Raw genomic sequence first — 112,011 nt, forward strand, 5'->3', positions numbered from 1 at the left:
GTTCATGCTGCTCGAGTGAACTGTATCTCTTTGGCTATGCAAATCTTCGTATGAACTCTCGTTCAAAAAACCATTCCTGTAGCCTACGCGAGTATTACCATAGCGTAAGGCGCGAACATTGCTCCAGTGCTCGATTGACTCTATTGCTAAATCCAGCAAAGCAACGGACTGCAACATACGTTTACTTATAAATTTTTCATCCCGCCCCCCGAATTCATGTTTTTGGCAACGCAACTTGTTATTGAGTCTAAATTTAAGTAAATCCTCGTCGTTAATGTCACCTGAGATATACTGCCAGAGCAGGGCATCTTCCACTACACCTGCCTCTACGCATCTAGCGATGACCCGGCCAAGAACGCTGTGCTCAGTTAGCGGCATATTGATCAGCCGCTCAAGCAATGGAGCAACCAGTGCCATATTTTCTAATTTGATTTCAGACAGGTGGATTCCGAGTCGGTCAGCAATTTCATTCCTATCAAGCCAGCCTAGTGAAAGCGCATCCATCCAGAATGACAACACTCCCGCACAATCTTCATTGCTCCATTGAGCAATGCGATAAGCATGCCCAATCAATCCGTCGGAATCCTGGGCAGACTTCAGAGTTGGAACCAGATGTTTGAGCCAGAAACGATGCCACTCAATCGCACTAGCCAAGGCATAGATCACCTGAAAAATATCACGGTGTTTTTCCCGCAAATCACGTAGCAATGGCCAGTCTTCTTCCTGGGGCATCTGCTCGGCAAATGACTCCGCTACTAGGCGCCTGATGTGGAAGGCCGCGCTACCAGTCAAGACGGATCTAAGTTGTTTTCTAAATTCGCGACGCTCACCTAGTGCCAACTGTGCGACAAAACTGCGGATGCTGGGGCGTACAAAGGGTACTGGCGGCAAGCCATGTATGAACTTATTCAAAGTAACGCCAGTTCGCACGGCTCCGCTTATCACCAATACATCCAATAGGGTTTGATGTCCGAATGTCAGCTTTCCATCCTGGGTTTCTCGCAGCACATTTAAGCTACACAGTTTCCGCTGAATGTCTTGAGAGGCTGAGAAGCGCTGATGCGGCACCGCCAAGCTTCTTAATTTCAGCATTTCCGAGGCAATTGATTCAATTGCTTGTATTGCCGCATCTCCCAAAGCGTTGTCGGCTCGCACGATCGTATCGAGATAACGTTGTGCCAGTGCTTGGCTAGTCACAACGTTGAAGCTACCGCCTCGTTGGGCCAGTTCAACAAACAATGCTAGTTCGCGTGGATTTCTTATCAGTACGCGAGTGGCGCCATCAATAGTTGCAGTCGCAATCCCTAGCGTATCAAGTAAGGGTGCAATGTCGGCCTCCCAGTCCATCGGTTGGCACTTCAATTCGCAATCCCATTGTCGTTCCGCAATTCGCCGGTCGTACTGCCTGTCGAAGTCACGGCAGGCAGTAACGACAGTAATATTAGGAATCAGTAGCAGGCGGTCTATCTGCGCAAGAAAATATTGAAGAACGCGATGATCGCGGGCGATGGAGAGCACATCCAAAGAGTCAATTACTACAATCACTTGAGCGTTTTCAGCCAATCGAGCAGCTTTTTCGACCCATTGCTCAGAAAGGCCTTGGGCTAGACGATCTTCCGATGTAGCCAAGTCGGCGAATTCGCGGGACTGGATAAAGAGTGGCACGATGTCAGAATTGCTTTCGGCCCGCTTCTCCAATGTTTCTTGTAACGCAAGCATCACGCACGTTTTACCCGATCCCGGAAGGCCCGTCAGCAAGATGGATCTTTTTTTATCATCAATGGATACAAGTAGCTCATCCAGGGTTGGGTTGGAAATACGTTGTCCCGCAATATCCCTTCGCCACGATCTGCCAATGGCAGATGTACTGGAAAAAGAAAGACGTACCTCAGCAAGATTCATTGGCGGAACTAGTGTTGCTCCCGCCTTTTGAAGAATAGTCTTGAGGTCGCTTTTAGTTAATCGGTGCTGCGAGGCTGTAGTTGTGCTATCGCCCCCTGTGCGCGCGCCGAGTTGGTCGAGGCTCGCCCAAAGTGCCGCGAATGCAGCGTCAGTATTGCTCACCATGTTGCGTAAGCGTTCGCGGAGCAGTTCCTCCATACGATCTAGGTCATCACTGGTGATAAAGTTCGTTCGGCACAGGAATTTATAGGTGGAAAGATCGGGGGAGAATTTAGCAAGTAGCGCCGAAAAATTTTTATCTACTGCTTGGTGCTCTTGGCCTAGACTTGCTAGGTAGCTCGCTTCGTTATGCTGGGTAGAACTGTGTTCTCTTAATTTTGCAAGAGGGCCAAAGTTGTTTCTTGAATAGAAACGAACATTTACGTTCGGATTATCTTCCAGCAAGCAGGAGGCTTTGCCCAACTCATCTGCAAGATCGCTTATCGACCAAGATTTGAAATCGGTTTGATTTTTTTTGCACTGACACGCAATCAAAGTGCCGTCAGTTTTGACTACTACCACATCATCTACGGAATAGCTGATCGAATCTATTTCGAGCCATTGAAAGTCTTGATCGGATAATACTGTCAATGCCCAATCAAATGCCACCAACGTCTGGTAAATGTCACCTCGATTGGAACGGATACCAGCGATGCTCATAAATTTCTCCTATTGGGGGGGATTCACCCCCTCAAATTAGCGTCAGCAGTTTCAATGGATTTGAGCATGATATTCAAATTTAGGGCGCTTAACTACGGATCACCCTTGTCAAAAAAAGGACGTTCATCAGGACTACATGACAATCGAGGACAGACCATAAGACTAATGATGCTGAACGTCCGTTATTGGCCGGAAGCCGCCGTACCAGGCAGACCGTTTTCGGCCAATTGCGGCCCATCAATTAAAGGCGCTTTTGTCCGAGAAGCACCATTCAAAAATATTTGAAGCACGACGCGCAGGCACCGACCTCAAGGACGATGTAGCCCTGTCGCATCCCGCCAGTACATGGTTTGTTCGAACTGAAAGCTAACTAGAAAGAAGGCTGAACACGACTGAGATATTGATTGGGCGACTTTTTCCAAATCTTCCATAGCCGACTCTCCCTCTGGTTCAGGCCCTTTAATTCTGATGGTACAACGCACAGCGACAGGAAAGTCGATACCCATTGTATTCTCAGCATAAATCGTGGGGTCACCGAAGGCGTCATCGGTACTTAATTTAAGTCCTGAGCTAAATTCAGCGTATAGCCCATCTTCTGTTACCTCGACCTTTCGAGCTCCAGCATTCTCAAGGGCATTGCTCAATGTCAAAATTGTGAGCGTGCTATCAGCTTCCAAACATAGATCAAGACTCATCAATTCTCCCTTTTTCCCGCAGAACACTTGCACCAAATTTCAATGCGACCGTCGCGACAGTGTATTTGACTAGCGGTATGAATGTCCGATTTTGGCCGAAAGCCGCCCCATCCGTAATTCCCTATCAGTCCGAGTACTGCCAGATCAGCGGAATCCATTAGCGGTATCAATCAGCAACGATGTTGAATGTGGCACTCCCCAAAACCTCCCCATTAACCATAACCCGCACCCCATGCCGCCCCACAAAATGCTTCCGCGTCGTAAAATCCCTAATCACCTGCCGCCTCCCCACAACCTCCACCCCAAACCCCGCCAACACCACCGTCTTCAACTTAAAAACCTTCCCCGAAACCCCGCCATTCGCCTTCACATAGTCAATCGCATAATCAATCACCAACCGCTGTTCATGCGCCACCGTCGACTTCACCACAAACGACAACGTAATCGCTTCCCCCAACCTCACCACTACCGGTTCAACCCGCACATCCAACAACTCAACCTCAGCCTTCGCCCCGGCACCAATCACCGTCAACGCCCTTAAATCCCCCTGCTTGATCAAACTCCGCAACGCATGCTTGGCAATCCACGCCGTGTGCTTGTTATCCAGCGACCAACCTTCAATCGCGTCCAACACCCACTCCGGATGCACCTTCGTCACATCATTCAAATGATTCGCCACGGACTTGCGCACGTACAAACTCTCATCCGCCTTCAACCGATCCAGTATCCCGGCGGCCAACTGCGGATCCGCCTGCACCGCTTCCAACCGAAACGACCAAGGCAGGCGAGGGCGGCTGCCTTCGCTGGCGAGTCGTCGAACGTGGTGGTTTTCGTCTCGGGTCCAGTCGTGCATCCGTTCCAGCGAGCGCTCCAGGTCGCTGCGCAGAAAGTGGCGGATGGCGAATTCGGAGGAGCCGAAGGTGGTGAAGTACTTCAGGGCGTCCATGGAGGTGTCGAACGCATGCCCGCCGTAGCTCGCGACGTAGTGCGGCAAACACATGCTGACGAATCCGCTGTTCAGCCGCGGCGCGAGTTCGAAAAGCACTTCTAGGGAATCTTGGTAATCCAGCGGCAACACGGCGTGCAGGCTTTCGCTGACACGCGCCATGCGTTGCATCACTGATAATTCAGCGAGTCCATCCTGGGCGTGTTTGAGAAATGCCTTGGCCTTGAACGCCGGGTACACGGATCTCATTTCGCGGGCGATGTGTTGCAAGCGCTCGGCGTTGAAGATTTCCTTTAACGCCGGGGCGGCGGTGTCGGTGGTGCTCATGGTCAGGTCATCGGGGTGCTGACGAACGCTTCGAGGCTTTCCGCGTATGCAGTGTATTGGGCGATGCGCGGGTAGCGGTCGTTGTCGATCTGGTCGGGTACGACGAGGCCGGTGAAGCTCCAGGCGACCGCAAGGCTGATGCCGTCCTGAGCGAGGGTGCCGTCGGTGGGCAAGTGGTAGTTGTCGAGTTCTGTTTCCAGCGCGCTGAACGCGGCGGCGAGTTGGCCTTCGACGCGTTCGACCCACGGTTGGTACTGAATGTCGGCGGGGCGCAGGTTGCGTTCGTAGTAGAGCTGAACGGCTTTTTCGCAGGCGGCGAGGCTCAGGCCGATAAGGCGCAGGGCGCCGGCGCGTTGGCTCAACTCGGTCGGCAGCAGGCTTTTGCCTGAAGCAGACTCGAGGTAGTCGAGGATCAACGTCGAGTCCATCAACACCACGCCGTCATCGAGAATCAGCGTCGGCGCCTTGACCACCGGGTTGATCTGCTGGAATTGCTCGAAGTGGCGAAACACCGAGACCGCCTCATGTTCGAGGTCGATCCCTAAGCGTTTGGCGGAGATCGCCACGCGCCGCACGTATGGGGAATCCAGCATGCCGATCAGTTTCATGACGCGTTCCTTCAAGTCGAACCGGTGGGGAAGGCATAACCTAGCCGAGCTTGAAGGAATTGTCAGTCGTCGAAGCCGACCTGTTCGTGAATTTCGTCGACCTTGAGTTCCAGGCGATAGGCGACGGCGATGAACAGCGCCTGGCACAGGCACAACGTCGCGCTCAGCGAGCGGAAGGCGAACGAGCTGCCTTCGTTGACCAGCAACACGGTGTTCGCGCGTTTGGCCAGTGGCGAGAGGTTGCTGTCGGTGAGGATCAGGGTTTTCGCCTGATGGTGCTGGGCGATGCGCAGGCAGTGTTGGGTTTCCTTGGCGTACGGGGTGAAGCTGATCGCGATGACCAGATCGTTGGCGCGCACGCTGCGCATCTGTTCGCGGTAGCTGCCGCCGAGGCCGGAAACCAGATGGATGCGCTTGTTGGTGTGTTGCAGGTTGTAGACCAGGTAGTCGGCGACGGCGAAGGAACGGCGCACGCCAACCACGTAGATATTGTCGGCGTTGACGACGAGGTCGACGGCTTTGTCGAAGGCGGCGTCGTCGAGCTCCTGGCCCAGGCGTTCGATGCCGGAGAGGGTGGCGTCGATGCATTCACGGGCGAGGTCGCCGCCGCTGGCCTTCTGCGACTTGTTGGCGATCATGCTGCGGATGCGTTGCTGGTAGTTCTGCACCGGCGTGGCTTTGTGCGTGTAGGCCTCGCGGAACAAGGCCTGCATTTCGCTGAAACCGCTGAAGCCGAAGCGCTGCGAGAAACGCACGATGGCCGACGGGTGCACTTCGCACTCGCGGGCGATGTCGCTGATGCGATCGACCATGATCCGGTCGCTCTGCTGGCTCATGTAGCTGGCGATGCGTTTGAGCTGGCGCGGCAGGGCTTCGTATTCTTCGGTGATCAGTTGCAGCAGGCGCTCGGCATTGATCGGGGGGCTGGCGAGGTCGCGCTCGGAGGTTTGCTCGTCGGTAGCCGGCTGATCGGTGCGGGACATAAAGAATCCTTCTGGCTTGTTCTTATAGGGCTGACGAATCGGTCAGCCCCTGACAATAGGTGGGCTGTGCGCAGTCTACAGGGTAGGCCGGAATAAAATCTGCGGCATGCAATCGGCGCTCACGCTGCTGAATCGATGCACTGGGGCTGGAACGGTCGTACAAAAGTTTATTGGAAAAAATATTCCACGTAAAAATTATTTGGAATATTTATTGATTGTTCGGTTCCAGTCGTTTTAGTCTGCATCCACCAAGAGTGTTCGGCACGACCACCGTCCCGAACGCAGGCTGATAAAAATAACAGGAGCCAGCATGGGCCAGACTCGTTTTGCCAGTGGGCGTCAATTGGATCTGATTTGCCTGGGGCGCCTTGGCGTCGATCTCTATGCGCAGCAAGTCGGCGCGCGGCTGGAGGACGTTTCCAGTTTCGCCAAATACCTCGGCGGCTCCTCCGCCAATATCGCCTTCGGCACTGCGCGGCTGGGCCTCAAGTCGGCGATGTTGAGCCGGGTCGGCGACGATCACATGGGCCGTTTCCTGCTCGAATCGCTGGCCCGCGAGGGTTGCGACGTCAGCGGCATCAAGGTCGATCCGGAACGTCTGACCGCTATGGTCCTGCTCGGTCTCAAGGACCGCGAAACCTTTCCGTTGGTGTTCTACCGCGAGAACTGCGCCGACATGGCGTTGCGCACCGAAGACATCAGCGAAGCCTTTATCGCCTCTAGCAAAGCCTTGCTGATCACCGGCACGCATTTCTCCACCGATGGCGTCTACAAAGCGAGCATCCAGGCCCTGGAGTACGCCGAGAAGCACGACGTCAAACGCATTCTCGACATCGACTATCGGCCGGTGCTGTGGGGTTTGGCCGGTAAGGCGGACGGCGAAACCCGTTTCGTCGCCGATCAGAACGTCAGCCAGCATGTGCAGAAAATCCTCCCGCGTTTTGACCTGATCGTCGGTACTGAAGAGGAGTTTCTGATTGCCGGTGGTTCGGAGGATTTGCTCACCGCGTTGCGCAATGTGCGGCGCGTCAGTGCGGCGACATTGGTGGTCAAACTCGGTCCGCAGGGCTGCACGGTGATTCACGGGGTGATTCCGGTGCGTCTTGAAGACGGCGCGATTTTCCCCGGCGTGCGTGTTGAAGTGCTTAACGTGTTGGGTGCTGGCGATGCGTTCATGTCGGGGTTCCTCGCCGGTTGGCTGGAGGACGCCAGCGATGAGCGCTGCTGCCAGCTCGCCAATGCCTGCGGCGGTCTGGTGGTGTCGCGGCATGCCTGTGCACCGGCAATGCCGACCCGCGCCGAACTCGATTATCTGTTCAACAGCACGGTACCGATTACCCGGCCGGATCAAGACGTCACCCTGCAGCGTTTGCATCAGGTCAGCGTGCCACGCAAACAGTGGAAGCAGCTGTTCATTTTTGCCTTCGATCATCGCGGGCAACTGGTGGAACTGGCGCACAAGGGCGGGCGCGATCTCGACGCGATCTGCCAGCTCAAACAACTGTTCATTCAGGCCGTGGAGCGCGTCGAAGCCGATTTGCGCGAGCAGGGCATCGAGGCCGACGTCGGGCTGCTGGCCGATCAGCGTTTCGGTCAGGACTCGCTGAACGCCGCCACCGGGCGTGGCTGGTGGGTGGCGCGCCCGGTGGAAGTGCAGGGTTCGCGGCCGCTGGCGTTCGAACATGGGCGCTCGGTGGGCAGCAATCTGATTGCCTGGCCACAGGAGCAGATCATCAAGTGTCTGGTGCAGTTTCACCCGGACGATGAACCGCTGCTGCGCCTGGAGCAGGAGGCGCAGATCAAGGGTTTGTATCAGGCGTCGCTGGTCAGCGGGCATGAGTTGCTGCTGGAGATTATTCCGCCGAAGGATCTGCCGTCGGCGCATCCGGAGGTTTTGTATCGCGCGCTGAAACGTCTCTACAACCTCGGGATTTATCCGGCGTGGTGGAAGATCGAGGCGCAAAGTGCCGAGGAATGGCAACAGCTCGATGAGTTGATTCAGGAGCGTGATCCGTACTGCCGTGGCGTGGTGTTGCTGGGGCTGAATGCGCCGACGGCGGAGTTGGCAACCGGGTTTCAGCAGGCGCGCCAGAGCCGGACCTGTCGCGGGTTCGCCGTGGGCCGGACGATTTTTCAGGAACCGAGCCGCGCGTGGATGGCCGGCGAGATCGACGATGAAACACTGATCAGGCAGGTGCAGGGCACGTTTGTCGAATTGATCGAGGCGTGGCGCTCATCGCGCAGCTAAGCATTCACACCGAATCCTGTAGGAGTGAGCCTGCTCGCGATAGCTGCGTCAGGTAACCCTGAATTGAATGTGCCACCGCTATCGCGAGCAGGCTCACTTCTACATGGGAGCGGTGGTGGTCTTAATGATTGATGTAAAAACAATAAAAGGTGCAGCCATGCCCGCTATCCGAATTGGCATCAACCCGATCTCCTGGAGCAACGACGACTTGCCGTCCCTCGGTGGCGAGACGCCGCTGAGCACCGCGCTGAGCGAAGGCAAGGAGATCGGCTACGAAGGTTTTGAGCTCAACGGCAAGTTTCCCAAGGATGCCAAAGGCGTCGCTGACGTGCTGCGGCCTTACGATCTGGCGTTGGTCTCCGGCTGGTATTCCAGTCGTCTGGCGCGGCGTTCGGTGGCCGAGGAAATCGACGCCATCGGCGGCCACGTCGAGCTGCTGGCGAAGAATGGCGCCAAGGTGCTGGTCTACGGCGAGGTCGCTGACTCGATTCAAGGCCAGCGCATTGCCTTGGTCGAACGCCCGCGTTTTCACACCGAACAAGCGTGGCAGGCATACGCCGACAAGCTCACTGAGCTGGCGCGTTTCACCCTGTCGCAGGGTGTGCGTCTGGCGTATCACCACCACATGGGGGCCTATGTGGAATCGCCGTCGGACATCGACAAGTTGATGGCGCTGACCGGCAGCGAAGTCGGCCTGCTGTTCGACTCGGGGCACTGCTACATGGGCGGCGGCGAGCCGTTGCAGGTGCTGCGTAAACACATCGAACGCATCTGCCACGTGCATTTCAAGGACGTGCGCAAACCGGTGGTGCAACTCGCGCGCAATAACCTCTGGAGTTTCCCCGACTGCATCATCAACGGCACTTTCACCGTGCCGGGCGATGGCGATATCGATTTCGGCGCGTTGCTCGATGTGCTGCTGGCCGCCGATTACCACGGTTGGCTGGTGGTCGAGGCCGAGCAGGATCCCGCCGTGGCGCCGAGTTATGTCTACGCGAAAAAAGGCTTCGACACCTTGCGTGCGCTGCTCGATGAGAGGAGCCGCTGATGAGCCTTCTGGTCAAGAGTAACGGCCGTGGCCGGACAGTGGTCGAGTTGGCCAAGGGTGAACTGGAATATGTCGGGTTCGCCGCGTATCGCTTGAGTCTCGGCGAAACCTTGCCGGTCGCTGCTGGCGATAAGGAGTTGTGTCTGGTGCTGCTCAGCGGCCGTATCAGCCTCAAGGGCGAAGCGCCGGGGCAGGGTGCGTTCGACTGGGACAACCTCGGCGATCGGCAATCGGTGTTTGAAGACAAATCTCCGTTTGCCGCGTATTTGCCGCCCGGCAGTCAGGCGCAGGTGACGGCACTCAGCGACGTGCAAATCGCCGTATGTGCCGCGCCCGGTTCGCCGGACAAGGGTTTCGGCCCACGGCTGATCAAGCCCGACAACATGAAGCGCAGTGTGCGTGGCAAAGGCGCGAACACCCGTTACGTCTGCGACATCCTGCCGGACACCGAGCCTGCGCATTCGCTGTTGGTGGTGGAGGTGCGCACGCCGTCCGGGCATTCCTCGAGCTACCCGCCGCACAAGCACGACACTGACGATCTGCCGCACCAGAGCTTTCTCGAAGAAACCTATTACCACCAGATCAATCCGCCGCAGGGCTTTGTGTTCCAGCGCGTGTACACCGACGACCGCAGCATCGATCAGGCCATGGCCGTGGAAAACAGCGACCTGGTCGTGGTGCCCAAGGGGTATCACCCGGTCAGCGTGCCGTATGGCTACGAGTCTTATTACCTGAACGTGATGGCCGGGCCGAAACGGGTCTGGCAGTTCCATAACGATCCTCAGCACAGTTGGCTGCTCGACCTCTGAATTCCAGCACTTGCACGGAGAACAACAACAATGAGCGACACCCCGGTTTTAGGCCATTACATCCACGGCCAGGTGCAGGACAGCGGCAGCGAACGCTTCAGCAATGTGTTCAACCCGGCCACCGGTGCGGTGCAGGCGCGGGTCGGGCTGGCCACTGAAAAAACCGTCGACGAGGCAGTGGCCTCGGCGCTGCAAGCGTTCCCGGCGTGGTCGGAGCAATCGTCGCTGCGCCGCTCGCGAGTAATGTTCAAGTTCAAGGAACTGCTCGACCGGCACCACAACGAACTGGCAGAAATCATCAGCCGCGAACACGGCAAGGTGCTGTCCGACGCAAAGGGTGAAGTGACCCGTGGTATCGAGATCGTCGAGTACGCCTGTGGCGCGCCGAACCTGCTGAAAACCGATTTCAGCGACAACATCGGTGGCGGCATCGACAACTGGAACCTGCGTCAGCCACTCGGTGTGTGCGCCGGGGTGACGCCGTTCAACTTCCCGGTGATGGTGCCGCTGTGGATGATCCCGCTGGCGCTGGTCACCGGCAATTGCTTCATCCTCAAACCGTCGGAGCGCGACCCGTCGGCAAGTCTGCTGATGGCGCGATTGCTCACGGAGGCCGGTTTGCCCGACGGCGTGTTCAACGTCGTGCAGGGCGACAAAGTCGCGGTGGACGCTTTGCTGCAACACCCGGACATCGAGGCGATCTCGTTTGTCGGTTCGACACCGATTGCCGAATACATCCACCAGCAAGCGACCGCGCGCGGCAAACGTGTGCAGGCGCTGGGTGGGGCGAAGAACCACATGATCGTCATGCCCGATGCCGATCTCGATCAAGCCGCAGACGCTTTGATCGGCGCGGCTTACGGCTCGGCGGGCGAGCGTTGCATGGCGATTTCGGTTGCCGTCGCGGTGGGCGATGTCGGCGATCAGTTGATCGCCAAACTGCTGCCACGCATCGATCAACTGAAAGTCGGCAACGGTCTGCAGGGCGACAGCGACATGGGGCCGTTGGTGACGGCTGAGCATAAGGCCAAGGTCGAAGGTTTTATCGACGCAGGCGTGGCGCAAGGTGCGCAATTGATAGTCGATGGGCGCAACTTTAAGGTGCCGGGCGCGGAGGAGGGTTTCTTCGTCGGGGCGACGCTGTTCGATAACGTCACTACCGAGATGAGCATCTACCGGCAAGAGATTTTCGGCCCGGTGCTGGGCATTGTTCGCGTGCCCGATTTTGCCAGTGCCGTGGCGTTGATCAATGCCCATGAGTTCGGCAACGGCGTGTCCTGCTTTACCAGTGACGGCGGCATTGCCCGGGCATTTGCGCGCACGATCAAGGTCGGCATGGTCGGGATCAATGTGCCGATTCCGGTGCCGATGGCGTGGCACTCGTTCGGCGGCTGGAAGCGCTCGCTGTTTGGCGATCATCACGCTTATGGCGAGGAAGGCATTCGTTTTTACAGCCGCTACAAAAGCGTGATGCAGCGCTGGCCCGACAGCATCGCCAAAGGCCCTGAATTCAGCATGCCCACCGCCAAATAACGTCTTTCTGCGGAGAACCACTGTCATGAGCAAACCCCTGCGTTTCGCCCTGAACCGTATGGTCGCCCCACGCCTGTCGCTGCCGGCATTCATTGAACTGGCGGTGACCCTGAAAGCCGACGCCATCGAGATTCGCAACGACCTCAAGGGTGTCGAAATCGAAGACGGCACTGCGCCTGAGCAAGTGCGTGAATTGTGCGCGGCGAAAGGCATCAGCGTGCTGTCGATCAATGCGCTGTATCCCTTTGATGTGTGGAACGACCAGCGTCGCGCGCAAGCCTTGAAGCTCGCCGCGTATGCCCGCGATTGCGGCGCGCAGGGCCTGGTCATGTGCCCACTGAATGATCGTGCCGACGCTCGCAGCCAGGCCGAACGCGCGGCGGGTTTGCGCACCGCGTTGTCTGAGCTGGCACCGATGCTGCGCGATCACGGCATCCTCGGTTTCATCGAACCGCTGGGTTTCGAAGAGTGCTCGCTGCGCCGTAAATACACGGCAGTGGAGGCGATCAAGGCTGTGGGCGGCCTGGATGTATTCCGCTTGGTGCATGACACCTTCCACCATCATTTGGCCAGGGAGCAGGAGTTCTTCCCCGAGCTGACCGGGCTGGTGCATATCTCCGGCGTCGAAGAGGCCGACGCCCCGCTCAATAGCATTCGTGATGGTCATCGCGTGCTGGTGGGCGAGGGCGACATTCTGGGGAATGCCGCGCAGATCGAGCAACTGCTCGCCAGTGGCTACGACGGCTACCTGTCATTCGAGCCATTCGCCGACAGCGTGCATGGCCTGACGGATATCCGCCAAGCCATCGGCGCCAGCATGGCTCACCTGCAAAATTCTCTGACCTGACAAATCCCCCTGTAGGAGCTGCCGAAGGCTGCGATCTTCTGATTTTGTTTTGGAAGATCAAGATCAGAAGATCGCAGCCTTCGGCAGCTCCTACAGGGGGCGAGGTGTACTTTTTGAAGGATCGGTTATGACCACAACAAGATTGACCATGGCTCAGGCCCTGGTGAAATTCCTCGATAACCAGTACATCGAGGTCGATGGCGTAGAAAGCAAATTCGTCGCCGGGATTTTCACTATTTTTGGTCACGGCAACGTGCTGGGCCTCGGCCAGGCACTGGAGCAGGACAGCGGTGACTTGATCGTCCATCAGGGCCGCAACGAGCAGGGCATGGCGCATGCCGCCATCGGTTTCGCCAAGCAGCACCTGCGTCGCAAGATCTACGCCTGTTCCTCTTCGGTCGGCCCCGGTGCGGCCAACATGATTACCGCTGCCGCCACGGCCACTGCCAACCGTATCCCCTTGCTGTTGTTGCCCGGCGATGTCTACGCCTGCCGACAACCCGACCCGGTGCTGCAACAGATCGAGCAGTTCCACGACTTGAGCATCAGCACCAACGATGCCTTCAAAGCCGTGAGCAAATACTGGGACCGCATCAACCGCCCCGAGCAGTTGATGACGGCGGCGATCCACGCCATGCGCGTGCTCACCGATCCTGCCGAAACCGGCGCGGTGACGCTGGCCTTGCCGCAAGACGTGCAAGCCGAAGCCTACGACTACCCTGATTATTTCCTGCAAAAACGCGTGCATCGCATCGAGCGTCGTCCGGCCACCGAAGCGATGCTCGGCGATGCGCTGGCGCTGTTCAAAGGCAAGCGCAAACCGTTGATCATCTGTGGCGGCGGAGTGCGTTACTCCGGGGCCAATGCGGCGTTGCAGGCGTTTGCCGAACGCTTCGACATTCCTTTTGCAGAAACCCAGGCCGGCAAGAGTGCGGTGGTCTCCAGCCATCCGCTGAACGTTGGCGGCATCGGTGAAACCGGCTGTCTGGCGGCGAATCTGCTGGCCAGAGAGGCCGATCTGATCATTGGTATCGGCACCCGTTACAGCGATTTCACCACGGCGTCGAAGTCGTTGTTTCAGCATCCGGAGGTGAAGTTTCTCAACCTCAATATCAGCCCCTGCGATGCGCTGAAACTCGACGGTGTGCAGTTGCTTGCCGACGCCAAAAACGGCATGCAGGCGTTGTCGCAAGCACTGGGTGAATACCGTTCGAGCTGGGGCGAGCAACCGCGTCAGGCCAAGGCGCAACTGGATGAGGAGGTCGATCGGATTTATCAGGTCGACTACCAGGCCAAGGATTTCGTCCCGGAAATCAACGACCACATGGATCCGGCGGTCTTGCGTGAATTTATCGAGCTGACCGGGTCGTGCCTGACCCAAAGCCGCGTGCTCGGCGTACTCAATGAGACTCTGGCCGACGACGCCGTGATCGTTGCCGCCGCCGGCAGCCTGCCCGGCGATTTGCAGCGCAGTTGGCGCAGCAAGGGCGTCAACACCTATCACGTCGAATACGGCTATTCCTGCATGGGTTACGAAGTCAACGCCGCGCTGGGCGTGAAGCTCGCCGAACCTGAACGCGAGGTCTACGCACTGGTCGGTGACGGCTCCTACATGATGCTGCACTCGGAGCTGGCGACCTCGATTCAGGAGCGGCGCAAGATCAACGTCGTGCTGCTGGACAACATGACTTTCGGTTGCATCAACAACCTGCAAATGGAACACGGCATGGACAGCTTCGGCACCGAGTTCCGTTTCCGCAATCCCGAGACCGGCAAGCTCGACGGTGGTTTTGTGCCGGTGGATTTCGCCATGAGCGCGGCGGCTTACGGCTGCAAGACCTACAAGGTCAATAGCGTCGAAGAGCTGCAAGCGGCGCTGGCCGATGCGCGCTTGCAGACGGTGTCGACGCTGATCGATATCAAGGTGCTGCCGAAGACGATGATCCACAAATACCTGTCGTGGTGGCGGGTCGGTGTGGCGCAGGTGTCGACCAGTGCGCGCACCGATGCGGTGGCCAAGACCCTCAATGAACGACTGGCCAAGGCCCGTCAGTACTGATTGCCCCTGAATCCAGGAATAATTTCGCAGGAGAGTGTCCATGACTTTGAAGATTGGCGTTATCGGTACCGGGGCCATCGGCCAGGATCACATCCGTCGTTGCAGCCAGACTTTGCTCAACAGTCAGGTCGTCGCTGTCACCGACATCAATTTGCAGCAAGCGGCGAAAGTCGTTGCCGATCTGAAACTGACCGCCGAGGTCTATCCCGACGGCCATGCGCTGATCAGGGCGCCAGAGGTCGAGGCGATCCTCGTCACGTCCTGGGGGCCGAGTCACGAAGAGTTTGTGCTGGCAGCGATTGCCGCCGGCAAACCGGTGTTTTGCGAGAAGCCGCTGGCGGTGACTGCCGCCGGCTGCCGCAAGATCGTCGAAGCCGAGGTCGCCCACGGCAAGCGTCTGGTGCAGGTCGGTTTCATGCGGCCGTACGATGAAGGCTATCGCGCGCTCAAAGCGGTGATCGACAGCGGCCAGATCGGTGAACCACTGATGCTGCACTGCGCGCACCGTAACCCGAGCGTGGGCGAAAACTACAAGACCGACATGGCGATCACCGACACGTTGATCCACGAACTGGATGTGCTGCGCTGGTTGCTCGACGACGATTACGTGTCGGTGCAAGTGGTGTTCCCGCGCAAATCGAGTAAAGCACTGGCGCATTTGAAAGACCCGCAAATCGTCCTGCTGGAAACCGCCAAGGGCACGCGTATCGACGTCGAAGTTTTCGTTAATTGCCAGTACGGCTACGACATTCAGTGCGAGGTGGTGGGCGAAACCGGCATCGCCAGGCTGCCCGAGCCGCAACAGGTGCAAATGCGCAGCGGCGCGAAGCTGTCGAACGCGATTCTGATGGACTGGAAGGATCGCTTCATTGGCGCCTACGACGTTGAGTTGCAGGCCTTCATCGACAGCGTGCGCGCCGGGCAGGTCGGTGGCCCGTCGGCGTGGGATGGCTTCGCCGCAGCGGTCGCGGCGGATGCGTGCATCGAAGCGCAAAACAACGGGCAGATCGTCAAAGTCACCCTGCCAGAACGGCCACGTTTCTACGGATAACCCCAATCTAATCGTGGGAGCGGGCTTGCTCGCGAAAGCGGTGTGTCAGTCGGCATTAGTGTTGGATGTGCCATCGCATTCGCGAGCAAGCCCGCTCCCACAGGGATTGTGTGAAGGAGGAAGTAATGCGCATCGCACTGGATCCTTACATGTACCGCAATCTGTCCTTGGGCAAGATGGTCGACAAGGTCGCCGAGCTCGGTTACGAACACATCGAGCTGTCCCCCCGGGAAGATTTTCTGCCGTTCTACAAGGCGCCGCGTGTCGACAAGGCGCGCATCAAGGAGTTTCGCAAAGCCCTGAGCGACACCGGGGTCAAACTCTCTTCGTTATTACCGATGTACCACTGGGCTGCCGCCGACGAAGGCTTGCGCGTGGCCGCCGTGCGCAACTGGAAACGCGCGATTCAGATTGCCGTGGCGATGGATTGCGAGCTGGTCAACACGGAATTCACCGGTCAATCGGATAACCCGCTGGTGTGCGAAAACCAGTTCATGCGTTCAATGGACGAGTTGATCCCCGAGTTCGAACGCGAGGGCATCAAACTGGATATCCAGGCGCATCCGTATGACTTCTGTGAGCGTAACAACGAGTCGGTGGACATCATTCGCGGGCTGGACTGCGACTGGATCAACTACCTCTATGCCGCGCCACACACGTTTTTCTATGACGACGGCGTCGGTGACATTGCCTCGATGCTCAAGTACGCGGGTTCGAAACTCAGCCACCTGATCATCGCCGACACCTACAACCACAAGGCCTCGTCGGGATTGCGCTACATCGTCAATCCGCCGGGCGTCACCGCCACCGTGCACCAGCATCTGGACATCGGTCAGGGCGAAGTCGACTGGGCAGCTTTTTTCGGCACGTTGCGCGAGATCAAGTTCGACGGCATCGCCACAGTCTCGGTGTTCGCCTGGGAAGACCGGCCGGACGAATCCAACCGGATGATGCTGGAGCGGGTTAAAAGCGAACTTTGCCGCTGAGGCCGCACCTATCCCGGTGTAGGAGCTGCCGAAGGCTGCGATCTTTTGACGTTGATTTTTAAGAATCAAAAGCAAGATCAACAGATCGCAGCCTTCGGCAGCTCCTACACAGGGTTCGTTTCGATCCATAACAATAAGAAGGAGTCGAATCATGCGTATCGGACTTGTCGGTTACGGCCATGGCGGTCGCTTTTTTCATGCACCGCTGCTCAGCAGTCTGCCCGGTGCGACCTTTGTCGGTGTGGTCACGCGCTCTGCCGAACGCCAGCAGTTGCTCGCCACTGAGTATCCCGGCGTGCCAGCCTTCGACAGCATTGGCCAACTGGTCGAGGCGGGCGTGGATGTGCTGGTGATTTCCACGCCGCTCAAGGGCCGGCCGGCGCTGGTACTCGATGGCCTTGAGCACGGGGTGATGGTAGTCAGCGACAAACCTTTCGCCGCCGATGCGCAACAGGCGCAGACCTTGATCACCATGGCCGAGCGCCAGGGTGTGCGGCTCAGCGTTTATCAGAACCGTCGCTGGGATTCCGATTTCCTTACGGTGCGCAAACTCATCGAATCCGGTGCGTTGGGGCAGGTCACCCGCTTCGAGTCGCGGGTCGAACGCTACTCGCCGCCATCGGTGAACAACGGCAGCGGCGGAGGTTTTCTGCGCGATCTCGGCAGTCACCTGGTGGATCAGGCGCTGCTGCTGTTCGGCCCGGTCAGCCGGGTGTACGGCGAGCTGGATCACCTGGAAAAAGAGCAGGCCTACGACAGCGGTTTCTTCGTCTCGCTGACCCACGCCAGCGGGGTGATCTCGCACTTGGGCGGCAGTTGCCTGCAAAACAGCCCCGGCCCGCGCTTTCGCGTCACCGGCACGCAGGGTTGCTACAGCGTCGATGGCCTCGACGGTCAGGAGGCTCAGGCGTTGGCCGGGCTTTCGCCGAGATCGGCGGGCGAACGCTGGGGTGTCGAGGAGCATCGCCGGTGGGGCTGGTTCGAACAGGGCGAGATTCGCGAGCGAGTGCCATCGGAGCGCGGCTGCTGGAATCAGTTCTATCTGCAGCTACAAACCGCGTTACACAGCGGCGGCCCATTGCCCGTGGAGGCGCGTGATGCACTGGCAACCACCCGTGTTCTGGACGCGGCACGGCTGAGTGCCGAGCGTGGCCAAGTGGTCGATTTGCAGGCGTTCGGAGCGCCTGGAGCAAATTTAGAATAAAATTCTAAAATGAGTTGAATTGGAATTAAATTTCCAATAATGTCGTTTCCAGGTTGCCGACTATCAACGTCCAGCCTCGCTCAAGCCAGGCTTGAACGAGGGCAGGGCGAACCAAAAACAAGAAACAAAAGCCAGGTACCGTCGATGAAAACCTTTAACGCTGCTTCGCCTGTTTCACGCCTCGCGCTCCACCTCTTTCGCGATCTGCCTCGCGCCTCGTTGCATTTCTTCGTTCGCCTGCTCTGCGTCGAGCGCAACGGCGCCCTGGTCTGCTGCATCCCCGGCGCCCCGATCGTCCGTTTGCCCGTTCACTGAAATCGTCCCGCCTCATCCATAAAACCAACAAGAATGTGGAGAAAGACCTTTCATGAAGACCCCGATCCGTTTCACCGCACTGGCCCTGTCCCTGATGTTCGCCAGCGGCGTGGCATTGGCCGACATGCGCATCGGCGTAAGCATGTCGCAGTTCGATGACACCTGGCTGACGTACCTGCGCGAATCCATGGACAGCAAGGCCAAGTCCTACCCCGATGGCGTCAAGCTGCAATTCGAAGACGCGCGCAGCGACGTGGTCAAGCAGTTGAGCCAGGTCGAAAGCTTCATCAGTCAGAAAGTCGATGCCATTGTCGTCAATCCGGTGGATACCGCAGCGACCCGCAAAATCACCGAAGCCGCCGTGAAGGCAGGCATCCCGCTGGTCTACGTCAACCGCCGTCCCGATGATCTGAAGCTGCCCAAGGGCGTGGTCACGGTTGCCTCCAACGATCTTGAAGCCGGCGAAATGCAGATGCAGTACCTCGCCGACAAAATGGGCGGCAAGGGCGAAATCGTCATCCTGCTGGGTGACCTCGCCAACAACTCCACGACCAATCGCACCAAGGGCGTGAAAGAGGTACTGGCGAAATATCCGCAGATCAAGGTTGAGCAGGAACAGACCGGTATCTGGCTGCGCGATAAAGGCATGACGCTGGTCAATGACTGGCTGACCCAGGGCCGCAAGTTCGACGCGGTGGTCTCCAACAACGACGAAATGGCCATTGGCGCCGCCATGGCCCTGCAGCAGGCCGGGGTGGACAAGGGCAGCGTGCTGATCGCCGGTGTCGACGGTACGCCCGACGGTTTGAACGCCATCAAGAAAGGCAGCATGGCCGTTTCGGTGTTCCAGGACGCCAAAGGCCAGGCTGACGGTTCCATCGACACTGCCGTGAAAATGGCGAAAAACGAAGCGGTGGAGCAGAACGTCTGGGTGCCGTATCGCCTGATCACTCCGGAAAACGTCGACACCTTCAAATAGTCCGTCGGTTCAATAACAACAATAAACACGCAAGGTGGCTGCGGCGACCTTGCTGATGGAGTACCTGATCATGTTCGCTTCAGCGACTGCTTCGAGCACCCTCCCGTTGGCGGGCATCCCGCCAGCAACAACTCTCGTCGATGAGCCGTACCTGCTGGAAATCAGCGACATCAGCAAGGGTTTTCCCGGTGTGGTGGCCTTGTCCAATGTGCAACTTCGCGTGCGTCCTGGGTCGGTGCTGGCACTGATGGGCGAGAACGGCGCAGGCAAATCGACGCTGATGAAAATCATCGCCGGCATCTACCAGCCCGACGCCGGCGAACTGCGTCTGCGCGGCAAACCGGTGGTGTTCGAAACACCGCTGGCGGCGCTGCAGGCGGGGATCGCGATGATCCACCAGGAACTCAACCTGATGCCGCACATGAGCATCGCCGAGAACATCTGGATCGGTCGCGAGCAGCTCAATGGCCTGCACATGATCGATCATCGCGAGATGCATCGCTGCACCGCGCAATTGCTCGAGCGCCTGCGCATCAACCTCGATCCGGAAGAGCAGGTCGGCAACCTGAGCATCGCCGAGCGACAGATGGTCGAGATCGCCAAGGCGGTGTCCTACGACTCCGACATCCTGATCATGGATGAGCCGACCTCGGCTATCACCGACAAGGAAGTCGCGCACCTGTTTTCGATCATTGCCGACCTCAAGCGGCAGGGCAAAGGCATCATCTACATCACTCACAAAATGAACGAAGTGTTCGCTATCGCCGATGAAGTGGCGGTGTTTCGCGATGGCCAATACATCGGCCTGCAACGCGCTGACAGCATGGATGGCGATAGTCTGATTTCAATGATGGTTGGCCGTGAGCTGAGCCAGTTGTTCCCGGTGCGCGAGAAGCCGATCGGCGACCTGTTGCTGTCGGTGCGCGAGCTCAAGCTCGACGGAGTTTTCCAAGGTGTCTCGTTTGATCTGCATGCCGGCGAAATCCTTGGCATTGCCGGACTGATGGGCTCCGGCCGCACCAACGTGGCTGAAGCGGTGTTCGGGATTACCCCAAGCGACGGCGGCGAGATTCGCCTCGATGGCGAGGTGGTGCGCATCACCGATCCGCACATGGCAATCGAGAAGGGCTTCGCGCTGTTGACCGAGGATCGCAAGCTCAGCGGTTTGTTTCCGTGCCTTTCGGTCCTGGAAAACATGGAAATGGCGGTGCTGCCACATTACGCCGGCCACGGTTTTATCCAACAGAAAGCCCTGCGCGCGCTGTGCGAAGACATGTGCAAGAAGCTGCGGGTGAAGACCCCGTCACTGGAGCAATGCATCGATACCTTGTCCGGGGGCAATCAGCAGAAAGCCTTGCTCGCGCGCTGGCTGATGACCAATCCGCGCATCCTGATTCTCGATGAGCCGACCCGAGGCATCGATGTCGGCGCGAAGGCCGAAATCTACCGACTGATCTCGCTGCTGGCCAGCGAAGGCATGGCGGTGATCATGATTTCCTCGGAGTTGCCCGAAGTACTCGGCATGAGCGACCGCGTGATGGTCATGCACGAAGGCGATCTGATGGGCACCCTCGACCGCAGCGAAGCGACTCAGGAGCGGGTGATGCAGTTGGCTTCGGGCATGGCGCTGCATCACTGACAGCCGTTGTGACCTGATGGCGGTTTTTTATTTTGAAGGTGGATGGTTATGAACGCGATACTGGAAAACAAGCCAGCGACGGTGCCGACCAAGAGTCGTCGGCGCTTTCCGACTGAACTGAGCATTTTTTTGGTGCTGATCGGCATCGGTCTGGTTTTTGAGGTGTTCGGCTGGATCGTCCGCGACCAGAGTTTCCTGATGAACTCGCAGCGCCTGGTGCTGATGATCCTGCAGGTGTCGATCATTGGCTTGCTGGCCATTGGCGTGACGCAGGTGATCATCACCACGGGCATCGACTTGTCCTCGGGTTCAGTGTTGGCGCTGTCAGCCATGATCGCCGCCAGCCTGGCGCAGACCTCGGACTTCGCCCGGGCGGTGTTTCCGTCGCTGACGGACTTGCCGGTGTGGATTCCAGTGATCGCCGGGCTCGGTGTCGGCTTGCTGGCGGGCGCGATCAACGGCAGCATCATTGCCATCACCGGCATCCCGCCGTTCATTGCGACCCTCGGCATGATGGTCTCGGCTCGCGGGCTGGCGCGGTATTACACTGAAGGTCAGCCGGTGAGCATGTTGTCCGACTCCTACACAGCGATTGGTCATGGCGCGATGCCGGTGATCATCTTTCTGGTGGTGGCGGTGATCTTCCACATCGCCCTGCGTTACACCAAGTACGGCAAATACACTTACGCCATCGGCGGCAACATGCAGGCGGCGCGGACTTCGGGGATCAACGTCAAGCGCCATCTGGTGATCGTCTACAGTATTGCCGGGTTGCTCGCAGGCCTGGCTGGCGTGGTTGCCTCGGCGCGTGCCGCCACCGGGCAGGCGGGAATGGGCATGTCGTATGAACTGGATGCGATTGCCGCAGCGGTCATCGGCGGCACCAGTCTGGCGGGGGGCGTAGGGCGCATTACCGGCACCGTGATCGGGGCATTGATCCTCGGGGTCATGGCCAGTGGCTTTACCTTTGTCGGGGTGGATGCGTATATTCAGGACATTATCAAAGGATTGATTATTGTTGTGGCCGTGGTCATCGACCAGTACCGCAACAAGCGCAAACTCAAGCGCTGATACCGAAGCAAACCGCAAAATGCGCCACGCCTGCCCGCGTGGCGCAGCCGTTTGTCTTCTATATACAGCCGCTTGACTGAATTTCTTGCTATAAACGCACTCCGATGACCGCTGTGAAGCTTGTGTCAGAGCAGTTTCCGGGCGTTGTCGGACAAATTCCCAGTATTTACAGTTGCTGAGGCCTCAAGTCGGCCTTAGACTGCCGCCCCTCGTAAATTGAGTGCCGGGTGGCATTTGCAATAAACGATGCCTTTTCGATGACCGCACGCGGATCGCCGAAACGCTCCCTAATTCGCCTTAATGCACGTTTTTTTATAGAGATATCAATGACAAAGGACAAGTTGCTGGCCATGCCGGCAGATGACTACATGAATTCCGAGCAACACGCTTTCTTCACTGAGCTGTTGCAGAACATGAAAGTCGAAACCCACGAGCGCATTGAGCAAAACCGTATCGCCATCGAGAGCCTGGACACTCCGGCCGACCCGGCGGACGCGGCTTCGGTCGAAGAAGAGCGCACCTGGCTGGTCAACGCGATCGATCGCGACCAGCGCATGCTGCCGCAACTGGAACAAGCCCTTGAGCGCATCAAGGAAGACAGCTTTGGCTGGTGCGACGACAGCGGCGAGGCCATTGGCCTGAAGCGTCTGCTGATCAGCCCGACCACCAAATACTGCATCGAAGCTCAAGAGCGTCACGAGCAGATCGACAAGCACCAGCGTCAGGCCTGATTCTGTGAGGTGCCCTTTTAATCAGGGGCGCCTGGAAAAGATCGCAGCCTTCGGCAGCCCCTACAGAGGGTTGTCGGGGCTGCGATCTTTGCTTTTTTTCGCCTGCGATATTCCACGCGGTTCATTGACCTGCCACAGCCCCACGACTAACGGACCATGGATAATGGCGTTGTAGTGGCGTTTAATGCAGTCACAACAATGAGAACAAGCGTGGGGTGTTGATATGACGAGAGATGGATCTCTGGTTGCGGCTTTGCCTGCACCAGTGTTTTTACCGAAAAACCGCTGGCTCGCACCGACGTTGCAAAGCATCGCCCTGATGCTGTTGCTCGCCGGCATGACACTGGGTGAGTGGTCGCTTTACCTAGGCATGCCGTTGGCAATGCTGGTCATCTGGCTGCCGCGCCTGCGTTCCCGTACTGTCACCGATGCCGCGCCTGTCGACACTGGCAACGCCATGTCCGAATTGACCCGTGACCTTTCCTATACCACCAGCCATAACGCGTTGTCGGCGGCCGGTGTGGCGTTTTCGGTCAAGGAACTGGCGAGCAAACTCGAATCGCAACTCGATGCGGCGGCACGGATCGTCAGCAACGCCGAGGTGATGATTGCCACTGAGCAGGCCACGTCGCAGCTCAGCCGAGAAGCGCTGGAGGCCGCCAGCGAAGCGCATCACAGCAGTGCGGCGGGGCGTACCGAACTGGCCGATTCGATCCTGCGGATGCAACAACTCAGTCAGCGCGCCAACGCCAGCCGTGAACTGATCGAAGCCTTGAGCGTGCGCAGCGATGACATTCAACGCGTGACGCTGGTGATTCAGTCGATTGCCAGCCAGACCAATCTGTTGGCGCTGAACGCGGCGATCGAAGCGGCGCGGGCCGGCGAGCATGGCCGTGGTTTCGCTGTGGTGGCGGACGAGGTGCGTGGTCTGGCGGCGCGCACGGCATCGGCGACGGGCGAGGTCGGCGAGATGGTGGCCGACATTCAGCAACGTACGGCGCAAGTGGTCGAGCAGATTCGCCAGCTGTCGAGCGATTTGCACACCGGCGTCGAGCAGGTCGAGCACACCGGCCAGCACCTGGACAACATCGCCCGACTGGCGGCCGGCGTGGAAAGCCAGGTCGGCGAGATCGCCCGAGGTGCACAAACCAACCGTGAACAGCTCGACAGCTTGTTCAAGGCCGTGGAGCAGATGCGCAGCGATCTGGCGATCAGCGATCAACAGACCCGGCGCCTCGCTGACGCAGCGGTGCAGATGGAAGGGCAGGCGGAGACCATCAGCGAGCGCCTCGCCGAGGTCGGTCTCGATGACTATCACCAGCGTATCTACGACCTCGCGCGTGAAGGCGCGAACCAGATTGCGGCGCGCTTCGAAGCGGATGTCGAGCAGGGACGGGTCAGCCTGGAGGATCTGTTCGATCGTCAGTACCAGCCGATTGCGAATACCCAGCCAGCGAAGTATCAAACCCGTTTTGACCGCTATACCGACCAGGTGCTGCCGGCGATTCAGGAACCGTTGCTACCGCGCCATGAGGGCCTGGTGTTCGCGATCGCCTGCACGCAGCAGGGTTATGTACCGACGCACAATCAACTGTTCAGTCAGCCATTGACCGGTGATGCGCAGGTCGACGCGGTCAACAATCGCACCAAACGCAAGTTTGCCGACCGCACCGGCATTCGCTGCGGCAGTCATCAACAACCAGTGCTGTTGCAGACCTATACCCGTGATACCGGCGAGCTGATGCACGACCTGTCGGTACCAATCCTGGTCAAGGGGCGCCACTGGGGCGGATTGCGCTTGGGCTACAAACCGGAAAGTCCGCGCTGATCGATTGTTACTGAAGGTGCAATGAATCTGTGCACGAGGGTTGCTGTTTTCTTTCGACAGAAAGCATTAATCTGCCTAGATAGTTAGGTAGCTAATGAATTCAGGAGGTCAGCATGCAATCAAGAGTCGATGTCGCGGTGATGATCGGCAGTGGCGTGCCCGCCGGTCTGCGCGCATTGGGTCAAAGTGTCTGTTGGGTCGTGCTGCTTGATGGCGAGCGGTGCGGAACCGCATTCGCCAGTCGCGACGAAGCCGAGGAGTGCAAGGCTGCCTGGCTCGCGCAACTGCAAGCCGAGCCGGGCGACAGCCTGCACTGATCCGGTTTACTTGCCGCGGTGCAGACGCACGTTCAGTTCATCGACCATCACGGCTTCCTCGCCGTCGGCGCGCAGCCACTCCTTGAGCAATTGCGCCTGTTGCGGCGTCCAGAAGTCGGCATCGATCAGTTTGGTCTCGGCAGCCAGCGGATGTGCTTCGATGAAGTCGTCGATTGCGCTGTCTTCCGAAGGCAGTCCCAGTTGATCAAACAGGGTTTTCAAGCCGTATGCAGGCAGTTCCATCGTGTGCTCCTTATTGAGCGCCCTATGGCGCAGATGATCACTCTCTTTATCTGAGGCAGTCGCTGGCGCGGAGTTCGATTTGTGATTCAAGCGAGCGAGCGAGGGCGCAGGCTTCGTTATGATCCTCGCGGAAACCTCTTACAAGTCCCGTCGATTTTTCCCTGATGTGAAAGAAGGCGTTGCCGGCAGGGATTACCTGAAAGCGTGGGGTATGGGCGTATTGCCCGGCGCTGGACAGTTCGGCCATCCCGTTCACGTGCAGGACGAGGGGAGACTTTACGCGGGCGTCAGCGGGCAGGGCGAAGTGAGTCAGAGTGCACATATGAAGTCCTTTTCATGAGGCGGCCGGTATTTACAGGCCGTTTCGGGTAGTCGTAATGAGCATCGCTGCTCTAGAATCGCCAGTACCTGTTGACGACAGCGCTTATCTAAAGCAATTTTTCACGAGCGATATGTCGGAAAAGAGCTTTTTTTCGTGAGAATTTTCCCTAAAGTTCGTAGTCAGCATTCTCTGTGCACAAGTAAGGAATTTTCCTTCGAGTTTTGGCGACATCGAGGCAAGTTTCGCGGGTGACATTCCAGTAGTCTTGCGAACCTCGCGATGATTGAGCAGTCTGCTCGGTTCGAGCTTTTCATTTGAGTCACCGGCAGTTCCATCGGCCTGGCCGTTTTTTTGCCGTGCGCGTTTTCCGCGTACGGTTTTTTCAGATGTGGGGATGTTTCTTTGGCAGTCAGTAACCTCGATATGCATGCTTTGTTCGTGCTGGGTGATTTGCGTGCAAAGCTGGTCAAGCAGTTTCAATCGCGTTTTGTTTACATCACCGAGCAAAACGCCGAAGGCATTTACGTTGCCGAAATCGATACCGAAAGCGCTTTGGTCGTAGATGACAAGCCCGGGCTCAAGCTCAAGGTCGGCGATCATTTCAGTGCCTCGGTCCTGCCCAGCCGTGAAGGCGGCAAGATGGATATCCGATTTCGCGAAATCAAACTGACGGTCTATGGCCTGGGCGACTACGCTTTTGTCTCGACGGCCGATGGTCAGGCGATTCTGTTCAAGGAAGGGCACAGCGTCGTAACGGTGTTCGCCGCCAATGAACAACTGCAGGAAGGCCTGACCAAAACGCTGAAAGCCGTCACCGCCAAAGCCGCCAAGTGGCGCAAGGGCGAACTGGTGACCTTCAAGGCCAGCGAGTGAGCGCAGCATTGAGCCGCGCCGATTTCCATTCGCAAAACCTCGATACCGCGCGTGCGCAAGCCCGGCGCCTGTTCGCGGCGAAGGCCGAAATGCAAGGCGCGTGGCTGAGTTGGGTCGCCTCGCAGATCTACACGTTGCGTCCCGCGGCATACGCCAGCATGGTCAGACGCGAGCTACAAAGCTTGCAGGAAAAATCTGAAACATAACCTCGTCACGCGCAGGCACCTGAAAAAGCAGGAACCTCGGCTACAGTCAGTTGACTGAGTATTCAGAGGCTTGCGGTCTTCTGTCAGGCCATCCTGCCATTGCTGTGAACAGCACGAGGTGCAATGCATGAACGGATTTCGACGGTTAATGGCCGCCAGCGTGGTCACACTCGGATTGCTGACGTCAGCGCAATCGGTGATGGCGGCACAAGCGCCGATTCATTTTGCCGACCTGAACTGGGAAAGCGGCAGCCTGATCACCGATGTCCTGCGGATCATCGTCGAGAAGGGCTACGGGCTGCCGACCGACACGCTGCCGGGCACTACCATCACTCTGGAAACCGCCCTGGCGAACAATGACATTCAGGTCATCGGCGAGGAATGGGCAGGGCGCAGTCCGGTGTGGGTCAAGGCCGAGGCTGAAGGCAAAGTGGTCAGCCTGGGCGATACGGTCAAGGGCGCCACCGAGGGCTGGTGGGTGCCGGAATACGTGATCAAGGGCGATCCCGCCAAGGGCATCAAGCCACTGGCACCGGACCTGCGCAGTGTCAGTGACCTGAAAAAATACAAGGATGTGTTCAAGGATCCCGAAAATCCAAGCAAGGGGCGTTTCCTCAACAGCCCGATCGGCTGGACGTCGGAAGTGGTCAACAAGCAGAAGCTGACGGCTTACGGCTTGCAGGATGACTTCACCAATTTCCGCAGCGGTTCGGGGGCTGCGCTGGACGCCGAGATCAGCTCTTCGATCCGTCGTGGTAAACCGGTGCTGTTCTACTACTGGTCGCCGACGCCATTGCTCGGCAAATTCAAACTGGTGCAACTGCAAGAGCCGCCGTTCGATGCCGAGGCGTGGAAAACCCTGACCGACGCCGATAATCCCAATCCGAAACCGACCCGGTCGCTGGCGTCCAAGCTGTCGATTGGCGTGTCAACGCCGTTTCAGAAGCAATATCCGCAGATTGCCGAGTTCTTCAGCAAGGTGGATTTTCCGATCGAACCGTTGAACAAGGCGTTGGCGGACATGAGCGAGAAGCACTCGGCGCCACGGGAGGCGGCCGTGGCATTTATGAAGGCCTACCCGGACGTGTGGCAGGCCTGGTTGCCGAAGGATGTGGCGGAGAAGGTTTCGGCTGATTTGAAGTAAAGGGTTGAGGCTGATGGCCTCATCGCGAGCAGGCTCACTCCTACATTTGGAATGCATTCCCCTGTAGGAGTGAGCCTGCTCGCGATGCTTTTAAAACTTCATCTGCACCGCCAGTTCGAAGGTGCGCGGTGTGCCCAGGTAATACGCCGGCGAAACATGCGCAAACTCGGCATACACCTCATTGGTCAGATTGCGCACCCGCCCGGTCACGGTGGTGTGTGCGTCGACCTTGTAGCTGAGGAAACTGCCGAACAACGTGTAGGACGGCACCGTCATGGTGTTGGCAGTGTCAGCAAACACCGATGCCACATACCGCGCATCCACCCCACCTTGCCATTGCGGCGAAAAATCATAAGTCAGCCACAGATTGCCGACTCGATCCGGTACGTTGGTCGGCGTATTGCCCTTGCGTGACACCACCACGCCGGCAGCATTTTTCTCGGTGAAGTCGTCGTACTGCGCATCGACCCAAGCGAAGTTGCCTTCGGCCAATAGCTTGTCGGTGATCCGCAGCGAACTGGCGATCTCTAAGCCTTTCGAGGTCTGCTGGCCGACTGGAATGCTGCTGGCCGGATCCAGCGGATCAGTCACGGCGAAGTCTTTTCGCTCGATGGTGTAAGCGGCAATCGTCGCCGAGCCGCGGCCATTCAGATAATCGAATTTGCTACCCATCTCCCATTGCTTGCCGGTCGAAACGTCGAAGTCCTGCGTGCCATTCGGTTGCTCGGCGGCGGTGCTGTATTGCACGTAAACGTTGGCAGAGGGGATGAATTGGTACGTCAGGCCGGCGCGGCCGGTGACTGGCTCCCAGCTGCGCTTGAGGTGCTTGGGGTTGGCGGTGGTCACGGTGCGATGGTTGGTCACGTCGAGGTCAATGTCGTCATAGCGCAGACCGGTGAGCAGCGACAGTTTGTCGGTCAACGCCAAACGGTTTTCCACGAACAATGCCTTGGTGGTGACCTCGTTGGTTTTGTCGCTGATCAATTTGGGGTTGGTGCCGGGAATGTCGTAGAAATGCCCCGGGCGATAATTGTTTGGGTCTACCGTGCTGGCACCTTTGACGTTCAGCGGCGAGTTGGTGGTCTGGTTGACCTTGTATTCGAAGCCACCCGACCACGTCGTATCGAGACCGAACATCGTGTTGTCGTGGCGCAGTTCGAACTGGTTGCCGTTCTGTTCGCCCTGATGCCGCACCTGATACGCGGTTGAGCGGTTCACCGCGCTGTTGTCGGCGTTGTACTGATAGGTCTCGAGGTTGCGGTAGTCGCGCTGACTGTCGAGGTGATAAAGCGTGTTGCGCAAGGTGGTGCTGTCGTTGATCCGGTAGTCGATGATCGAGCGTACCCAGATCGTCCGTTGTTCGTAACGACCGTCCTCGACGTTGTAATTGTTGAAGCGATTGTGTTTATCGATCTTCAGCTCACCTGCCTTGGGGTTGAGCACGGGTGTACCCCAATACGGGCTGTCCTCGTGTTCGTCCTGATACTCCAGCGCCAGGGTGTGCGACAAGTCCGGCGTGAGATCGCTGAGCAGCGAGAACGCCACGCTCCAGGCATCGCGTTCCTGACGGTCGATGTAACCGTTGCTGGTGTTGTGACTGACGTCGAGGCGCGCGTAGTGCTGCACATCGGCGCCCGGCTCGGTCAGGGCATGGTTGAGGCCAAACGCGGTTTCGGTGGTGTCGTAGGTGCCGTAGCTGACCCGGCCTTCAATTGCCTGTTCATCGCGGGTGGCGAGTTTGGTTACGTAGTTCAGCGAACCGCCGACGGAGCCTGCGCCATTGATCAGCGATGACGGGCCGCCGACCAATTCCACACGGTCGTAGATCCACGAATCAACAGGACGTGCGAGGCCGCCTGTGACATTGATGCCGTTGAACATCTGAGTGATCTGGCTGCTGGTGAAGCCGCGATAGGAAACGAAACCGCCAAAACCCGGCGGCGCACTGGCGTTGACCCCGGGCAGGGTATTGGCGGCGTCCTGGAAGTTTTGCGCGCCATGGCGTTCGATGTCGTTGCGGTCGGCGATGGCGACCGAGGCCGGTGTGTCGCGCACGCTCAGACCAAGCCGCGAGGCCATGCCGCTGGACTGGTCGAGGCTCAGACCGGGTTCTGTGCCGGACTCGCCGTTGATGGTGATGGGGGCCAGATCGACGGTGGCTTGTGCCCAGGCGTTGACGGACAGGCAGCCGCACAGGCTCGCCAGCAAAGTGAGTTGTTTCATCATTGAATCCTGAATGCTTGTCTAGGAGTCAGCGCACAGGCAAACGCCGCGCATTGGCGCAGTGGGCTGACAAATCAAAAACGCAGAAACACTCAGGCGAGCGGCGGGGCGCGAGGGTTGGCTGTAGGCCAGGTGAAGCGGGCAGGCAGGTCGGCGCTGACAATCGTTGCCAGCGGTGGGCTGTGTTGCTCCGGCAGGATGGCCAAGGTCAGGCTGGAATTGAACGCCGGGCCCATGCCGCCGCCAACGGAGCACAGTGGACAGGCAAACGCCTTGGACAGCGTCGGCAGTTGCTCTTCGGTGGGATTGCTGGCGAGCGGGGCCTGCGTGGCCGGGTCGACCGTACAGAACTGACCGCCGATACCGTTCAGCTGCAAACCGACCATTTGTCCGTGACCGATGCTGCAGGCGAACACGTTGAACAGGACGCAGCAATAGAGCATCCAGGCCAGCAATGAGCGATCGGAACGGGAGAATTTCATGGGGCGGCACTTTACCGTACCGCTGATCGGTCGTGCACTTGAAAAAAATGCGGCTAGGATGATTTGTTCAAATCCCTTTCAAGGATTTCAACCATGACCTTTGTGTTGGCTCAATGGCTGGTGACGGTTTTTACAGTGATCAGCCTGATGCATGTGTATTGGGCGCTGGGCGGGCAATGGGCGGCGGCGGTGGTGGTGCCGCAGGTGCCGGTGCGCGGATTTGTCGCAACGGTGCGGCCGGCCTTCAAACCTTCGGGCTGGCTCACGCTGATCGTGGCGGCGGCGTTATTGGTGATTGCTGTGCTGGTGTGCATGCGGGTGGGCTGGGGCATGCCGGCTGTGACGCACAAGGCGCTGCAATGGGTGATCAGTGCGATTGCATTGTTGTTGTTTGCCCGGGCGATCGGTGATTCGAATCTGGTCGGGTTCTTCAAGGAAGTGAAGGATTCACGGTTTGCGCGACTGGATACGTGGGTGTATTCGCCGTTGTGTGCGGTGTTGGGGGCGGGGTTGTTGGCGGTGGCTTGGGTTTGATATTTGAGGTGATCTGGAGATTGCTATCGCGAGCAGGCTCACTCCTACAGGGGAGCGCATTCCAAATGTAGGAGTGAGCCTGCTCGCGATAACGTCATTGCAGACAATACAAAACTTCAGCTACCACTCTCGGTGCGTCGGCTACTGACCTCGGCCGGCACATCATCCCCTGCCATGCGCTTGCGGAACAACGCCGCCCGCGCCAGCAGCAGCGTAGTCACCGGCACGGTGATCGCCAGTAAAATCGGAATCAGCCAGGCGTGTATGACCGGCCCGGATTTCAGCGCCGAAAAACAGATAATCGACGCCAGCGCCACACACCACGCACCCAGTGTTGAAGCCAGTGCCGGCGGGTGCATGCGCTGGAAATAATCCTTCATGCGCAATAACCCGATCGCACCGAACAGCGCAAAAACGCCACTGAGCACCAGCAGGATCGCCACCGGGATTTCAATCCACAAAGACAATTCAGCATTCATTCGATCACCTCGCCACGCAGCAGGAATTTCGCCAAGGCAAACGAGCCAACGAAGCCGAACAGCGCGATCAGCAGCGCCGCCTCGAAGTAAGTGTCACTGGAATAACGGATGCCCAGCGTCAGCATCATCAGCATCGCAACGATGTACAAGTAGTCCAGCGCCAGTACCCGATCCTGCGCCGAGGGCCCTTTGAACAGACGAACCAGCGTCAACACCATCGCCAGCGAAAACAGGAACAGCGTCAGCAGAATCGCGTTCGACAATAATGGGCTCATTCGAAAATCTCCATGAGCGGCCGCTCGTAGGTGCTCTTGAAGTGCTCGATGAACTGCGCTTCGTCATCCAGATCCCAAACATGCAGCAACAGCACGCTGCGATCCAGCGCCAGTTCCGACCAGACCGTGCCGGGCACCACCGTGCAGATCATCGCCAACGTCGCCAGACCGTGAGCATCGCGCAGGTCCAACGGCACTTTGACAAAGCCTGAGCGCGGAGGGCGGCGGCCGGCATTAAGCACGCCCCATGCGACGATCAGGTTGGACAGCACCACGTCACGACCTACGATCACGAGCAGGCGCAGAATCGTCCCCGGTTGGCGAATACGCGCTTGTTTCGGGCGCAGCTTGCGCATCATCAGGGGGGCAGCAAATCCCAGTATTGCGCCGAGCAGCAGATTTCCCGGGCTGATCGACAGGTTTAGCGTCAGCCACAAGGCACAAAGTGCCAACGACAATAACGGTGCAGGAAACACGCGCCTCATGGCTGCACCTCCAGCATCGCGGCTTTCGCTTCCGGACTCGGTACGGCACGGGTGCCGAGCACCGCCATCACGTACTGTTGCGGGTTGTGCAACGCCTCGGCGGTGGCCTGGGTGTAACGCAACAGGGGTTCAGCCTTGAAGGTCAGGACGATGCTCAGCCCCAGCAACAGGAAAATCGGCGCGCATTCGAGTTTGCGCAGCAGCGGCGAAGGACGCTCTTCGGGTGTCCAGAAGCGCTGGATGCCGAGGCGCGAGAATGCCATCAGCGAGGCAAGGCCGGACAGGATCAGCAGCGCCAGCAGCGCCCAGGCTGCGTTGGAAATCGGCGCGCCAGTGCCCAGGCCCAGTGGATTGAGGAGTGCGCCGATCAAGCTGAGCTTGCCGATAAAACCGGACAGCGGTGGCATGCCGATGATCAGCAGGGCACAGGCTATGAAGCTCAGACCGAGAAACGCCATGGTCCACGGGATGACCTGACCGACCACGGCTTTCTGTTCGTCGTCGAGGTTGATGCCTTTGGGCGGTTGCAGGGATTCCTGTGGTCGCGGCAGCAGCTCGCTTTCATCCTCCAGCGGGATCTCGTTGGCCGAACGCGAGCGTTCGATCAACTCGGCCAGCAGGAACAACGCGCTCAACGCCAGAGTGGAGCTGACCACATAGAACAGCGCCGCGCCGATCAGGTTCGGCTGAGCGAAACCGATCGCCGACAGCAGGATGCCGGCCGACACCAGAATGCTCAGGCTGGCCATGCGCTCCAAGCGTTGCGCGGCGAGAATTGCCAGCGCCGCGCAGGCCATGGTTGCCATGCCGCCGTAGATCAGCCAGTCGCCGCCAAAGAACGCAGACGCTCCGGCTTGCCCGGAGAACAGAAGCGTCCACAGGCGCAACAAGGTGTAGACGCCAACCTTGGTCATGATCGCGAACATTGCCGCCACCGGCGCGCTGGCCGAAGAATAGGCAGGGACGAGCCAGAAGTTCAGCGGCCACATGCCGGCCTTGGCCAGAAACGCCACCGCGAGAATTCCCGCACCGGCGTGCAGCAAGCCTCTGTCGGCTTCCGGCACCAGCGGAATCTTCAGCGCCAGATCGGCCATGTTCAGCGTACCGGTTACGCCATAGATCAGCGCGGCGCCAATCAGGAACAGCGACGAGGCGAGCAGGTTGATCGAGATGTAATGCAGCCCCGAAGACACTCGCGCTCGGCCGGAGCCGTGCAGCAACAGGCCATAAGACGCGGCGAGCAGCACTTCGAAAAACACGAACAGGTTGAACAGATCCGCGGTCAGGAACGCGCCATACAGACCCATCAACTGAATCTGGAACAGCGCATGGAAGCTCGAGCCGGCGCCGTCCCAACGCGCCATCGCAAACAGCAGGGCGCTGACGCCGATGATCCCGGTCAGCACCAGCATCAGCGCCGACAGGCGATCGACCACCAGCACGATGCCGAACGGCGCTTGCCAGTTACCCGGCAAGTACACGCCGATGGAGCCGGGCACGCCGGTGGTTTGCGTCCATTGCAGCAGCATCACCGAAATGAACAGACCGACGAGGCTGGAGAACAGGTTGATTTTCGCCTTCAGCGGCCGGTGCCGTTCGCCGAGCATCAGCATGATGGCGGCGGTCAGCAGCGGCAGCAGGATCGGTGCGGCGATCAGGTGAGTCATCGCCATCATTCTTTAGGCTCCCGGCCGTCGACGTGGTCGGTGCCGGTCAGGCCGCGTGAAGCGAGCAGAACGACGAGAAACAGCGCGGTCATGGCGAAACTGATGACGATCGCCGTGAGTACCAGTGCCTGTGGCAGCGGATCGGTGTAATGCAGCAAGTCCTGGGTGACGCCTTCCTTGATCACCGGCTCCTTGCCGATGAACAGGCTGCCCATGCTGAAAATGAACAGGTTGACCGCATACGACAACAGACACAGGCCCATGACCACCTGAAAGGTTCGTGGCCGCAGGATCAGCCAGACGCCTGACGCGGCGAGGATGCCGATGGCGATTGCGATGACTTCTTCCATCAGACGGCTCCTTTGCTGGCGACGGACTTGGGCAGCGATGCGGTCTTGTGACCCCGCACCGATTGGTGGGCGAGGGCGGTGAGGATCAACAGCGTCGAGCCGACCACCACGCCGTACACACCAATGTCGAAGAACAGTGCGCTGGCGATATGGATGTCACCGAGCAGCGGCAAGCTGAAATGCCAGGTATGCGTGGTCAGGAACGGATAGCCGACCAGCATCGCGCCGAGGCCGGTGGCGGTGGCGAACAGCAATCCGGTGCCCATCCAGCGCAACGGCCGCAGGCTCATTTGCGCCTCGACCCACTGCGTGCCGGCGACCATGTATTGCAGGATGAACGCCACCGACATCACCAGACCGGCAACAAAACCGCCGCCCGGCTGGTTGTGCCCGCGCATGAACAGGTAGAACGACACCACCAGCGCAATAGGCAGCAGCAGGCGCACCAGCACCGCCGGCACCATCATGAAACCGAGCGCGGTGTCGCTGGCCGAACGCGGGTTGACCAGGTCGGTGACCACGTCCGGCGCGAGCAAGCGTTGCTGGGCTGGCAGTTGCAGGCTTTCTTTCGGCGGGCGGAAGCGTCGCAGCAGGGCGAACACGGTCAGTGCCACGGCAACCAGCACGGTGATCTCACCGAGGGTGTCGAAGCCACGGAAGTCCACCAGCATCACGTTGACCACATTACTGCCGCCGCCCTCGGGCAGGGCACGGCTGAGGTAGAACGAGGAGATGTCATTCGGTGTCTGCCGCGTGAGCATGGCGTAGGACAGCAGGGCCATGCCGGCGCCAACGGCAATCGACAGCAGCAGGTCGCGCAGACGACGAATGCGTGCCTTGCGCAGACTGCTTGGCAGGGGCGAGACTTCTTCGATACGGCGTGGCAACCAGCGCAGGCCGAGCAGGATCAGCACAGTGGTCACCACTTCAACCGCCAGTTGCGTCAGGGCAAGATCGGGCGCGGAGAACCAGACGAAGGTCACGCAGGTCATCAGGCCACAAACGCTGACCATGGTCAGAGCCGCGAGTCGGTGATACTTGGCTTGCCAGGCAGCGCCGAGGGCACAGGCAATCGCCAGCAGCCACAGGGTCACGAAGACGATCGAGCCGGGGATCTTCGGCCGGTCGCCCCAGCTCAGCGTGCTGTGCAGCATCGGGATCAGGCCGGCGAGCACCGCCGCCAATACCATCAGGAACAATTGCATTTGCAGGCGTCGGGTGCCGAGTCGCCGCTCCACGCGGCGGGCCATGCGCATCATCACCACCAGACTGCGCTCGAACAGGCGCTTGCCGTTGAAACGGCCGATCAGTGGCGGGTATTTGAAACGGCCGCGCTTGAGCTGATTGCGCAGCAGCAGATAGACGGCAATACCGCCGGACATGGCGATCAGGCTCATGATCATTGGCGCGTTGAGGCCGTGCCAGATTGCCAGGCTATATTCCGGCAGTACGCCACCGACAACTGGTAGCGCTGCCGCCGCGAGCAACGGGCCGACGATCTGCGCCGGGAAAATCCCCACCAGCAAGCAGGTAAACACCAGCAGCTCGACCGGCGCACGCATCCAGCGCGGCGGTTCGTGCGGGGTGTGCGGCAGGTCGGTGGCCGGCGGGCCGAAGAACACATCGACGGTGAAGCGCAGGGAGTAGGCGACGCTGAATGTACCGGCAATGGTCGCGACAATCGGCAACGCCGCTTCGACCCACGCGGTGGCATTGATGAACACGGTTTCGGCGAAGAACATCTCTTTCGAGAGGAAACCGTTGAGCAATGGCACGCCCGCCATCGAGGCGCTGGCAACCATGGCCAGTGTCGCGGTAAACGGAATCAGCTTGATCAGGCCGCTGAGTTTGCGGATGTCACGGGTGCCGCTTTCGTGGTCGATGATGCCCGCCGCCATGAACAGCGAGGCCTTGAACGTGGCGTGGTTGAGGATGTGGAACACCGCTGCCACTGCCGCCAGCGGACTGTTCAGGCCGAGCAGCAGGGTAATCAGGCCTAGATGGCTGATGGTCGAGTAAGCGAGCAGACCTTTGAGATCGTTCTGGAACATCGCGCAGTACGCGCCGAGCAACAGCGTACACGCGCCGGCTCCGCTGACGATGTAGAACCACTCTTCACTGCCGGACAGCGACGGCCACAGACGCGCGAGCAGGAATACACCGGCCTTGACCATGGTGGCCGAGTGCAGATACGCAGAGACTGGCGTGGGCGCCGCCATGGCGTGGGGCAGCCAGAAGTGAAACGGGAATTGGGCACTTTTGCTCAGTGCGCCGATGAGGATGAGGGGTAACAGGATAGGGTAGAGGGCATGTGCGCGAATCATGTCGCCGGCGGCCAGGACCTTGTCGAGGTCATAGCTGCCGACGACATGGCCGAGAATCATGACCCCCGCCAGCAGGCATAACCCGCCCGCACCGGTGACCATCAGCGCCATGTAAGCGCCGCGACGCGCGTCGGCGCGGTGGTGCCAATAGCCGATCAGCAAGAAGGAGAAGAGGCTGGTCAGCTCCCAGAAGAACACGATCTGGATCAGATTGCCGGAGATCACCAGGCCGAGCATGGCGCCCATGAACGCCAGGAAAAACGCGAAAAAGCGCGGCACCGGATCGTCCGGCGACATGTAATAACGCGCATATAAAGAAACGAGTGTGCCGATGCCGAGTACCAGCATCGAGAACAGCCAGGCGAAGCCGTCCATGCGCAAAACGAAGTTCAGGCCGAGGCTTGGCAGCCACATGAACTCTTCGCGGATCACGCCGCCATGGGCAATTTGCGGGTACAACAACGCAACCTGGACGGTGCCGATCAAAGCGACCAGACCTGCCAACAGGGATTCGGTATTACGCGCGTTGTGTGGCAGCACCGCTGCCAGACAGCTGCCAATGAATGGCAGAAGCAGTAGAACTATCAGGGACATAGGCTTCTAATCTGCGGAAGTTTGTGAAGCATCATACGTGCCAGCTCCCCGATCACCAAACGCCAGGATGTCTCAGAATCCTACAAAGTAGTCTGAATATTTATGTTTGGCATTGTTTCAGGTAGATCGATGTTGCTTGGATTGGCCTCATCGCGAGCAGGCGAAGGCCTACATTTGGAATGCGTTCCCCTGTAGGAGTGAGCCTGCTCGCGATAGCAATAATTCAGCTTATGAAGGCTTCGAAGCTTTACCCCTGTGCTTCCCGCTCCAGCTCAGCTTCGGCTTCTGCAACCTTACCCTTGGTCTTCAGCTCACTGACAATCACCGCCGCCACAATCAATCCGGCCCCCAGCAGCGCAATTGCCGGCAACCGCTCGCCGGCAATCCGCCCGACGATCCCGGCCCACACCGGCTCACCGGCATAGATCAACGTCGCTCGGGTCGGCGAAACGCTTTTCTGCGCCCAGTTCATTGCCACCTGAATCGCCGCACTCGCAGCGCCCAGGCCCAGCGCCGTCACCAGCAGCGTCCAGGAAAAATCCGGGATTATTTCGCCCGTCGGCACTACCAGCAGGAACGACAACACCGATGTTGTGGCCAGTTGCACCACGGTGACCCGGCGCACATCTACTTGGCCGGCATAGGTACTGATCAGGATGATCTCGGCGGCAATCGCGATGGCGCTGATCAACGTGGCAATTTCACCCGGGCTGAAATTCAGCGACGCCCCCGACGGCCCCGACAGCAGCATCAAACCGGTAAACGCCAGCATGATCCCGATGCTCGGCATCAACCCCGGTCGCCGTCCCAGCACCAGCCATTGCAACAATGGCACGAACGGCACGTACAACGCGGTGATGAACGCCGACTGACTGCTCGGGATCGTTTGCAGTCCGACAGTCTGCAGGCCGTAACCAAGCATGATCGCCACGCCGATGAACGCGCCGGCCTTGAGTTCAAACAGGGTCAGTTCGCGCAAATGCCGCCATGAGAACAGCGCAACGATACAAGCCGCCGCCGCAAAACGCAGACCGACAAAAAACATCGGCCCGCTGACCGTCATCGCATGCTGAACCAGCAAAAAGGTGCCGCCCCAGATCATGGTGATCAGTACCAGCACGCACTCGGCTTTGCTGAAACGAGAGAAACGAAAGGGAGTGGGGGAGCTGTTCTGCGACGTCATGACCTTGCGCACTATAAAAAGGAGGCCGCACAATGCGGCCAACGTTGCGCAGTATACTGCCCAACCTCACCGAGTGAGCAATATAGTGCACAAAGATTCGACTCAAAGAACCTCCGTTCTCCAGCACGTCAGTCAGAACGTCCGACGCCTGCGCCACGCCGCGGACATGAGCCAGACCGCGCTGGCGGAAAAATCCGGCGTCAGCCGACGCATGCTGGTGGCGATCGAGGCGGGTGAGAAGAATGTCAGCCTGACCACCCTTGACCGCGTCGCCGAAGCGCTGGATGTGGCGTTCAGCGATCTGATCCAGGCGCCGGACGCCCGTGACCCGAGCCGGATCAATGAAGTGGCCTGGGCGGGAACGATTCCAGGCAGCAAAGCGGTGCTGCTATCGAAAGCCACGGCCACCCGCGAAGTCGAACAATGGGAGTGGTGCCTGCAACCGGGCGAGGTTTATCCCTCGCAAGCGGATGCGGAAGGCTGGAGCGAGCAGATTTTCGTCTTCGAAGGTTGCCTGACGCTCATGCTCGGCAATCAACCGCAACAAATCGGCACAGGGGAGTTCTTCATGTTTGCCAGCAACCAGCCGCACTCCTACCGCAACGATGGCGATGTTGCGGCGCGGTTCGTGCGTAATGTGGTGATTTGAATGGCTTGCGACGCGGACATCCTGATCATCGGTGGTGGGCTCAGCGGCACGATGCTGGCGGTGCAATTGCTGCGTCAGCCCGGGCGGCGAACAATCCTGATCATCGAGCCGCGTACCGAACTCGGTCGAGGCGAGGCGTACAGCGCGGTCGAGCTGGGGCATACGCTGAATGGCAATGCGGCGCGGATGAGCGTCGATCCGGATAACCCCGATGACCTCACGCAATGGCTGACTGCACATATTGCGGCTGGCGGCTGGCCAGAGTCTGCCGAACAGAATGTGCCGATCAGCGAGCTGTTTCCACCGCGCGGACTGTTTGGCGTGTATGTGCAGCAGCGCCTGGCGGAAGCCCGACAGGTGGGGGCGCAGCAGGGTTCCACCGTCGAGCACCTTTGCGCCGAAGTGCTGGACCTGCGAACCGATGCCGATACGGTGTTGCTCGGCTTGAGCGATGGCCAATCGTTGCGAGGTGCCTGTGCGGTACTCGCCACCGGCATGTTTGCCGCCGCGCGCACTGCGCAGAAACACTCCAGTGGCCTCAACGCCGCCGCGCTGGACCCGTGGAACGTCGCGGCCATGCGCCAACTCGATCCGCAGGCGAGCGTGCTGATCATCGGTTCCGGCCTGACCATGGTTGACGCCGTGGTATCGCTGGAGCAGGCCGGGCATCGCGGGCCGATTGAGGTGTTTTCCCGGCATGGTTTGTTGCCCCATGTGCGTCGCCAGCCGCCGGCGTGGCCGGACTTTCTCGGCGACGATCAGAGCATTCGTACACCACGGCAGTTGTTGCGCGAGTTGCGCCGACACTGTCGCGACGCCATCGCTCAAGGCATCGACTGGCAGGCGCCGCTGGACACGGTGCGGGTGCATATCGCCCGCCTGTGGGGTCAGGCGACTGACGTGCAGCGGCGACAATTCGTACGCCATGTGCGGCCGTGGTGGGAAAGCCATCATCATCGCTCGCCACCGTTGAGCGCGGCGTTGGTCGAGCGCTTGCACGGCGAAGGGCGTCTGCGCATTCAGGCGGCTTCATTCAAAGGGCTTGAGCCGAATTCGAAAGATGGCATCAGCATTCGCATTCGACGTCGCGGTGAGTCTGAAACCTGCGTGGTGCAGGGGGCGGCGCTGATCAATTCCAGTGGCATTGAATACGACTGGCGCCGAGTGGCGCGGCCGTTGCCGCAGCAATTGCTGGCGCGCGGCTTGATACAGCCGGGGCCGTTGGCGTTGGGGATTGCGGCGGCGGTGGATGGCGCCGTGCTGGATGCCGACGGGCGTGCGTCCAGCCGGGTGTTTGCGATGGGGCCGCCACTGCGGGGAATGTGGTGGGAGAGTACGGCGGTGACGGATGTGGCGTTGCAGGCCAAGGCGTTGGCGATGCGGTTGGCGGGCAGGTCAGAAATTTGAGGTGTGCTTGGCGGCCTCTTCGCGAGCAGGCTCGCTGCCACATTTGCTTGGGCGAACGTTGACGTTGTGTCGACATTCAGACCCTGTTGGAGCGAGCCTGCTCGCGAAAGCGGTGGGGCAGTCGAGATCAACAGCGACTGATAAACCGCTATCGCGAGCAGGCTCACTCCTACAGTGTCAGGTGGTGAGCCAAAGAGTTACGCCACCACCCGATAGCAAGGCACATACGCCGCACCGCCCGGCAGTTTCATCCGGTGCTGGGCGACGAAGGCTTTGAGCAGCGCGTCGAGCGGTTGCATGATCGCCGCATCACCACGGATCTGATATGGCCCGTGTTCTTCGATCAGGCGAATACCCTTGTCCTTGACGTTGCCGGCGACTATCCCGGAGAACGCCCGACGCAGATTCGCCGCCAGTTCGTGCGGTGGCTGGTCGCGGTGCAATTTCAGGTTGGCCATGTTTTCGTGAGTCGGATCGAACGGACGCTGGAAGCCTTCGTCGATTTTCAACAGCCAGTTGAAGTGGAACGCGTCGTTGCGCTCGCGGCGGAACTGCTTCACTGCTTTGAGCCCTTGAGTCATCTGCCGCGCGACTTCGGCCGGGTCGTCGATGATGATTTCGTAGTGCTGCTTGGCCGCCTCGCCAAGGGTCGCAGTGACGAACGCGTCGAGCTGTTCCAGATACGGCGCGGCATGTTTCGGCCCGGTGAGGATCACCGGGAACGGCAGGCCGGCGTTGTCCGGGTGCATCAGGATGCCGAGCAGATAAAGGAACTCTTCCGCCGTACCGGCACCGCCCGGAAAGATGATGATGCCGTGGCCGACACGCACGAACGCTTCCAGACGTTTTTCGATGTCCGGCAGAATCACCAGCTCATTGACGATCGGGTTCGGCGCTTCAGCCGCAATAATGCCCGGCTCGGTCAAACCGAGATAACGACCGCCATGAATACGCTGCTTGGCGTGGGCGATGGTTGCGCCTTTCATCGGGCCTTTCATCACGCCGGGGCCGCAACCGGTGCAGATGTCGAGGCTGCGCAGGCCCAGTTCGTGGCCGACTTTCTTGGTGTATTTGTATTCTTCGGTGTTGATCGAGTGGCCGCCCCAGCACACGACGATTTTTGGCTCGACGCCCGGGCGCAAGGTGCGCGCGTTGCGCAGCAGGTGGAAAACGTAGTCGCTGATGCCTTGCGAGGTGGTCAGGTCGATGCGTTGGCTGTCGAGTTCGTTTTCGGTGTAGACGATGTCGCGCAGGGCGCTGAAGAGCATTTCACGGGTGCTGGCGATCATTTCGCCGTCGACGAACGCGTCGGCCGGAGCGTTCAACAGCTCCAGGCGTACGCCGCGATCCTGTTGGTGAATGCGGATTTCGAAGTCCTTGTAGGCTTCGAGGATGGTCTTGGCGTTATCGACATGGGCGCCGGTGTTGAGGATGGCCAGGGCGCACTGGCGGAAGAGGGTGTAGGTGCTGCCGGATCCGGCTTCGCTCAGTTGTTGGACTTCACGTTGAGAAAGGGTTTCCAGGCTGCCTTTCGGGCTGACCGAGGCATTGATTACGTGTCGTTGGGTCATGCAATGATCCTTAAAACGATGTCATCTCAAGACTAGGCGATGGCATCCGAATGATGTGTATCCATGAATGAAGATGGCACGATCTGCGCTGTACCGCCATGTCCCCGTTGGACGCTGAAAAGATGAAAAGGAGCCCCAGCATAGCTAAATCCCTCGCAGAGGCGATAATGCGCCGGCGAGTTTTTTCCGTTGCCCCTTTTGTCGCTCAAGGAAGTCATAAGTGATGTTCGAGATTCAGCCGATGGACGCCGCCACCTTTCGCCAGCAGACCCGGCGCAGCACGATCATCATCGCCGTGCTGTTCCTGGTGCTGGCGATGTTGTTTTCCAGCGTCGCAGTGGCGCTGTTCGGCGAGCCTGGCGGCGATAACCTGCGGTTCAACGTCGGTGGGGTATTTGTCGCGTTCCTGCTGACGGCGGCATTGCTGCGCGGGCGTTTCTGGCATCAGACCTGGATGGCCCCGGCGGTGTACAGCTGGCGGCTCAAACGCAACCTGATGAGCATCACCAATGTGATGCATCAGGTGACGGCAGCCGTGGAGAAGAACGATCCAACAGCGATGAAGGTGCTGCGCTTCTATCATCTGGGCCTGACGCAAATGCATGAACTGGACGGTAACTCCAGCGATCATGGGCAACTGTGGCGAGAAGTCGAAGCGCATAAAGAACGGATGCAGGCGCTGGGTCTCGACACTGAGCAGGCACGACTCGACCCCGCCTGGCTGGACGCGTTGAAGCAGGCGCCGCGCTAGAGCATCTGCTTGCCGCGCAATTTCGATGAACGGATCATGCGCCCGTAGACCAGCAGATTGACCGCCAGCACCACGCTGCCCAGTGCCAGTTGAATCTGCGGGGTCAGCCCGGCCGGATAGATGATCGGCCAGATGTAGTGCTCGATGAAGCCGCCGGCGTATTCGGTCTGCCCGGCGGCGTGGCGCATCAGGTTTTCCCAGTAGGTCAGCGGACAGGTCAGGTGCAACACCTCGACCGCCACGCCCCAGGCCGCAGCTGGCAAATGCAGCCACATGATTCTCGGCCATTTCAGTACCAGCAACCCGCCGAACAGTACGAACAAAATAAAGCACAAATGAAACAGCACCAGCCCGTCGGCTGCGATTCGGTACAGCATGTGGTCTCCCTGACGCGAGTGTGAATGGCGCTATGTTACGCCCGTCAGCGGACTAAACGTCAGTGCGAAAATCAGCGAATTCGGCGCGCATGCGCCCGTTGTGTTTGGCTTTGTAGAGCAGCTTGTCGACCTGTTCGACGAAATCCAGGGGATCGCCGCCGGCAGCGGCTTTCGTCGTGCCGACGCCCAGGCTCAGACTGACCTGCGACGACACCTTCGACTGCGCGTGCGCAATCTGCTGCTGACGGATCAAGTGCAGACATTTTCGCGCCACCAGACGCGCCGACTCGGCATCGGTTTCCGGCAGCAGCCAGACAAATTCTTCGCCACCGATCCGCGCAATGAAATCCCGTGGCCGGTTGGCCGCCAACGACAGCGTCCTGGCCACCTGGCGCAAGCATTCGTCACCTTTGATGTGGCCGTAATGGTCGTTGTATTGCTTGAAGTAGTCGATGTCGAGCACCAGCAGTGACAGCGGCAGGCCACTGCGTTGTGCGCTGGTCCACTCGCGTTCAAGGACCGTGTCGAACATGCGCCGGTTGGCGATGCCGGTGAGCCCGTCCTGGAACGAATACTCTTCGAGTTGCTTCTGCAAACGGATCAGATGCTCTTCGGTTTTCTTGCGTTCGCTGATATCGAACATGAAGCCGACCAGCGCTTCGACTTCGCCGTCCTTGCGCACCACGTGCACCACATCGCGGATCCACACGTAGTCGCCGCTGCTGGTGAGGGCACGATAATCGGCTTCGTGATCGACGCCGGCACGCGATTGCGAGACGCAGAATTCGACGACGTAATCGCGGTCATCCGGGTGCATGCGCTCGACCCAGTCATTGACTCCGCCCCAGCTGTCCTGCTGCCAGCCGAGCAAGGTTTCGATCTGTGGGCCGATATAGCTGAAGGTCATGCTTTTCCAGTCGATCCGCCATGGAATGGCTTTGGTCGATTCCAGCAGGGTTTTGTACACGTCATTGTCGATGGCGGTCATGGCAGGCAGGGTCTCAACGGGAATGTCTCGAGGAGGAAGATGCTGCGCCAGCATGTTGCTGGCACCTTGGCGTTGCAAGCGGCTGGCCGATGAACGGTTGCATCAGGCCGATTTCCCACAAGTGCGCAAGATTGTTCAAGCCAAAAAACCGCGTTTACTGGCAAAGTCTCTGGCCGTTTCCCTGATTGAAGAGCGTTATGTCAGATTCACTTTTGCCCCGCAGCGCGTTCCTGCGCGGCGCTGCAGCGATCATGCCGTTGTCTCTGGCGACTGCGCCGTGGGGGCTGCTTGCCGGCTCCATGGCGATTGAAGCCAATCTTACGCCGCTGCAAGGGCAGGGCTTGTCGAGCATCGTATTTGCCGGCGCTGCGCAACTGGTCGCGATTGGCATGCTCAAGGGCGGGGCGGGAATTTTCTCGATTCTGCTGACCACAGTGCTACTGACGTCACAGCATTTGTTGTACGGGATGAGCATGCGTTCGGTGATTTCGCCGCTGCCGGGGCGCTGGCGAATCGGCTTGGGCTTTTTGCTCACCGACGAGTTGTTCGCTTTGACCAGCCAGCACGACCGCCAGCAGTTCAATCGCTGGTATGCATTGGGCGTCGGCCTGACGTTCTACATCGCCTGGAACCTCTTCACGCTGGCTGGCATCATTCTCGGCAGCAGCATTCCGGGGCTTGAGCATCTGGGCCTGGACTTCTCGATTGCGGCGACCTTCATTGCCCTGATCACCCCGGTAGTGCGCAATGTGCCGACCGTGGTGTGCGTGGCGGTGTCGCTGTTCTGCTCGGTGCTGTTCAGTTATTGGCAATGGGGTTCGGCGCTGGTGTTGTCGGGGCTGGCGGGTATGACCGCCGGATTTGTCTGCAACAAGCTGTATCGGGGGCGCACATGATGGTCTGGGCAGTGATTTTCGGTATGGGGATTCTGGTGTTCCTCAACCGCTACGTGTTTCTCGAACCGCGCTTGCCGGTGCGTTTGAGCAGCAATGCCCGGCAGTTTCTCGGGTTCGCAGTGCCAGGCATGTTGACCGCGATCTGCGGCCCGATTGTATTCATGCCCGACAAACAGCTGAATCTGCAGTGGGACAACCCCTATCTGCTTAGTTCGCTGGTAGCGATCGGGCTGGTGATATACACGCGCAGCACTTTGCTCAGCATGCTATTGAGCATGGCGTTCTTCTTTGTGCTGCGCTGGTGGCTCTAAGTTGTCGAATTAAAACTGTTCTACGCTGTAAGGATGACAGGTTACTTGTGACGGGAGGCGGGCATGGCGACTGAGCAAAAACATCCGGAGCCGGATGACGACGACACAGACGAGCCGACGCAAGAGGAAATAGAACGCGAGAAACACAAAGAGCAGACCTGGAAGCACGATGATGGCAGAGAGCTATCCGATCCTGATCGCAAGTTCTGACCGACTGATATGTAAAAGCCCCGCATGAGCGGGGCTTTTTGTCTATCGAAGATCGTCCATCTGCGGGAATTCGGGGTGTGATGCCCGATATCCCAAAGTTCGATCGATCCACGCATTGAGCTCGTTGACCATCACCGGTGGGTGGCCGGGATACCCCTCGAGGGTGGTGCGCAGGATACGTTCGATGTCGGGAACGGAACGCAGGTTTCGGGTCTTGATGTAGTGGCCGATAAAACAGTCGAGTTCAAAGCGTTCTGTCATCGACAGAAAAATACACTCCAGGCCGCTGACCTGTTTGATTGCAAAATCGTCGCGCAACTTATTTCTCTGCAAGGGCTTGTAAAGTTATAGGGAATTCCTGATTTGTTGACTCTTTGGTCAACTGGTATACCAATCGGAAAGGCGGCGCGCATGCTAGCTGTAGTGCATCTAAATGTATGTATGACGATTGAAATGTCAGACCAGTGGTTAATTCATTCGAACGACTGTTTTAAGTGCTTTGATTCAAAAATGAAACACCATTTGTAAAGCCCATGCGTCATCTGCAGGAGCTGCCGAAGGCTGCTATCTAATACTGTGCTTAACAACAGCAAAAGATTGCAGCCTGCGGTAGCGCCTACAGGGGATAGACGCGAGGGGCGCAAAGATATTCAGGGTTGTTCGAGAATCAGGCTCGCGCCTTGATTGCGGGTGTTACCCACGGCTTTGCCGACTTTGTGCCATTCGAAGTTTTCGCTGCTTTCGCCTTCGAACAACAGCATCTGTTCGGCGCGCTCGACAGGCGTGGCAGGGTCGAGCCATTCGTGCACCAATTCTGCGCAGAACACCACCGGGCGACGATCATGGATATCGAGCAGACCGCCGGCGCTGTCAGCTGTGATGATCACGAATCCATCGTCATCGCGAGCATCGGCGTCCGGTGTCGGACACTGACCGATGGCCGCGCAGAAAACTGCTCCACGATCGGCCCGACGGATCAGCCAGGGCTGTCGGGTTTTGTCCTCGGCATCGACCCACTCGAACCAGTTGTCGACAGGCACGATCAGGCGCTGACGCCAGATCGCCCGGAAAAATGGGCCATGGGCAACCTTCTCCACGCGCGCATTGATCGGTGCCGCGCGATCCTTGGCCCAGTGCGGGCGCCAGCCCCAGCGCAAATCGTCGGCATACACGCGTTGTTCATGTTGATGGAGAACCGCCAGCGCAGTGGTCGGCGCCGCGTTGTAGCGGTTCAGCGGTGCATCGCCGACGTGGTTGATCAGCGCATCGGGAATGCTCAACACGGCGACAAAGTCGTGAATGCCACGGTATTGCGAAAGTCTTCCGCACATGCGCTGAACCTCCGGCAGGACATTTTCAGCTTAGTTGCCTTTGAGCATTCAATCCTTGCCGTCCTGCCCGGTGAACGTATCGCGCCACGCCAGCCAGCGTTTTTCCAGCGCCGCGAGCAAGCCGTCGCTGAGTTTGCCCAGCAGGGCGAGGACGATGATCGCGGCCAGGACAATGTCCGGGCGTGAGGTTTCGCGACCGTCACTGAGCAAATAGCCGAGGCCTTTGGTTGCGGCGATCAGTTCGGCGGCGACCAGAAACATCCACGCCAGGCTCATGCCGCTGCGCAAACCGGTGAACAGGCCGGGCAGTGCGGCCGGCAGGAGAATCCGCCGCACCAGTTGCCAGCGACTGAAGCCGTAGATGCGGCCGACCTCCACCAGTTTGCGATCGATATTGCGGATCGCCGCGACAACGTTGACGTACACCGGAAAGAACGCGCCGATGGCGATCAAAACGATTTTCGAAGTCTCGTCGATGCCCAGCCACAGCAGCAACAGCGGCACCCAGGCCAGGCTCGGGATCGAGCGTAGCGCGGCAAAAGTCGGTTCCAGAAACGCCTCGGCCTCACGGCTCAAACCGACCCATGCGGCAAACACCAGTGCCAGGCTGGCGCCGATGGCGAACCCGAGCAAGACGCGAACCAGACTGGCGCCGATGTGTTTCCACAGGGCTCCTTCGGCGAGATCGGTCAGTGTCACGGCAATCTCGCTGGGCGCTGGCATCTGGTAGGACGGCAGCCAGCCAATGCGTACGATAAATTCCAGCACGACGACGATCAGCAGGGGCAGGGCGAGGCCTTTCAGGCGGCGCTGCCACATTGGTTTGAAAACGGCAGAAGGCCGGCGCGACAAGGCGAGCGGCGCGGGCAGGTCTTTGCTGTGACTGGTCATGATGCAGGCTCCGCTCACGACAAATCCGCGACGAGCGCGGATTTGTCGTGAGTCTGGTCAGTTACTGGCGGGCGATGGCTTGCTGCACACCGCGGTCGAGCAACTGATCGATGACTTGATCGACGTTGACACCACGGCGCACCAGTTCTTCGGAAACCAGAACAGGCGCTGCAGCTTTAGAGGCGCTGACGTCGTTGTTCGTCAATTGCGAGCTGCTCAGGTCGGTGCGCGACAATTGCAGCTTGGCTACATCCAGCGGCAGGCCGGATTCCTTGGCGAGCAGTTCGGCGAACTCTTCAGGATTTTTCAGCGACCATTCACGTGCCTGTTCGTAAGCCTTGATCACGGTGTCGATGGTTTGTGGATGTTCCTTGGCGTATTGCTCGGTCACACTGACCACCCCGTAACTGTTGAACGCCGGGTTGCGATACAGCAATCGCGAACCGGCCTGCACCTGGCTGGCGGCCATGTGCGGATCGAGCCCGGCCCAGGCGTCGACGTCACCCTTTTCCAGCGCGGTGCGACCATCCGGATGTTGCAGATGGACCAGCTCCACGTCGTCCTTTTTCAACCCGGCCTGTTGCAGGCTGCGCAAGGTGAACAGGTACGGGTCGGTGCCTTTGGTGGCGGCGATTTTCTTGCCTTTCAGATCGGCAACCGTTTGCAGCGGCGAATCTTTAGGCACCACCAATGCGGTCCATTCGGCACGGCTGTAAACATAAACGGACTTGATCGGACTGCCGTTGGCGCGGCTGAGCACCGCGGCGAGGCTGGCGCTGGAAGCAAAATCGACGCCGCCGCTGTTGAGGTATTCCAGCGATCGGTTGCTGCCTTGGCTCAACACCCAACTGACTTTGGTTTGCGGCAGGGCTTTTTCAAGGAAGCCAAAGTGCTTGAGCACCAGGCTCACCGGCGAGTAATAGGCGTAGTCCAGATGCACTTCTGCTGGCGCGGTTTCAGCCGCGTGGGCCAGCGGTTGCAGACTCAGGGCCATTGCGCCAGCGGCCAACAGGGTCTTGAAGTGGGTTAACGGAAAGAACAAGGTCATGGGGGCGCTCCGGCAAAGGCACAGGTTTCTTATGTCCGAAAAGATATTTTTGTCGAATGCTTCCTGCATGAATGGAATATTGCAGGCTCTGTGCCATGTGGGCCAAAGCACCGGTTTGTCGGGCTTTAAAGGAATTGAAGGCGATTTTTGCTGTTGCGTGATGAACAATGTGGCGAGGCACTGTTGCGGGGTGAACAGTGCGCGTCGGCGGTTTTGAGCTTATGCATTATTCGAATTTCAAATTCGGAAATTAACAGCGTTATGGTCTATGCAAACCCTTTTTGCAGGACTCGCCATGAAGCTCTCCCGTTTTGTTCGCAAGGCGCTCGCCGCCGCGCTGTTTATATCGCCGCTTTCCTACGCCGCCGAACCTGTGGTCCTGCATATAGGCGATCAGAATTACTACAACATCCGTGCTTCAATAGAAGCCTCGGGTGTATTGAAGGACGCGCCTTACGCGGTCGACTGGAAACATTTTCAGGCCGCAGCACCGTTGGCCGAAGCGCTGCAAACCGGTTCGCTGGATTTGGGCTTCCTTGGCGATTCCGGGTTTCTGTTTCTCGCCGCAAAACAGGCGTCGGTGAAACTCATCGGCGTGTCGCGGCAGAATCCGGACACGATTGCGCTGCTGGTGCCCAAGGATTCTCCGGTAAAAACCATCGCTGATTTGAAGGGCAAGAAAGTCGCCTACTGGCCGGGTGCCTGGAGCCAGCAATTGACCTTGCGCGCGCTGGAGCAGGGCGGTCTGCCGGAAAATTACGTCGACTTCGTCAAGCTGATGCCGATTGATGCAGCCGCCGCTCTGCCACAGGGCAGCATCGACGCGTTTCCGGTATGGGAACCGTACATTTCTCAGCAAATTGTATTCTCAGGGGCGCGACCGATTCTGACCGCGAAAAACCTGATGCCGGGGCTCAGCGCGATTGCCGCCTCGACGCCGTCCATCGACAGCAAGCGCGAAGCCATCGCCGATTTTCTCGGGCGTTTGAAGCAGGCGCGGGCCTGGGTCGACAGTCACACCGATGAGTACGCTGACCTGTGGGCGAAGAAGGCCAATCTTGATCAGCAGGTGTCGCGGCACTGGTTGCGTCAGGCGCACATGAACATCGGGCCGGTGGATCAGCAGGCCGCCGCGGATCTGCAAAGCACCGCCGATTTCCTGTTTAAAGTGAAGGCATTGCCCGCAGCGTTGAGCACCGCCGGGATCATCGACACTTCATTCCAGCAAGCCTTGGCGAACTGAGCGAGCACTGGAACCAAACACTGTGTACCTTATCCAACCTCGGCTCGCGGATCGGAGCGCAGGGACAAATAAAGGCGAGGGAGTTTTGCCTATCGACAACATGACCGGCGTGCTCGGGCTCAAGGCAAAACATGACATCCGTAATCAAACTCATCGGTGCAGTGGCCATCGCTTTCGGGCTGGCCGGCTGCATCGCCGCGCCGATCGAAATGACGGCGCAAACCGAAACTCGCCTCAAGGCTCAGGCGCCAGTGCGCTTTCTGCTGACCTTCGATGACGGCCCCAGCGCCTCCAGTTTCTGGAATCCGTCGGCAACAGTCCTCGACAGCCTAAAAGACAATCCGGTGCAGCCCGGCATCAAAGCGGTTTTTTTCGTCCAGACCCGCGCACCTCGGGCCGGCAATAGCGAGATAGGTCGCGGCATCATGCGGCGCGAGTTTGCCGAGGGACACATCCTCGCGTTCCACACCGCCACCCGCTGGCACACCAACCATCGCTCGCTTGATCCTCAGGAACTCGAAGAGTCGCTGACCAACGGCACCGCTGATATCGCGAGCATTACGGGCGCGCCACCGACACTGTTACGTCCGCCATTCTGGAACTACGACAAGCGCACCTTCGCCGCCTATCAACAGCACGGCTTGCAAGTTTTGCTGACGGACTTGAGCGCCAATGACGGAAAAATCTGGGGCTTCAATGCCAGCCCTCGACGTCGGGCCAATATGCTGCGGCAATTATCGGAGGTTCGTGAGCGCATCGCTTTGGGGGAATTTCCCAGTGTGGATGGGGTGACTCCGGTGGTGGTGACCTTCCACGACCTCAATCGCTACACCGCACGACATACGCGCGAATACCTGCAGATCCTGCTCGACAGTGCAGCTGCCACGGGTGTGAAACTGGCGGACAAGCCGTTTTATGATGATCACGCCGCGTTGCAAAAGGCCGCGTTGGCGCGCTCCGTTGAAAAAAGCTCGGAACCGGTGAATTTACCGGGTATCTGGAACTGGATCTGGGATGGCGACGCTCATTGAGCGGTCGCAGTAGAAATGTGATCGGGTTGGCATATTTGTATCGGGCAAGACACAAACTGCTCATCTATGCTCTACCGATCAAATCGATTCGCCTGTGAGGCGTTCGCCCATGCTTGCCATTACCGACATTTGCCGCATCGTCGAGTCCGGCTTCCCTGCGCTTAAATGTGACTGCACCCCCTCGGCGCAGGGACTTCTGCAAATCAAGGTGTATGAGCCAGAAAGCGGGCGAGTGGATCTGCTCCTCAACGGTGTTTCCCCGGAACATCTCGTCACGATCCGTGACATCTCCAACTTCATTGGTGAGCTACGTACGGAGATGAGTGCCGGGCGCCGGGCATTCGCCGGTTGAGATTTTATAAACGCCGTTGAAATGCCTTCACAATGCGCAGCGTTGCCGCACTGGTGCTCAGATTTTGTACTGAATCGAGTGGATGCCAGATGCAATCGATGATCTCGTTTTGCGGCCTGACCTCATCGATATTCAGCACTGAGGCTTCGTAGACGTGGTGCCGTGTGGTGCCGCTCTGCAACTCCATCAAGTACAACACCTCTTCGGCGTTCAGCCCGGTCTCTTCCTGCAACTCGCGCACAGCAGCGTCCGCCCGGGTTTCGCCTGGCTCGACCTTGCCGCCGGGCAATGTCCATTGGCTGCGGGGTTTGCGTACCAGGAGGATGTGGCGATCCTGTTCGCAAATAACGGTGGCGCGTACTTTCATTTGTTACCTATGTGCTGCTTGTCATAAAACTGAAATGAAACTGCAATATTCGAGCCGGGCTCGCAATCAGAGGTTCCGTAAGAATTTGAGCGTTTGCCTGAGTGAAAAGTGCCGGTCTGGCGGATGTCGCGACGCTCGGTTGGCACCTCGTTCAACACCGGGTGTAAGGTAAAGCGTGAGGCTGTACCCACCGCTAGCGAAAAGGAGGTACCCATGAGCATTCCTGTGATGAACAAAATGCACATGAACGGCTACGACGTACTCAGCGTAAACAATGGCCCGTGGCGGGTTTGTACCCAAGGCGATCGACTGGCTTCGTTTGGCAGCAGGGAGGAAGCACTGGCTTATGCTGCGTCACTTCCCGGCTACAAAAAACGCTCCGTACGCGGACAAAGTCACACAGCCACATGATGAGTGGTAATAAGTGAGCCCCGGCATTTGTCGGGGCTTTTGTTTGCGGGAAAAGGGCGGGCAGATTTCAGTGGACTTTGGTTCGGCTGATAGCGCGTGCCTTCACTTCCTTGGCATACAGCTGCAGGCGTTCCTCATCGCTTTGCAGAACCTCGCAGGATCTCAGTACCGTTTGCGCGTCGGCTTCGTTGCCGGATTTGCGCAGTTGTTCGGCGATGCGTTTGAGGTCGACCGCCGACCATCTCAAATCCGATGCAACACTTTGCAGGTCGCGTTGAAGTTCGTGTTCGTATTCATTGAGCCGCATGATCACCTCCAGAACATTCTCGGTAGAAAAGAGTAGTCGCATTTTTCGTCGCCGGGGCAGGGCGCGTCCGTCATCAGGCTCAACGGATGTAAAAAATTGTCCAAACCCCACCAGGGGCTGATTGCTACGATGGATGTCCACCCAGTTACGCGTTACATTCGCTTTTTTTCAGAATAGGGCAATACAGATGCGGATATGGATCGGGGGGCTGACGTTGGCCATGTTGGCAGGTTGCTCGTTGCCGGCGTCGTTGGTGCCGGGTGAGCCGAATGTCAGCAAGACCAGTGACAAGACACCTAAAGACTATGCCGCGTGTGTATTACCGTTGTGGCAGCAGGACGTCGCCAAGACGACGCAGACGTCCATTTCCAACGGCTATCGCATTACCGCGCCAAGCATCATCACTGCCGATGAAATTCTCGACATCGTCAAATACAAGGACGGCAGCCGGGTTTCGTTGTATCAGGGACCGCCATGGGCCAAGTCCGGGTCGCTGCGCAAATCGGTGCGTGATTGCCTGTAACCACTCTGGCGTTAAAAAAGCAGAAACCGGATCAACGGTTTCTGCTTTTTTTTGTCTGTCGCAAGCTGCAATCAGTCTGAAAGAGTGGTCAGCGGGATAGTCCCGACATTGCCCTTTTTCTCTCGGCGATCCTGAATCCAGTCTTCCACTTGCTGGCCGAATTCCTTGGGAGCCTTGCGCCCGACCTTTCTCGCGATGTCGAGAATGGTCTGTTGGGCGAGGGCTTCTTCCATGCGTTTTTGCGCGGTCATCATGGCGCTGTGGATCGAGCAGGTGTCTTCAATCGCCCATTGCGGCGGGTTGCCTTCAAACAGGGCACAACGCCCGCGGATGTCCCTGCATTCGAAAATATTCTTGCGGCCATCGATGGCTTTGACGATGTCGAGCAAGGTGATTTCGTCCGCCGGTCGGGCGAGGCTGAAACCTCCGCGCACACCTTCGCTGGCTACCACCAGTTTGCCCTTGGCCAGCTTGGTGAAGATCTTTGCCAGATATTCCAGTGGCACGCCTTGCAGTTCAGCGAGGTCGCGCACGCTGGCCTCGCGGGTATCGCCGTTGCTGGTGACCAGAAAGGCCAGGCAATGAATGCCGTATTCGACGCCTGCGCTGTATAGAGACATAACTAAGTCCGACTTGATTTGTCGTAAATATTAACAGGCTGATCAACAGCCGGCAATGCGATAAAGCTGCGGAGATCGGCGGGTTTAGTGACTGGATATGCCTGTTTAATGGCGGTATGCCGTTTTTTTGTTACTCCAAAAGTATCTATATTTTAGATAAATAACATCAATAAAACTGACTTGTTGATAATATGTACGACTAATAGAGTCGGCGCTATTCGATGAGCACCGCGTTGCACCTTTCGAAAAAACCCAGCACCGAGAGGCTTCGACTCGCGGGCAGCGAGTACCACTCACTCTCTATTTCAGTACTTGGCGACGAGCCTGGAGACAACGATGAAACAGCACATTCTGGTAATTGGCGCAGGCTTTGGTGGCATGTGGACGGCGCTGAGCGCCACGCGCCTGGTGGATATCCATGGGCGTGACAATGTCGATGTGACCGTCCTGGCGCCTCAGGCCGAATTGCGTGTACGCCCGCGTTTCTATGAACCGAATGCTCATCAACTGACAGCACCGTTGAGTGAACTGTTCGAAGCAGTCGGCGTTCATTTCATCAAGGGTGCTGCCGAGACCATCGATGTGGCGTCTAAAGCCGTGGGTTACACCGACGCGTCCGGGACAAAGCAAGTCTTCAACTACGACAAGCTGGTGCTGGCCACCGGCAGCGGTCTGGCGCAATCCGACACGCCGGGCGTCACTGAGTACGCGTTTGACGTTGACCAGATCGAAACGGCAGTCCGCCTGGAAACCCATCTGAAAGCGTTGAAAAACCTTCCCGACAGCCTGGCGCGCAACGCCGTCGTGGTGGCGGGCGGTGGCTTTACCGGGATTGAAACGGCAACCGAAATGCCTGGACGCCTTCGCGACATTCTTGGCGAGCACGCCGACATCAAGGTGATCATTGTTGATCGCGGGCAAAAAATCGGTGCCTCGATGGGCGAAGAGATCAGCAAGTCCATTGTCGCAGCCAGCGAAGAGTTGGGTGTTGAATGGCGTTTGGGGGTGTCGGTGCAGTCCGTCGATGCTGACGGCGTGACGCTTTCGGACGGTCAGCACATCGAGGCGAAAACCGTGGTCTGGACCACTGGCGTGCGGGCCAGTTCGTTGACTGAACAGATCCCCGCCGAGCGCGACAAGCAGGGTCGTCTGCATGTGGACGCCAACCTGAAAGTCATCGGCCAGAACGATATTTTCGCCACTGGTGATGTGGCTTACGCTGCCACCGACGACATTGGCAACTACGCGTTGATGACCTGCCAGCATGCGATTTCGCTGGGCCGTCATGCCGGTAATAACGTCGCGGCACAGCTTCTCGGGGTCGATCCGACGCCTTACAGCCAGCCAAAATACGTGACGTGCCTGGATCTCGGTGCCTGGGGCGCGGTGTATACCGAGGGCTGGGATCGTCAGGTGAAACTGGTTAAACAAGAAGGCAAAACCCTGAAGACCCAGATCAACACCCAGTGGATCTACCCGCCAGCGGCTGATCGCGTGAGCGCATTGGCGGCGGCTGACCCGATGATTCCTGTGGTCGCGTAACATCGCCGTGATAAACAAATCCCGCTCGCTGAGCGGGATTTTTTTGTCCATGCACTTTCCAGCCTCGCTGGGCTATTTATGATTTTTAACGGTTACGGCCGGCTCGTTGGCCTGTGTGCATCCCGCGACGCGTGGAGTGTTGCGTAATGAGTGGTGACAGTTGGGCGCAGGCGTTTTTTCTGTGTGCACTAGGCTTCAGATGCTGGCGTGCGATCGATGTCAGTAAGCGTTCAAGGAGCCTCGGATCATGGATGATCTGGTCAAAGAAGTTATTCCGTTGCTGCAGTATCTGATTCCCGGATTCCTGTCAGCGTGGATTTTTTACTCGCTGACCGCGTTCAAACGGCCCGATACGTTTGGGCAGATTGTGCAGGCGCTGATTTTTACGTTTGTGATTCAGGGCGCGGTTTTGGGGATCGGGGCAATTTGTCTGTGGGTGGGTTCGAAAGGATTTTCTGTAGGGAAATGGGATGCTCGGGCGGAGGCATTCTGGGCATTTATTGTTTCAGTATGTCTCGCCGGACTTTTCTGCTATTTGGCTTCAAACGGGAGGCTGCATGCGTTGCTACGCAAGCGAAATCTGACACGTAAAAACTCTCATCCCAACGAGTGGTACAGCGCTTTTGAGAGGCACGATCGCCTTGTCACTTTGCATCTGAGTGATGAGCGGCGATTGTTTGGCTGGCCTTTGGAGTGGCCCTCCGGCCCTAAGGAAGGGCAATTCATCGTGTTGAATCCACGCTGGCTTGGCGATGATGGCCTGGCGCTCCCTTTTGGCGCCGAATTATTGGTGATAGATTCGTCGAAAGTTCAGTGGGTCGAATTCAGTTTCGTCGAGGAGGTTTTATCATGAGTGCAAAAGAACCAAAACCTATTCCACCTCATATTGCGCGCCTCTTTGTCGGCCCGGACGGTAAGCAGCTGGCAAAGACGTTGGTTAAAGGACCCAGTGCGCCTCCACCGCCAAAGCGCTGATTAGCGCTGCCAGTCTCTTAACCCCAACCCTCAGCCACCGCCCGGCGAATCGCTTCCAGCAACATCGCAAACGCCGGGTTGTCGTTGTTCTCCCGCCAGATCAGATGCAGCTCGCTCTGCACCCCTTCGCCCAGATCGATATCGCGAAATACCACATTCTTGAACACCACACTGGTGGCGCAGCGCGGTACCAGCGCCAGGCCCATGCCAGCGTTGACCAAGGCCAGAATCGTCAACGATGACCCCAGCCACTGCACATAATCCGGCGCGACCCGTGCCGAGCGCAGCATGCCGGTCAGCAGTTCGTTGAACGGCGGATAAGCCGCGTGGGAGTACATCAGAAATGGCTGCTTATCCAGGTCGCTGACCGACACTTGAGCCGCGCTCGCCAACGGATGAGCACCGGGCACCGCCAGCACAAACGGCTCGCGCACCAGGCATTCAGTGGCGTAGCCCGGCTCCAGTAATGGCGCGCGAGCGATGCCCAGATCAATGCGCCGAGCACGCAGGGCTTCGTGCTGCTGGTAGGTGTTCATTTCCGACAGATCGATCTTCACCTGCGGCTGTTTCAAGCGTGCCTCGGCAATGACCTTGGGCAAAAATTCATACACCGCGCTGCCGACAAAACTGATGTTCACCGAACCGATATCGCCCTCGGCGAACCGTCGGGCGGTCACGGCTGCCTGCTGGGCGCGCTCCAGCAGGTTCTGTGCTTCGATGAAGAAAGCCCGGCCGGCGGCGGTCAGCGCGACGCTGCGGGTGCTGCGCGTGAACAACTCGACGCCGAGGTGATGTTCGAGCAACTGAATCTGTCGGCTCAGTGGCGGCTGCGTCATGTTCAGCCGTTCGGCGGCGCGACGGAAGTTGAGTTCGGTGGCGACGGTGGTGAAGCAACGCAGCTGGGTCAGTTCGAACATTGATCTAATCCGGGTATCAATCGAATGCCAAGTTAGATTAGACGGGATCAATGATCGCCGTCCATGATCGGTCCATCGCTTTACGCCATCCCTAAAAAAACAAGATCGGGAGTCGCCCTTGAAAACCCTCCAGAGTCCACTGGATGTCACGGTTCTCGCCCGTGCCGCCGCCAAGGTCAAGCGCCACGTGCTGCCGCTGTTCGTGGTGATGTTCATCGTCAACTACATCGATCGGGTCAATATCGGTTTCGTGCGCAGCCACATGGAGACCGATCTGGGCATCGGTGCGGCGGCTTACGGCCTCGGTGCCGGGTTGTTCTTCGTTGGCTACGCGCTGTTCGAAGTGCCGTCCAACATGCTCCTGCAACGTTACGGCGCGCGGGTCTGGCTGACGCGGATCATGTTCACTTGGGGCGCCGCTGCCATGGCCATGGCCTTTGTCAAAGGAGAAACCAGTTTCTACGTGCTGCGTTTTATTCTCGGCGCGGCCGAGGCGGGGTTCTTTCCGGGGATCATTTACTACTTCACCCAATGGCTGCCGGCCTCCGAGCGCGGCAAGACCATGGCGGTATTTCTCAGCGGTTCGGCGATTGCCTCGGTGATCTCCGGTCCGGTCTCCGGTGCGCTGCTGCACATCAGCGGCTTGGGTCTGCACGGCTGGCAGTGGATGTTCCTGATCGAGGGCGCAGCGTCGGTGGTGCTCTGCGCGTTCGTCTGGTTCTGGCTGCAATCGCATCCGCGTCAGGCCAAGTGGCTGACCGAAGAGGAACGTGAAGCGCTGGTCAGCGCCATTGCTGAAGAACAGCGTGCCCGTGAAGCGGTGCAAGTGGCCAAGCCGTCGATGTTCAAGCTGTTGGCCGATCGGCAGATCGCGCTGTTCTGCTTCATCTATTTCTCCATTGCCCTGACCATCTACGGCGCAACATTCTGGCTGCCGAGCATGATCAAGAAGATGGGCAACCTCGGCGACTTCCAGGTTGGCCTGCTCAATTCGATTCCGTGGATCATTTCGATTGTCGCGATGTACGGTTTCGCGGCGATGGCCGGCAAGTGGAAATTCCAGCAGGCCTGGGTGGCGCTGACGCTGGTAATCGCCGCCATCGGCATGTTCATGTCGACCACTGGCGGGCCGATCTTCGCCTTCGTCGCCATCTGCTTCGCCGCTATTGGCTTCAAGGCTGCCTCGGCGCTGTTCTGGCCGATTCCGCAAAGCTATCTGGATGCCCGCATCGCCGCTGCGGTGATCGCGCTGATTAACTCCATCGGCAACCTCGGCGGCTTCGTTGCGCCGACCGCGTTCGGCTTCCTTGAACAAAGCACCGGCTCCATTGAGGGCGGCCTGTATGGCTTGGCGGCGACGTCACTGATCGCCGCGGTGGTGATCTTCTTCGCCCGTACGGCGCCAGGAGCCAAAGGCAAAACCCCGGCAAAGCCGCATGACGACACCGCCGTCGTTGCGACGGCCAGCCCGGCCGCGAGCCATTGAATTGATTGTTGATCTGTCAGGAGCGTTATCTTGAAAATCACCCGTGTCACCGTGACCCCGATTGCCTTCCGTGATCCGCCGTTGCTCAACGCCAGCGGTATCCACGAACCTTTCGCCCTGCGTTCGATCATCGAGATCGAGAGCGACAACGGCTACATCGGCCTCGGCGAAAGCTATGGCGATGCCCCGGCGCTGGCGATCCAGCAACAGTTGCAGTCACAACTGATCGGCCTCGATCCGTTCAACCTCAACCAGCTGCGCGCGATCGTGCAGGCCACCGTTGCAGCCAACAAACCTGCGAGCATTGCCGGTGCCGAACTGGCGCCCGGTTCCCACGCCAGCAAGGCGGTAAGCAATGCCTATTCGGCGTTCGAAGTGGCCTTTCTCGACTTGCAGGCGCATTACCTGAATGTGCCGTTGGTGGACCTTCTTGGCGGCGCGATTCGCGATGAAGTGCCGTTCAGTGCCTATCTGTTCTTCAAGTACGCGCAGCATGTCGATTCGCCGTACAAGCCGGACAACTGGGGCGAGGCACTCAACGAGCAGCAGATCGTTGCCCAGGCCGCGCGGATGATCGAGGCGTACGGGTTCAAAAGCATCAAACTAAAGGCCGGCACGTTACCGCCGGAGCATGAAGTGGCGTGCATCAAGGCCTTGAAGAAGGCGTTTCCCGGCTACCCGCTGCGCATCGATCCGAACGGCAACTGGTCGCTGGAAACCTCGATTCGCATGGCCGAATTGCTCGGCGATGATCTGCAGTACTACGAAGACCCGACCCCGGGTCTCGACGGCATGGCCGAGTTGCACAAACGCACCGGATTGCCGCTGGCAACCAACATGGTGGTTACTGATTTCGACGAGTTCCGCCGCAGCGTCGCGCAGAACAGCGTGCAGATTGTCCTCGCCGACCACCATTATTGGGGTGGTCTGCGCGACACGCAGACGCTGGCGAAGATGTGCGATGTATTCGGCGTGGGGGTGTCAATGCATTCCAATTCACACCTGGGCATCAGCCTGATGGCGATGGCCCATGTCGCGGCGGCCGTGCCGAATCTGGATTACGCCTGCGACACGCATTATCCGTGGCAGGAGCCGGATGAAGAGGTGATCAAGGGCGGCAAGCTACCGATTGTCGATGGCTGCGTGAAGATCACTCGGGCACCGGGGCTTGGCTTGGAGCTGGATCACGATCAGTTGGGCAAGCTGCATGATCAGTACCTGACGTGCGGGATTCGACAGCGTGATGATGTGCGGCAGATGCAGCGTTATAAGCCGGACTGGAAGGCGGTCAAGCCGAGGTTTTGATAGCGTCAGGACTGGCCTCATCGCGGGCAAGCCCGCTCCCACAGGTTATCGTGTCGATTGCAAACTCTGTATTCAACGAAGAACCCTGTGGGAGCGGGCTTGCCCGCGATGAGGTTCTCCAGTCAGAGTGTCTTTACCAGCCAATCCCGAAACGCTTTCAGCGACGGCAAATTCTCATTGCGCGGCGGATACACCAGGTAATAGCTGCGCCGACTGGTAATCGGCTCGCCCAGTTGCAGCAACTCACCGCTCGACAACTCATCCTCCACCAGAATCCGCGGTACCAAGCCAACACCAATGTTCGCCCGCACTGCCTGAATCAAGTGCGAGGTCATTTCAAAACTTGGCCCGATGCGCATGCTGCGGTGGGGCAGGCCGTGATGGCTGAACCACTCCGCCCACGCCTGCGCATTGCTGCTGACATTGAGTAGCAGTTGACCGGCGATCTGCTGTTCGGCGTCATCGCGCTCGGCAGCGGACAACTGCGCACTGGCGATCACCACCAGTTCTTCGGTGTGCAAGGGCAGGGCGCTCAGCCCCGGCCATTCACCGCCGCCCACACAAATCGCCGCATCGATTTCGCTGGTATCGAAGTCGATCGCTTCGATACGCGAATGCAAGTGCACGGTCATGCCCGGGTGCGCGGTGTAGAAATCCTTGAGGCGCGGCAACAGCCATTTCGAGCCAAACGTCGGCAGCGTCGCCAGGCGCAAACTGTGAATGCCCGAGCCAAACGCCATCGCCTGCAAGGTTGCACTGCGAATCTGCCCCAGTGCCTCCGCCAGTTCGCGCTGATACATACGCCCGACATCGGTCAGCACCACTTGCCGGCCTTCGCGGCTGAACAAGCGCATGCCGAGCATTTTCTCGAGAATCTGCACCTGACGGCTGACCGCACTTTGCGTCAGCGACAATTCATGGGCGGCGCGGGTGTAGCTTTCGTGGCGCGCAGCGGCCTCGAAGGCCAGCAATAACGACATGGAAGGGGTGAGCGTGCGCGGATTCATTCGTAAAAGTCATGGATAGTGGGTGGATTTTACGGTTGTCCCAATGCCCGGCAACAATGAACATGGGCGGCATTAGATGGCGGAGCCTGACGCAATCATTCGTTGCGTACAACTGTTCACCGCCACACGGCCCGATTTTGACCGAGATGCCCTGACCGATGATTGCCCAGTTGTCCCCCGCCAAAGCCCTGACCAGCGATTACCAACAATTCCTCAACGCCCTGAAGAACAGCGGTTTTCGCGGTGAAATCAGCGCCGATTACGCCAGCCGCGTGGTGCTGGCGACCGACAACTCGATCTATCAGCGCCTGCCGCAAGCGGCGGTGTTTCCGCGAGATGCCGAGGACGTGGCGCGGGTGGCGCGGCTGATTGCCGAGCCGGCCTACCAGCAAGTAGTGATCACTCCTCGCGGCGGCGGCACCGGCACCAACGGCCAATCGCTGACCGATGGCATCGTCGTTGACCTGTCGCGGCACATGAACCGCATCCTTGAAATCAACGTCGAAGAACGCTGGGTGCGCGTGCAGGCCGGGGTGGTCAAGGATCAGCTCAACGCCGCGCTGAAGTCCGCCGGACTGTTTTTCGCCCCAGAGTTGTCGACCTCCAACCGCGCCACCGTTGGCGGCATGATCAACACTGACGCCAGCGGCCAGGGCAGTTGCACCTACGGCAAGACCCGCGACCATGTGCTTGAACTCGAGATGATCCTGCGCGGCGGCGAACGTCTGCACGGTCAGCCGCTGGAAGAGCGCGAGCTGGAAGCACTCTGTGCCCGTGAAGATCGCGTCGGTGAGGTCTATCGTTGTGCGCGGCAGATCATTGATGAGCAGGGCGAGCTGATCACGGAGCGCTTCCCCGATCTCAACCGTTGCCTGACCGGTTATGACCTGGCGCACCTGCGCGAGGCCGACCAGCGGTTCAACCTCAACAGCGTGCTCTGCGGTGCCGAAGGCTCGCTGGGTTTTGTGGTCGAGGCGCGGCTGAATGTGCTGCCGATCCCCAAGCACACAATGCTGGTGAACATCCGCTACGCCGGGTTCATGGACGCACTGCGCGATGCGCGGGCCTTGATGGCGCTCAAGCCGTTGTCGATCGAAACCGTCGACTCGAAAGTCTTGCTGCTGGCGATGCAGGACATCGTCTGGCACGGCGTCGCCGAATATTTCCCGCAAAGCGCCGAGCGGCCGACGTTGGGGATCAACCTTGTCGAATTCTGTGGCGACGATCCCGAAGAGCTGCAACGCCGGGTCGAGGTGTTCGTCGAGCATTTGAGCAGTGATCGCACGGTCGAGCGTTTGGGCCACACGCTGGCGGTCGGGCACGCGGCGGTGAACAAGGTCTACGGCATGCGCAAACGTGCGGTGGGCTTGCTCGGCAACGTCGCCGGAGAGGCGCGGCCGCAGCCATTTGTCGAAGACACGGCGGTGCCGCCGCAGCATCTGGCCGAGTACATCGCCGAGTTGCGCGACCTGCTCGACAGCCACGGTTTGCAGTACGGCATGTTCGGTCACGTCGATGCGGGCGTGCTGCACGTGCGGCCGATTCTCGACATGAAAGACCCGCAACAAGCCGCGCTGGTGCGTCCGGTGTCCGATGGCGTCGCGGCGCTGACCCAGCGTTACGGCGGTCTGCTGTGGGGCGAGCACGGCAAAGGTCTGCGTTCGGAATACGCGCCGGCATTTTTCGGTGAACTCTATCCGGCGCTGCAAGCACTGAAAGCCGCGTTCGACCCGTTCAACCAGTTCAACCCCGGCAAGATCGCCACCCCGGCCAATACCGATGCGGCGTTGCTGAAGATCGACGAAGTGACCCTGCGCGGTGAACTCGATCGGCAGATCGACGAAAAGGTCTGGCAGGACTACGGCGCGGCCATGCACTGCAACGGCAACGGCGCCTGCTACAACTTCGACCCGGATGATGCGATGTGCCCGTCATGGAAGGCCACCCGCGAGCGTTCGCAGTCGCCGAAGGGGCGCGCGTCGTTGATCCGCGAGTGGCTGCGTTTGCAGGGCGAGGCGGGCGTCGATGTGTTGTCTGATGCGATGCGCAAACCGGCGTTTTTCAGCACCCTGTGGCAGCGCTGGCGCAACACGCGTCAGCAGTCCGAAGATTTCTCTCATGAGGTTTACGACGCCATGGCCGGTTGCCTGGCGTGCAAGTCCTGCGCGGGGCAGTGCCCGGTGAAGGTCAATGTGCCGGAGTTTCGTTCGCGCTTTCTTGAGCTGTATCACGGCCGTTATCTGCGCCCGGCGCGGGACTATCTGATCGCCTCGCTGGAATACAGCATTCCGTACATGGCGCGGATTCCAGCGTTGTATAACGGTTTGATGGGCGCTTCGATTGTGCGTGGATTGCTGGAACGTGTTGGCGGCATGGTCGATGTGCCGTTGCTCAGCCGCTTCGATTTCCACGCTGCGATGCGTCGCTGGCAGGTGCGACCGGCAACGTTTTCGACGTTGTCTGCGTTGACCTCGGCGCAACGTGAGCGCAGCGTGGTGATCGTTCAGGACGCGTTCACGCGTTACTTTGAAGCGCCACTGTTGGCGGATATGGTCGAGCTGATTTCGCGTCTCGGTTATCAGGTTTATCTGGCGCCGTTCAGTGCCAACGGCAAGCCGTTGCATGTGCAGGGCTTCCTTTCGGCGTTCAACCGTGCGGCGTTGCGCAATGCGCGGCAGTTGCGCGAATTGGCCGAGCTCGGTGTGCCGCTGGTGGGGCTCGATCCGGCGATGACGCTGGTGTATCGCCAGGAATACCTGAAAGTCCCCGGTATGCAGCAATGCCCGGAAGTGGCGATGCTGCAGGAGTGGTTGCTCAAGGTGATGCCGGAGCAGGCGCCTGAGGATAAAACCGCGCTGTTCCGTTTGCTCGCGCACTGCACTGAGAAAACCAACGCCCCGGCCGCGACCCGCCAGTGGGAGCAGGTCTTCGAACGCGCCGGTTTGAAACTGGCCACGCAGGCCACCGGTTGCTGTGGCATGTCCGGCACCTACGGCCATGAAGCGCGCAATCGCGAGACATCAGCGGTGATCTACGAACAGTCCTGGGCGCGTCAGGTCGACGCACCGGCAGAGCAGGGCGAAGCGCTGGCGACCGGTTATTCCTGCCGCAGCCAGGTCAAGCGCCAGTCGGATCAGGCACTGCGCCATCCGTTGCAGGTGCTGCTTGAGGTTCAGCGTCGCTGAGATCGCCGCCCGTGTCCTTGTCCCAGATCAGGCGCGGATCGAAGCTCATCGCTGCGAGCATGGTGAACACCACGACCAGGCCGAAAAACAGAATGCCCGGTCTTGGCTCGATATCGCCCAGCGCCTGGAACTTCACCAGTGCTGCGACCAGCGCCACCACCAGCACGTCGAGCATCGACCAATAGCCGATCAGCTCGACGAAGCGGTACAGCTTCGAGCGCTCCTTGCGCGCCCAGGCGCTGTCGCGTTGCACGGTCATCAGCAGCAAGGTCAGGGCGACGAACTTGATCCCCGGCACGGCGATACTGGCGATGAAAATGATCAGCGCGATGTCCCACGCGCCGGCCTCCCAGAACTCCAGCACGCCGCTCATGATCGTGCTGTCGGCGCCGTTGCCGAGCATGGTGGTGTTCATCACCGGCAGCAGATTGGCCGGCACGTAAAACGCCAGCGCAGCGAGCATGTAGGCCCAGGTGCGGGTCAGCGAATTGGTCTTGCGCCGATGCAGCGGCGCGTCGCAGCGCGGACATTCATGCGGCTCGTCGCTCATGTCGCAGGCCAGCCCGCAGCTGTGGCACAGACACAGATTGAGTTCGCTGGCAGTCGGTGGTCGCTTCATGGAATGTCCCAGAGGTCGCGGATGTCGCGACCGGCAATTCGGATCATCATCAGACTCAGCGCGGCCAAGGCAAACAGGCCGATGCCGGGCAACACATCAAGCAGCCCGGCCAGTTTGAACACCGCCACCATGGCCCCGAGCAAACACACTTCAAGCATGCTCCACGGACGCAGGGTTTCCAGCCAGCGCATGCACAGTTTGAAGCCCGGTGCACGCTGTCCGCCGAGGGCGAAGCCCAGCACCCAAATCAACAATACGAGCTGAAATGCCGGGGCGATGATGATGGCAATGGCCGCGACCATGGCGATGAAAGTAATCGGCCCCTGGCTCAGCGCCAGCACCGAGTCCCACAGCGTTGCGCTGTTTTTCAGGCCTTTCATGCTGATGCTCATCACCGGGTAGAAATTGGCGAACAGCCACAACACCGCCGCCGTGAACGTCAGCGCCAGACGCTGCTCAACGGTCAGACCATTGAAGCGCTGCAGCACGCCACCGCAGCGCACGCACGAGGTTTTCTGGTGTTTGGCGAGCGTGACTTTCTCGTAAACGCAATCGCAGTGCTCGCAGATGATCAGGTGTTCGGTGTTGACCATGGACAACGCTCGACAACAGGCCGCAGAGGGCAGGGGGACTTGATCACTATAGAAGCCTGAGGCCGGAGGGCAAATTGCGCGGCGTAATCAACTTCGGTTTTCTGAGAATCACTATCGATTGAGTTTGGGTTTTTGCTTCTTGGTGTTATAAGGTAACGCAAATTTTCAGGGTGGCCGTTGCTGGCACCCACTGATATCCCTTCGAATGCGAAACGCTTATGACGATTGTGCTTCCCCGTTCTGCCCCGGTGACTGGCCGGCTACTGTCCATCGATGCACTCAGGGGCCTGGTCATCCTGTTCATGCTGCTGGACCACGTGCGCGAAACCTTCCTGCTGCACCGTCAGGTCAGCGATCCGATGGACATCGCCAGCACCGAGCCGGCACTGTTTTTCAGCCGCACTCTGGCGCACTTGTGTGCACCGGTGTTTGTCTTGCTGACCGGGTTGTCGGCATGGCTGTTTGGCGAAAAGTATGCAGGCAAGACTGACATCAGTGCGTTTCTGTTCAAGCGCGGACTGTTTCTGGTGGTGCTCGAATTCACCCTGGTCAACTTCGCCTGGACCTTCCAGCTGCCACCGAGCGTGATTTATCTGCAAGTGATCTGGGCGATCGGTTTGAGCATGATCGCGCTGTCGCTGCTGGTCTGGTTGCCGCGCTGGCTGTTGCTGGCATTGAGTGTGTTGATCATCGCCGGACACAACCTGCTCGATGGTCTGCACTTCCCGGTCGAGTCAGCGCTGCATGTGCCGTGGGCGATTTTGCATGATCGTGGCTGGATCGAAGTCAGCGGCAGTTTGCGCTTGCGCACGTCTTATCCGTTGCTGCCGTGGATCGGTGTGATCGGTCTGGGTTATGCGTTGGGGCCGTGGTTTGCTCGGGGTGTTGAAGCAGGCGCGCGTCAACGGCGCCTGTTGATCGGCGGTGTTGCGGGGCTGCTGGGGTTCGTCGCGCTGCGGCTGCTCAACGGTTACGGCGAGAAACCATGGGCCGTGGGCGACTCGATGCTGCACACCGTGATGAGTTTTTTCAACATCACCAAGTACCCGCCGTCATTGCTGTTTATCGCGTTGACGGTAAGCACTGGGTTGTTGCTGTTGTTGGCGTTTGAGCGCGTGCAGGATCGACGCTGGATTCGCTGGCTGACGGTGTTCGGATCGGCGCCGATGTTTTTCTATCTGCTGCACCTGTATGCGTTGAAGGTGTTGTACCTGATCGGCGCGGCGCTGTTTGGTTTGAATCAGGGCAGCTATTTCGGTTTCTCCTCGGTGACGTCGATCTGGCTCGCCGCAATCATTCTGGCGATTGCACTGTTCCCGGCCGTGCGCTGGTTCTCGGCGTTGAAGGCGCGTCGCCGCGACATCGCCTGGTTGAAATACCTGTAAGCGGCCGATTGTTGGAGCGAACCTTCTCGCGAAGCGGTGGGTCAGTGGCAATCAAGCTGCCTGACTTACCGCCTTCGCGAGCAGGCTCGCTCCCACATTGGATGGGGTTGAATCAGTTGATTTGACGTGGCGCACCCCCCCCTGTGGGAGCGAGCTTGCTCGCGAATACGGTGGGTCAGCTACAGACTTGTTGGCTGACACGCCGCAATCGCGAGCAGGCTCACTCCTACAAGGGGTGTCTTGTGTCTGGATTACTTGCGATCCAGCCACACGGTTTGCGCGTTGCAGAATTCACGTACGCCGAAGTGCGACAGTTCGCGACCGAAACCGCTCTTCTTCACGCCACCAAAGGTCACACGTGGATCGCTGGCGGAGTAGCCGTTGATGAACACGCCGCCGGTTTCCAGTTCGCTGGTCAGTTGCTGGGCCAGTTGCACGTTGGCGGTGTAAATCGTCGCGGTCAGACCGAATTCGCTGTCGTTGGCCAATGCCACGGCATGCGCGCAATCGCGGGCGGTGATGATCGAAGCGACCGGGCCGAACAATTCCTGTTTGAACGAGGTCATGCGGTCGGTGACGTCGGCCAGCACGGTCGGTTCGTAGTAGTTGCCCGGGCCTTCGGACTTGCCGCCGCCGAGCAGCAGGGTCGCGCCCTCTTCAAGGGTGTCGCGCACTTGCTGGTCGAGTTCGTCACGCAGGTCGAAACGCGCCATCGGGCCGATGTAAGTATCGGCAGACAAAGGATCGCCAACCTTCAGTTTGCGCGTGGCTTCGACGAATTTGCGGGTGAATTCTTCAACCACGCCTTCCTCGATGATCAGACGCTTGGCCGCGGCGCAAACCTGGCCGGAGTTCTGATAACGGCCGATCACCGCGGCTTGCACGGCTTCGTCGATATCGGCGTCGTTGAGCACGATGAACGGGTCGGAACCGCCCAGTTCCAGCACGCATTTCTTCAGCGCCGCACCGGCCTGAGCGCCAATCGCCATACCGGCGCGGACGCTGCCGGTCAGGGTCACCGCAGCGATGCGCGGGTCAGCGATCGCGGTGGAGACGCCTTCCGGGGTGACGTTGATCACTTCAAACACGCCATCGGCGAAACCGGCGCGGGTGAAGGCATCGCGCAGCAGGTAAGCGCTGCCCATCACGTTCGGTGCATGCTTGAGCACGTAGGTGTTGCCGGCGATCAGTGCAGGAACGGCGCCACGCAGCACTTGCCAGATCGGGAAGTTCCACGGCATCACAGCGAGGATCGGACCCAGCGGACGGTATTCGATGCGCGCCTTGCCGCCTTCGACCTGAGTCGCTTCGGCGTCGAGCATGGTTGGGCCGTGTTCGGCGTACCACTCGCACAGCTTCGCGCATTTTTCGATTTCGCCACGGGCCTGAGCAATCGGCTTGCCCATTTCCTGAGTGATCATGGTGGCCATGGCCTCGCTGGTTTCACGCAGCGCGCCGGCAAGAGCGGTCAACAGACGCGAGCGATCCTGCAATGGCTTGCGCTTCCATTTGCCGAAACCATAAGCGGCGCGGGTCAGCGCGGCGTCAAGCGCAGCGGCGGATTCAAAGGCGTAATGCCCGATCTGCTCGCCGGTGGTCGGGTTGATCGAGATAGCGTGGGTCTGGCTGGAAATCTGGCTCATGGCGTTGTCCTGCATGTTCGTCGGATGAGCCTAGAGTAGGGTGGTGTTTGTTTTCTGGAAACTGAATAATAAAGATCGTTTCTTTCACGATTGGAGAATGACTGTGGACCTGGTGCAGCTGGAAATCTTCAAAGCCGTTGCCGAACACGGCAGCATCAGCGCCGCCGCCGCGCAGATCCATCGCGTACCGTCGAACCTGACCACGCGGATCAAGCAGCTGGAGCAGGATCTCGGCGTTGATCTTTTTATTCGCGAAAAAAGTCGATTACGTCTGTCGCCGGCCGGGTGGAGTTTTCTTGAGTACGCACGACGGATACTCGACCTGGTGCAGGAGGCTCGCGCGACCGTGGCAGGTGAAGAACCGCAGGGCGCGTTCCCGTTGGGTTCGCTGGAAAGCACGGCGGCGGTACGCATCCCCGAATTGCTCGCGGCCTACAACCAGTTGCATCCGAAAGTCGATCTCGATCTGTCCACCGGACCCTCAGGGACAATGATCGACGGCGTGCTTTCCGGGCGGCTCGCGGCGGCGTTTGTCGACGGCCCGGTGCTGCACCCGACGCTGGAAGGCGTGCCGGCCTTCGAAGAGGAAATGGTCATCATCGCGCCGCTCAATCACGCCCCCGTGCAGCGTGCGGCGGATGTCAACGGCGAGAACATCTACGCCTTCCGCTCCAACTGTTCCTATCGTCACCACTTTGAAAAATGGTTCAGCACCGACGCTGCCGTGCCGGGCAAGATCTTCGAAATGGAGTCCTACCACGGCATGCTTGCATGCGTCAGTGCAGGCGCCGGTCTGGCACTGATGCCGCGCAAGATGCTGCAGAGCATGCCGGGTAGCGCAACGGTGAGTGTCTGGCCGCTGGCGGCGGATTTCCGCTACCTGACGACGTGGCTGGTGTGGCGGCGCGGTACGGTGTCGCGCAGTCTGAGCATGTTTGTGCGTTTGCTCGAAGAGCGCGGAGTCGTGCGGGCGGAGGAATGAAGACTGCAATAAAAAGGTCAAAAACCGCTGATTCCGGAATTCGGGATCAGCGGTTTTTTCATTATGGCGTGCCGTTTCGCCCATACAGGCGATAACCGTCACGTTGGTTCAAACGGTCGTAGTAGGCGCTGACGGCGGGCAAGTGCGGATGGGCAAGCGGCGTTTCGAACCAGCGATTCACCGACAGCCCGATCGGGATATCCGCCAGTGAAAACACTTCGCCACTGACGTAAGCACCGGTCGATTGCAGCTGTCGATCAAGGATCTGCATGTTCTTCGACCATTGTTCGATCCCGGTGGCCAACGCAGCGCTGTCCTGATAGTCCGGCGACTTGCGCACCAGCGACATCAGCGGATAGGACCACGAGCGATTCAGCTCCGAAGCCTGCCAGTCGATCCATTGATCGACCCGTGCCCGAGCCATCGGCTCAGACGGATAAAGCTGCGCGTCGCCGTAGCGCGAGACCAGATAACGAATGATTGAATTGGATTCCCACAAGGTGAAATCGCCATCCTCGATCACCGGCACCATGGCGCATGGATTCAAGGCGAGGAACTGCGGCGTATTCGTCGATCTGAACCCCGAACCCCAATCTTCACGCGTGAAGGGAATCTGCAATTCAGCACACGTCCACAACACTTTGCGCACGTTGATCGATGAGGCTTTGCCAAGTATTCGCAGCATTGGATATCCCTTTCCCTCTAGTCGTCGGACGTAAAGAAATACCACACCGAAAAGAAGAAGACCCGCACATGGCGGGCCTCCGTTATTAAACAATCAATCTCACAGACTGCTCGCCAGTTTCCCGCCCATCATCCGTCGACGGTAGAAGGTATCCCGATTCGCCAACCAGAAGTACAGCGGCGACGTCACCAGCAAGCCCACCAGCCACGACAGGTCAGCGCCGTTGATGTGTGCCGACACCGGGCCGACGTACAGCGGCGTGTTCATGAACGGGATCTGCACGGCGATGCCGATCGCGTAGGCCAGCAACGCCTGTGGGTTGTAGCGCCCGTAGATGCCGCCATCGACCTGGAAGATCGACTGGATGTCGTACTTGCCTTTGTGGATCGCGTAGAAGTCGATCAGGTTGATCGCTGTCCACGGCACCAACACCACCAGCAACACCAGCACCATATCGACGAAGTGGCCGATGAAGTCCTTCGAGGCGCCGACGGCGGCGAAGCAGCAGGCCAGCAGCACGATGATCGAGATCACCGCACGGCTCTTGGCAGTGGGGATCCAGCGGTAGGCGAAGGTCTGCACCAGAGTGATCAGCGAGAGTACCGCGCCGTACAGGTTGAGGGCGTTGTGGCTGATCACGCTGAGCAGGAACAGCACCAGCATCAGCGGGCCGATCGAGCCGGTGGCGAGTTTGACCGCGTCCATGGTGTCCATGCCCACCGGCGTCGCCAGCACCGCGACGGCACCGAAGATGAACGCCAGGCTCGAGCCCAGCGCCGAACCCAGATAGGTTGTCCAGAAGGTCGACGAGACTTTGACGTCGGCCGGCAAGTAACGCGAATAGTCGGAGACGTACGGTGCGAACGCGATCTGCCACAACGCCGCCAGCGATACGGTGGCCAGCCAGCCGGAGAGGTTGAAGCTGCCACGGGTGAGGAAGTCATCGGTTTGAATATGGGTGAAGATGTAGCCGAAGCCGACGACGATGCCGATCCCCAGCACCCAAGTGCCGATGCGGTTAAGCACGTGGATGAAACGGTAGCCGATGATGCCGATGATCCCCGAACCGAGCGCGCCGATAACGATGCCGACCGGCACTGGAACGCTATCGACCACGCCATGCAGCGATTTGCCGGCGAGGACGATGTTGGAAGCGAAGAAACCGATGTACATGACGCCGGCGATCAGCACCACCAGCAGCGCACCGAGGGAGCCGAACTGGGCGCGGCTCTGGATCATCTGCGGGATGCCCATCTGCGGGCCTTGCGCCGAGTGCAGCGCCATCAGCACGCCGCCAACCAGATGGCCGACGAGAATCGCGACGATGCCCCAGACCAGATTCAAGTGAAACAACTGCACGCCCAGCGCACCGGTGACGATGGGCAGCGGCGCGATGTTGCCGCCGAACCACAGCGTGAACAGATCCCTGACCTTTCCGTGGCGATCTTCGGGGGGCACGTATCCTATCGTGTGTTTTTCAATCAGCGGAGCGGAGGATGCTGCAGGGGTAGCCATGACGAACTCCAAGGCAAGGATGAGTACGTGGACGTACTTCGGCAAGCGCCGGCACGGGCGGCGCATTTCTTGTTGAAGTGATCATGTGCAAAGCGTCGGGATAGATAAATTAGTAAGTTTGTTGCTACAGACGTTAAAAAAAATATGCTCTGGGTTACGCGCCGCTCCGGTATGTTCAGGCTTCTCTCTTATCTGAATTCATACCGCTTTCTGTAGGCGCTGCCAAAGGCTGCGATCCTTTGATTTTCTGGAGATTCCCATGGCCGCCTACAACCTGCGCCAGCTCAAATACTTCGTCACCACCGCCGATTGCGGCAGCGTCGCCGAAGCGTCGCGCAAGCTCTATATCGCGCAGCCATCGGTCTCCACCGCGATCAAGCACCTGGAAGAAAGCTTCGGCGTGCAGCTGTTCATCCGCCACCACGCCCAGGGCGTTTCCCTGACACCCAGCGGCTCACGTTTCTATCGCAAGGCGCTGGAGCTGCTGCGCGTCGCTCACGAGTTTGAACAGAATGCGCTGGCCGACAACGACGTGGTCTCCGGGCAGATCGATATCGGCTGTTTCGAAACCGTCGCGCCGCTGTACCTGCCGCGCCTGATCGCCGGTTTCAAGGCGCGTTGGCCCGGTGTGGAAATCCGTATTCGCGACGGCGAGCAGCAAGAGCTGGTGCAGGCCCTGACCGCCGGCAGCATCGACGTGGCGATGATGTTCGAACACGATCTCGACAGCACCATCGAAACCACGCCGCTGATGCCGCCGCAGCAGCCATACGCCTTGCTCCCGGCCAACCATCGCTTCGCGCAACAGGCGAAGGTCTCGCTGCATGATCTGGTGCTGGAACCGATGATCCTGCTCGACGTGGTGCCGAGTCGAACCTACTTCGTGAGCATCTTCGAGGAGCGCGGACTGACGCCGAATATCGTCTTCAGCTCACCGTCGATCGAGATGGTGCGCGGCATGGTCGGCAATGGTTTCGGCTTTTCGATTCTGGTGACCAAGCCGTTCAGCGACTACACCTACGACGGCCAGCAAGTCGTGTGCGTGCCACTGGCGGAGAGCGTCACCGGATCGGGATTGTCGGCGGCGTGGCTGCGGCGCGTGCAACTGACCAAACCGGTGCAGTTGTTCGTCGATCATTGCCGAGAGGAGTTGGCCCGACTGTACGCTTGAGTACAGTCGGACCGGGCTTCAAACGCGGATAAACGCCAGCACACGCTGGAGCATGTCATCGCAAGCCTTCAGTTGATCGAGGCTGACAAACTCGTCGGGTTTGTGGCCCTGATCCATGCTGCCGGGCCCGCAGACCACGGTGGCAATGCCCACCGCATCAAACAGACCGCCTTCAGTGCCGAACGCCACCGTGCCAAAATCTGTTGAACCGCAGAACGCCGCAATCAACTCGGCGGCCTGGCTCTGCGCATCGGTGACCAGCCCCGGATACGCCGACAATGCGCTGAAGCGGATGTCACTTTGCGCACTGACCGCACGCATGCGCGGCAGCACTTCGCGCTCGGCGTAGGCTTGCAGTGCTTGCGCGACCAGCGCCGGATCCTGCGAGGGCAGGGCGCGGATTTCGAAGTCGAAACGGCAATCGGCCGGGACGATGTTCAGCGCTTTACCGCCGCTGATCAGCCCGGTTTGCACGGTGCTGTAGGGCGGATCGAAACGTTTGTCGTGATGCTCCGGCGCTTTCAGTTGCTGACCGAGGCGCCCCAGCTCGCCGATCAGTTCGGCGGCGTATTCGATGGCGTTGACGCCGAGCGGGGCATACGCCGAATGGCACGGATGGCCATGCACATCGCAGCGCATTGCCAGTTTGCCTTTGTGGCCGAGTACCGGTTTCAGTTCGGTCGGCTCGCCGATGATGCACAGCAGCGGTTTGACCGGACGCTGCTCCAGCACCTTGAGCAACGAACGCACACCGAGGCAGCCGACTTCTTCGTCATACGACAACGCGATATGCACCGGGATGCGCAACGGCGCCTGTACCAGCGCCGGCACCAGGGCGAGCACGCAGGCGATGTAGCCCTTCATGTCCGCCGTGCCACGCCCGAACAGTTTGCCGTCGCGCTCGGTCAGTTGAAACGGCGGCATTGTCCACGGCTGGCCATCGACCGGCACCACATCGGTGTGCCCGGACAGCACGATGCCCGGTTGATCCACCGGGCCGATCGTGGCGAACAGGTTGGCTTTGCTGCGCTCGTCGTTGTAGATCAGCGCGCAGGGCACGTCGAAACCTTCGAGGTAATCACGCACGAATTCGATCAGCTGCAAGTTGGATTCACGGCTGGTGGTGTCGAACCGCACCAGCGCCTTGAGCAACTCGACGCTGTTCATCGATCATCACCGGCGACGCCATAACCCGGCGCTTTGGCGGGGTCGAGGGCGCGGTCGATGTAGTCCTGAAGCTGCGGCTGATAGGCATCCCAGAGCTTTTGCAACTGGCCGATCGGGTCTTCATTGGCCCAATCCACGCGCAAATTCACGATCGGCCAGGTCTGTTCACCGACCACGACAACAGCAGCCGAATGCACCGGGCCGGCTTCACCACCGAGCGCTTGCGCGGCGTGCAGGGCTTTGAGCAGACGATCGGCGAGTTGCCCTTCGCCATCCTCAAAGGCACTGACCATGGCTTCGATCACTGAGCGCCCGGCGAGCATGTTGCCGGCGGCAACGCATTGTTCGCCGGAGACCGCGTTGTGCACGCCGAGGGTTTGCGCACCGCTGAAGTGCGCGGTCTGGCCGAGGTGGTTGATCGCGGTGATCTGGCGGTACTGGCTGTAGCCGTTGCGGGTGAGAACTTTGTCCAGCGCATCGTCCGGGGCCAGGCCTTGCTCCATCAACGCAAGGACCTCCGGGCCGAGGGACGGCAGGGTGATGTTCTGGCTCGACACGGCGCCAACGCCCGGCAGCAGCCATGGGCAGCGCGCGCCGACGGCGATGCTGGAGGAACTGATGGCGACACCGAACTGGCCGGTTTCGGCGCAGCGGGCTGCGATTGAAAAGGTCATCTGCTTACTCCTTTCTAGGAAGATGTTGTCCTTGAGGGCCTCATCGCTGGCAAGCCAGCTCCCACAGGTATTGGGGGGATCACAAAATTTGGAACAACCCAAACCCTGTGGGAGCTGGCTTGCCAGCGATGGCCATAACGCGGTGTGATGCCTTACTCAGGAATCACCGCAATCACATCAATTTCCATCAACCACTGCGGCTGCCCCAGCGCCGACACCACCAGCCCGGTGGAGATCGGGAACACACCTTTGAGCCACTTGCCCACTTCGCCATACACCGCCTCGCGATAACGCGGGTCGATCAGATAGGTGGTGGTCTTGACGATGTGGCTCATGTCGCTGCCGGCTTCTTCGAGCAGTTGCTTGACGTTGCGCATGGCTTGTTCGGCTTGCGCACGCGGATCACCCAGGCCGACCAGATTGCCGTCGAAATCAGTACCGACCTGACCACGGACATACACCGTGTTACCGGCACGCACGGCCTGGCACAGATCATTGTCCAGGGTCTGGTTCGGGTAGGTGTCTTTGGTGTTGAACATACGAATGCGCGTGTGGGTTGGCTTGCTCATGTGCAGCTCCAGAGTCAGGGTTGCCCGGCGCAATCGGCGCCGGAGCGAAAAGGACATCAAGCGTCGACGGTGTCGGCAACTTTGTTGTGTGTCGGCGCGTGCAGCTCGGCTTCACGCTGCTCGGCATCGCGGTAGTCCAGATACTTGCGCTGGGTGGCAATGTGATCGGCGACGTGCTTGGCGTCGTGCCACACGCCCCAGATGAACGACGAACCCCGGCGCGACTGCCACGGCAAACCAAGGAAATACACACCCGGCTCGCTCGACACACCGCGCTGGTGCACCGGCTTGCCCTTGTCATCGAACGCGGCGACTTGCAGCCAGGAGTAATCCACGGCAAACCCGGTGGCCCAGATGATCGAGGTGATGCCAGCCTCGGTCAGATTCAAATCGGCCAGTGGGTTTTTCACGCACTCAGGCTCTGGATACGTTTCGCGGGCCTCCGGTTCTTCCGGCAGGTCGAGGCCGTTGCGCTCGATGTAGGCGTCGGCGGCATCGAGCAGCGCCAGATAGTTTTCGTCACCGCGATTGAGGTTGCCGACCAGATCCTGCTTGAAGGTCACCACGCCGTTATTGAACGACTCGGTGACGCCAACCAGCGTCATGCCGCGATGGGCCAGACCCCGGAAGTCGATAGTGCGCCCGCCATGGGCGCCACTGACCGCGATGGTCACGTGCTCACGCCCCGGTTTCATCGCCGCCTGGTCCCACTCGCCGAGCACGCCCAGCCACCAGCAGAAATCACGGTTGCGGTAAGCGCGAGGCGGGCGGTCGTGAGCGCCGACCGACAGGTAAACGCGCTTGCCGGAGCGTTGCAGTTCATCGGCGATCTGTACGCCGGAAGAACCGGCACCGACCACCAGCACCGCGCCTTCCGGCAGTTGCTGCGGGTTGCGATAGTCAGCGGAGTGGATCTGCAGCAGGCGTTCGTCTTGCGGGGCAATGGCCGGGATCACCGGTTTCTGGAACGGACCGGTGGCGGCGACTACGCGACTGGCTTCGATCACGCCTTCAGAAGTCTGGACGGTGAAACCCGGACGCCCGACATTGCGCACCACGCTTTTGACCTCGACACCGGTACGAATCGGCGCGTTGAATTTCTTCGCATAGGCTTCGAAGTAGTCGGCCACGCGTTCTTTCGGGGCGAAGCCGTCAGGGTCGATGTCATCGAATTCCAGCCCCGGAAAGCGGTCGTGCCATGCCGGACCGTTGGCGACCAGCGAGTCCCAACGCCCGGTGCGCCAGCGTTCGGCGATACGGTCGCGCTCCAGTACGATGTGCGGCACCCCGAGTTTGCTCAGGTGCTCGCTCATCGCCACGCCCGCTTGGCCGGCACCGACGATCAGCGTGTCTGTTGTTATTATTTCAGTGGTCATCTCTACATCCTTCCTAGCAAGGCAGTTGGATTCGGGCGCTGTCAGGCTTGTCCGTTTTGCTTGAGGTCAGACTAGGGAGAGGGGGGGTGTCGGTAAAATATTATTAAGCTGGGATATGAAGATAAAATTCTGATGCAGATGGGTTGAAGCCTTTGAATACGGGGCTTCAGGCCTCTTGGAAGGGAAGGAGTGACATCACGCGAGCCAGATACTTTCCACCGTCAGGCAACAAAGCCAGGACGACTTTGATCGCGGCGATTTTCGCTGCAGAACATCATCGAGACGCGCGTGATGACTCAGGGGCCGATTTGATTGCGCCGTGTTGTGCTACAGCGCCTAGGTCTTTCGCGTCTCGATTTGCCCGGACAAGTGGCCGGTCAGCAAGGTATTCGCGGTCATCGGCTGAGCCGGCAAATGTTCGCTGAGATCCCAGATCTCAAGCATTTTTGCGTACTCGAAGGCATGGCGCGGATCCGCTTGCACCCACTGTTGAAATGCCAGTCGCTCGTCGGCGCGGCAATTGTCGTCGTGCAGCCGCATGCACCAATGAGCGGCCTGGTCGAGGACGGTTGCGTCCGTTTCCTCGGGGCGGGTCGTATACATAGAGCGCTACCTGTTGGGTCGATTCAGCCACTCTACGAAGCGGTTTGATAAAAAAACGTCAAAAAAACACGTGATGAACGTTTTTTCATCGACGGGCACGCTTTGTCGCTGTAGCAACTGAATCGATAGCTGACTGCGAGCTAATTGCCATCGGCAACCTTGCGCTCGATCTCGTCAATCTTGCGCTGCAGTGTTTCGGCATCCTGCTCTTTGGTTCGGTTCGTGGTGGGGGTGATCACCTCGTCCACGGCTTTGGTATCTGTATCCGTGTCCGCCAGATCGCGTTGCACCACATTGACCGGTTTGCCCGAAGTGTCGACGGCCGGTGTTGCGGGGCGGGTGTCGTCAGTGTTGTTCATTTTTCTCAACCTCCAGTGACCTGTACGTTGGATACGGTGGTCGGGCGGGAGTTCGAGATATTTTCACTGAGCAGCGATCATCCCTCTCCGTGGGCCGCCGCTGCCAGTTGCCCGGTATCGACCCGGACAAATACCGAATCGCCAATCGCAGTGAGCACCTCGCCGGCATAGACCTCGCAGATCACCCGGCTCTTGCGCCCGACTGCGCCTTCGACCTTCGCCCGCAGCGTCAGTGTCACGCCCATGGGGGTGGGTTTGATGAACTTGATACCGAGGTTGCCGGTGACGCAGTCGATGCGCGGCAGGCTGCCGGCTTCGCGTTGTTCGTTGCGGTAGTGATAGGCCATGGCGGTCCAGTTGGAGTGGCAGTCGACCAGCATCGCGATCAGGCCGCCGTAGACCAGTTGCGGCCAGCCGCAGTATTGGGCGTCGGGCAAATGTTCGGCGACAACATGCACGCCATCTGCATGCCAGTGACTCTTGATGTGCAAACCCTGCGGATTGCTGCCGCCGCAGCCGTAGCAAACGCCTTCCGGGGCGGCGATGTCTTGCAGGGAGGTTTCGGGGCTGGACATGCGATGGGTCATCCTGGAGTAGTAAGCCCGTTCAGGCGTATGCGGTTGCGCCCACCGCGTTTGGACTCATAAAGCGCGGCGTCGCCTTGTTCGATCAGCGCTGTGAGGCTGGCCGGCGGTGTGTCGAACAGGCTGGCGCCGATGCTCAGTGTCACGGCGACGGGCGTGGGGAAAGTCTGTGAGGCGGTCGCGAGAAACTGCTCGCGCAGGGCGTTGCCCAGTTCGACGATGCGCTCAGTGGAGACGTTGCTCAGCAACATGACGAACTCGTCGCCACCCAGGCGCGCGGTCAAGGCATTGCGCGGCAGCAGCGAACGAACGATCTCGCTCAGGGCAATGAGCAATCGATCGCCGGCGGAATGGCCATAGAGGTCGTTGACCAGTTTGAAGTTGTCGATATCGATCAACAACAGAGCGCCGCGGCGTTCTGGCGAAACGTCGGCGAGCAGGCGTGGGGCGCGTTTTTCGAGGGCGCGGCGGTTGTACAGGGCGGTCAGCGGGTCCCGCTCGGCGAGGCGGGCGATTTGCTTTTCCCGGCGGTAGCGTTCGGTGCCGGTCATCGACAGTGCAATCAACATGATTGCCATCGCGCCTTCAACCAGAGAAATCTGGATGATTTCGCCCCTGAACGCGGCCAGATCGATCAGCGTGCCGGGAATCACCACGGTCGCCGCCTTGGCGACGTAGAACATGCCGTGGATCAGCAGCACATAACGCAACTGCACCGCGCCGACGCTCAACGACTTGCCGTGCGGACGCAGCAGAAAGCTGCCTTTGAGCGTTGCCGCCGCGACCAGCAGCGAGTTGGCCACCAGCATGACCTTCGACCACTGCGGTCCGTCCGGCAGCAGCAACAGCCCCAGCCAAAGCACGAAAATCAGGAACCAGGCACGCGACAACCGCGTCTGGGTGAAACGTGCGACACCGAGCAGGAACAGAAAATGTGCGGTGACCAGCAGGCCGTTGGCGAACCAGATTCCGATCAGCAGAAAGCCGTTGCTGCGCAGCAGGGCGAGGGTGGAACCCACGGTGATCGTGGCGAACCCGGCGCTCCAGAACAGCAGCGAAGGTTCACGAATGCTGCGCCACTCGACCGCCAGGTACAGCGCGGCAGCGGCCGCGAGCGCGATCGAAAGGGTCAACATCGTAGGCGGGTCGAGCGGCATTTCTTCTGGGGCCTGTCTGTGGGGCGGCAAGACTGGCGATTGTAAGCGTTTGGGGCGGTTTTGGCAGGAGGCTGGCGCGAGCGGCAGCGGCCGTCGCGCCGAACGGTTACCGACTGGCGTCGAGCACCAAGCGGCGGCGCGCCTTGCCGCGGTGCAAATGCTCGACTGACTCGTTGACCTGGCGCGTGAGCAACATCTCGACCGCCGGCAGAGTCTGGTGCCGGACGCAGAATTCAAGCAGCGGCGCCATGGTGGCAAGCATTGCTGTCCAGTCGAGCTTGGCGTTGGCGAATCAAATCGAACGTTGCGCCTGCGCGAGCCAGGTATCGACCACTCGACGATCCAGCTCCTCCCAGTACGCCATGCCCAATACCCGCGTGGTATTGAGGCCGCGCAAGTAACCGCGCAGTTGATTGGCGGTGTCCTGGATCAACTGCGGATCGGAGATGTTTTTGTCCAGCAAGACGGTTTCATACTGGACGAGGTATTCGGCCACTCGCTCGCGAAAATCGGGCAGAACGGCGTCGCGGATCAGGTCAAACGTTCTCAAAGCGGGATCCTCATTGATCTTTTTCTACTTGTAGTGAGTGTGTAGCAGTCTGCTCGGCGCGCAACTATTGCTAGAAGTAATAGTGACCATCACTAAACGCAAGTTCTGCTTTGTCGGCAATCAGCGGAAAATCGGCGCCATCGAACACGCAGCTCAAGGAATTTGCGCGATGAAGACTTTGACCCGACTGGCTCTGGTCGCCCTGTTGATGGGCGGCGCGATTGCCACTGCACCGGCCTACGCGGGCAACGCCGGGTCTTGTCATCTTCAGGCCATCGCCGGCAGCAGCGCGGCGTTGCAGCATTCGCAGACCGTGGGTGTGCTGTTCAGCGAGAATACTCTGGAAAACCTGCAATACCTTGAGCGCTACCACGACATGGCGCTGAACGGCGCAAAAGATGCGCTCGATACACGGATTCGCCAGGCGTTCGTTGCCAGCTCCGATCCGGAACTGGCCATCGACTGGTTGATGAGTTCGTTGCAGCAACAGTTTCTGTCGGTGACCGTCTACGACAATCTCGATGCGCTGATTCAGGCGCATCCAGACATCGTGGTCAAGCTCGACACCTTCAATCGCTTGCTGACGCAACGCAACAGCCTGGTCGAAGCGCGGTTCAGCGCACGCTTCTACGACGCCGACTTGCAATACATCGGCAAGGCCGAAGGCGCTGTCGAGAAACAATTGCCTTCGGTCTGGGTGCATGACCAGGCAGCGCCGCAAATCGCCGCGCAGATCGACAGACAGCGTGACCTGCAACTCAGCGCATTGAAGCAATTCGATGTGTCGCTCAAGGCCTTGGTGGCGTCGAGCTGAACACTTAAAACATAAATGGCAACGGCGGCTCCGTGAGGCTGAACCGTTGTCGGTAGAACCGAACCTTTATTTTCAGGATTACACCGATGCGTCCTTTTGTGCCTGCCATGGCTTTTGCTTCCTTGTTGCTCGCCGGTTGCGCCTCTGCGCCGAACAACCCGACCCTGACCTTGCAGACCAGCAAGACCCCCGCGCAATACGCCGATTGCGTTGTGCCGAAACTGCAGGGCAGTGCGCTGAACCCGACGGTTTCGCAGACCCAGCGCAGCTACCGGATCGTGGTGCCGAGCAAGATTTCGGCGGACAACATACTGGAAGCCTACAAGGCTGGCACGGGCGGCAAGGTGTTCCTCTACGAGCGCCACTTGCTGGCCTCGAACTACCTGCCTTCGAGTTTTGAACGCGCCGCGCAGGACTGCATCTGATTTCCTCCCGTACACGTATGTAACAGAGCTCCTTTGGTTGGCCGCAACCAACCAATTTTTTGCCCCGCGCCTTCATTCGGTCGCGGGGTTTTTTTTGCAATTTTTTCACTGAGAACAGGCAAGACCCATTGCAGGAACGGGCTGCTGTAATATGCCTCACCTCATTTATCACGAGCACTGAAAATGGATTCTCACTCGATTCTGACCTTCACCCTGGTTGCCGCGATCCTGACCATGCGCCGGCAGACGGCATAAACGCAGGGCCCTGGATCAAGCCCACTTGAACTGCGCCGGGAATCTTGCAACAAAGCAGGTTCCCGACTCGGCATTGGATATCACCTGCAACGTGCCGTTGTGTGCAGCGGAAATCTGCGCGGCGATGTACAGGCCCAGCCCAAGACCTTCACCGCGCTGACCGGCTTCGGATCGGGAGAACGGTTCGAACAGCATTGGCATCAATGGCGCCGGAATCGGCGTGCCCTGATTGCTCACCGAGATGACGATTTCATCGCCCTCGGCACACGCCTTGAGGATGATCGGCGCGCTGGTCGAGCCGTGAGTGACCGCGTTGCCGAGCAGGTTGGAGAGCAACTGGCTGATGCGCAGGGCATCGCAATAGACCCCCGCCGGTACGTTCAATTCATGAATGAAGGTCGCGCGCGGGTGCGAAGCCTGGACCTCTTCCAGGGTCAGCAGCAATGTCCGTTGCAAGTCATCCACCAGTTTGCGCTGGACCGGAATCCCGCCACCCAGACGGCCACGGGCAAAGTCGAGGATGTTCTCGATCAGCACGCCCATGCGCATCGAGCTGTTGCGGATGGCCGACAACAGATTGAGTGAGCGCTTGTCTTCGGTTTTGGTTTGCAGCAGGTCGGCGCTCATGCGAATCGCGCTCAGCGGTGTGCGCAGGTCATGCCCGAGTACCGCGATGAATTGCTCGCGCAGACGCCCGAGTTCATTGGCGCTGGCCAACTCGACTTTGGTGGCCTCCAGATGGCTTTGCGTGTCCAGGCTCATGGCGATCAACTGGGCGAACAGCGTGAGGGTCTTGGCGATCGCCGGTTCATCAAGGTTCGCCGGTACGGAATCGATGGCGCAGAGCGTGCCGAAAAAATCGCCATTGGCTTTGACGATCGGGATGGAAATGTAGCTTTCCAGGCCGTAGGTCTTTGGCGTGTGATGACGGGAAAAGATCGGGTGCGTACTGGCGTGGCCGAAAATCACCGGTTGCTGGTGTTGGCGGATTTCGTGACAGATGGTCGATTCAAGCACCAGTTCGCCACCGGGCCTGAGACCGAAGTCGATCGAGTCGTCGACGGCGCAGGCGACCCAGTGGCGGTCAGTCACCCTTGCCACCGCCGCGAAGCGCATGCCGGTGAGGTGTTTGACCATGCTCAGAATCACCGGCACCGCATCAATCCTGCTGATGGCTTCGATATCTGGGACAAATTCCGGATTGTTCATGAGGCGGCGCTTGGCAATGAATTCGCTCAGAGACTATCCGTTATCGCCGGCCATGACTAATCGGCTGGCCGAAAACGACGAGGGGCGCCGTGGTTTTTCCCGGCGCCCCTCGTGCTCAAGCGTTTACCGCGTTTTTTTTAGAACTTGTACTTGGCCGTCAGCATGTAGCTGCGCGGGTTACCGTAGTTGTCGGTGGAGCCCCACGTGGTGTTGTAGCCGATGGAGGAATAGTAGACGCGGTCAAAGATGTTGTTGGCGTTGACCTGCAGATCCAGGTGCTTGTTGACTTCATAACCGGCCATCAGGTCCGTTACCGCGTAGCTGCCCTGTTCGAGGCGATAGCTGCCGACGGTGAGCGGTACATCGTTGTACATGCGGCTCTGCCAGTAGACGTTGCCGCCGACGCGGAATTTCTCCAGCGGACCTTGCAGGCGATACATGGTCGAGACCTTGAACAAATGCTCGGGCGTATCGGTGTCGAAGCGCTGGTTATTGTTGTCCGGGTTTTCGTCCTTGATGTAGTGCGCGCGGGTGTAGGTGTAACCGGCGCCGACTTGCCAGTTCTCGGTCAGTGCGCCTTGCAGTTCGACATCGAGGCCTTGGCTGCGGACTTTGCCGGAGCCCTGGTAGCAGGTCATGACCGGGCAACCCAGCTGACTTTCGGCGAGGGTCGCACGGTTGGTCTGGTCGATCTGGAACACTGCCAGGCTGGCGTTCAGTGCGCCGTTGAAGTACTCGCCCTTGATGCCCACCTCATAGTTTTCGCCGACGATCGGGTCGAGCTGTTTACCGGAGAGATCCTGCTGGGTTTGCGGGGTGAAAATGTCGGTGTAGCTGGCGTACAGCGAGTGGTGATCGTCAAGCTTGTAGATCAGGCCCGAATAGCGCGTCAGGTTGCGGGTGACTTTGTAGTCGCCGTCACCGGTGCGGTCATCGTAGTCGTACCAGTCGAGACGGCCGCCGAGGATCAGCGTCAGCGGGTCGGCCAGGCTCAGGCGGGTGGTCAGGTACACCGCATCCTGCGTGGTCACCGTGCGGGTTTTGCTGTCACGCACGAAATCGGGTTTTGGTGCACCGATCGGCCAGGCCGTGGTGTAGGGGGCGTATTCCTTGGATGTCGCATCGTAGGCGCGGTTGCTGGCACCCACGACCAGTTCGTGGGTACGGCCGAAGGCTTCGAACGGGCCGCTGGCAAAAGCGTCGAGGGCCGTTTGCTTGTCGGTGTGGTGCGACTGATAGGCAGTGGTCTCCAATGGGCCTGCGTAACGTGACAGGTAGGTGCCGGAGAACTCGCCGTTGAGCGTCGAGGACGAGCCGGCGAGGTGCAGTTTCCAGTCATTGTCGAAGCGGTGCTCGACTTCACCGAAGACGGTGTCGATCTGCAGCTTCCTGTTTTCCCAATCGGTGCCCGGGTAGGTGGAGCGGGGCAGGTCGAGGTGGTGGCCGTCGGTGCCGATTGGCAAGCCGCCCCAGAAATAGTTGGTCTGTTCGTTTTGACGGGAAAAGCCCAGGGTCGCCGTGGTGCTTTCGCTCAGGTCAGCTTCGCCGATGGCATAGAACAGACCGTGATCGTTCTGCTCTTTATCGCGGAAGCTGTCGGCGCCCTGATAGGAGCTCACCACCCGGCCACGCAAGGTGCCGCTTTCATTCAGCTTGCTTGAGGCGTCGATCTCGCCACGGTAATCATCCCAGCTGCCGGCGGCGCCAGTGAGGGTCACTCGTTGATCGGCCGTCGGGCGTTTGCGCACCAGGTTGATCGCCGCCGAAGGGTTGCCGGCACCGGTGACGAGGCCGGTCGCACCGCGGACGATTTCGACCCGGTCGAACATTGCCAGGTTCGGTTGCACCGCCATCGAGAATGGCGAATAAGAACTCGGCAGACCGTCGTACATGATGTTGTCGATGTCGAAGCCGCGAGCGCTGTAGGTCTGCCGGCCAGGGCCGCTGGACTGACTGAGGAACAACCCCGGCGTGGCCTTCACCACATCGTTGATGCTGGTCATGTTCTGGTCGTCCATGCGCTGCCGGGTGATCACCGTCACCGCTTGCGGCGTTTCGCGCATGGTCAGCGACAGCTTGGTCGCAGTCTGCATCGGGCCGGTGGTGTAGGAGTCCGAGCCCTCAGTGGTACTGCTCATCTGCGTCGCGCCGATTTCGGTGGCGCCCAGTTCCAGAGTGGTCGGCGCATCGGCTTTTTCAGGCGCGGCCTGGGGTTTTTCATCTGCAGAAACGCTTGTGATGCCCGCCATGCAGATGGCAATTGCCAGCAGGTTAGGCGAAAGGTTCGAACGGCGGTGAATGGTCTGAAACGACATCAATCTGCTTCCCCAAGGAGTACCAAAACGAATCTGATGCGGGCGCATCTAAGAAGTATTCGTATTAGCATGTCAGATTGATTCGCACGAAGAAAGATATACGAGTCAGATAGTTAACAAATTTTTCACATTTGGCGAGCTGGCTCGCACGCTTCAATCAGGACGATTTTGGCGAGTGAAGCCAGAGAATTCGCGGGGTGTAGAGGCGGGGGCGTGGGGGGGGCGAACAGTGCGCAGCGGTGTCGATCCTGTGATTCTCGATCGACACCGCTACCGAAGGGATGATTCAGTCCAGATCTGCAGCCTGGTGGCGCTCGGCAACCTGACTCTCTTCATCGCCCCACGTGCGGTTGACGCGCATGCCGCGAACGACCGCAGGCCGCTGGGCGATGTTTTCGGCCCAGCGTTGGACATGGGTGTATTCCTGCGCGGAGAGAAATTCCGCCGCCGAATACACCGTGTTGCGTACCAGTTGGCCATACCACGACCACACCGCGATATCGGCGATGGTGTAGCTGTCGCCCGCCAGATAAGCGCTTTCGCCGAGACGCCGATCAAGCACATCCAGCTGACGCTTGGTCTCCATGGTGAAGCGGTTGATCGGATACTCAAGCTTCTCCGGCGCGTAGGCATAGAAATGTCCGAAGCCGCCGCCCAGATAAGGCGCCGCGCCCATTTGCCAGAACAGCCAGTTCATGGTTTCGGTGCGTCCGGGCAAATCCCTGGGCAGCAAGGCGCCGAATTTTTCCGCCAGATACAGCAGGATCGAACCGGACTCGAAGACGCGGATCGGTGGCTCGACGCTGCGATCGAGCAATGCCGGAATCTTCGAATTCGGATTGATCCCGACGAAGCCGCTGGAGAACTGATCGCCTTCGTTGATCCGGATCAGCCAGGCATCGTATTCGGCACCGCTGTGACCGAGCGCGAGCAACTCTTCGAGCATAATGGTGACCTTCACGCCATTCGGTGTGGCCAGCGAATAAAGCTGCAACGGGTGCTTGCCGACCGGCAGGGTTTTTTCATGCGTTGGCCCCGCAGTCGGGCGGTTGATGCTGGCGAACTGGCCGCCGGACGGTGCGTCGTTTTTCCAGACCTTGGGCGGAACGTAGGGCGCTTTGCTCATGTAACTGACCTCATCGTTGGCTGGCTGAGAATAGACAGACACCCTAAGGAAAATTCAGCGCCCGTGCCAGGCTTACTACGTGCTGTTTGCGTGACCGATATCCCCACAAAAAATATCCACGTTGCCATCGGTTGCGGCGGTGCGTACGACTACCGAATATTCGCCGGCAAGCAATGTCGACAAGGCTACCGGCGCACTTCTGGAAAATGCCCAGCCGCGCACGGGCTGGCGTTCAGTGCTGACTTTATCGTTCATCGCGTAGGCCACCGGCCCCGGTTGTGCGCAACTGCCTTGATTGACGAAGGCATACAGGCGCAGGGGCAGCGAGGCGCCATTCGGTGCGCCGCTGATGAAGAAACTGAAGCCGGTTTGCTTGCCGCCCCAGTCAGCGAGGGTGACGTTGCCGATCTGCCCGCTGTTCTGGCGGGTGGCGGTGAGCGTCACGTTCGCGCCGGGGCTTGCGGAAGTGGCGCAGCCGGACAGGCTTGCTGCAAGCATCAATAGACTGAGCGATTTTGCGGGTTTCATTGCCGAGCTCCTGTGCTGAAGAGTTTGCAACGATTCAGTTAAGCAGATTGCCCTGAAGGCTCATGCTCTGGCCCCTTCGCGAGCAGGCTCACTCCTACAGGGATTTTTGGGTTGCCGGAGCATTCGCACCGCCGTTGGACAGTGTAGGAGTGAGCCTGCTCGCGATGAGGCCGGTGGGGTTACCGGCAATCTGTGCTGGCGTCGGCCGACTCAGCGCTCATCGGCCAACGCGTCTGCAGGTGCCCAGTCAGATAATCGACAAATGCCCGAACCTTCGGCGTCATCGCCGTGCGTTCCTGTACGCAGGCGTAAATTTCCATCGGTTCAACAACCGCGCTGTGCTGATGTTCAAACAGCGGCACCAGTCGACCACTCTCGATAAAGGGCGCCGCGACGAATTCTGCCAGCCGGGTAATGCCTGCACCGTTGGCTGCCATCAGCGCCAGCGCGTCGATGTCATCGCTGATCGCAGTTGCCTTGATGTCGGCATCGTAACGTTCTCCGTCGCGGATAAAGCTCCAGCGCAGAAATCGCCCATCCAGCGGATAACGGAACGCCAGGCAAGCGTGATGTCGCAGATCGTCCGGTGATTGCGGCCAACCGGCGCGCTGCAAATAGGCAGGCGAGGCGCACATGATGAAAGGCAGGGAGACGATCTTGCGCGCAACGATGCCGTCCTCCAGTTGCGGCTTGATCCGCAGGCTCAGATCGATGCCGTTCTGGATGTGGCTGATCTTGCCATTGGTGGTCGACAGTTCAACGATCAGGCGCGGATGCAGCGCGGCGAAACCCGCGAGCAGCGGCGCCAGCACATGCCGGCCGAACGCTGAGGTCGAGGCGATGCTCAGGCGACCTTGCAGTTCGGTTTCGTGGCTGCTGATCAAGCTTCGCGCCGACTCCAGATCGGCGGCGATACGCTTGACCCTGTCGTAATACACCGCGCCGTTTTCGGTCAGCGCCATGCTGCGCGTGGTGCGTTGCAGCAAACGCACGCCGAGATGTGCTTCCAGTCGATTGAGGGTCTGGCTCACCGCTGCCGCGCTGACACCCAATGCCTTGGCAGCGCTGACGATGGAACCCGATTCGACCACTTTGATAAAACTGGCAATCGCCGCTAACAGATTCATCCATGGCCCGCACAGAGGATTGATTCGTAAGTTGTGCTTTATAAAGTACCTGCGATTGGCCGTCTAGTTGCGGGGAAACGCCTTTGCTAAGGTGCCGGCTCCCTGCCAATCGATGGAACACCCATATGAATCAAAGCACTCGTTCCGACGCCGTTTATCCGAGGCGTCGCAGGCTTTCGTCGCGCGCCACGCCGTACGTATTTGCGTTGTACATGGCAACGATCATGGCGTTTCTGATGTCGCTGGTGATCACCGCCGCCAACTCCGGGATTGATAACGACTACCTGAATAATGCGTTGCACGCCTACAAACTGGCGATGCCAGTGGCGTTCCTGTGCATTCTCGTCGTACGGCCCATCGTGATCAAACTGGTGGCGTTGACGGTGCATCCGCACCATTAGTGTTGCTCGAGCCAATATTGCACCAGCGCACCTTGCGATCCTTACCGGATCCTGCTCGGGAAACGGCGGATGATCGATACGTTGCTGTTGCTCGTGGCTCGGTCTCTCACGGCAGATATCGGCGTGCTACTGCGGTGGATACGCGCCAACGAGCAGAAAGCCTGCGACCTGAACCGGTGCAAATCAATCGAAACTTCGTCGCCGGCCCGACTGTCCAGACCCTTACATCTGCCGACGGGTATTACGTGGGCGAAGGCTCCATGCACCGGTGACAAGCGAGGATCGAAATGACGACGACAGTGGGAGATTTTCTGGTTGAGCGGCTCAGCCAATGGGGTGTCACGCGGATTTTTGGATATCCGGGCGACGGCATCAATGGTGTCTTCGGCGCGCTCAGCCGGGCTCAGGGAAAAATCGAATTTGTTCAGGCGCGGCATGAAGAAATGGCGGCGTTCATGGCCTCGGCGCATGCCAAGTTCACTGGTGAGCTGGGTGTGTGCATCGCCACTTCCGGCCCCGGCGCCTCGCACCTGATCACCGGGCTCTACGATGCGCGGATGGATCACATGCCGGTGCTGGCAATTGTCGGCCAGCAGGCGCGTACCGCGCTCGGCAGTCACTATCAGCAAGAGCTTGATCTGCTATCGATGTTCAAGGATGTCGCTGGCGCATTCGTGCAGCAGGCGTCGGCGCCTGCGCAAGTCCGCCATCTGCTTGACCGCGCCGTACGCACGGCCATTGGCGAGCGACGTGTCACGGCAATCATCCTGCCCAATGACTTGCAGGATCTGCCCTATGAAGCACCGGCCCGGGCGCACGGCACCGCACATTCCGGGATAGGCTATAGCAAGCCGAAAGTGCTGCCTTACGACGTGGATCTGCAGCGGGCGGCGCAGGTGTTGAATGCCGGCGACAAGGTCGCGATTCTGGTCGGTGCCGGTGCATTGCAGGCGACCGATGAAGTGATTGCGGTGGCGGAAAAACTCGGCGCCGGGGTGGCCAAGGCTTTGCTGGGTAAAGCTGCGTTGCCGGACGATCTGCCGTGGGTCACCGGCAGCATCGGCCTGCTTGGCACCGAGCCCAGCTACAAACTGATGACTGAGTGCGACACCTTGTTGATGGTCGGCTCGGGTTTCCCCTATTCCGAATTTCTGCCCAAGGAAGGCCAGGCTCGCGGCGTGCAGATCGACTTGCAGCCGGACATGCTCAGCTTGCGTTATCCGATGGAGGTCAATCTGGTCGGCGATGCCGCCGAAACCCTCGCCGCGCTGTTGCCATTGCTGGAACAAAAGACCTCAAGCAAATGGCGCAAGAAAGTCGAAAGCTGGCGCGGCAGTTGGGAGAAAACCCTGGAAAAACGCGCGATGGCCAAAGCCAGTCCGATCAACCCGCAGCGGGTGGTGTACGAACTGTCTCCGCGCCTGCCCGATCAAGCGATCATCACCAGCGACTCTGGCTCCTGCGCCAACTGGTATGCACGGGATCTGAAGATCCGGCGGGGCATGCAATGTTCGTTGTCCGGTGGCCTGGCGTCGATGGGCGCTGCGGTGCCCTATGCGATTGCCGCCAAGTTCGCCCATCCCGAGCGCTCAGTGATTGCTCTGGTGGGTGACGGCGCGATGCAGATGAACAACATGGCCGAGCTGATCACGGTCGCCAAGTACTGGCGACAGTGGGCGAGTCCCCAATGGATCTGTGCGGTGTTCAACAACGAAGATCTCAATCAGGTGACCTGGGAGCAGCGGGTGATGGAGGGGGATCCGAAGTTCGAAGCGTCGCAGAGTATTCCCGATGTGCCGTATCACTTGTTCGCGATTTCCATTGGCCTCAAAGGCATTTTTGTCGATCGCGAAGAAGACGTCGCCGCTGCGTGGGAGCAGGCGCTGGCATCGGATGTACCGGTGCTGATCGAGTTCAAGACCGACCCGAACGTGCCGCCACTGCCGCCGCATATCAAGCTTGAACAGGCGAAGAAGTTCGCCACGACCTTGCTCAAGGGCGACCCTGACGAGGCGGGCGTCATCCTGCAAACTGCCAAACAAGTGCTCAGCTCGGTCCTGCCCGGCAAAAAATAACCGGCTAAATCCCCTGTAGGAGCTGCCGAAGGCTGCGATCCTTTGATCTTTGTTTTTAAGATCAAGATCAAAAGATCGCAGCCTTCGGCAGCTCCAGTACGGGGGAATGGAGGTGTGATGATTTTTGTGGGTTGTGCGGGATGGAGTCTCGGGCGCGAGCATTGGCCGGAATTTCCCGCTGAGGGTACGCACTTGCAGCGCTATGCCGCACGTCTCAATAGCGTGGAAATCAACAGCTCGTTCTACCGTCCGCATCGTCGCCAGACCTATGAGCGTTGGGCAGACTCAGTGCCGGACGGGTTTGCTTTTTCAGTGAAGATACCCAAGCTCATCAGCCATGAATTGCGCCTGGCAGGTTGCGCAGCAGCACTCGATGAATTCCTCGAACAGTGCGGCGGATTGGGCGATCGCCTCGGTTGTTTATTGGTGCAGTTGCCGCCTTCGCTGGCGTTTGATGCCGCCATCGCCGAGGCATTTTTCATGGCTTTGCGGGAGCGGTTCGGCGGGGCCGTGGTGCTGGAACCCCGGCATCAATCGTGGTGCGAGGCCGAGCGGTTGCTGCTCGATTACCGGATTGCCCAGGCAGCAGTCGATCCGTCGCGCCTCAGCAGTGACGCTGCGCCAAGAGGTTGGGCGGGCGTCAGATATTGGCGCTTGCATGGCTCACCGCGCATTTACCACAGCCGCTACGATTCAGCGTTTCTGCAACGATACGCACAAGCAGTGCGGATCGCGGCGGCCGAGGGCGCCGCGACGTGGTGCATCTTCGACAACACCGCCAGCGGCGCCGCGCTAGGCAACGCGTTGGCCCTGGCGGCATTGACGTCGCGTTGAATCAGACCGTCAGGTGCTCAGCGAGAGTTGCCAATCTCTGCTGCATCTTAACGCTGGAGAAACGCCAGCAGGTCTTCATTCAATGCTTGTGCGTGCGTCACCGCAAACCCGTGCGGCGCGCCGGCGTAGACCTTCAGTTCGGCGTCCTTGATCGAAGCGGCGGCCAGTTTTCCGGTGGTTTCGAACGGCACGATCTGATCGCCGTCGCCATGGATCACCAGCGTCGGTACATCGATCTTGGCCATGTCGGCGCGGAAGTCGGTTTCCGAGAATGCCGTCACGCAGTCGACGGTGCCTTTGAGTGAGGCCAGCAGCGCGATGTTCAGGGTTTGCGTGAGGACGCCGTCGGAGACTTTCTGGCCCTGGTTGGTGCCATAGAAAGGCGCGGCGAAATCCGCGATGAACTGCGCACGATCCTGCAGCAGGCCGGCCTTGATGCCGTCGAATACCGACGTGTCGACGCCTTGCGGGAAGTCGGCTTTCTTGCCGAACAATGGCGTGACTGCACCCAGCAACACCAACCCGGCGACGCGCTCGCTGCCATGCCGGGCGATGTAGCGGCTGACGTCGCCGCCACCCATGGAAAACCCGACCAGGGTGACATCGCGCAGATCCAGATGGTTGATCAGTTGCGCGATGTCATCGGCAAACGTGTCGTAGTCGTAACCGGTCCATGGTTGATCGGAACGGCCGAAACCACGGCGGTCGAACGCAATGGTGCGGTAGCCGCGACTGCTCAGGTATTCCATCTGGTATTCCCACATGTCGGCATCCAGCGGCCAGCCGTGGCTGAACAGCACGGGCTTGCCGCTGCCCCAATCCTTGAAATAGATCTCGGTGCCGTCTTGAGTGGTGAATGTGCTCATGCAAACTCCTTGGGTCGGGGGAGGGACGTGTCGATGCCGAATTGGCCATGTTTACTATCCGCGCAAAGTTCGTTTGCCACTTGTACGCAGGTGCTGGGTTGCAGCGCTGAGGGTTGTATGATGCAACCCTGAGCCACAAGGCCGCCCACCGATCTGCTGGAGAACATTTACGTGAAGCGCAAGAGCCTGCAAGGCAACGCCTGCCCGGTCGCCCGGACACTCGACCTGATCGGTGACTGGTGGTCGCTGTTGATCATTCGCGATGCGCTGGAAGGCATTCGCCGTTTCAGCGATTTTCAGAAGAGCCTCGATATCGCGAAAAACATCCTCAGCGCTCGGCTCAAGGCGCTGGTTGAGCAGGGGATTCTGCAAACAGTGCCGGCCGCTGATGGTGGCGCCTATAAGGAGTACGCGCTGACTGAACGCGGCAAAGCCTTGCAGACGGTGATCGTTGCGTTGTCGCAGTGGGGCGGGGAATTCATGTACGCGCCGGGTGAGTCGGGCTCGGTGATGGTCGATGCGCAGCATCGTCAGCCGATTCGCAAGCTGGAACTGCTGGCTGAGGATGGGCGAAAGTTGCAGGCGGATGAAGTCGCAACGCGCCTTGGTGTGGCGCACTGAGGCGCTTCGGCGATCTTCCTGTACAGTTCGTGAACTAGAAAATCCGGGAGCAGCAAATTGATCGACAGAAAAACCGGCCAGCGAATTCTGGTTCACATCGATGAGCTCTACGGCCCCTATATCCGTGTCTCAACCTTTGAAGACGGCGGTGCGCTGGAAGACCTGCTGGACGAAAAATTCTTCGTTCTCTACTGGAAGGGCACTCACGACGATCTGAAGGATGCGGGAGGCAACGAGTACTTTTTTGGCGGTGCTGCCGACCCGGTGAAACTGCAAGCGATCCTGGATTCAATCGACTTCGACTGAAAAAAAACGACTTGCTCGGGGCCTTTTCATCTACGAGCGGAATGCTTTTCAAACAGTGAAGTAATACATCGGTCTTTGAGGGGGATTTCCTCAGCCGCTGCTTGATAACCTGGAGTTGAATTGATGAAGGTTTACCAGGGTCATATATCCAAGGAGTCGTTGAACCTGTTTGTTTCAGGTGTTGGCTCTGGGGAGTTTTTTTCATACGTAGGGAACTTGGTTTCATTGGAGCAAGCGATTTCTGTTGTAGGTGTGCTCTCTCCTGATTTTATCGAGGTGGAAGGCCACGTCTTCTGGCTGCCTGACGCTCAGCAATACGATCCGCAAAAATTTCGATTGAAGGGTTTGGTCGAGTCTGAATCTGGTGTAATGGAACAAAGTACATCGCGTAGAGACGTTGAGCGATACAGAAATGTTTTTTCAATAAGTCAGTTTTTTTCAAAGTGGGAAGATGCGCCGGGCCGACCCATATTCAGGGTTGGCCTGTCGGAAGAAGATTATCGTCTTTGTCGTTTGTTTGCCGAGCAGATCAGTAGATATTGGAGGCGCGCGTTATCAGATTCCTTCCCAGAGAAGGTATTCCAGTTTGAAATTGCTGATGATCTTCTCGATGAATATGGGGTTTGTCTGACTTTCTGGCAGACATAGTCGACGGGGCAGGGGAACCACGTTTAGAGAATACTCTTCTGTGACTATGAGGGGCTTACGGGTATTCGTTAGCGCATCAATGGCGAAAGCGGAACGGCCAGCTTCCTGCAGGCAGGCGTTTGCTGCCGAAAGTGTCGTTTGTTCCGGGTGGTGAGTTTGTGGTGGATTGTTCAGGTATTTTCAGTCGATTGCTGGGACCGACAACGCCAAAGACAAATTGCGACTCCTGTCTCAGGCGCACAACCCGGTTCTGTCTGAGCTTGCGGCCAGGCACATGGGTCGCAGCGACTGATCATGAAGCTGGCACGCTTTTTCGTAAATGGCGAGTTCCCCCGAAAAAAATCAGTGGGCTTCTTGAACGTTTTTCGCCATTACCTGTTGCGGATTTAAAAACAAACCAGCGCCTTTGAACTGTTTGATTCTGATCCGCCGTGTGGGAGGGAAATTCTGATGCCGTGCGAGCAGTGTGGCGCAAAGCGGGTTGCCTTCAAGGCTGGCCGCACTCAGGGCGTACAGTGTGTCCAGTGTGGCGCATCGGTGGTAACCAGCCATTTTTCGACTATAGAAATTGATGAGACTCAGTATGAGCTGCGCTGTCGTGGGGACTATCGAGATCAGGCGCATGTCAGAGCGGTAGCTGCAGCGACCGGTGACAACTTTTTAGTGGCAAGAAATCTGCTCCAGCAGGACCGTCCTCTGCTGATGGTCGGTCAGGCGCAGGAGGTTTTGAAGGTTCGAAATAGTCTTCTGGCTGTTGGAATGGCTTGCGAAATCTGCCCCGAATTTCGTTGGGAATAAGGGAGTCAGGCCTGAAAAAAACGCCCCGAGTCTATCGGGGCGTTTTTCATTCACCGAACACTGAATCCCAAGTGCTTAGCGAAACGCCGGCACCACATGCTTGATAAACAACTGCAGCGACTTCTTTTTCTCTTCGTGCGGCAAGCTGTTGTCGCACCAGAAGCTGAACTCATCCACGCCCAGTTCCTGGTAATACTTGATGCGCGGAATGATCTCTTCCGGCGTGCCGATCATGGCGGTCTTGTGCAGGCTCTCCAGTTCAAACTCCGGACGCCCGGCAAACTTCTCTTCCGGGCTTGGGTCGAGGAAGCCGTTGACCGGCGTTGCCTTATTGCCGAACCAGGCATCGAACGTGCGATAGAAACGCGAGATCGCTTTGGCGCCGACTTGCCAGCCGTCCGGGTCGTCGGCGGTGTGCACGTGGGTGTGGCGCAGGACCATCAGTTGCGGGCGCGGTACGTCCGGGTTGTTGTCTAGGGCAGTCTGGAATTTGTTCTTCAGGTCGAGGACTTCCTCGTCGCCCTTCATCAATGGCGTAACCATCACATTGCAACCGTTGGCCACGGCGAAGTTGTGCGAATCCGGGTCGCGGGCGGCGATCCACATTGGCGGATTGGGCTTTTGAATCGGCTTCGGCACGCTGGTCGAAGTGGGGAATTTCCAGATGTCGCCATCGTGGGCGTAGTCGCCTTGCCACAGGGCACGGACCACCGGAACCATCTCGCGCAGTGCCTGGCCGCCGGATGAGGCGGGCATGCCGCCAGCCATGCGATCAAACTCAACTTGATAGGCGCCACGCGCCAGTCCGACTTCCATGCGCCCGTTGCTGATGACGTCGAGCAAGGCGCATTCACCGGCCACCCGCAACGGGTGCCAGAACGGCGCGATGATGGTGCCGGCGCCGAGATGAATGGTCGTGGTTTTCGCCGCGAGGTAGGCCAGCAGCGGCATCGGGCTCGGCGAGATGGTGTATTCCATGGCGTGGTGTTCGCCAATCCACACGGTACTGAAACCGCCGGCCTCGGCCATCAGGGTCAGTTCGGTCAGGTCTTCGAACAGTTGGCGGTGGCTGACGCTTTCGTCCCAGCGCTCCATGTGTACGAACAGGGAAAATTTCATGACGCTACCTCGGATCTCTTGTTGATGGCCGGTCGTTTGCGGGCCTGTGTCACTGGCGTGAGCGATGAACGCTCGCAAGTCTTCTCACCATTCAAGCACGCCTTCGAGGACGGCTGGTCGGTTGATTGAATATTGGTATACCATAATACGGAATATCCGCAAAATATTTCTGACCGACACTTCGAACAAGGAAGGCGCAACAGATGAACATCAAACAAAAACTGACCCTGGCGTTCGCGGTGATCGCCAGTCTGCCGGTGTTGCTGGTGGCCGTGCTGATCATCCTCAATGTCCGCGATGGGGCGCGGGACAACTTCATCGACAGCACCGGGAGGGAGGTGCGTCAGGTCGAGAACGCCATGCAGCTGTTCTTCGAAGGCATCAGCCAGAACGTTGCCTATCTGGCTGAGCATCCGCAATTGCAGGGAATTGATGGCAGCCTTAAACGCTACCTGAGCAGTGACGCCGCGCAGATCCCGATGGGGCCGCAGGATCAGCAAGTGTTCACGCTGTTCGCCGGACTGGCCAAGGCCCATCCGGCTTACACCTATCTCTCGCTGGGCACCGAGCAGGGCGGTTATCTGTTCTGGCCGGGTGATCCGAACCTGGCCAATTACGATCCGCGCACGCGGCCCTGGTACAAAACCGCGATGGCCAGTCCCGGCAAGACGCTGCGCACCGATGCCTATTACTGGGCGGCGGATGATGTGGTGTTGGTGAGCACCGTGCGCAGCTTCAACAATCAGTTGGGCAGCAACGCCGGCGTTGTGAACATTGATGTGTCGCTCAAGCAACTGACTGATCTGGTCAAGCAGATCCGCCTCGGCGACAGCGGCTATCTGATGCTGATGGAGGCCAACAATACGGTGTTGGTTGACCCGAGCGACCCGGCGCACAACTTCAAGCAACTCACCGACCTGGGCGATGGCTACAAACAACTGGCCGAGGCGGGTAAAGGTCTGGTGGAAGTGGAACTGGCCGGCGAGCGCTACATGGCGCTGGTCTGGCCGTCAGAGGCGCTGGGCTGGCGCTTCGTCGGTGTGGTCAAGGCCAGCGAAGTCATGGCCGGTGCCACGCGGTTGACGTGGATCATCGGCGCCATCGCTGTGGTGTGCGCGCTACTGTTCGCCATGGCCGGTGCGTGGTTTGCCGGGTTGATGGTCAAGCCTATTCGTGGCGTGGCCAGTGGTCTGGAAGGCATTGCACAGGGCGAAGGCGATCTGACCGCGCGACTGGATGTGCGCGGGCAGGATGAAACCGCGCAACTGGCTGGCTGGTTCAACCAGTTTCTCGAAGCGATCCGCACCTTGATCCAGCGCATCGGTCAGGCGGCCGGGCAGATTCACAGCAGCTCCGCCAGCGCCACCGAGGTCTCGGCGGAAATGGCGGAAGTCGCCTCACGGCAGCGCGAGGCGGTGGACATGGTTTCCACGGCGTTTCATGAAATGGTCGCCACCTCCAACGAAGTCGCGCGCTCGTGCAGCCAAGCGGCAGATTCGGCCGACAACGGCCAGCGCCAGGCTCACGCCGGGCAACAGCAGATCGACGCAGCGGTGAACAACGTCGGGCGTCTGAGTCAGGAGATTGGCCATAGCGCTGAGTCGATGCAGCAATTGGAGCAGGACAGTAACGACATTCAGTCGATCCTCGGCACCATCCGCTCGATTGCCGAGCAGACCAATCTGCTGGCACTGAACGCGGCGATCGAAGCGGCGCGGGCAGGGGAGCAAGGCCGTGGTTTTGCCGTGGTCGCCGATGAAGTGCGCGCACTGGCCAAACGCACCGCAGACTCCACTGGCGAGATCGACGCGTTGCTCGGCAATCTGGCGCGGCGCACCCATCAGATGGGCAAGCAGATGCACGCCAGCCTTGAGGTGTCGCAGGACACCGTGGTGTCGATCAACGAAGCGCGGGCGAGTTTTGGCTTGATTCGTGAGTCGGTGGACGTGATCCGCGACATGAACACGCAGATCGCCACGGCGGCGGAAGAACAGCATCAGGTGGCCGAGGATATCAATCGGCATATAAGCCAGATTCATGGGGATGCGCAGTTGGTCGCGAGTCTGGCCGATTCGACGCGGCAGGATGCGCAGAATCTGACGGCGTTGTCGCAGACGTTGAATCAGTTGGTGAGCCGGTTCCGCACCTGACCCCGCCAGCCCAAACACCCTAAAACCTGTAGGAGCGAGCCTGCTCGCGATAGCGTTATGTCAGTCGACCTTTAGTTAACTGACACACCGCTATCGCGAGCAGGCTCACTCCTACAGTTGATTTATGTTGATCTGGCGTTCTGGATCAAGCCACCGCAGGCAACGCACCCATCTTCCCGTGGCAATACACCAGCGGTGCGGACACTTGTTCCGGCACGATCAGATTCTTCACCGCACCAACCATGATCGCGTGGTCGCCCCCTTCATATTCGCGCCACAACTCGCACTCGATCACGGCCGTCGCATTGGCCAGGATCGGGTTGCCCAGTTCGCTCAGCGTCCACTCGATACCCTGCGCCTTGTCCTTGCCTTTACGCGCGAAGGCGTAGGCCTCGCTCTGCTGCCCACCGGACAGCACGTGAATGGCGAAGCGTTTGTTCTTGATCAAAACCGGGTAGGAATCGGAGCTGTAGTTGGGGCAGAACAGCACCAGCGCCGGGTCCATCGACAGCGAACTGAAGGCGCTGGCCGTCAGGCCGACGATCTGGCCGTCGTCGTCCAGCGTGGTGATGACAGTGACGCCGGACGGGAACGAGCCCATGACTTGTTTGTAGATGGCAGCATCGATCATTGGGTGGTCCTCGGGTGTTTTGACGCGGTTTTTATGTGTTTATAGGTCTGATGGTATACCGTAATACATTCTTTGCAAGGGATTTTCAGGTGAACCGATAAACGTGCTGCTTTCGTCGGAAAGCCAATGTTTACGGGGCTTTTATCTAGCCAGAGGCAGGCAGTATCAGCGAGGATAGCAGTGCAGATCGCGTGCAAATCAGCGGATCAGTCTTGTGCAAAGTTTGGAATACCATAATATGGTCGGCATCTGAGGGGCGGCCATAGAGTCCCCCCGGTTTGGCTTCATACAACGATAAGAACAGACAAACTCGAGTTCATGCATATGTCCCAGATGTCCCGGCAAGATCCGTTGATCGAGAACCATACGGTCGACTATGTCCCACTCGCGGAACGCCACGGGAAGGCCCGCGACCTGTTCACCCTTTGGTTCAGCACCAACATTGCGCCACTGCCCATCGTCACCGGCGCCATGGTGGTTCAGGTGTTCCATCTCGATTTGTTCTGGGGGCTGCTGGCGATTGCGCTGGGGCACATGATCGGCGGCGTGGTGATTGCGCTGGCGTCGGCCCAGGGCCCGCGCATGGGCATTCCGCAGATGGTCCAGAGTCGCGGCCAGTTCGGCCGTTATGGTGCGCTGCTGATCGTGTTTTTCGCGGCGATCATCTACATCGGGTTCTTCATTTCCAACATTGTCCTTGCCGGCAAATCCATCGTCGGCATCGCGCCCTCGGTGCCGGTGCCGCTGAGCATTCTGATCGGTGCGTTGGCGGCCACGGCCATCGGCGTGATCGGCTACAACTTCATCCATACGCTGAACCGTATCGGCACCTGGGTCATGGGCAGCGCGTTGCTGGCCGGTTTCATCTACATCTTCGCCCATGACTTGCCTGCGGACTTCTTCACTCGCGGCAGCTTCAACCTGTCCGGCTGGCTGGCGACCGTGTCGCTGGGGATCATCTGGCAGATCAGCTTCTCGCCGTACGTCTCTGACTATTCGCGTTACCTGCCAGCCGACATCGGCATTGCCAAGCCGTTCTGGGCAACCTATCTGGGCGCGACGCTCGGCACCATTCTGTCGTTCACCTTCGGCGCGGTGGCTGTGCTGGCGACGCCGCAAGGCACTGAAGCGATGGTCGCGGTCAAGCAGTCCACCGGTTGGCTGGGGCCGATTCTGATGGTGTTGTTCCTGCTCAACATCATCAGCCACAACGCGCTGAATCTGTACGGCGCGGTGTTGTCGATCATCACCTCGATCCAGACTTTCGCCAGCCAATGGACGCCGAGCATCAAGGTGCGCGTGGTGCTGTCGAGTGGGGTGCTGGCGGGCTGCTGTGTGGTGGCGCTCGGGGCTTCGGCGGATTTCATTTCCGAGTTCATCGGCCTGATTCTGGCGCTGCTGCTGGTGCTGGTGCCGTGGGCCTCGATCAACCTGATCGACTTCTACCTGATCAAGCGCGGCTGCTACGACATCACTTCGATCTTCCGCGCCGATGGCGGCATTTACGGGCGTTTCAATCTGCACGCGATCATCGCCTATTTCATCGGCATCATCGTGCAACTGCCGTTCGCCAACACCTCGCTGTACGTCGGGCCTTACGCCAACCTGGTCGACGGCGCCGATCTGTCATGGCTGGTCGGTCTGGTGGTCACTGTTCCGCTGTATTACTGCCTGGCGACGCGCGGCCAGACTCAGCAGAGCAGGGCAGCGAAACTGGGTTACACCGATTGACGCATTCAACGTAAACAACAATGCCCGGCCAAGTGCCGGGCATTGTTTTTTCAGTATCCGGGCGGTCATTCATATTGGCCATATCGATCCCCTTTTGGCCGATCAACCACTGTGAACCAACTACGCTGTCAGCAAGAATCAAAACCATAATTAAACGCTGGACTGTTTTTGCCCTTGGCTACCTTTCAAGCCGCTGCCGTGTACAGAACATAAAAACCATCGAACTCACGCCGCATTTTGGGGAAACAACCATGGTCACGATGAAACGCATTCTGGGTGCCACCGTGTGTGGGCTGACGCTGTTGGCCTGCGCCGTCCAGGCCGAGCAGCGCGAACTGCGGGTGTACAACTGGGCGGATTACATCCTGCCCTCCGTGCCCAAGGATTTCGCGGCAAAAAGCGGCATCAAAGTGACCTGGGACACCTTCGACACCAACGAATCCCTGGAAGCCAAACTGCTCACCGGCAACTCCGGTTACGACCTCGTCGTGCCGTCGAACCAGTTCCTCGAAACGCAGATCAAGGCTGGCGTGTTCCAGAAACTCGACAAGTCGAAACTGCCGAACTGGAGCCACCAGGATCCCGAGTTGTTGAAACTGCTGGGCAAGAACGATCCGGGCAACCAGTACGGCGTGCCTTACATGGTCGGCACGGTGCTGATCGGCTTCAACCCGGCCAAGGTCAAGGCAGCATTGGGTGACAACGCGCCGGTGGACAGTTGGGATCTGGTGTTCAAACCCGAGAACATGGAAAAGCTCAAATCCTGCGGTGTAGCGATGCTTGATTCGCCGACCGAAATTCTGCCGTTGGCTCTGCATTACCTCGGCCTCGACCCGAACAGCCAAAACCCCGCCGACTATGAAAAAGCCAAAGAGCTGATGCTCAAGGTTCGGCCCTACGTCACCTATTTCAACTCGGCCAAATACATGACCGACATCGCCAACGGCGACATTTGCGTGGCCATCGGTTACTCGGGCAGTTTCTATCAGTTCGGCAACCGTGCCAAAGAGGCGAACAATGGCGTGGTGGTCGACTGGCGCTTGCCGAAGGAAGGCGCGCCGATCTGGTTCGACACCTTCGCGATTCCGAAGAGCGCGAAGAACGTCGAAGAAGCCCACGAATTCCTCAACACCTTGCTCGATCCGAAAGTGATTGCACCGATCAGCGACTTCCTCGGTTACCCGAATGCGAACAAGGATTCGATGCCGCTGATCAACAAGGAAATCACTGGCAACCCGAACCTGACACCGACCCCCGAAGCTCTGAAAAACCTCTACGTCGTCCAGCCATTGCCGCAGAAAATCGAACGCGTACGTACTCGTGTGTGGACCAACATCAAATCTGATAAATAATCTCCGTCCAGACGAAATTCCCCGGTAGGAGCTGCCGCAGGCTGCGATCTTTTGATCTTGTTTTTAACCATCAAAGTCAAAAGATCGCAGCCTGCGGCAGCTCCTACAGGGGTTCGGTTTGGTTTTGTTTTCGGGTGGTGACCAGGCTCAGCAGCACCGACCCGAAAATCACCGCACCCACCACCGCCAGCGACCACTCCACCGGCATATGCACCCATGGCATCAGCACCATCTTGCCGCCGATAAATACCAGCACAATCGCCAGTCCATACTTGAGCAAATGAAAGCGGTCAGCCATGTCCGCCAGCAGGAAGTACAGTGCGCGTAATCCCATGATCGCGAAGATGTTCGAGGTGAACACGATGAACGGATCGGTGGTGACGGCGAAGATTGCCGGGATGCTGTCGACCGCGAACATCAGGTCGCTGGCTTCGATCAGCACCAGCACCAGAAACATCGGCGTTGCCCAGCGTACGCCGTTCTGCAGGACGAAGAATCGTTCGCCATGGAAGCCGCTGGTAATGCGCAGATGCCCGCGTACCCAGCGCAGCAACGGATTGTTGTCGAGATCAGGTTGCTGCTCGGCAAACACCAGCATCTTGATCCCGGTGATGATCAGGAACACCCCGAAGGCGTACAGCAACCATTCGAACTGCGACACCAGCCACACACCAGCGAAGATCATCACCGCGCGCATCACGATCGCCCCGAGCACACCGTACAGCAGCACGCGACGTTGCAACTCGGGGGGCACGGCGAAGTAGCTGAAGATCATGACGAAGACGAACATGTTGTCGATCGACAACGACTGCTCGATCAAATAGCCGGTGAGGAATTCGAGGGTTTTCTGCCGGGCGATCTCGCCGCCGAACTCGCCGTGCAGATACCACCAGAGCAAACCGGCGAAACTCAGGGCGAGCAGGCACCAGGCAATGACCCAGGACAAGGCTTCGCGCACGGACACCCGATGTGCCTTGCGCCCGCCGAAGACAAACAGGTCCAATGCCAGCATGGCGAGAACGAAAACGATGAAGGCGCCCCACATCCACGGTTCGCCGATATTGATGTTCGTGGCTGGCATGGCACGCTCCCTGTCTTATTGGTTTAGAGTCAGACGGGGTGATGCTAGCGACGACGTTGCGGCAAAGAAAACTCGTTTATTTCTGCTTAACAGTTCGTAAAAAACGAAGTGTCGGGCTACAGCAGTGTCCCCAACCTTTCTCGTCCATCTCTTACAGAGCGGCAATTTCAGCGATGAGCAATGACCCTTTGGAACCTCAAGCCGTCGGCAGTCCGATCACCAGCAGCGCGATTTTCATTGTCGCCACGCTCAATGCAGGCGCCGACGCCGTGCAGACAGTGAAGGACTGGTGCGGTGATGTTGCCGGGCTGGTGCGATCGGTCGGCAAGCGCGTACCGGCGGGCAACCTGACGTGCGTCTGCGGGTTTTCGTCGAATGCCTGGGATCGTTTGTTCGGCAGCCCGCGGCCGGCGTCATTGCACGCGTTCCGTGAGTTCGGCGTAGAAGGGCGGCAGGCACCGGCCACGCCGGGTGACCTGTTGCTGCACATCCGCGCCGATCAAATGGACCTGTGTTTTGAGCTGGCCACCCAGATCATGGCCGTGCTCGGCGATGCGGTGACCGTGGTCGACGAGGTTCAGGGTTTCCGCTATTTCGACATGCGCAGCATCATCGGTTTTGTCGACGGCACGGAGAATCCGGTCGGGCGCAAAGCGTTGAATTTCACCATCGTCGGCGATGAGGATGCGGACTTCAGCGGCGGCAGTTACGTGCTGGTGCAGAAATATCTGCACAACATGACGGCGTGGAACGGCTTGAGTGTCGAGGCCCAGGAGCGAGTGATCGGTCGCACGAAACTGTCGGATATCGAATTGGGGGAAGACGTCAAACCGAGCAATTCCCACAGTGCGCTGACCACGATCACTAACGCTGCGGGCGAGGAAGTGAAGATCCTGCGCGACAACATGCCATTCGGTCGGCCAGGAGCGGGCGAGTTCGGCACGTTCTTCATCGGTTATGCGCGTTCGCCCGAACCGATGGAGCAGATGCTGGAAAACATGTTCGTCGGCAAACCGCCGGGCAATTACGACAAGTTGCTGGATTTCAGCACCGCCGTCACCGGTGGCCTGTATTTCGTGCCGTCGGCCGATTTGCTTGAAGCGTTAGCGGATTCATAACTGCAAACGGGGTCGGGACTGAACAGTCCCGACCCCGTTTTGTTTCAGGACAGCGGCGGCGTGCGCGGTGGCACCAGACGTTTGGAGCCCGTCGATTCAAACGCCGAGGCCAGACGCAGCAGCGTCGAGTCGTCGTAGGCGCGACCGGCAAAGGTCAAACCGGCCGGCATGCCGATGTCGGCCATGACGCCCATTGGCACCGTTACCGTTGGCACGCCAAGGTGGCGAATCGCGAGGTTGCCGTTGGCGACCCAGACCCCGTTGCTCCAGGCGATGTCCGCTGATTGCGGATTGACATCGGCATCCGCCGGGCCGACGTCGGCCACCGTCGGGAACAGCACCGCGTCGAGTTTCAGCGCATCCATCCAGTCTTCAAGATCGAGCTTGCGGGTCTTTTCCAGACCGCGCAGACCGTCCGGCAACGTTGAAATCTGATCCCACGGTGTGATGCCACGCTCGGCCATGCGCACGTATTCGTCCATGCCGGCCGCCAGATCGCCTTCGCGGTTAGGCAGAGTGCCCGGGTCGTGGGGGAAGATTTTCGGCCCATCGACATCGACCAGACGATTGAGCTTCGGGTCGCCGTTGGCGCGCAGGAAGTCGTCAAAAGCCCAAGCCGACAGATCCCACAGTTCGTGGTGCAAAAACTCTTTGGAGACGATGCCGCGATTGAACACGGTCGGCGCGCCCGGGCGGTCGCCTTCGCAGTTGGACACCAGCGGAAAATCGACTTCGATGACTTCGGCACCGGCCGCTTCCAGCGCGGCGCGCGCCTGTTTCCACAGGTCGATCATCGACTCGCGGGTGTTGATGCGTTGCCCGGTCGGGCCGCCAATGCCGGGTTCTGCGCTGGTGCCGGCCTCAGGGTCGGCGTTGATGTACATCTTCGGCACGCCCAGACGTTTGCCCGCCAGTGCGTCGGCCTTAACCGCCAGTTCGGCATAGGCAGCAGGGCGCACGGACATCACGCTCGGGATCGGCACCCACGGTTGCAGGCGCCAAAGATCACCACGGCTGTCGGTGTCTTCGGCGACCACGACGTCGAGCACTTCGAGCAAGTCGGCCATGGTGCGCGCGTACGGCACGACGACGTCCATGGTTGGGGTCAGCGGCCAGTTGCCGCGCACCGAAATCACCCCGCGCGACGGCGTGTAGGCGCACAAACCGTTGTTCGACGCCGGGCCGCGCCCGCTCGACCAGGTTTCTTCAGCCAGACCGAACGCGGCGAAACTGGCCGCTGTCGCGGTGCCGGCACCGTTGGACGAGCCGGAGGCGAATGGCGCCGTCAGGTAATCAGCGTTATACGGACTTTCGGCGCGGCCATAGACACCGCGCTGCATGCCGCCATTGGCCATCGGCGGCATGTTGGTCTTGCCCAGGCAGATCGCTCCGGCCGCGCGCAGACGTTCGATGGTGAACGCATCGCGATGGGCGACAAGATCGACAAATGCCGGGCTTCCGGACGCTGCCGTCAGGCCTTTGACCAAGTAGCTGTCCTTGGCGGTGTACGGAATGCCGTCGAGCGGGCCGAGGGTTTCGCCCTTGGCGCGGCGCTCGTCGGCAGCCTGCGCTTCTTGCAGCGCATCGGGGTTGCGCACCACCACGGCGTTGAGCGCGGTGGCGGTGTCAGCACCGTCGTAGGCATCGATTCGCGCCAGATAAGCCTGCACCAACTCGACCGAAGTGGTCTGGCCGGAGACCAGCGCAGCGCGCAATTGGGCAATGGAAACTTCAGTGACTTCGATCATGTCATTACCGCCGTCAGGTTCTCAAAAAGGTTTTTTATTGTGGAACGTGCGAAAGATTTTCGATGGGTGTAACTCTACCCTGAACGTTGAGCAAAGGCATGTGCAAGTTCGATAATTATCGGGTTATTCAGCGGAAAAACTCCCCCGGCGTCTCTCCAAACTGCTGACGGAAGGCTGAAATGAATGCCGAAGTCGAGTCATATCCGCACGCCAACGCCACATCCGTGACGCGCTCGCCACGCTCCAAGGGTGTCAGCGCACCGAGCAGGCGCAAGCGTTGACGCCAGGCACGAAAGGTCAGGCCGGTGTCGCGCAGAAACAGACGGGTGAGGGTTTTCTCGGTGACGCCGAATTTTTCGCTCCAGTGGCTGAGCGTGGTCTGCTGTTCCGGATGTTGCTCCAGGCTCTGATAGATCTGCTTCAGGCGGGCGTCTTGTGGCAGCGGCAGCATCAGGTCGATCTGCGGTGCTTCGGCCAACTGGTCGAGGATCACCTGCGCGAGTCGCCCGTGCGCACCGCTCTGGTCATATTCCACCGGCACCTGACTGAAGGCGCGGATCAGCTCCCTGAGCAAATCGCTGACGCCCAGCACATGGCAACGCTCGATCGCCCAACCGGCGACGCTGCAATCGATGTACAGGCTGCGCATCTCGGTGTGCGGCGAACTGAACACCCGATGCGGCACACCGGCGGGAATCCACACTGCGCGCTCGGGTGGCGCGACGAAGCGCCCGGCGCTGGTCTGCACTTCGAGTACGCCCTGGATCGCATAGGACAATTGCACCCACGGGTGACTGTGGCGGCGGGTCAGCGCACGATTTGGCAGCGATTCGGTGCGTCCGTACAGCGGACGCGGCAAGCCGGGAAGTCCGGGAATACTGCGTCTGACGCTTTTGTCGTGTCCTTTTGGCGGCATCTGGAGGATCTTCGGCGTTAGTCGGTAATTTGCAGTCACGTTAGAGTCGCTGTCACGTACTGGCAACCCCCGGATGAGTAAACCATGACGCGCCCACGATTCCTCCCCGACAACTTCACCCTGACATTGATCGCCGTCGTGCTGCTCGCCAGTTTCCTGCCGGCCAGCGGTCAGGTCGCGGTCTGCTTCGGCTGGCTGACCAACATCGCCATCGCGCTGCTTTTTTTCCTGCACGGCGCCAAGCTGTCCCGCGAATCGATAATCGCCGGCGCCGGTCACTGGCGACTGCATTTGCTGGTGTTCGGCCTGACCTTCGTGCTGTTCCCGATTCTGGGTCTGGCGCTCAAGCCGCTGCTGTCGCCGTTGATCGGCGACAAGCTATACATGGGCATGCTTTACCTCTGCGCATTGCCGGCCACGGTACAATCGGCGATTGCCTTCACTTCGTTGGCGCGAGGCAACATTCCGGCAGCAATTTGCAGCGCGGCGGCCTCGAGCCTGTTCGGGATTTTCCTCACGCCGTTGCTGGTGACACTGCTGCTTGATGTACACGGTGACGGTGGTTCGACGCTGGATGCGATCCTGAAGATCAGCGTGCAATTGCTCCTGCCATTCATTGCCGGGCAGATCGCCCGCCGCTGGATCGGCGCGTGGGTCGGGCGCAACAAGAACTGGCTGAAGTTCGTCGACCAGGGTTCGATTCTGCTGGTGGTGTACGGTGCGTTCAGCGAGGCGGTCAACGAAGGTATCTGGCATCAGATTCCGCTGGTCGAGTTGTTGGGGCTGGTGGTGGTCTGCTGCATTCTTTTGGCGCTGGTGCTGCTGGCGTCGACGATGCTCGGCAAGGCGTTCGGCTTCAGCCAGGAAGACCGCATCACCATTCTGTTCTGCGGCTCGAAAAAGAGCCTGGCCACCGGTGTGCCGATGGCGCAGGTGTTGTTTGCCGGCAGCACCATCGGCGTGCTGATCCTGCCGCTGATGCTGTTCCATCAGATTCAGTTGATGGTCTGTGCGGTGCTGGCGCAGCGCTACGCCAAGCGCCCGGAATCGGTGCCCGAGCTGATGGCGCAAGTCGACCCATAACACACCGCCCCGTGTAGGAGCTGCCGAAGGCTGCGATCTATTGATCTCGTCTTTTAAAAAACAAAGTCAAAAGATCGTCCGAACGCGGCCCGAGCCTTCGGCAGCTCCTACAAAGTGCCCGTGTATTTCACCGCCGCTGCGGCCCGTGAGGGCACGTTCAGCGTGCGCAGCAAGGAAGACACATGAATGCGCACCGTGAACGGTGAGATATCCAGTTCGCGGGCGATTTCCTTGTTGGTCTTGCCTTGGGCAATCAAGCGCAACACGTCCTGTTGACGAGGCGTGAGAGCGGCGCCGGTTTCCAGCGGCAGCAGGCCCGACGGCGCAAATTTCACCAGTACTTCACCTTCACGAATCGCCAGAATCGCTTGGCCGATTTCATCGGGGGCAATGTTCTTGCCGATGAAACCGTCGATCCCGACGGCCATGACTTCGCTGATCAACGACTCATCATCGACCATCGACACCACGATCAACGTGGTGCGCGGCAGGCGCCGACGCAGTTCGCCGAGCTGGCTGACACAGGTGAGGCCGGGGAAACGCAGGTCGAGAATCAAGGTGTCCGGCTCATCTCCCAGAGGCAGCAGCGCCAGCACCGCGTCGAGATCACCGGCTTCGTCGATAACGGCTGCGGGCAGCAAACGCTGCACCGTGCGCAGCATCGCCTCGCGAAACAACGGGTGATCGTCGGCTATGATAATTCGGCATGTCATGGCGTGACCCTCCCTGGGTCAGGCGTTGCTCAAGGCCTGCACATTAGCACCGAGCGCAAGGGGTGCCTGTAGGTTCCTGCTGATTCTGACGATTGCCGCACAAGGACGTTTAACCATGAAGTTCGAGAAAAACACCGAACTCGACCAGGCCAACCTGCGCATCATCATCGCCGGTATCGCCGTTGTTTATATGCTGATACTGGGTTTTTTGCCGGGCCAGCGCTTCGATACTTATCTGCCGGTGGTCACCTACATCACTGTATTTCTGCTGGCCTCGATCGGCTTGCGTCAGGCGATTGCGCGCTGGCCGGGGCATTATCCGGCGCGACGGATTTTCGCCATGGTCCACGATTACACCGGCACCTGCTTTGGTCTGGTGGTCGGTGGCGAGGCGGCATTGCCGCTGTATGCGGTGATCATCTGGGTCAACCTCGGCAATGGCATGCGCTATGGCTCGCGCTATCTGGCGATTGCCACGGCATTGGCCTTGCTGGCATTGCTGTGTGTTTATCGCCTGACCCCGGTATGGCAGGCGCAGCCGTTCATGGTGTTGATGCTGATGATCACCAGCACGGTGATCCCGTTCTATGCGCATCTGCTGCTGGAGCGCACACGTAAAGCCTCCGAAGAAGCCGTCGCGGCGAATCTGGAAAAATCGCGGTTTCTCGCCCAGGCCAGTCATGATCTGCGCCAGCCGATTCATTCCATCGGTCTGTTTACCGCGTGTCTGCGTGAGTCGCGATTGGGTGAGGAGGAGCGGCGTCTGGTCGACAATATTGACCGTTCGCTGCTCAACGTCTCGCAGTTGTTTCGTTCGATCCTTGACCTGTACACCCTCGATAACGGTCGGGTGCTGCCAAAACTGCAGGCTTTCAATTTAGGGCAATGGTTGGCGGAGCTGATTCGCCAGAACGCCGAAGCGGCGCGTTGGGCCGGAGTGGAGTTGCGTTTGCGCCCCTGTGAGTATTGGGTGCAAACCGATCCGGCGTTGCTGGCGACCATGGTGCAGAACGTGCTTTCCAACTGTTTCAAATATGGCGCGCATCGGCCGGTGCTGATCGGCGTGCGCCGGCGCGGAGCGGGGCTGGCCATCGTGATTTATGACCGCGGCAACGGTATCGCCGAAGAACATCTGGCCAAGGTGTTCGAAGAGTTTTATCGGGTGCGCCAAGTGCGCGACAAAGACGTCGAAGGCGTGGGGTTGGGGCTGTCGATCGTCAAGCGATTGGGTGAGTTGATCGGTGTGAACGTTGCCCTGCGCTCGCGGCTCGGGCGGGGAACGGCGGTGACTTTGTACGGCTTGCCAATCACTGTGCCGCCGCGGGTAACGGTCAATCGTGATGAAGCACGTCAGGTCGGTCTGCTGACCGGGTTGAAGGTGTGTCTGGTGGAGGATGATCGTAACGTGCTACTGGCGACTTCAGCGTTGCTGGAGCGTTGGGGCTGTGTGGTTCAGGCCGAGTTGACGGCTCAGGATCTGGTCACCGACTGCGACATCATCGTCGCCGACTATGACCTCGGCACTCATGCCACCGGCATCGAATGTATCGACGGCGTACGCAGGCGGAGGGGCTGGGCAGTACCGGCGATGATCATCACCGGGCACGACGTCGAGAAAATCCAGGCGGCCCTGCACGACCGCGACATCGCCATCCTGTCCAAACCGGTGCGCCCGGCCGAACTGCGCGCGACCCTACGAGCCCTGCGCGATCGCCGACCGCAAATCCAACCCCTGTAGGAGCTACGGCACGCTGCGATCTTTTGATCTTCATTTTCAGGATCAGGATCAAAAGATCGCAGCCTCGTTGCACTCGACAGCTCCTACAAGTTAATGCGTGCTCAGCGTTTGCACAGGTAATCCTGGGTGATGGTGGTCTGCAGGCAGTTGTATTGCCCCATGGTGCGGCAGATGTTTTTCTCCGAGCCGGTGACCTCGGCATTTTTGTAGCCCCAGGTCTTGCAGCGTTGCGCGGCGACGGTCAGGCCTTGTTCGGCGCTGGTCTGGCCGCTTTCGAACTGGCCCAGCTCATAGGAAACCTGGACGACGCCATCGTTTTTGCTGCCGCCGGTGGCTTCCCATTGTTTCGGCGTGGCGCAGCCAGTGAGGAACAGGGCGCTGAGGGTGAGTGTTGCGATCAGGGTTTTCATGGTGTTTCTTCCTTGGTGTTGTTCTGATTTCCAGGCACAACGATCCCGCACGCTGCACACAGGCAACGTTGGGGAACATCGGGGGTTGCGGGGGAATATAACGCCAGGCGACAGGGCGGTCGATTAGCACAAATGTGCTAGTGCGGAGCGCAACAGACGGCTCGCTGGAGCCGCCCGTTGGGCCGCGGGAAGATTACTGGGGACTGTTGAACTGGTCGGAATAGCTGCCCGTCATCAACGCGGAGGCGACGCGATCAGAGCCAACGCCGACACGAGAATAGGCAAACCGGTTGACGCCGGTACGATCGGCGCCATCTGAAGCAAGAGCGCCAGCACCGACATGATCGGCACCGTCGGAAGCGACCGCCCCGGCCCCGACATGATCGGCGCCATCGGAAGCCACTGCACCGGCCCCGACATGATCGGCACCATCGGAAGCCACTGCACCGGCCCCGACATGATCGGCACCGTCGGAAGCTACTGCACCGGCCCCGACATGATCGGCACCATCGGAAGCCACTGCACCGGCCCCGACATGATCGGCCCCGTCGGAAGCGACCGCCCCGGCCCCGACATGATCAGCACCGTCGGAAGCCACTGCACCGGCCCCGACATGATCGGCGCCATCGGAAGCTACTGCCCCCGCACCAACATGGTCGGAACCGTCAGAGGCTACGGCAGGAGCGCCAACATGATCCGCACCATCCGAAGCCACTGCCTGCGGCTGTCCCGCCCAGGCACCGGGCATCACTACAGCGGCCGTGACAGCAATAACCACGCCTGACAAAAACCTGTATTTCATGATTTTCTCCACGTCCCGGCAGCCGCTCGGCGAAAACGCTTCGTGCGCCGCACAGGCGCTTGCGCGTCGACTCATCGGCTCGGGTCAGTCTGGTTGGCGGAAGGCACGGGCGCACCGTCAGGCGCACGGGTGTCGACGTAATCAGTATCGAACTGATCCAGTATAGATCGCCGTCTGGACGCGGTAGGGCGGGGGGATCGACGGGCGTTAGGCGTTTCTTTTCCTTCACCCGACGGGCAAAGTTGAATTCAGTCTAAAAACAGAGAAACAAGCCGGCGAGCCTTTGCTAGGCTCAAAGATGTAGGCGAAGACGCAGACTGATGCGCAATCGGATAGCAAGGGGGCGTGGGGCGCGCTCCGAAAGGTACACGGTTAGAAAGATCTCCGCGCTGAGATCCAGCCCTTATGCCGTGTGAAGCAGCCGAGGCCGTACCTTTTCAATTTGGCCCGGTACTGTGGGAAGCCCGATAAACCTTGTAAGCCAGAGACCAGCACTGGCCGCCTACTCGAACACCAAAGCCCGCGTCGTGCGGGCTTTGTCGTTCCTGCAAGGTCAGATCGATTGCAGCGCCTGCGCCAGATCGGCGCGCAGGTCTTCGACGTCTTCAACGCCCACCGACAGACGCACCAGACCATCGCCAATTCCCAGTTTCGCCCGGGTATCAGCCGGAATGGTCGCATGGGTCATGATTGCCGGATGCTCGATCAGGCTTTCCACGCCGCCGAGGCTTTCCGCCAGGGCAAAGATCTTCACGTTCTCGAGGAAGCGCCGCGCGCCAGCCAGATCACTGTTCAGATCCACGGAAATCATCCCGCCGAAACCGCGCATCTGGCGCTTGGCCAACTCATGCTGTGGATGCGAGGCCAGCCCCGGATAGTAGACGCGTTTGACCTGCGGCTGCTGCTCCAGCCACTGCGCCAGTTCCAGTGCGTTGCTGCAATGACGCTCCATGCGCAACGCCAGGGTTTTCACCCCGCGCAAGGTCAGGAACGCATCGAACGGCCCGGTAATCGCACCGACCGCGTTCTGCAAGAAGCCCAGCTTCTCGGCCAGTTCTTGGTTCTGGCCGACCACGGCGATACCACCGATCACATCGGAGTGGCCGTTCAAATACTTGGTGGTCGAGTGCAGCACGATGTCGAAACCCAACTCCAGCGGCCGCTGGATATACGGGCTGGCAAAGGTGTTGTCGGCCACGCTGATGATCCCGCGTGCACGGCAGATACGGGCGATAGCGGCGAGGTCCGACAGGCTCAGCAGTGGGTTGGTCGGTGACTCGACAATCACCAGGCGTGTGTCGTCCTGCAGCGCCGCTTCGAACGCCGCCAGGTCAGTCAGATCGACGTAGCTGAAACGGTGTCCGGCACTGCGCTGACGGACCTTGTCGAACAGGCGGAACGTACCGCCGTACAAGTCATTGCCGGAGATGACGTGCGAACCGGCATCGATCAGTTCGAGCACCGTGGAAATCGTTGCCAGCCCGGAAGCAAAGGCAAACGCCTGGGTGCCGCCTTCCAGGTCCGCCACG

Annotated in this window: 110 protein-coding genes and 2 pseudogenes (2 of these 112 only partly in view); 55 read left to right on the plus strand and 57 right to left on the minus strand. The window is 59.2% G+C overall.

Features of this window, described 5'->3' with window-relative positions:
* From ACIPIZ_RS05955 to ACIPIZ_RS05975, 5 genes are all read right to left on the minus strand, one after another.
* A protein-coding gene (locus tag ACIPIZ_RS05955) for an AAA family ATPase (RefSeq protein ID WP_401164532.1) crosses the window boundary here: on the minus strand, positions 1-2,601 show its 5' portion. The gene continues 1,974 nt to the left of window position 1, outside the view; only the first 2,601 of its 4,575 coding nucleotides appear in the window; it begins with the start codon at positions 2,599-2,601; its stop codon lies beyond the left edge, outside the window.
* A gap of 308 nt (positions 2,602-2,909) precedes the next feature.
* Positions 2,910-3,296: a hypothetical protein gene (locus ACIPIZ_RS05960; protein ID WP_095112018.1), complete on the minus strand. Its 387-nt coding sequence runs from the start codon at positions 3,294-3,296 to the stop codon at positions 2,910-2,912.
* A 166-nt stretch (positions 3,297-3,462) separates the two neighbouring features.
* Complete coding sequence (locus ACIPIZ_RS05965) at positions 3,463-4,569, minus strand: DNA alkylation repair protein (RefSeq protein ID WP_401164534.1); 1,107 nt, start codon at positions 4,567-4,569, stop codon at positions 3,463-3,465.
* Positions 4,570-4,571: 2 nt separating this feature from the next.
* Positions 4,572-5,177 carry a glutathione S-transferase gene (locus tag ACIPIZ_RS05970; RefSeq protein ID WP_064389380.1) on the minus strand — a complete coding sequence of 202 codons (606 nt, stop codon included), beginning with the start codon at positions 5,175-5,177 and terminating at the stop codon, positions 4,572-4,574.
* A gap of 62 nt (positions 5,178-5,239) precedes the next feature.
* Complete coding sequence (locus tag ACIPIZ_RS05975; protein ID WP_064389381.1) at positions 5,240-6,160, minus strand: MurR/RpiR family transcriptional regulator; 921 nt, start codon at positions 6,158-6,160, stop codon at positions 5,240-5,242.
* A 310-nt stretch (positions 6,161-6,470) separates the two neighbouring features.
* On the opposite strand from ACIPIZ_RS05975, the gene iolC reads away from it, so the two are divergent.
* The 16 genes from iolC (at position 6,471) to ACIPIZ_RS06055 (ending at position 24,825) form a co-directional block, all read left to right on the plus strand.
* Positions 6,471-8,408, plus strand: coding sequence for a 5-dehydro-2-deoxygluconokinase (gene iolC / locus ACIPIZ_RS05980; protein WP_105704962.1), 1,938 nt, complete (start codon positions 6,471-6,473; stop codon positions 8,406-8,408).
* Between the two features lie 157 nt (positions 8,409-8,565).
* A complete protein-coding gene (iolE, locus tag ACIPIZ_RS05985) occupies positions 8,566-9,456 on the plus strand; it encodes a myo-inosose-2 dehydratase (RefSeq protein WP_105704963.1) in 891 nt (296 codons plus the stop codon).
* On the plus strand, positions 9,456-10,265 hold the full coding sequence (iolB, locus tag ACIPIZ_RS05990) for a 5-deoxy-glucuronate isomerase (RefSeq protein WP_064389384.1): 810 nt from the start codon (positions 9,456-9,458) through the stop codon (positions 10,263-10,265). The genes iolE and iolB overlap by 1 nt, the downstream gene beginning before the upstream one ends.
* A gap of 30 nt (positions 10,266-10,295) precedes the next feature.
* On the plus strand, positions 10,296-11,798 hold the full coding sequence (locus tag ACIPIZ_RS05995; RefSeq protein WP_236431827.1) for a CoA-acylating methylmalonate-semialdehyde dehydrogenase: 1,503 nt from the start codon (positions 10,296-10,298) through the stop codon (positions 11,796-11,798).
* 25 nt (positions 11,799-11,823) lie between these two features.
* Positions 11,824-12,645 carry a TIM barrel protein gene (locus ACIPIZ_RS06000; RefSeq protein WP_122854219.1) on the plus strand — a complete coding sequence of 274 codons (822 nt, stop codon included), beginning with the start codon at positions 11,824-11,826 and terminating at the stop codon, positions 12,643-12,645.
* 127 nt (positions 12,646-12,772) lie between these two features.
* Positions 12,773-14,704: a 3D-(3,5/4)-trihydroxycyclohexane-1,2-dione acylhydrolase (decyclizing) gene (gene iolD / locus ACIPIZ_RS06005; RefSeq protein ID WP_401164537.1), complete on the plus strand. Its 1,932-nt coding sequence runs from the start codon at positions 12,773-12,775 to the stop codon at positions 14,702-14,704.
* Positions 14,705-14,744: 40 nt separating this feature from the next.
* A complete protein-coding gene (locus ACIPIZ_RS06010) occupies positions 14,745-15,755 on the plus strand; it encodes a Gfo/Idh/MocA family protein (RefSeq protein ID WP_064389388.1) in 1,011 nt (336 codons plus the stop codon).
* A 125-nt stretch (positions 15,756-15,880) separates the two neighbouring features.
* On the plus strand, positions 15,881-16,741 hold the full coding sequence (locus ACIPIZ_RS06015; RefSeq protein WP_064389389.1) for a sugar phosphate isomerase/epimerase family protein: 861 nt from the start codon (positions 15,881-15,883) through the stop codon (positions 16,739-16,741).
* A 151-nt stretch (positions 16,742-16,892) separates the two neighbouring features.
* Positions 16,893-17,945: a Gfo/Idh/MocA family oxidoreductase gene (locus ACIPIZ_RS06020; protein ID WP_064389390.1), complete on the plus strand. Its 1,053-nt coding sequence runs from the start codon at positions 16,893-16,895 to the stop codon at positions 17,943-17,945.
* Between the two features lie 144 nt (positions 17,946-18,089).
* Positions 18,090-18,260 (plus strand): hypothetical protein, encoded by a 171-nt coding sequence (locus tag ACIPIZ_RS06025; protein ID WP_163024178.1) that lies wholly within the window; start codon positions 18,090-18,092, stop codon positions 18,258-18,260.
* A 52-nt stretch (positions 18,261-18,312) separates the two neighbouring features.
* Positions 18,313-19,239: a sugar ABC transporter substrate-binding protein gene (locus ACIPIZ_RS06030; RefSeq protein ID WP_064389391.1), complete on the plus strand. Its 927-nt coding sequence runs from the start codon at positions 18,313-18,315 to the stop codon at positions 19,237-19,239.
* A 70-nt stretch (positions 19,240-19,309) separates the two neighbouring features.
* Positions 19,310-20,878: a sugar ABC transporter ATP-binding protein gene (locus ACIPIZ_RS06035; protein WP_105705069.1), complete on the plus strand. Its 1,569-nt coding sequence runs from the start codon at positions 19,310-19,312 to the stop codon at positions 20,876-20,878.
* Between the two features lie 48 nt (positions 20,879-20,926).
* Positions 20,927-21,949 carry an ABC transporter permease gene (locus ACIPIZ_RS06040; RefSeq protein WP_105704970.1) on the plus strand — a complete coding sequence of 341 codons (1,023 nt, stop codon included), beginning with the start codon at positions 20,927-20,929 and terminating at the stop codon, positions 21,947-21,949.
* A 326-nt stretch (positions 21,950-22,275) separates the two neighbouring features.
* Complete coding sequence (locus tag ACIPIZ_RS06045) at positions 22,276-22,680, plus strand: TraR/DksA family transcriptional regulator (protein ID WP_008084239.1); 405 nt, start codon at positions 22,276-22,278, stop codon at positions 22,678-22,680.
* Between the two features lie 604 nt (positions 22,681-23,284).
* Positions 23,285-24,508, plus strand: a complete 1,224-nt coding sequence (locus ACIPIZ_RS06050; RefSeq protein ID WP_401164789.1) for a methyl-accepting chemotaxis protein — start codon at positions 23,285-23,287, stop codon at positions 24,506-24,508.
* A 113-nt stretch (positions 24,509-24,621) separates the two neighbouring features.
* The gene (locus tag ACIPIZ_RS06055; protein WP_064389394.1) at positions 24,622-24,825 is read left to right on the plus strand and encodes a hypothetical protein; all 204 of its coding nucleotides are present in this window, start codon (positions 24,622-24,624) and stop codon (positions 24,823-24,825) included.
* A 6-nt stretch (positions 24,826-24,831) separates the two neighbouring features.
* Here ACIPIZ_RS06055 and ACIPIZ_RS06060 read toward each other — a convergent pair whose 3' ends face one another.
* Together ACIPIZ_RS06060 and ACIPIZ_RS06065 are read right to left on the minus strand one after the other, a co-directional pair.
* On the minus strand, positions 24,832-25,068 hold the full coding sequence (locus tag ACIPIZ_RS06060; protein WP_064389395.1) for a DUF2789 family protein: 237 nt from the start codon (positions 25,066-25,068) through the stop codon (positions 24,832-24,834).
* A 46-nt stretch (positions 25,069-25,114) separates the two neighbouring features.
* On the minus strand, positions 25,115-25,390 hold the full coding sequence (locus ACIPIZ_RS06065) for a hypothetical protein (protein ID WP_122660946.1): 276 nt from the start codon (positions 25,388-25,390) through the stop codon (positions 25,115-25,117).
* Between the two features lie 402 nt (positions 25,391-25,792).
* Here ACIPIZ_RS06065 and ACIPIZ_RS06070 point away from each other — a divergent pair, with 402 nt between their 5' ends.
* From ACIPIZ_RS06070 to ACIPIZ_RS06080, 3 genes are all read left to right on the plus strand, one after another.
* Entirely contained in the window at positions 25,793-26,263 is a 471-nt protein-coding gene (locus ACIPIZ_RS06070) for a hypothetical protein (RefSeq protein WP_082355425.1), read from the plus strand.
* Between the two features lie 8 nt (positions 26,264-26,271).
* Positions 26,272-26,469 carry a hypothetical protein gene (locus ACIPIZ_RS06075; RefSeq protein ID WP_064389398.1) on the plus strand — a complete coding sequence of 66 codons (198 nt, stop codon included), beginning with the start codon at positions 26,272-26,274 and terminating at the stop codon, positions 26,467-26,469.
* A 127-nt stretch (positions 26,470-26,596) separates the two neighbouring features.
* Positions 26,597-27,613, plus strand: a complete 1,017-nt coding sequence (locus tag ACIPIZ_RS06080; RefSeq protein ID WP_401164544.1) for an ABC transporter substrate-binding protein — start codon at positions 26,597-26,599, stop codon at positions 27,611-27,613.
* Between the two features lie 90 nt (positions 27,614-27,703).
* Here ACIPIZ_RS06080 and ACIPIZ_RS06085 read toward each other — a convergent pair whose 3' ends face one another.
* Complete coding sequence (locus ACIPIZ_RS06085; protein ID WP_401164546.1) at positions 27,704-29,836, minus strand: TonB-dependent receptor; 2,133 nt, start codon at positions 29,834-29,836, stop codon at positions 27,704-27,706.
* A 92-nt stretch (positions 29,837-29,928) separates the two neighbouring features.
* Positions 29,929-30,318 carry a DUF2946 domain-containing protein gene (locus ACIPIZ_RS06090; RefSeq protein WP_401164548.1) on the minus strand — a complete coding sequence of 130 codons (390 nt, stop codon included), beginning with the start codon at positions 30,316-30,318 and terminating at the stop codon, positions 29,929-29,931.
* A gap of 93 nt (positions 30,319-30,411) precedes the next feature.
* Between ACIPIZ_RS06090 and ACIPIZ_RS06095 the strand changes: the two genes are divergently transcribed.
* A complete protein-coding gene (locus tag ACIPIZ_RS06095; RefSeq protein WP_122660943.1) occupies positions 30,412-30,852 on the plus strand; it encodes a DUF3995 domain-containing protein in 441 nt (146 codons plus the stop codon).
* Between the two features lie 116 nt (positions 30,853-30,968).
* Here the strand turns inward: ACIPIZ_RS06095 and ACIPIZ_RS06100 are convergent, their stop codons facing one another.
* From ACIPIZ_RS06100 to ACIPIZ_RS06130, 7 genes are all read right to left on the minus strand, one after another.
* The gene (locus ACIPIZ_RS06100; protein ID WP_064389403.1) at positions 30,969-31,331 is read right to left on the minus strand and encodes a Na+/H+ antiporter subunit G; all 363 of its coding nucleotides are present in this window, start codon (positions 31,329-31,331) and stop codon (positions 30,969-30,971) included.
* Positions 31,328-31,606, minus strand: coding sequence for a K+/H+ antiporter subunit F (locus tag ACIPIZ_RS06105; protein ID WP_007910754.1), 279 nt, complete (start codon positions 31,604-31,606; stop codon positions 31,328-31,330). The genes ACIPIZ_RS06100 and ACIPIZ_RS06105 overlap by 4 nt, the downstream gene beginning before the upstream one ends.
* Positions 31,603-32,091 (minus strand): Na+/H+ antiporter subunit E, encoded by a 489-nt coding sequence (locus ACIPIZ_RS06110; protein WP_064389404.1) that lies wholly within the window; start codon positions 32,089-32,091, stop codon positions 31,603-31,605. Before ACIPIZ_RS06110 ends, ACIPIZ_RS06105 begins: the two co-directional genes overlap by 4 nt.
* Positions 32,088-33,767 (minus strand): monovalent cation/H+ antiporter subunit D, encoded by a 1,680-nt coding sequence (locus ACIPIZ_RS06115; RefSeq protein ID WP_064389405.1) that lies wholly within the window; start codon positions 33,765-33,767, stop codon positions 32,088-32,090. Before ACIPIZ_RS06115 ends, ACIPIZ_RS06110 begins: the two co-directional genes overlap by 4 nt.
* Positions 33,764-34,108 (minus strand): Na+/H+ antiporter subunit C, encoded by a 345-nt coding sequence (locus ACIPIZ_RS06120; RefSeq protein ID WP_150647313.1) that lies wholly within the window; start codon positions 34,106-34,108, stop codon positions 33,764-33,766. The genes ACIPIZ_RS06115 and ACIPIZ_RS06120 overlap by 4 nt, the downstream gene beginning before the upstream one ends.
* Entirely contained in the window at positions 34,108-37,026 is a 2,919-nt protein-coding gene (locus tag ACIPIZ_RS06125; RefSeq protein WP_401164550.1) for a monovalent cation/H+ antiporter subunit A, read from the minus strand. Before ACIPIZ_RS06125 ends, ACIPIZ_RS06120 begins: the two co-directional genes overlap by 1 nt.
* A 247-nt stretch (positions 37,027-37,273) precedes the next feature.
* On the minus strand, positions 37,274-38,209 hold the full coding sequence (locus ACIPIZ_RS06130) for a DMT family transporter (RefSeq protein WP_122854213.1): 936 nt from the start codon (positions 38,207-38,209) through the stop codon (positions 37,274-37,276).
* Between the two features lie 85 nt (positions 38,210-38,294).
* On the opposite strand from ACIPIZ_RS06130, the gene ACIPIZ_RS06135 reads away from it, so the two are divergent.
* Together ACIPIZ_RS06135 and ACIPIZ_RS06140 are read left to right on the plus strand one after the other, a co-directional pair.
* Positions 38,295-38,858: a helix-turn-helix domain-containing protein gene (locus ACIPIZ_RS06135; protein ID WP_064389408.1), complete on the plus strand. Its 564-nt coding sequence runs from the start codon at positions 38,295-38,297 to the stop codon at positions 38,856-38,858.
* Positions 38,859-40,265, plus strand: coding sequence for an FAD/NAD(P)-binding protein (locus tag ACIPIZ_RS06140; RefSeq protein ID WP_401164554.1), 1,407 nt, complete (start codon positions 38,859-38,861; stop codon positions 40,263-40,265). It begins immediately after the preceding gene.
* Positions 40,266-40,462: 197 nt separating this feature from the next.
* Here ACIPIZ_RS06140 and ppnN read toward each other — a convergent pair whose 3' ends face one another.
* Positions 40,463-41,836, minus strand: coding sequence for a nucleotide 5'-monophosphate nucleosidase PpnN (gene ppnN, locus ACIPIZ_RS06145; RefSeq protein ID WP_105704980.1), 1,374 nt, complete (start codon positions 41,834-41,836; stop codon positions 40,463-40,465).
* 223 nt (positions 41,837-42,059) lie between these two features.
* Here ppnN and ACIPIZ_RS06150 point away from each other — a divergent pair, with 223 nt between their 5' ends.
* Complete coding sequence (locus ACIPIZ_RS06150; RefSeq protein ID WP_064389411.1) at positions 42,060-42,587, plus strand: DUF3087 domain-containing protein; 528 nt, start codon at positions 42,060-42,062, stop codon at positions 42,585-42,587.
* Here ACIPIZ_RS06150 and ACIPIZ_RS06155 read toward each other — a convergent pair.
* The gene (locus ACIPIZ_RS06155; protein ID WP_105704982.1) at positions 42,584-42,964 is read right to left on the minus strand and encodes a DUF2784 domain-containing protein; all 381 of its coding nucleotides are present in this window, start codon (positions 42,962-42,964) and stop codon (positions 42,584-42,586) included. The two genes, ACIPIZ_RS06150 and ACIPIZ_RS06155, sit on opposite strands and share 4 nt — an antisense overlap.
* A gap of 52 nt (positions 42,965-43,016) precedes the next feature.
* On the minus strand, positions 43,017-43,952 hold the full coding sequence (locus ACIPIZ_RS06160; protein ID WP_122854211.1) for a sensor domain-containing diguanylate cyclase: 936 nt from the start codon (positions 43,950-43,952) through the stop codon (positions 43,017-43,019).
* 197 nt (positions 43,953-44,149) lie between these two features.
* Here ACIPIZ_RS06160 and ACIPIZ_RS06165 point away from each other — a divergent pair, with 197 nt between their 5' ends.
* From ACIPIZ_RS06165 to ACIPIZ_RS06175, 3 genes are all read left to right on the plus strand, one after another.
* On the plus strand, positions 44,150-44,848 hold the full coding sequence (locus tag ACIPIZ_RS06165; protein ID WP_064389413.1) for an AzlC family ABC transporter permease: 699 nt from the start codon (positions 44,150-44,152) through the stop codon (positions 44,846-44,848).
* Positions 44,845-45,159, plus strand: a complete 315-nt coding sequence (locus tag ACIPIZ_RS06170) for an AzlD domain-containing protein (RefSeq protein ID WP_064389414.1) — start codon at positions 44,845-44,847, stop codon at positions 45,157-45,159. Before ACIPIZ_RS06165 ends, ACIPIZ_RS06170 begins: the two co-directional genes overlap by 4 nt.
* Before the next feature lie 63 nt (positions 45,160-45,222).
* Positions 45,223-45,369 (plus strand): hypothetical protein, encoded by a 147-nt coding sequence (locus ACIPIZ_RS06175; protein ID WP_163024179.1) that lies wholly within the window; start codon positions 45,223-45,225, stop codon positions 45,367-45,369.
* 42 nt (positions 45,370-45,411) lie between these two features.
* Here the strand turns inward: ACIPIZ_RS06175 and ACIPIZ_RS06180 are convergent, their stop codons facing one another.
* The 4 genes from ACIPIZ_RS06180 to ACIPIZ_RS06195 all read right to left on the minus strand — a co-directional run bounded on the left by ACIPIZ_RS06180 (position 45,412) and on the right by ACIPIZ_RS06195 (position 48,639).
* Positions 45,412-45,687 (minus strand): hypothetical protein, encoded by a 276-nt coding sequence (locus tag ACIPIZ_RS06180; RefSeq protein ID WP_064389415.1) that lies wholly within the window; start codon positions 45,685-45,687, stop codon positions 45,412-45,414.
* Between the two features lie 332 nt (positions 45,688-46,019).
* Positions 46,020-46,700, minus strand: a complete 681-nt coding sequence (locus ACIPIZ_RS06185; protein ID WP_105704983.1) for an SOS response-associated peptidase — start codon at positions 46,698-46,700, stop codon at positions 46,020-46,022.
* A gap of 48 nt (positions 46,701-46,748) precedes the next feature.
* Positions 46,749-47,591 carry an ABC transporter permease gene (locus tag ACIPIZ_RS06190; RefSeq protein WP_401164557.1) on the minus strand — a complete coding sequence of 281 codons (843 nt, stop codon included), beginning with the start codon at positions 47,589-47,591 and terminating at the stop codon, positions 46,749-46,751.
* Between the two features lie 61 nt (positions 47,592-47,652).
* On the minus strand, positions 47,653-48,639 hold the full coding sequence (locus tag ACIPIZ_RS06195) for an aliphatic sulfonate ABC transporter substrate-binding protein (RefSeq protein WP_401164559.1): 987 nt from the start codon (positions 48,637-48,639) through the stop codon (positions 47,653-47,655).
* A gap of 295 nt (positions 48,640-48,934) precedes the next feature.
* Between ACIPIZ_RS06195 and ACIPIZ_RS06200 the strand changes: the two genes are divergently transcribed.
* The 3 genes from ACIPIZ_RS06200 to ACIPIZ_RS06210 all read left to right on the plus strand — a co-directional run bounded on the left by ACIPIZ_RS06200 (position 48,935) and on the right by ACIPIZ_RS06210 (position 51,265).
* On the plus strand, positions 48,935-49,882 hold the full coding sequence (locus ACIPIZ_RS06200) for an ABC transporter substrate-binding protein (protein WP_401164561.1): 948 nt from the start codon (positions 48,935-48,937) through the stop codon (positions 49,880-49,882).
* A 131-nt stretch (positions 49,883-50,013) separates the two neighbouring features.
* Positions 50,014-50,913: a polysaccharide deacetylase family protein gene (locus ACIPIZ_RS06205; RefSeq protein WP_401164564.1), complete on the plus strand. Its 900-nt coding sequence runs from the start codon at positions 50,014-50,016 to the stop codon at positions 50,911-50,913.
* A 109-nt stretch (positions 50,914-51,022) separates the two neighbouring features.
* Positions 51,023-51,265: a DUF1652 domain-containing protein gene (locus tag ACIPIZ_RS06210; protein ID WP_064389421.1), complete on the plus strand. Its 243-nt coding sequence runs from the start codon at positions 51,023-51,025 to the stop codon at positions 51,263-51,265.
* Between the two features lie 4 nt (positions 51,266-51,269).
* On the opposite strand, the gene ACIPIZ_RS06215 is transcribed toward ACIPIZ_RS06210, so the two are convergent.
* Positions 51,270-51,632 (minus strand): NUDIX hydrolase, encoded by a 363-nt coding sequence (locus ACIPIZ_RS06215; protein WP_064389422.1) that lies wholly within the window; start codon positions 51,630-51,632, stop codon positions 51,270-51,272.
* A gap of 213 nt (positions 51,633-51,845) precedes the next feature.
* On the opposite strand from ACIPIZ_RS06215, the gene ACIPIZ_RS06220 reads away from it, so the two are divergent.
* Positions 51,846-52,043 (plus strand): hypothetical protein, encoded by a 198-nt coding sequence (locus ACIPIZ_RS06220; protein WP_064389423.1) that lies wholly within the window; start codon positions 51,846-51,848, stop codon positions 52,041-52,043.
* Between the two features lie 67 nt (positions 52,044-52,110).
* Here the strand turns inward: ACIPIZ_RS06220 and ACIPIZ_RS06225 are convergent, their stop codons facing one another.
* Complete coding sequence (locus ACIPIZ_RS06225) at positions 52,111-52,350, minus strand: hypothetical protein (protein ID WP_008085812.1); 240 nt, start codon at positions 52,348-52,350, stop codon at positions 52,111-52,113.
* A 187-nt stretch (positions 52,351-52,537) separates the two neighbouring features.
* Here ACIPIZ_RS06225 and ACIPIZ_RS06230 point away from each other — a divergent pair, with 187 nt between their 5' ends.
* The gene (locus ACIPIZ_RS06230; protein ID WP_064389424.1) at positions 52,538-52,873 is read left to right on the plus strand and encodes a hypothetical protein; all 336 of its coding nucleotides are present in this window, start codon (positions 52,538-52,540) and stop codon (positions 52,871-52,873) included.
* A 71-nt stretch (positions 52,874-52,944) separates the two neighbouring features.
* On the opposite strand, the gene ACIPIZ_RS06235 is transcribed toward ACIPIZ_RS06230, so the two are convergent.
* Complete coding sequence (locus ACIPIZ_RS06235; RefSeq protein ID WP_064389425.1) at positions 52,945-53,493, minus strand: Rrf2 family transcriptional regulator; 549 nt, start codon at positions 53,491-53,493, stop codon at positions 52,945-52,947.
* 336 nt (positions 53,494-53,829) lie between these two features.
* Here ACIPIZ_RS06235 and ACIPIZ_RS06240 point away from each other — a divergent pair, with 336 nt between their 5' ends.
* Positions 53,830-55,035, plus strand: coding sequence for an NAD(P)/FAD-dependent oxidoreductase (locus ACIPIZ_RS06240; RefSeq protein ID WP_064389426.1), 1,206 nt, complete (start codon positions 53,830-53,832; stop codon positions 55,033-55,035).
* 247 nt (positions 55,036-55,282) lie between these two features.
* Positions 55,283-55,888, plus strand: a complete 606-nt coding sequence (locus ACIPIZ_RS06245) for a DUF6338 family protein (RefSeq protein ID WP_064389427.1) — start codon at positions 55,283-55,285, stop codon at positions 55,886-55,888.
* 139 nt (positions 55,889-56,027) lie between these two features.
* On the opposite strand, the gene ACIPIZ_RS06250 is transcribed toward ACIPIZ_RS06245, so the two are convergent.
* Positions 56,028-56,927 carry a LysR substrate-binding domain-containing protein gene (locus ACIPIZ_RS06250; RefSeq protein WP_064389428.1) on the minus strand — a complete coding sequence of 300 codons (900 nt, stop codon included), beginning with the start codon at positions 56,925-56,927 and terminating at the stop codon, positions 56,028-56,030.
* A gap of 118 nt (positions 56,928-57,045) precedes the next feature.
* Here ACIPIZ_RS06250 and ACIPIZ_RS06255 point away from each other — a divergent pair, with 118 nt between their 5' ends.
* Positions 57,046-58,413 (plus strand): MFS transporter, encoded by a 1,368-nt coding sequence (locus ACIPIZ_RS06255; RefSeq protein WP_253484516.1) that lies wholly within the window; start codon positions 57,046-57,048, stop codon positions 58,411-58,413.
* A gap of 30 nt (positions 58,414-58,443) precedes the next feature.
* Positions 58,444-59,718, plus strand: a complete 1,275-nt coding sequence (locus tag ACIPIZ_RS06260; protein ID WP_064389430.1) for a glucarate dehydratase family protein — start codon at positions 58,444-58,446, stop codon at positions 59,716-59,718.
* A gap of 122 nt (positions 59,719-59,840) precedes the next feature.
* Here the strand turns inward: ACIPIZ_RS06260 and ACIPIZ_RS06265 are convergent, their stop codons facing one another.
* Entirely contained in the window at positions 59,841-60,725 is an 885-nt protein-coding gene (locus tag ACIPIZ_RS06265; protein ID WP_064389431.1) for a LysR substrate-binding domain-containing protein, read from the minus strand.
* A 158-nt stretch (positions 60,726-60,883) separates the two neighbouring features.
* Between ACIPIZ_RS06265 and ACIPIZ_RS06270 the strand changes: the two genes are divergently transcribed.
* A complete protein-coding gene (locus ACIPIZ_RS06270) occupies positions 60,884-63,910 on the plus strand; it encodes an FAD-binding and (Fe-S)-binding domain-containing protein (RefSeq protein ID WP_401164570.1) in 3,027 nt (1,008 codons plus the stop codon).
* Here ACIPIZ_RS06270 and ACIPIZ_RS06275 read toward each other — a convergent pair.
* Entirely contained in the window at positions 63,843-64,529 is a 687-nt protein-coding gene (locus ACIPIZ_RS06275) for a paraquat-inducible protein A (protein ID WP_401164573.1), read from the minus strand. The genes ACIPIZ_RS06270 and ACIPIZ_RS06275 overlap by 68 nt on opposite strands.
* Positions 64,526-65,122: a paraquat-inducible protein A gene (locus ACIPIZ_RS06280; protein WP_122854207.1), complete on the minus strand. Its 597-nt coding sequence runs from the start codon at positions 65,120-65,122 to the stop codon at positions 64,526-64,528. The genes ACIPIZ_RS06275 and ACIPIZ_RS06280 overlap by 4 nt, the downstream gene beginning before the upstream one ends.
* A gap of 218 nt (positions 65,123-65,340) precedes the next feature.
* On the opposite strand from ACIPIZ_RS06280, the gene ACIPIZ_RS06285 reads away from it, so the two are divergent.
* Entirely contained in the window at positions 65,341-66,507 is a 1,167-nt protein-coding gene (locus ACIPIZ_RS06285; protein WP_401164575.1) for a DUF1624 domain-containing protein, read from the plus strand.
* Between the two features lie 251 nt (positions 66,508-66,758).
* Here the strand turns inward: ACIPIZ_RS06285 and ACIPIZ_RS06290 are convergent, their stop codons facing one another.
* On the minus strand, positions 66,759-68,150 hold the full coding sequence (locus tag ACIPIZ_RS06290; protein WP_401164577.1) for an aldehyde dehydrogenase family protein: 1,392 nt from the start codon (positions 68,148-68,150) through the stop codon (positions 66,759-66,761).
* Between the two features lie 103 nt (positions 68,151-68,253).
* Here ACIPIZ_RS06290 and ACIPIZ_RS06295 point away from each other — a divergent pair, with 103 nt between their 5' ends.
* Positions 68,254-69,132, plus strand: coding sequence for a putrescine utilization regulator PtrR (locus ACIPIZ_RS06295; RefSeq protein ID WP_045122799.1), 879 nt, complete (start codon positions 68,254-68,256; stop codon positions 69,130-69,132).
* 61 nt (positions 69,133-69,193) lie between these two features.
* Here the strand turns inward: ACIPIZ_RS06295 and ACIPIZ_RS06300 are convergent, their stop codons facing one another.
* Positions 69,194-69,817 (minus strand): glutathione S-transferase family protein, encoded by a 624-nt coding sequence (locus tag ACIPIZ_RS06300; RefSeq protein ID WP_401164578.1) that lies wholly within the window; start codon positions 69,815-69,817, stop codon positions 69,194-69,196.
* A 99-nt stretch (positions 69,818-69,916) separates the two neighbouring features.
* Entirely contained in the window at positions 69,917-71,332 is a 1,416-nt protein-coding gene (locus ACIPIZ_RS06305) for a purine-cytosine permease family protein (protein ID WP_401164581.1), read from the minus strand.
* 259 nt (positions 71,333-71,591) lie between these two features.
* Here ACIPIZ_RS06305 and ACIPIZ_RS06310 point away from each other — a divergent pair, with 259 nt between their 5' ends.
* Entirely contained in the window at positions 71,592-72,503 is a 912-nt protein-coding gene (locus tag ACIPIZ_RS06310; protein WP_105704997.1) for a LysR family transcriptional regulator, read from the plus strand.
* 18 nt (positions 72,504-72,521) lie between these two features.
* On the opposite strand, the gene argE is transcribed toward ACIPIZ_RS06310, so the two are convergent.
* The 10 genes from argE to ACIPIZ_RS06360 form a co-directional block, all read right to left on the minus strand.
* Positions 72,522-73,670: an acetylornithine deacetylase gene (gene argE / locus ACIPIZ_RS06315; protein ID WP_401164583.1), complete on the minus strand. Its 1,149-nt coding sequence runs from the start codon at positions 73,668-73,670 to the stop codon at positions 72,522-72,524.
* Positions 73,667-74,344 carry a DUF1028 domain-containing protein gene (locus ACIPIZ_RS06320; RefSeq protein WP_401164585.1) on the minus strand — a complete coding sequence of 226 codons (678 nt, stop codon included), beginning with the start codon at positions 74,342-74,344 and terminating at the stop codon, positions 73,667-73,669. Before ACIPIZ_RS06320 ends, argE begins: the two co-directional genes overlap by 4 nt.
* 152 nt (positions 74,345-74,496) lie before the next feature.
* Positions 74,497-74,913 carry a RidA family protein gene (locus ACIPIZ_RS06325; protein WP_008086115.1) on the minus strand — a complete coding sequence of 139 codons (417 nt, stop codon included), beginning with the start codon at positions 74,911-74,913 and terminating at the stop codon, positions 74,497-74,499.
* Positions 74,914-74,969: 56 nt separating this feature from the next.
* Positions 74,970-76,289, minus strand: coding sequence for an NAD(P)/FAD-dependent oxidoreductase (locus ACIPIZ_RS06330; RefSeq protein WP_064389442.1), 1,320 nt, complete (start codon positions 76,287-76,289; stop codon positions 74,970-74,972).
* Positions 76,290-76,625: 336 nt separating this feature from the next.
* Complete coding sequence (locus tag ACIPIZ_RS06335; protein ID WP_150647330.1) at positions 76,626-76,892, minus strand: DUF4880 domain-containing protein; 267 nt, start codon at positions 76,890-76,892, stop codon at positions 76,626-76,628.
* 140 nt (positions 76,893-77,032) lie between these two features.
* Positions 77,033-77,251, minus strand: coding sequence for a hypothetical protein (locus tag ACIPIZ_RS06340; protein WP_064389444.1), 219 nt, complete (start codon positions 77,249-77,251; stop codon positions 77,033-77,035).
* A 77-nt stretch (positions 77,252-77,328) separates the two neighbouring features.
* On the minus strand, positions 77,329-77,826 hold the full coding sequence (locus ACIPIZ_RS06345; RefSeq protein ID WP_105705001.1) for a PaaI family thioesterase: 498 nt from the start codon (positions 77,824-77,826) through the stop codon (positions 77,329-77,331).
* 8 nt (positions 77,827-77,834) lie between these two features.
* A complete protein-coding gene (locus tag ACIPIZ_RS06350) occupies positions 77,835-78,992 on the minus strand; it encodes a GGDEF domain-containing protein (protein ID WP_064389446.1) in 1,158 nt (385 codons plus the stop codon).
* A gap of 106 nt (positions 78,993-79,098) precedes the next feature.
* The gene (locus ACIPIZ_RS06355; RefSeq protein WP_161806650.1) at positions 79,099-79,254 is read right to left on the minus strand and encodes a hypothetical protein; all 156 of its coding nucleotides are present in this window, start codon (positions 79,252-79,254) and stop codon (positions 79,099-79,101) included.
* Between the two features lie 30 nt (positions 79,255-79,284).
* Positions 79,285-79,542 carry a hypothetical protein gene (locus tag ACIPIZ_RS06360; protein ID WP_064389447.1) on the minus strand — a complete coding sequence of 86 codons (258 nt, stop codon included), beginning with the start codon at positions 79,540-79,542 and terminating at the stop codon, positions 79,285-79,287.
* A gap of 169 nt (positions 79,543-79,711) precedes the next feature.
* On the opposite strand from ACIPIZ_RS06360, the gene ACIPIZ_RS06365 reads away from it, so the two are divergent.
* Both ACIPIZ_RS06365 and ACIPIZ_RS06370 read left to right on the plus strand, forming a co-directional pair.
* On the plus strand, positions 79,712-80,356 hold the full coding sequence (locus ACIPIZ_RS06365; protein ID WP_122660922.1) for an ATPase: 645 nt from the start codon (positions 79,712-79,714) through the stop codon (positions 80,354-80,356).
* A gap of 86 nt (positions 80,357-80,442) precedes the next feature.
* Positions 80,443-80,781, plus strand: coding sequence for a hypothetical protein (locus tag ACIPIZ_RS06370; protein ID WP_064389449.1), 339 nt, complete (start codon positions 80,443-80,445; stop codon positions 80,779-80,781).
* Positions 80,782-81,051: 270 nt separating this feature from the next.
* Here ACIPIZ_RS06370 and ACIPIZ_RS06375 read toward each other — a convergent pair whose 3' ends face one another.
* The 5 genes from ACIPIZ_RS06375 to ACIPIZ_RS06395 all read right to left on the minus strand — a co-directional run bounded on the left by ACIPIZ_RS06375 (position 81,052) and on the right by ACIPIZ_RS06395 (position 87,341).
* Positions 81,052-82,245: an ATP-binding protein gene (locus ACIPIZ_RS06375; protein WP_401164589.1), complete on the minus strand. Its 1,194-nt coding sequence runs from the start codon at positions 82,243-82,245 to the stop codon at positions 81,052-81,054.
* Between the two features lie 137 nt (positions 82,246-82,382).
* On the minus strand, positions 82,383-84,560 hold the full coding sequence (locus tag ACIPIZ_RS06380; RefSeq protein ID WP_064389451.1) for a TonB-dependent siderophore receptor: 2,178 nt from the start codon (positions 84,558-84,560) through the stop codon (positions 82,383-82,385).
* A gap of 286 nt (positions 84,561-84,846) precedes the next feature.
* A complete protein-coding gene (gene yghU, locus ACIPIZ_RS06385) occupies positions 84,847-85,686 on the minus strand; it encodes a glutathione-dependent disulfide-bond oxidoreductase (RefSeq protein ID WP_105705006.1) in 840 nt (279 codons plus the stop codon).
* Positions 85,687-85,761: 75 nt separating this feature from the next.
* Complete coding sequence (locus ACIPIZ_RS06390) at positions 85,762-86,214, minus strand: hypothetical protein (protein WP_401164592.1); 453 nt, start codon at positions 86,212-86,214, stop codon at positions 85,762-85,764.
* A 179-nt stretch (positions 86,215-86,393) separates the two neighbouring features.
* Complete coding sequence (locus ACIPIZ_RS06395) at positions 86,394-87,341, minus strand: LysR family transcriptional regulator (protein ID WP_122854199.1); 948 nt, start codon at positions 87,339-87,341, stop codon at positions 86,394-86,396.
* Between the two features lie 125 nt (positions 87,342-87,466).
* On the opposite strand from ACIPIZ_RS06395, the gene ACIPIZ_RS06400 reads away from it, so the two are divergent.
* From ACIPIZ_RS06400 to ACIPIZ_RS06410, 3 genes are all read left to right on the plus strand, one after another.
* On the plus strand, positions 87,467-87,742 hold the full coding sequence (locus ACIPIZ_RS06400) for a DUF2798 domain-containing protein (RefSeq protein WP_064393019.1): 276 nt from the start codon (positions 87,467-87,469) through the stop codon (positions 87,740-87,742).
* A 287-nt stretch (positions 87,743-88,029) separates the two neighbouring features.
* Entirely contained in the window at positions 88,030-89,817 is a 1,788-nt protein-coding gene (locus ACIPIZ_RS06405; RefSeq protein ID WP_253484490.1) for a thiamine pyrophosphate-requiring protein, read from the plus strand.
* Between the two features lie 117 nt (positions 89,818-89,934).
* Positions 89,935-90,651, plus strand: coding sequence for a DUF72 domain-containing protein (locus tag ACIPIZ_RS06410; protein WP_401164594.1), 717 nt, complete (start codon positions 89,935-89,937; stop codon positions 90,649-90,651).
* 47 nt (positions 90,652-90,698) lie between these two features.
* Here ACIPIZ_RS06410 and ACIPIZ_RS06415 read toward each other — a convergent pair whose 3' ends face one another.
* Positions 90,699-91,517 (minus strand): alpha/beta fold hydrolase, encoded by an 819-nt coding sequence (locus ACIPIZ_RS06415; protein ID WP_064393016.1) that lies wholly within the window; start codon positions 91,515-91,517, stop codon positions 90,699-90,701.
* 171 nt (positions 91,518-91,688) lie between these two features.
* Between ACIPIZ_RS06415 and ACIPIZ_RS06420 the strand changes: the two genes are divergently transcribed.
* The 3 genes from ACIPIZ_RS06420 (at position 91,689) to ACIPIZ_RS06430 (ending at position 93,092) form a co-directional block, all read left to right on the plus strand.
* The gene (locus ACIPIZ_RS06420; RefSeq protein WP_064393015.1) at positions 91,689-92,138 is read left to right on the plus strand and encodes a helix-turn-helix domain-containing protein; all 450 of its coding nucleotides are present in this window, start codon (positions 91,689-91,691) and stop codon (positions 92,136-92,138) included.
* Between the two features lie 57 nt (positions 92,139-92,195).
* Complete coding sequence (locus ACIPIZ_RS06425) at positions 92,196-92,444, plus strand: hypothetical protein (RefSeq protein ID WP_064393014.1); 249 nt, start codon at positions 92,196-92,198, stop codon at positions 92,442-92,444.
* A 123-nt stretch (positions 92,445-92,567) separates the two neighbouring features.
* On the plus strand, positions 92,568-93,092 hold the full coding sequence (locus ACIPIZ_RS06430; RefSeq protein ID WP_122660914.1) for a hypothetical protein: 525 nt from the start codon (positions 92,568-92,570) through the stop codon (positions 93,090-93,092).
* Positions 93,093-93,965: 873 nt separating this feature from the next.
* Here the strand turns inward: ACIPIZ_RS06430 and ACIPIZ_RS06435 are convergent.
* Positions 93,966-95,009, minus strand: a complete 1,044-nt coding sequence (locus tag ACIPIZ_RS06435; protein WP_150647338.1) for an LLM class flavin-dependent oxidoreductase — start codon at positions 95,007-95,009, stop codon at positions 93,966-93,968.
* A gap of 359 nt (positions 95,010-95,368) precedes the next feature.
* Between ACIPIZ_RS06435 and ACIPIZ_RS06440 the strand changes: the two are divergent.
* Both ACIPIZ_RS06440 and ACIPIZ_RS06445 read left to right on the plus strand, forming a co-directional pair.
* Positions 95,369-96,253, plus strand: a pseudogene (locus ACIPIZ_RS06440) (cache domain-containing protein); the annotation flags it as partial.
* Positions 96,254-96,562: 309 nt separating this feature from the next.
* Positions 96,563-97,159 (plus strand): annotated as a pseudogene (locus tag ACIPIZ_RS06445) (methyl-accepting chemotaxis protein); the annotation flags it as partial.
* Positions 97,160-97,304: 145 nt separating this feature from the next.
* On the opposite strand, the gene ACIPIZ_RS06450 reads toward ACIPIZ_RS06445, so the two are convergent.
* A complete protein-coding gene (locus ACIPIZ_RS06450; RefSeq protein ID WP_064393009.1) occupies positions 97,305-97,790 on the minus strand; it encodes a flavin reductase family protein in 486 nt (161 codons plus the stop codon).
* Between the two features lie 324 nt (positions 97,791-98,114).
* On the opposite strand from ACIPIZ_RS06450, the gene ACIPIZ_RS06455 reads away from it, so the two are divergent.
* Positions 98,115-99,521, plus strand: a complete 1,407-nt coding sequence (locus tag ACIPIZ_RS06455; RefSeq protein WP_401164600.1) for a purine-cytosine permease family protein — start codon at positions 98,115-98,117, stop codon at positions 99,519-99,521.
* A gap of 251 nt (positions 99,522-99,772) precedes the next feature.
* Positions 99,773-100,873 carry a polyamine ABC transporter substrate-binding protein gene (locus ACIPIZ_RS06460; RefSeq protein ID WP_105705015.1) on the plus strand — a complete coding sequence of 367 codons (1,101 nt, stop codon included), beginning with the start codon at positions 99,773-99,775 and terminating at the stop codon, positions 100,871-100,873.
* A gap of 103 nt (positions 100,874-100,976) precedes the next feature.
* Here ACIPIZ_RS06460 and ACIPIZ_RS06465 read toward each other — a convergent pair whose 3' ends face one another.
* Positions 100,977-101,954 (minus strand): TerC family protein, encoded by a 978-nt coding sequence (locus tag ACIPIZ_RS06465; protein ID WP_105705016.1) that lies wholly within the window; start codon positions 101,952-101,954, stop codon positions 100,977-100,979.
* Positions 101,955-102,127: 173 nt separating this feature from the next.
* Between ACIPIZ_RS06465 and ACIPIZ_RS06470 the strand changes: the two genes are divergently transcribed.
* A complete protein-coding gene (locus ACIPIZ_RS06470) occupies positions 102,128-103,072 on the plus strand; it encodes a Dyp-type peroxidase (protein ID WP_122854192.1) in 945 nt (314 codons plus the stop codon).
* 44 nt (positions 103,073-103,116) lie between these two features.
* Here the strand turns inward: ACIPIZ_RS06470 and ACIPIZ_RS06475 are convergent, their stop codons facing one another.
* Positions 103,117-104,820 carry an amidase gene (locus ACIPIZ_RS06475; RefSeq protein ID WP_150647343.1) on the minus strand — a complete coding sequence of 568 codons (1,704 nt, stop codon included), beginning with the start codon at positions 104,818-104,820 and terminating at the stop codon, positions 103,117-103,119.
* Positions 104,821-104,947: 127 nt separating this feature from the next.
* A complete protein-coding gene (locus ACIPIZ_RS06480; protein ID WP_401164603.1) occupies positions 104,948-105,736 on the minus strand; it encodes an AraC family transcriptional regulator in 789 nt (262 codons plus the stop codon).
* An 84-nt stretch (positions 105,737-105,820) separates the two neighbouring features.
* On the opposite strand from ACIPIZ_RS06480, the gene ACIPIZ_RS06485 reads away from it, so the two are divergent.
* Complete coding sequence (locus ACIPIZ_RS06485) at positions 105,821-106,819, plus strand: bile acid:sodium symporter family protein (protein WP_401164605.1); 999 nt, start codon at positions 105,821-105,823, stop codon at positions 106,817-106,819.
* 107 nt (positions 106,820-106,926) lie between these two features.
* On the opposite strand, the gene ACIPIZ_RS06490 is transcribed toward ACIPIZ_RS06485, so the two are convergent.
* Entirely contained in the window at positions 106,927-107,532 is a 606-nt protein-coding gene (locus ACIPIZ_RS06490; RefSeq protein WP_064393001.1) for a response regulator transcription factor, read from the minus strand.
* A gap of 115 nt (positions 107,533-107,647) precedes the next feature.
* On the opposite strand from ACIPIZ_RS06490, the gene ACIPIZ_RS06495 reads away from it, so the two are divergent.
* The gene (locus tag ACIPIZ_RS06495) at positions 107,648-109,270 is read left to right on the plus strand and encodes a hybrid sensor histidine kinase/response regulator (protein WP_401164607.1); all 1,623 of its coding nucleotides are present in this window, start codon (positions 107,648-107,650) and stop codon (positions 109,268-109,270) included.
* A 101-nt stretch (positions 109,271-109,371) separates the two neighbouring features.
* Here the strand turns inward: ACIPIZ_RS06495 and yecR are convergent, their stop codons facing one another.
* Positions 109,372-109,680, minus strand: a complete 309-nt coding sequence (gene yecR / locus ACIPIZ_RS06500) for a YecR family lipoprotein (protein WP_007918065.1) — start codon at positions 109,678-109,680, stop codon at positions 109,372-109,374.
* 340 nt (positions 109,681-110,020) lie between these two features.
* Here yecR and ACIPIZ_RS06505 point away from each other — a divergent pair, with 340 nt between their 5' ends.
* On the plus strand, positions 110,021-110,464 hold the full coding sequence (locus ACIPIZ_RS06505) for a hypothetical protein (RefSeq protein WP_401164610.1): 444 nt from the start codon (positions 110,021-110,023) through the stop codon (positions 110,462-110,464).
* Positions 110,465-111,035: 571 nt separating this feature from the next.
* On the opposite strand, the gene ACIPIZ_RS06510 is transcribed toward ACIPIZ_RS06505, so the two are convergent.
* A protein-coding gene (locus ACIPIZ_RS06510; protein ID WP_105705022.1) for a cystathionine gamma-synthase crosses the window boundary here: on the minus strand, positions 111,036-112,011 show its 3' portion. It continues 197 nt past the right edge of the window; only the last 976 of its 1,173 coding nucleotides appear in the window; its start codon lies off the right edge, out of view — the gene reads right to left on this strand; its stop codon occupies positions 111,036-111,038.

This window comes from Pseudomonas sp. NPDC087690, from assembly GCF_044743175.1.
In the GTDB taxonomy this organism is placed as follows: domain Bacteria; phylum Pseudomonadota; class Gammaproteobacteria; order Pseudomonadales; family Pseudomonadaceae; genus Aquipseudomonas.

Excerpts from the sequence above, each read along its gene's own strand:
- ACIPIZ_RS05960 (WP_095112018.1), bottom strand. The coding sequence starts at position 3,296 with ATGAGTCTTGATCTATGTTTGGAAGCTGATAGCACGCTCACAATTTTG.
- ACIPIZ_RS05965 (WP_401164534.1), bottom strand. The coding sequence starts at position 4,569 with ATGAGCACCACCGACACCGCCGCCCCGGCGTTAAAGGAAATCTTCAAC.
- ACIPIZ_RS05970 (WP_064389380.1), bottom strand. The coding sequence starts at position 5,177 with ATGAAACTGATCGGCATGCTGGATTCCCCATACGTGCGGCGCGTGGCG.
- ACIPIZ_RS05975 (WP_064389381.1), bottom strand. The coding sequence starts at position 6,160 with ATGTCCCGCACCGATCAGCCGGCTACCGACGAGCAAACCTCCGAGCGC.
- iolC (WP_105704962.1), top strand. The coding sequence starts at position 6,471 with ATGGGCCAGACTCGTTTTGCCAGTGGGCGTCAATTGGATCTGATTTGC.
- iolE (WP_105704963.1), top strand. The coding sequence starts at position 8,566 with ATGCCCGCTATCCGAATTGGCATCAACCCGATCTCCTGGAGCAACGAC.
- iolB (WP_064389384.1), top strand. The coding sequence starts at position 9,456 with ATGAGCCTTCTGGTCAAGAGTAACGGCCGTGGCCGGACAGTGGTCGAG.
- ACIPIZ_RS05995 (WP_236431827.1), top strand. The coding sequence starts at position 10,296 with ATGAGCGACACCCCGGTTTTAGGCCATTACATCCACGGCCAGGTGCAG.
- ACIPIZ_RS06000 (WP_122854219.1), top strand. The coding sequence starts at position 11,824 with ATGAGCAAACCCCTGCGTTTCGCCCTGAACCGTATGGTCGCCCCACGC.
- iolD (WP_401164537.1), top strand. The coding sequence starts at position 12,773 with ATGACCACAACAAGATTGACCATGGCTCAGGCCCTGGTGAAATTCCTC.
- ACIPIZ_RS06010 (WP_064389388.1), top strand. The coding sequence starts at position 14,745 with ATGACTTTGAAGATTGGCGTTATCGGTACCGGGGCCATCGGCCAGGAT.
- ACIPIZ_RS06015 (WP_064389389.1), top strand. The coding sequence starts at position 15,881 with ATGCGCATCGCACTGGATCCTTACATGTACCGCAATCTGTCCTTGGGC.
- ACIPIZ_RS06020 (WP_064389390.1), top strand. The coding sequence starts at position 16,893 with ATGCGTATCGGACTTGTCGGTTACGGCCATGGCGGTCGCTTTTTTCAT.
- ACIPIZ_RS06025 (WP_163024178.1), top strand. The coding sequence starts at position 18,090 with ATGAAAACCTTTAACGCTGCTTCGCCTGTTTCACGCCTCGCGCTCCAC.
- ACIPIZ_RS06030 (WP_064389391.1), top strand. The coding sequence starts at position 18,313 with ATGAAGACCCCGATCCGTTTCACCGCACTGGCCCTGTCCCTGATGTTC.
- ACIPIZ_RS06035 (WP_105705069.1), top strand. The coding sequence starts at position 19,310 with ATGTTCGCTTCAGCGACTGCTTCGAGCACCCTCCCGTTGGCGGGCATC.
- ACIPIZ_RS06040 (WP_105704970.1), top strand. The coding sequence starts at position 20,927 with ATGAACGCGATACTGGAAAACAAGCCAGCGACGGTGCCGACCAAGAGT.
- ACIPIZ_RS06045 (WP_008084239.1), top strand. The coding sequence starts at position 22,276 with ATGACAAAGGACAAGTTGCTGGCCATGCCGGCAGATGACTACATGAAT.
- ACIPIZ_RS06050 (WP_401164789.1), top strand. The coding sequence starts at position 23,285 with ATGATTGCCACTGAGCAGGCCACGTCGCAGCTCAGCCGAGAAGCGCTG.
- ACIPIZ_RS06055 (WP_064389394.1), top strand. The coding sequence starts at position 24,622 with ATGCAATCAAGAGTCGATGTCGCGGTGATGATCGGCAGTGGCGTGCCC.
- ACIPIZ_RS06060 (WP_064389395.1), bottom strand. The coding sequence starts at position 25,068 with ATGGAACTGCCTGCATACGGCTTGAAAACCCTGTTTGATCAACTGGGA.
- ACIPIZ_RS06065 (WP_122660946.1), bottom strand. The coding sequence starts at position 25,390 with ATGTGCACTCTGACTCACTTCGCCCTGCCCGCTGACGCCCGCGTAAAG.
- ACIPIZ_RS06080 (WP_401164544.1), top strand. The coding sequence starts at position 26,597 with ATGAACGGATTTCGACGGTTAATGGCCGCCAGCGTGGTCACACTCGGA.
- ACIPIZ_RS06085 (WP_401164546.1), bottom strand. The coding sequence starts at position 29,836 with ATGAAACAACTCACTTTGCTGGCGAGCCTGTGCGGCTGCCTGTCCGTC.
- ACIPIZ_RS06090 (WP_401164548.1), bottom strand. The coding sequence starts at position 30,318 with ATGAAATTCTCCCGTTCCGATCGCTCATTGCTGGCCTGGATGCTCTAT.
- ACIPIZ_RS06095 (WP_122660943.1), top strand. The coding sequence starts at position 30,412 with ATGACCTTTGTGTTGGCTCAATGGCTGGTGACGGTTTTTACAGTGATC.
- ACIPIZ_RS06100 (WP_064389403.1), bottom strand. The coding sequence starts at position 31,331 with ATGAATGCTGAATTGTCTTTGTGGATTGAAATCCCGGTGGCGATCCTG.
- ACIPIZ_RS06105 (WP_007910754.1), bottom strand. The coding sequence starts at position 31,606 with ATGAGCCCATTATTGTCGAACGCGATTCTGCTGACGCTGTTCCTGTTT.
- ACIPIZ_RS06110 (WP_064389404.1), bottom strand. The coding sequence starts at position 32,091 with ATGAGGCGCGTGTTTCCTGCACCGTTATTGTCGTTGGCACTTTGTGCC.
- ACIPIZ_RS06115 (WP_064389405.1), bottom strand. The coding sequence starts at position 33,767 with ATGATGGCGATGACTCACCTGATCGCCGCACCGATCCTGCTGCCGCTG.
- ACIPIZ_RS06120 (WP_150647313.1), bottom strand. The coding sequence starts at position 34,108 with ATGGAAGAAGTCATCGCAATCGCCATCGGCATCCTCGCCGCGTCAGGC.
- ACIPIZ_RS06125 (WP_401164550.1), bottom strand. The coding sequence starts at position 37,026 with ATGTCCCTGATAGTTCTACTGCTTCTGCCATTCATTGGCAGCTGTCTG.
- ACIPIZ_RS06130 (WP_122854213.1), bottom strand. The coding sequence starts at position 38,209 with ATGACGTCGCAGAACAGCTCCCCCACTCCCTTTCGTTTCTCTCGTTTC.
- ACIPIZ_RS06140 (WP_401164554.1), top strand. The coding sequence starts at position 38,859 with ATGGCTTGCGACGCGGACATCCTGATCATCGGTGGTGGGCTCAGCGGC.
- ppnN (WP_105704980.1), bottom strand. The coding sequence starts at position 41,836 with ATGACCCAACGACACGTAATCAATGCCTCGGTCAGCCCGAAAGGCAGC.
- ACIPIZ_RS06150 (WP_064389411.1), top strand. The coding sequence starts at position 42,060 with ATGTTCGAGATTCAGCCGATGGACGCCGCCACCTTTCGCCAGCAGACC.
- ACIPIZ_RS06155 (WP_105704982.1), bottom strand. The coding sequence starts at position 42,964 with ATGCTGTACCGAATCGCAGCCGACGGGCTGGTGCTGTTTCATTTGTGC.
- ACIPIZ_RS06160 (WP_122854211.1), bottom strand. The coding sequence starts at position 43,952 with ATGACCGCCATCGACAATGACGTGTACAAAACCCTGCTGGAATCGACC.
- ACIPIZ_RS06165 (WP_064389413.1), top strand. The coding sequence starts at position 44,150 with ATGTCAGATTCACTTTTGCCCCGCAGCGCGTTCCTGCGCGGCGCTGCA.
- ACIPIZ_RS06170 (WP_064389414.1), top strand. The coding sequence starts at position 44,845 with ATGATGGTCTGGGCAGTGATTTTCGGTATGGGGATTCTGGTGTTCCTC.
- ACIPIZ_RS06175 (WP_163024179.1), top strand. The coding sequence starts at position 45,223 with ATGGCGACTGAGCAAAAACATCCGGAGCCGGATGACGACGACACAGAC.
- ACIPIZ_RS06185 (WP_105704983.1), bottom strand. The coding sequence starts at position 46,700 with ATGTGCGGAAGACTTTCGCAATACCGTGGCATTCACGACTTTGTCGCC.
- ACIPIZ_RS06190 (WP_401164557.1), bottom strand. The coding sequence starts at position 47,591 with ATGACCAGTCACAGCAAAGACCTGCCCGCGCCGCTCGCCTTGTCGCGC.
- ACIPIZ_RS06195 (WP_401164559.1), bottom strand. The coding sequence starts at position 48,639 with ATGACCTTGTTCTTTCCGTTAACCCACTTCAAGACCCTGTTGGCCGCT.
- ACIPIZ_RS06200 (WP_401164561.1), top strand. The coding sequence starts at position 48,935 with ATGAAGCTCTCCCGTTTTGTTCGCAAGGCGCTCGCCGCCGCGCTGTTT.
- ACIPIZ_RS06205 (WP_401164564.1), top strand. The coding sequence starts at position 50,014 with ATGACATCCGTAATCAAACTCATCGGTGCAGTGGCCATCGCTTTCGGG.
- ACIPIZ_RS06210 (WP_064389421.1), top strand. The coding sequence starts at position 51,023 with ATGCTTGCCATTACCGACATTTGCCGCATCGTCGAGTCCGGCTTCCCT.
- ACIPIZ_RS06215 (WP_064389422.1), bottom strand. The coding sequence starts at position 51,632 with ATGAAAGTACGCGCCACCGTTATTTGCGAACAGGATCGCCACATCCTC.
- ACIPIZ_RS06220 (WP_064389423.1), top strand. The coding sequence starts at position 51,846 with ATGAGCATTCCTGTGATGAACAAAATGCACATGAACGGCTACGACGTA.
- ACIPIZ_RS06225 (WP_008085812.1), bottom strand. The coding sequence starts at position 52,350 with ATGCGGCTCAATGAATACGAACACGAACTTCAACGCGACCTGCAAAGT.
- ACIPIZ_RS06230 (WP_064389424.1), top strand. The coding sequence starts at position 52,538 with ATGCGGATATGGATCGGGGGGCTGACGTTGGCCATGTTGGCAGGTTGC.
- ACIPIZ_RS06235 (WP_064389425.1), bottom strand. The coding sequence starts at position 53,493 with ATGTCTCTATACAGCGCAGGCGTCGAATACGGCATTCATTGCCTGGCC.
- ACIPIZ_RS06240 (WP_064389426.1), top strand. The coding sequence starts at position 53,830 with ATGAAACAGCACATTCTGGTAATTGGCGCAGGCTTTGGTGGCATGTGG.
- ACIPIZ_RS06245 (WP_064389427.1), top strand. The coding sequence starts at position 55,283 with ATGGATGATCTGGTCAAAGAAGTTATTCCGTTGCTGCAGTATCTGATT.
- ACIPIZ_RS06250 (WP_064389428.1), bottom strand. The coding sequence starts at position 56,927 with ATGTTCGAACTGACCCAGCTGCGTTGCTTCACCACCGTCGCCACCGAA.
- ACIPIZ_RS06265 (WP_064389431.1), bottom strand. The coding sequence starts at position 60,725 with ATGAATCCGCGCACGCTCACCCCTTCCATGTCGTTATTGCTGGCCTTC.
- ACIPIZ_RS06270 (WP_401164570.1), top strand. The coding sequence starts at position 60,884 with ATGATTGCCCAGTTGTCCCCCGCCAAAGCCCTGACCAGCGATTACCAA.
- ACIPIZ_RS06275 (WP_401164573.1), bottom strand. The coding sequence starts at position 64,529 with ATGAAGCGACCACCGACTGCCAGCGAACTCAATCTGTGTCTGTGCCAC.
- ACIPIZ_RS06280 (WP_122854207.1), bottom strand. The coding sequence starts at position 65,122 with ATGGTCAACACCGAACACCTGATCATCTGCGAGCACTGCGATTGCGTT.
- ACIPIZ_RS06285 (WP_401164575.1), top strand. The coding sequence starts at position 65,341 with ATGACGATTGTGCTTCCCCGTTCTGCCCCGGTGACTGGCCGGCTACTG.
- ACIPIZ_RS06290 (WP_401164577.1), bottom strand. The coding sequence starts at position 68,150 with ATGAGCCAGATTTCCAGCCAGACCCACGCTATCTCGATCAACCCGACC.
- ACIPIZ_RS06300 (WP_401164578.1), bottom strand. The coding sequence starts at position 69,817 with ATGCTGCGAATACTTGGCAAAGCCTCATCGATCAACGTGCGCAAAGTG.
- ACIPIZ_RS06305 (WP_401164581.1), bottom strand. The coding sequence starts at position 71,332 with ATGGCTACCCCTGCAGCATCCTCCGCTCCGCTGATTGAAAAACACACG.
- ACIPIZ_RS06310 (WP_105704997.1), top strand. The coding sequence starts at position 71,592 with ATGGCCGCCTACAACCTGCGCCAGCTCAAATACTTCGTCACCACCGCC.
- argE (WP_401164583.1), bottom strand. The coding sequence starts at position 73,670 with ATGAACAGCGTCGAGTTGCTCAAGGCGCTGGTGCGGTTCGACACCACC.
- ACIPIZ_RS06320 (WP_401164585.1), bottom strand. The coding sequence starts at position 74,344 with ATGACCTTTTCAATCGCAGCCCGCTGCGCCGAAACCGGCCAGTTCGGT.
- ACIPIZ_RS06325 (WP_008086115.1), bottom strand. The coding sequence starts at position 74,913 with ATGAGCAAGCCAACCCACACGCGCATTCGTATGTTCAACACCAAAGAC.
- ACIPIZ_RS06330 (WP_064389442.1), bottom strand. The coding sequence starts at position 76,289 with ATGACCACTGAAATAATAACAACAGACACGCTGATCGTCGGTGCCGGC.
- ACIPIZ_RS06335 (WP_150647330.1), bottom strand. The coding sequence starts at position 76,892 with ATGTATACGACCCGCCCCGAGGAAACGGACGCAACCGTCCTCGACCAG.
- ACIPIZ_RS06340 (WP_064389444.1), bottom strand. The coding sequence starts at position 77,251 with ATGAACAACACTGACGACACCCGCCCCGCAACACCGGCCGTCGACACT.
- ACIPIZ_RS06345 (WP_105705001.1), bottom strand. The coding sequence starts at position 77,826 with ATGTCCAGCCCCGAAACCTCCCTGCAAGACATCGCCGCCCCGGAAGGC.
- ACIPIZ_RS06350 (WP_064389446.1), bottom strand. The coding sequence starts at position 78,992 with ATGCCGCTCGACCCGCCTACGATGTTGACCCTTTCGATCGCGCTCGCG.
- ACIPIZ_RS06355 (WP_161806650.1), bottom strand. The coding sequence starts at position 79,254 with ATGCTTGCCACCATGGCGCCGCTGCTTGAATTCTGCGTCCGGCACCAG.
- ACIPIZ_RS06365 (WP_122660922.1), top strand. The coding sequence starts at position 79,712 with ATGAAGACTTTGACCCGACTGGCTCTGGTCGCCCTGTTGATGGGCGGC.
- ACIPIZ_RS06370 (WP_064389449.1), top strand. The coding sequence starts at position 80,443 with ATGCGTCCTTTTGTGCCTGCCATGGCTTTTGCTTCCTTGTTGCTCGCC.
- ACIPIZ_RS06375 (WP_401164589.1), bottom strand. The coding sequence starts at position 82,245 with ATGAACAATCCGGAATTTGTCCCAGATATCGAAGCCATCAGCAGGATT.
- ACIPIZ_RS06380 (WP_064389451.1), bottom strand. The coding sequence starts at position 84,560 with ATGTCGTTTCAGACCATTCACCGCCGTTCGAACCTTTCGCCTAACCTG.
- yghU (WP_105705006.1), bottom strand. The coding sequence starts at position 85,686 with ATGAGCAAAGCGCCCTACGTTCCGCCCAAGGTCTGGAAAAACGACGCA.
- ACIPIZ_RS06390 (WP_401164592.1), bottom strand. The coding sequence starts at position 86,214 with ATGAAACCCGCAAAATCGCTCAGTCTATTGATGCTTGCAGCAAGCCTG.
- ACIPIZ_RS06395 (WP_122854199.1), bottom strand. The coding sequence starts at position 87,341 with ATGAATCTGTTAGCGGCGATTGCCAGTTTTATCAAAGTGGTCGAATCG.
- ACIPIZ_RS06400 (WP_064393019.1), top strand. The coding sequence starts at position 87,467 with ATGAATCAAAGCACTCGTTCCGACGCCGTTTATCCGAGGCGTCGCAGG.
- ACIPIZ_RS06405 (WP_253484490.1), top strand. The coding sequence starts at position 88,030 with ATGACGACGACAGTGGGAGATTTTCTGGTTGAGCGGCTCAGCCAATGG.
- ACIPIZ_RS06410 (WP_401164594.1), top strand. The coding sequence starts at position 89,935 with ATGATTTTTGTGGGTTGTGCGGGATGGAGTCTCGGGCGCGAGCATTGG.
- ACIPIZ_RS06415 (WP_064393016.1), bottom strand. The coding sequence starts at position 91,517 with ATGAGCACATTCACCACTCAAGACGGCACCGAGATCTATTTCAAGGAT.
- ACIPIZ_RS06430 (WP_122660914.1), top strand. The coding sequence starts at position 92,568 with ATGAAGGTTTACCAGGGTCATATATCCAAGGAGTCGTTGAACCTGTTT.
- ACIPIZ_RS06435 (WP_150647338.1), bottom strand. The coding sequence starts at position 95,009 with ATGAAATTTTCCCTGTTCGTACACATGGAGCGCTGGGACGAAAGCGTC.
- ACIPIZ_RS06450 (WP_064393009.1), bottom strand. The coding sequence starts at position 97,790 with ATGATCGATGCTGCCATCTACAAACAAGTCATGGGCTCGTTCCCGTCC.
- ACIPIZ_RS06455 (WP_401164600.1), top strand. The coding sequence starts at position 98,115 with ATGTCCCAGATGTCCCGGCAAGATCCGTTGATCGAGAACCATACGGTC.
- ACIPIZ_RS06460 (WP_105705015.1), top strand. The coding sequence starts at position 99,773 with ATGGTCACGATGAAACGCATTCTGGGTGCCACCGTGTGTGGGCTGACG.
- ACIPIZ_RS06465 (WP_105705016.1), bottom strand. The coding sequence starts at position 101,954 with ATGCCAGCCACGAACATCAATATCGGCGAACCGTGGATGTGGGGCGCC.
- ACIPIZ_RS06470 (WP_122854192.1), top strand. The coding sequence starts at position 102,128 with ATGAGCAATGACCCTTTGGAACCTCAAGCCGTCGGCAGTCCGATCACC.
- ACIPIZ_RS06475 (WP_150647343.1), bottom strand. The coding sequence starts at position 104,820 with ATGATCGAAGTCACTGAAGTTTCCATTGCCCAATTGCGCGCTGCGCTG.
- ACIPIZ_RS06480 (WP_401164603.1), bottom strand. The coding sequence starts at position 105,736 with ATGCCGCCAAAAGGACACGACAAAAGCGTCAGACGCAGTATTCCCGGA.
- ACIPIZ_RS06485 (WP_401164605.1), top strand. The coding sequence starts at position 105,821 with ATGACGCGCCCACGATTCCTCCCCGACAACTTCACCCTGACATTGATC.
- ACIPIZ_RS06490 (WP_064393001.1), bottom strand. The coding sequence starts at position 107,532 with ATGACATGCCGAATTATCATAGCCGACGATCACCCGTTGTTTCGCGAG.
- ACIPIZ_RS06495 (WP_401164607.1), top strand. The coding sequence starts at position 107,648 with ATGAAGTTCGAGAAAAACACCGAACTCGACCAGGCCAACCTGCGCATC.
- yecR (WP_007918065.1), bottom strand. The coding sequence starts at position 109,680 with ATGAAAACCCTGATCGCAACACTCACCCTCAGCGCCCTGTTCCTCACT.
- ACIPIZ_RS06505 (WP_401164610.1), top strand. The coding sequence starts at position 110,021 with ATGATCGGCACCGTCGGAAGCGACCGCCCCGGCCCCGACATGATCGGC.